The organism is Bacillus cereus group sp. BfR-BA-01383, assembly GCF_022663495.1.
GTDB classification, from domain to species: domain Bacteria; phylum Bacillota; class Bacilli; order Bacillales; family Bacillaceae_G; genus Bacillus_A; species Bacillus_A cereus_AU.
In genome coordinates this window covers 173,015-288,357 of record NZ_JAKUFP010000002.1, presented here as the reverse complement: position 1 = coordinate 288,357, position 115,343 = coordinate 173,015, and the positions used below count along the sequence as shown (strand labels likewise).

Below are 115,343 nucleotides of genomic sequence, written 5' to 3'. Positions count from 1 at the left end.
CGTATCGATGCGTATTTGTAAATGGTTGCTGACGCTGTATTGGCGTTTTATATCATTCATCTTTTCATTTTCTATTCTTGCACAAAATTGCTGAATCGCATATGTTAAAACGTCTGTTTTCTTTAAACCTTCATAAAGTAGTGCTGCTTCAAATCTTTTGAGTAATTTTTCTTCAATTCGAAAATGAATATCTTTTCGTTTCGTCATTGAAATCTCGCCCCTTTGCATCTGTTAGTGAGACTATAGCATGGCTGAAAAATTCATGTAAATAATTTGTGTACACAAATTAGGGGAGTTAAAAAAATGTTTGAATATGAGTTTAAACTATTGACGATTTAACCGTTTTCATATATTCTTAAATTAAGAAATATTCAAATAATTAAAAAGAAATGAGAGAGTCACATGCTTCTTCAAGGAACACATCGAATTGGTCGTATGGCCATGCTGTTGGCACTTGCGGATGAGAATGAAAGCCCTGTATTATCTATTCCAAAAGGTTGGAAATATTGTACGGGGAAAGTGGGTTCTATGAATTCGCAAAAAGTTGTAGCAGCAATGGAAACAGCGGCTAAGAGCAACCAAGTTATTGAAACAGACGTTTACAGAGAAACACATGCACTTTATCATGCAATAATGGAAGCTTTGTACGGAGTGACGAGAGGTCAAATTCAGTTAGCAGACGTTCTTCGTACAGTAGGACTTCGATTTGCAATTGTGCGCGGTACACCATACGACGGAAAAAAAGAAGGCGAATGGGTTGCTGTTGCACTTTATGGAACGATTGGTGCACCTGTAAAAGGATCTGAGCATGAGGCGATTGGTTTAGGAATTAATCACATATGATTTGCCCATAGTCTATTAGTTAGAAGGGGGCCTTATTCTTTAGGACAGAAGTCTGTCTTAAAAAGATAAGGTCCCCTTTTGCCTTTATAAGGAGGAAAAAGAATGATTACGTTAACAGGACATACATTGACAGTTGAGGAAATGAAGAGGTTGTTACTTGAAGGAGAAGGTGTAACAGCTTGCCCAAATAGTATGCAAAAAGTGGCAGAGTGCCGCGAAGTAGTTGAAAAAATCGTAGAAGACGGAAAAGTTGTTTACGGTATTACAACTGGTTTTGGAAAGTTTAGTGATGTGCTTATCCATAAAGATGATGTAAAGGCACTTCAGCATAATTTAATCCAGTCACATGCGTGCGGGATAGGCGATCCATTCCCGGAAGAAGTATCACGCGGTATGTTGATTTTACGAGCGAACACGATGCTTAAAGGAGTATCTGGTGTTAGACCACTTGTTGTAAATATGCTTCTTGAGTTTGTAAATCGTAAAATTCACCCAGTCGTTCCGCAACAAGGTTCACTTGGTGCGAGTGGTGATTTAGCACCTTTATCTCATCTTGCTCTCGTTTTATTAGGTGAAGGTGAAGTGTTCTACAAAGGAAAACGAGTTCATGCGATGGTTGCTCTTACAGAAGAAGGTCTTGAGCCAATTGAACTTGAAGCAAAAGAAGGTCTTGCGTTAATTAATGGTACGCAGGCAATGACAGCACAAGGAGTACTGTCTTATATAGAAGCGGAAGCAACGGCTTATCAAGCAGAATTAATTGCATCTATGACAATTGAGGGATTGCGTGGCATTATTGATGCATTTGATGAAAATGTTCATAAAGCACGCGGTTATAAAGAGCAAGTGGAAGTAGCGAGCAGAATTCGTGACATCCTTAACGATAGTAAGTTAGTGACAAAGCAAGGAGAACTTCGTGTGCAAGATGCATATTCACTTCGTTGTATCCCGCAAGTACACGGTGCTTCTTGGCAAGTTTTAAATTATGTGAAAGAAAAATTAGAAATTGAAATGAATGCAGCGACAGATAATCCACTTATCTTTGATGGCGGGGAAAAAGTAATTTCAGGTGGTAATTTCCACGGACAACCAATTGCATTTGCAATGGACTTCTTAAAAGTAGGGATGGCGGAACTTGCAAATATTTCAGAGCGTCGTATTGAACGATTAGTAAATCCGCAGTTAAATGATTTACCACCATTTTTAAGTCCAGAACCAGGACTTCAGTCTGGTGCAATGATTATGCAATATGCAGCAGCTTCACTAGTTTCTGAAAATAAAACGTTAGCACATCCGGCGAGTGTAGATTCAATCCCGTCGTCTGCTAACCAAGAAGATCACGTAAGTATGGGAACAATTGCTTCACGCCATGCGCATCAAATTATTCAAAATGCAAGACGTGTTCTTTCTATTGAAATGATTTGTGCGATGCAAGCAGCAGAATATCGCGGTATTGAAAACATGAGTACAGTGACGAAAACGTTCTATCATCAAGGCCGTCAGCAAGTGCCATCTATTACAAATGATCGCATATTCTCAACGGATATTGAAAATATTACGCATTGGTTAAAAACGAATTATTCGATAAAAGAAAGATTGGATGTAAACGCAGCACTATAAAACGAGAAAAGGGAGAGATTGAAATGGAAAAAGTAAAACAAACAATTCGTGCGCCAAGAGGTACTGAGTTACAAACGAAAGGGTGGGTTCAAGAAGCTGCACTTCGTATGTTAATGAACAATTTAGATCCTGAAGTTGCTGAAAAACCAGAAGAATTAGTTGTATATGGCGGAATTGGCCGTGCAGCTCGTAACTGGGAAAGCTACAATGCGATTGTAGATTCATTAAAAACGTTAGAAAGTGATGAAACGTTACTTGTACAATCAGGAAAACCAGTTGCAATTTTCAAATCACATGAAGACGCGCCTCGCGTGCTGTTAGCGAACTCAAACTTAGTACCGAAGTGGGCGAACTGGGATCACTTCCGTGAACTAGAGAAAAAAGGTCTTATGATGTACGGACAAATGACAGCGGGTAGCTGGATTTACATTGGAACACAAGGGATTTTACAAGGAACATATGAAACATTTGGTGAAGCGGCTCGTCAACATTTCGATGGTTCATTAAAAGGTACAATAACACTTACTGCTGGTTTAGGTGGTATGGGTGGTGCACAACCTCTTGCTGTAACGATGAATGGTGGTGTTGTTATCGCAATTGATGTTGATAAGCGTAGCATCGACCGTCGTATTGAAAAGAGATACTGTGATATGTATACAGAATCATTAGAAGAAGCATTAACTGTTGCGAATGAGTATAAAGAGAAGAAAGAACCGATTTCAATTGGATTGTTAGGAAATGCAGCAGAAATCTTACCTGAGTTAGTAAACCGTAATATTATCCCAGATTTAGTTACGGATCAAACTTCTGCTCATGATCCATTAAACGGTTATATTCCAGTAGGTTATACATTAGAAGAAGCAGCGAAACTTCGTGAAGAAGACCCAGAACGTTACGTACAATTATCAAAAGAGAGTATGAAAAAGCACGTAGAAGCAATGCTTGCAATGCAAGAAAAAGGTGCGATTACATTTGATTATGGAAATAACATTCGCCAAGTTGCTTTCGATGAAGGCTTGAAAAATGCATTCGATTTCCCAGGATTCGTTCCAGCATTCATTCGTCCATTATTCTGCGAAGGAAAAGGACCATTCCGCTGGGTAGCACTTTCTGGTGATCCAGAAGATATTTATAAAACTGACGAAGTAATTTTACGCGAGTTCGCGGATAATGAGCATTTATGTAACTGGATTCGTATGGCACGTCAGCAAGTTGAGTTCCAAGGTCTTCCATCACGTATTTGTTGGCTTGGTTATGGTGAACGCGCTAAATTTGGCCGCATTATTAATGAAATGGTTGCAAATGGTGAATTATCAGCACCGATCGTTATTGGTCGTGACCATTTAGATTGCGGATCAGTAGCATCTCCAAACCGTGAAACTGAATCGATGAAAGACGGTAGTGATGCAGTAGCAGATTGGCCGATTTTAAACGCATTAATTAATAGTGTAAACGGTGCGAGCTGGGTGTCTGTTCACCACGGTGGTGGCGTTGGTATGGGGTATTCACTTCACGCTGGAATGGTTATCGTTGCAGATGGAACAGAAGCAGCAGCAAAACGTATTGAACGCGTATTAACTTCTGATCCTGGTATGGGTGTTGTTCGTCACGTTGATGCAGGATATGACTTAGCCGTTCAAACTGCAAAAGAAAAAGGCGTTAACATTCCAATGATGAAATAAGGAGGAGAAAACATGCTGGACACTTTACTAATAAATATCGGTCAATTACTAACAATGGATCAAGAAGATGGCTTGTTAAGACGGGAAGCGATGAACACGCTTCCTGTTATTGAAAACGGTGCGGTTGGAATTGAAAACGGCGTAATTACTTTCGTTGGAACAGCGGAAGAAGCTAAAGGATTACAAGCGAGAGAAGTTATTGATTGCGGCGGGAAAATGGTTTCTCCTGGTCTTGTTGACCCGCATACTCATCTTGTATTTGGTGGATCTCGTGAAAATGAAATCGCACTAAAATTACAAGGAGTTCCGTACTTGGAAATTTTAGAACAAGGCGGAGGTATTCTTTCGACTGTAAATGCAACGAAACAAGCATCGAAAGAAGAACTTGTTCAAAAAGCGAAATTCCATTTAGACCGCATGCTATCTTTCGGTGTGACAACTGTAGAAGCGAAGAGTGGTTACGGATTAGATGACGAGACGGAATGGAAACAATTAGAGGCAACGGCACAATTACAAAAAGAGCATCCGATCGATTTAGTTTCAACATTTTTAGGTGCTCATGCAGTTCCGAAAGAGTATAAAGGTAGATCGAAAGAATTTTTACAATGGATGTTAGATTTATTACCAGAAATGAAAGAGAAGCAATTAGCTGAGTTCGTTGATATTTTCTGCGAAACAGGTGTGTTCTCTGTAGAAGAGTCAAAAGAATTTTTATTAAAAGCGAAAGAGCTTGGCTTTGATGTGAAAATTCATGCAGATGAAATCGACCCTCTTGGTGGTGCGGAAGCAGCGGCTGAAATTGGTGCAGCATCAGCGGATCATTTAGTTGGCGCTTCTGATAAAGGAATTGAAATGCTTGCAAACTCGAATACAGTCGCAACATTATTACCAGGAACAACATTCTATTTAAATAAAGAAAGCTTCGCTCGCGGTCGTAAAATGATCGATGAAGGTGTTGCGGTTGCGTTAGCTACAGACTTTAACCCAGGTAGCTGTCCAACTGAAAACATTCAGCTTATTATGAGCATTGCGATGCTGAAACTGAAAATGACACCAGAAGAAGTTTGGAATGCCGTAACGGTTAACTCATCTTATGCCATTAATCGTGGTGAAGTAGCTGGGAAGATTAGAGTGGGTCGTAAGGCAGATTTAGTTTTATGGGATGCTTACAATTATGCTTACGTACCGTACCATTACGGTGTAAGCCATGTAAATACAGTATGGAAGAATGGTAATATCGCATATACAAGAGGTGAACAATCGTGGAGCACGGCCACTATTTAAAGAAAAATGCAAAGTTTATCGATCGTGAAGTGACGAAATGGAGTGAGATGATTAACGATTGGGAGGAAGGTGTAGAAATATTCGGTGCTGCCTTAATTGGAGCACCCCTTTCTAAACCATCTATTAGTCATTCAGGAGCATGTTTTGCGCCAAAAACGATTCGTTCAATGTTAGATGCATATAGCACATACGCAATTACAGAAGAACATGATATGAAAGAAAGTGTCTTGTATGATTGCGGTGATATTACGATGCATGTGACAGATATAAAAGAAAGTCATAACCGAATTGCGAAAACAGTTGGTCACTTAACGAAAGTAAATCCGAAAATGATACCAATCGTTCTTGGTGGTGACCATTCGATTAGTTTTCCGAGTGTAACAGGTTTTGCAAATAGTAAAGGGAAAATCGGTATTATTCAATTTGATGCCCATCATGATTTACGTAATTTAGATGATGGTGGTCCATCAAATGGTACACCGTTCCGTAGTTTACTAGAAAATGATGTCATTACGGGAAAACAACTCGTTCAAATTGGAATTCGCAACTTTTCAAATGCACGAGCATACCATGAATATGCAAAAGAGCATGGCGTGACAGTGTATACAATGAAGGATGTAAGAGAAAGAGAAATAAAAGATATTATCGCGGAAAGTATTGAAGTATTAAGAAAACAAGGTGTGACGTCTATTTATATTTCTCTTGATATGGACGTACTAGACCAAGCGTTTGCGCCAGGTTGTCCAGCAATTGGTCCTGGAGGAATGGATAGCGCAACTTTATTTGATGCGATCGAATTCCTTGGCAAAGAACGGCTCGTTCAAGGGATGGATATAGTAGAAATTGATCCAACTCTTGATTTTAGGGATATGACGAGCAGAGTAGCAGCGCAAGTGATTATGAGTTTTCTATTAGCACGAGAAACGATTAGTAAACAGGTTAGTATATAAGCGAAGAATCGTGTGTGTCTTTCATATTGCATATTAAATAAAAAACACATCACTACTTATATGTAGTGATGTGTTTTTTATTTAATAAGATATATAAAATCGGAGGGGGTGGGTGTGAAAAGGTAACAAAATCACGGGTTTTTTAGTGTTTTTGTACAGATTGAATTTTTCTGTTTAAATAAATTGACATGGAAAATATTTTTATGATATTATAAAAATTTTGCTAAAAAAATGAATGTGTGTTAAGATTGAGAAGGTTACCATATATGGAGGTGGATTATTTGTTTCAAATTGGCGATAACATTGTTTATCCAATGCAGGGAGCAGGTATAATTAAAGCCATAGAAGAGAAAGAAATCGCAGGAAAAAAACAACAGTATTATGTTATAAAAATGTCGGGTAGTAATATGGAAATAATGATTCCTGAAGGGAAAATATTGAATTCAAATATACGACCAGTCACGGATATAAAGGCATTAACACACATAATAGATATTTTTCAGCATGGAGAATCAGATAGATTACTTACGTGGAAACAAAGATATAAAGTGAATACAGATAAAATAAAGACGGGTAAAATACAAGAAGGTGCTGAAGTTGTGCGTGATTTATTACGTATGCAGAAAGAAAAAGCACTTAATGCAAGCGAAAAGAAAATGTTAGATAACGCACATGAATTTTTGATTAGTGAACTGGGATTAATTGAAGGTATCACAGAAAATCAAATAAAAAGCTTTTGTTAAGATTCATTACAAATAATGTATTATATCCCAAAAAAGATCTTGAATTTTTTGGGAGTATAATTATAGAGAATCAATCATTTCAAAGACATTCAACTCTTTCAAACCACTTTTAGAGCATTAACCTCTTTTGTTATTACTACAATCAAATCCATTTTTATTTTTTAATTTCTTTTACGAATGTTCGAAGTTTAATTCAATACTTCGATAAAATAGTTACTTAATTTTTGCAATCCTGATTCACACTGGCACGGACGAGGAGCCGTAAGGATGAAAGAGAGGTAGGGCTTTCATTGTTTTAGGTATATAAGTTATTATTTTTAGAAGAATACTGAACCATTTTCACTTCTATTGATAAGGGATTTTTATATGTTAATATATAATAATTATATATATTCTTTATGTAAATGAGATAAACGAATTGACAGCCATATATGATCAACTAAAAAAGGTTTCCTACTTAGGGAACCTTTTTAATTTTATTTATAGCATTCTATTTTTTTGATATTCGAATGTTTTATGGTGAAGTCGTATAAATTGACGTTACTATCTAAAAGTAAGTATGATGCGATTATAGTTAGATTTTTTAGGGGGAAGAAAAATGACAAGTGCAAATAATAAAGCGGCAAGTATTTATGAAGGAACAAATATAAACGCTTGGGGGTCTTTTGCAAATATTGAAGAAACGAAGTTGTTTGATCCAATTCAAATTGGATCTTGGTCTCTTCGTAATCGCATAGCAATGGCGCCGATGACAAGATGTTTTGCAAATATTGAGACTGGAGTAGTTGGTGCTGATGTAGTAGAGTATTATCGGAAGCGTGCTGCAGATGGTATTGGATTAATTATTACAGAAGGAATTGTTATTAGTCCGAGAGCGAAAGGAAACCCAGGAGTACCAGGTATTTATACACAAGAACAAATCGATTCTTGGAAACCTGTTACAGAGGCGGTACATAAAGAAGGCGGGACGATTATTGCTCAAATATGGCATGTTGGGCGTATGAGTCATCATGAAATAATTGGTGGTCAATTGCCACAAGCACCTTCTGCTATTGCTGCGGAGGGTAATGTTCCGCGTTTTCGTAAACCATTTGATACACCAGAAGCAATGACAATGGAAGAAATAAAAGAAGTTATCGGTCAATATGCACAAGCTGCAAAAAATGCAATAGAAGCTGGATTTGACGGAGTAGAAATTCACGGTGCACATGGATATTTAATTGATCAATTTACTTATGAGTTTGCGAATAAGCGAACAGATAAATACGGCGGTGATTTAAAGCAAAGGTTAACATTTATGAAAGAAGTAACTGAGGCTGTAATAGAAGCTGTTGGAGCTGATAAAACACTTCTTCGTTTCTCTGCCTTTAAAGGTGATAACCCTACTTATATGTGGGAAAACCCAGAACTTGCGATTGAAACGTTCGTAAATATGTTTAAAGAAGTTGGGTTAACGATGATCCACCCTTCAACGATGAATTATACGCAAGTTATTGCTGACGGAAAGAATTTTCATCAATTAGTAAGGAAGTATTGGGATGGTACTATCGTAGGAGTAGGTAATTTGAATCCGAAAGAGGCAGAAGAGGCATTGCAAGAAGGAACAATTGATGTAGCGGCATTCGGAAGACCGTTAATTGCGAACCCAGACTTTGTTCATCGAATTAAACATGCTGAAAGTTTAGTTGAATATGATGCGAAAGAGCATCTTGCAACATTAGTGTGAATAAAGATAGAAGGAGAACACATTGAGTGTTCTCCTTTTATTATGGGATTTCATAGGGGGAAGCGGGATGAGTGAAACGCTACTCGTGATTATTAGTATATTACTATTTTTAATGTTGCTTTTAATCGTCTTTTTTATCATTACATTTTTTATAAAAAAACGGACGCATCATTCTATTTTAAAACTACATCCATACTTAGGGAGGATGCGCTACTTACTGGAAAAGATAGGGCCTGAATTTCGGCAATATTGGTTTGATCACGATACGGATGGAAAGCCGTTCTCGCGTTATGACTTTCAAAGTGTTATGTTTTTAGCGAAATATCGCTCTGAAATACTTGGTTTTGGATCGAAAAGAGACTTTGAAGCTTCTGGCTATTATATTGCTAATACATTGTTTCCGATATTAACTGAGGAATTAAGTGTGAATCTATTGCAAGAGCAAGAAGGTAAAAAGTATGTGATTCATAAAGAAGGGTTGTTTTCAAGAAGAGAAAAATTGACAGCGGATACAACAAATCTTTGGTTATATGAAGATGACGATGCAATTATAGTCGGTGAAAGTCGTAAATACCCATGGAAACTACATGGCATGTTTGGAGCATCAGCGACATCTTACGGCGCGATTGGAGAAAATTATATTTTAGCAAGTGGTTTTGGGGCAAAAATGGCAGGAGGATCGTGGATTAATACTGGGGAAGGGGGCGTAATTCCAGAACATGTACATACAGGTGCAAATATCGTTGCACAAATTGGCCCAGGGTTATTTGGATATCGTGATGAGGATGGTAATTTTTCAATGACAAAATTTATGGAGAAGGCGAAAGAAAGCAATATTAAAGCATTCGAATTGAAATTTGGGCAAGGTGCTAAAATACGTGGTGGTCATTTAGAGGGACAAAAAGTAAATGAGAAAATCGCTTCTGTTCGAAACGTACAAGAAGGAGAGACAATTAATTCACCGAATCGATTTTCATTTTTAAATAATGCAGCAGATACACTTTATTTTATTCAACAGTTGCAGGAAAACGGTGGTAAACCAGTCGGGATGAAAATTGTAATTGGGCAGCAGGAACCTTTGGAAAATTTATTAAAAACAATGAAAGAATTAAATATCTATCCAGATTTTATTACAATTGATGGTTCAGAAGGTGGATCCGGTGCAACGTATAAATCGATGGCAGATAGTATGGGAATTCCGCTTATTCCAGCATTACTTACATTTATTGATACAGCAAATCAGTATGGTGTCCGTGATAAATTCAAAGTGTTTGCCTCTGGAAAATTAATTACACCAGATAAGGTGGCAATTGCTTTAGCGATTGGAGCAGATGCTGTAAATTCAGCCCGCGGATTTATGATGGCAAGTGGTTGTATTATGGCGCTTCAATGTAACTCAGGGCAATGTCCATCTGGAATTGCGACGACGAATCCGCATTATCAAAAAGCGTTAGATCCTTATGAAAAGAAATGGCGGGTAATGAATTATATAATAAGTATGAGATATAGCTTGTTTGCATTAGCGGCAGCGGCGGGAGTAAAGAGTCCACGTCATTTAACGAGAGAGCATATTGTGTTTAAAGATGAAATGGGGAGGGTAGTTCCTCTTTCGGAATTATTCCCTATAAGTAAATAAAATGAACTTTTAATCAGCTCAGGGTATCATACTTGTTATTAATCTGTATCAATCGGGATAAAAAGTTAAAGATATACTTTAAAGGTCATACGTTTGTATGGCTTTTTTATTTGTGAATAAGGATAATTAAAGAGAAAAATAATGAAATAAGGGACTTATTGACAATGGAGAATAATTAACTTATAATAAATCTCGAATTCAAGATAATTTGAAGTTTATTATAAGTGTAGATGAATTAGATGTTTTTTTAGATATTATCTCGAATTCGAGATAATTTTAGTGTAATAGACAAGATGTGTAATTTTATCGTTGATACCTTGAGTTCGAGATATCGACCGTAATGGTGGATTTTACATTTCAGTATGGACAAAATAAATAATAAATTTTAATGTATAACAGTTTTAAAATGAAATAAAAAGGGGCGGAGAAAATGGAAAAGAAAACAATGGGAATTCATCACATTACAGCAATTGTAGGGCATCCGCAAGAAAATGTAGATTTTTATGCTGGTGTATTAGGTTTACGTTTAGTAAAACAAACAGTAAATTTTGATGATCCAGGTACGTACCATCTTTATTTTGGTAATGAAGGAGGAAAACCTGGAACAATTATTACGTTTTTCCCATGGGCAGGTGCTCGTCAAGGAATTATTGGTGACGGTCAAGTAGGAATTACTTCTTATGTCGTACCAAAAGGTGCAATTGAGTTTTGGGAAAATAGATTAGAAAAATTCGATGTTCCGTATACAAAGATGAATCGTTTTGGAGAAGAGTATTTAGAATTTGATGATCCCCATGGTTTGCATTTAGAATTAGTTGAAAGAGAAGCTGGCGAATTAAATACGTGGAGTTTTGGAGACGTTACGCCAGAAGTAGCAATTAAAGGATTTGGTGGCGCTGTTCTTTTATCTGCACAACCTCAAAAAACAGCTGAATTGTTAGAACATGTTATGGGTCTTGAGAAAGTTGGAGAAGAAGGTGAGTTCGTGCGATTCCGTTCTTCTGCTGATATTGGAAATATTATCGATTTGAAATTATCAACAATCGGACGCGGTCAGATGGGCGTTGGTACCGTTCATCATATTGCTTGGAGAGCGAGTGACGATGCTGATCAACTAGACTGGAAAGAGCATGTGTCTCGCTTTGGATATGGCGTAACTCCTGTGCAAGATCGAAATTATTTTAACGCGATTTACTTTAGAGAACACGGGGAAATCTTATTTGAAATTGCAACAGATCCTCCTGGTTTTGCTCATGACGAATCGTTAGAGACGATGGGTGAGGAGTTAAAGTTACCAGAACAATATGAATCACATAGACAACAGATTGAACAAACTCTCTTACCATTTGAAGTAAGAAATTTAGATTAAAGTGATTGAAAGGGGAAAAGAGATAATGATGAAGCATATTTTTCAAAAAGGAAAAGATACGTCAAAACCAGTGTTGTTATTACTTCATGGTACAGGAGGAAATGAATTAGATTTATTACCACTTGCAGAAAGAATTGATCCAGAAGCTTCCGTATTAAGTGCTCGCGGAAATGTATTAGAAAATGGCATGCCGCGTTTCTTCCGTAGATTAGCAGAAGGTGTTTTTGATGAAGAAGATTTAGTTTTCCGTACGAAGGAATTAAATGAGTTTTTAAATGAAGCAGCAAAAACATATGAATTTGATAGAAATAACATTGTAGCTATTGGTTATTCAAATGGAGCAAACATTGCCGCGAGTTTATTATTCCATTATGAAAATGTATTAAAAGGTGCGATTCTTCATCATCCAATGGTGCCTAGAAGAGGAATGCAATTACCTAATGTAGCTGAAACAGCAGTATTTATCGCCGCTGGGACAAATGATCCAATTTGTTCACCTTCTGAGTCAGAGGAATTGAAGATGTTATTAGAAAATGCAAATGCAAATGTAACAATGCACTGGGAAAATAGAGGGCATCAATTAACGATCGGTGAAGTAGAAAAAGCGAAAGAGTGGTATGACAAAATATTTCTATAAGTTGTAAATCATAAAAAAGCATCTGCTAACGAGTAGCAGATGCTTTTTTATGATTTAAGACTGAATTGCAAGATGAGATGAAGAAAGTGGCAATTGAATATCAACGATAGTACCTTTATTTAATTCGCTTGAAATGTGTAACTTACCATGATGTTCTTCAATTATTTTGTAACACATCATTAATCCTAGTCCAGTGCCTTTTTCTTTTAAACTATAAAACGGTTCGCCTAAACGAGAGAGGCGATCTTCTGGAATACCACAGCCTTCGTCAATAATACGAATTACGATGAAATTATTGTCTAACGATTTGATTTGAATGAAAATATTTCCGCCATTTGGCATCGCTTCTATTGCGTTTTTTAATATGTTAATAAAAACTTGTTTTAATTGATTACCATCGCATTGAATGTCATGTTTATGGTTGAAATGATCCATAATGATATGAACGCTATGCATAATGGCAGTCGGTAAAATAAATGTGACGACCTCTTCTATTAAAGTTTGTATGTTGCAAGTTTGGATGGATAATACTTGCGGCTTAGACATAGCCATAAATTGACTCGTGATGGATTCCATTTGTGAAATTTCGCCTAACATAACATCGACATACCATTTATTCTCCTCATTTATTTCAGGGAGTAACAATGTTAAAAAACCTTTTAGAGACGTGAGTGGGTTTCGAATTTCATGTGCAATTCCAGCTGTCAATTGTCCGACTACTGCGAGTTTTTCTGATTTCCGTAATAACTTTTCAGTTTCTTTTAGCTCAGTAACATCCCTTCCCATCACAATAAGACCTTTACGCGAACCATCAGGGTGATAAAGAGGGACTTTTGATATACTTAAGATGAGGTCGAAATCCTCTCTCTGTATAATGAATTCTTCTCCGTGAAGAATTTGTCCTTTTTGCCATGCTAGTTCATCGACTTCTTCACAGTGTAAAAAAGCTTCTCGGTACGATTCATTATATTGAATGAGTTCACTGTCCCTTTTCCCGTGATAGGGTACATGATGGAAATTAAAGCAGGAAAGTGCGTAGTCATTTGCTTCAAGCCAGCGACCTTCATGATCCTTAAATATAACAAACGCAGGCATTGAATTCATTAATGTACGTAATCTCTTCTCACTTTCTTTTAACATCTTTTCAATTCTTGCTGATTTTTCAAGAGGTTTCATAATCGCATATACACCTGTTAGACGGTTCTTCACAAATATGGGAACTATTTTTGTTACGACGTCTAACAAATATCCGTCTTGATGATAAACAGATACGATATACTCTTGTTGATTGTCTGCTTCAGTATTTGTTATATATTGTAATACTTGTTCAGAAATATGGGCTTCCAAAATAGAGGTAATGCTTTTTCGCTCTAATTCTTCAGAAGAGTAACCTAGTATTCTTTCGGCAGAAGGATTGATATGTAAAATAATTCCTTCTAAATTCAATGAAATAATACTATCAGGGTTATGTTCAAAAAGAGAGGCGTACATTTCTGCTAAAGAACGATTTTGTATATGGTTTCGCAAACGTCCAGATACGTTAAGCTGACGTTTTTTTTGAGTAGATGAATATTTTTTACGACTCATAATATTTCCTCCGTACAACTAGCATCTAAAAGATTAATCTACTAATAACTATAATATAGATGTAATGTGTATTTCTATAAAAAATGGAAATTGCGGAATAAATTTTGTTTTCTTTATTTTCGCAAAAGGAATATAAGGTGGTAATAAGAGGGACTTATATTGTTTTATAAATCTTTTGTAAGTTACAAGGGCGTGTTTCCGTTATAACATTAGAATTGAAGAGGGGGAGAGAAAATGAAAAATTACATTCAAGGGATTGACCATGTGCAAGTTGCTGCACCTGTAGGATGTGAAGATGAAGCACGAGAGTTTTATGGTAATAAAATTGGTATGGAAGAAATTCCGAAGCCAGAGGAATTAAAGAAGCGTGGCGGGTGTTGGTTTAAGTGCGGGAATCAAGAAATCCATATTGGTGTGGAGCAAAACTTTATACCAGCTAAAAAGGCACATCCAGCTTTTTATGTGAATGAAATTAGTGAATTTAAGCAAACGTTGATAGAGCAAGGTGTCGAAGTGACTGATGATCATGCACGACCAGATGTAATTAGATTTTATGTGTCTGATCCATTTGGAAATCGAATTGAATTTATGCAAAATAAAGACTAGGTGGATTCCCGCCTAGTCTTTAACTTCTTCTGAAAAGTCCTAACACTTCTACAGTTTCCGTAATATTAACGAACGCATGTGGGTCGATTTCAGAAATTGTTAGTTTCATACTTGCTAATTCTTCACGAGAAACGACTGTCATAAGTACACGCTTTTTCTCGCTTGAATAAGCACCTTCGCCATCAAGTAATGTAATCCCACGTACAACGGTTGAAAGAAGCTGCTGTTTCATTTTTTCTGCTTCGTTTGTTACAATCATAAGTGTAACTTTACTATGTTTTGTATGAACCGCATCGATTACTTTACCAGTTACATAAATTGAAAGTAAGCTTGTAAGTGCAACATCCCAAGTGAAGAAAAATCCTGCAATAACAATAACGACTGCATTTAAAGCAATAAGGAATCCACCAAGTTTAATGTCTCGTTTGCGGGATAACAACATACCGATAATATCAAATCCACCAGTTGATCCATTACAGTTAAAAACAAGACCGATACCAGCTCCGGCAATGACACCTCCGAAGATAGATGATAAAAGTGGATCTGTTGCTACGACTTTTACTGGAACGTAGTATAATGCAACAGATAATACAATTACAGAGATAACTGTGTTAAAAATTACTTTTTTTCCAAGACCCATGTATCCTAAAATAAGGATAGGTAAGTTTAATACGAAGTTAATAATACCTGTGTTTACAGGGGTTACAATCCCTAAAATAATAGCAATTCCGCCAATTCCACTACTTAAAATTTTGTGGGGGATAAGGAAAAGATTAAAGGCAATCGCAATAATAAAAGAACCAATAATAACACCAAGAAATCTGAGCATCTCTTTCCCGTCCTTCACTAAAAAATTCATATTATTTCAAGATTATATATGATATTGAAAGTTTTGGGTAAAAACAGTTTATTTCGGAAAATTAGATTAATCAAAATAATTCGGTTGTTTCATAACTTGAAAGGGGATACAGATATGGGGATAAAAACGTATCAACAAAAAAGCCCGTTGAAACATGAGTGTGAGGATTCATTTTTTGGTAATGAAAATAAAATGATTTATGGTGTATGTGATGGTGCAACACCACTCGTCCCGTTTCGTGATGAAAAGGGACATAATGGAGCGTACATCGCTTCGCATTTATTTGCCAGTTACTTTACTTCATTACGTGAAAATCATAGTTTACAAGTTGCAGTTGCAAGAGCGAATGATTTATTGCAGAACAAGATGCTAGAATATAAGGTTGATACGAGCAAAAAAGAGCATTTGTGGTGTACATGTATTGCGGCAGTTCAAATAGATGGTGAGAAAATTGAATATGCGCAGCTAGGGGACTGTATGATCGTCGCAATCCTTCAAAATGGAACGATTCAAGTATTAACGAAAGACACAGTTAAAGGAATTAGTAAACGAGCAAAAAAGAAGAGGGAAGAAGATCGTAAAAAAGGGTTATCTGTGCCAGAAGAACATATTTTTCAAGATGTTCGAGAACAGTTAAAATACAATCGTTACCTTGCAAATATGCCAAATGGGTATTCAGTTGCAAATGGGATGAAAGAAGCAATGGATTATTTACAATATGGTGAATTACAAGTAGAAGAATTAAGTGGGATTTTTATTTGTTCAGATGGATTATTCCACCCGGATTGGTCATTAGAACAAACTGTTGCATATATAAAAAAGAATAGTATAGAAGAATATGTAGTGATTATTGAACAGCTAGAAGGTGAGCAGAGAATAAGGCCAGATGATAAAACACTTATTATGATCGATTTTTAAAAGGAGGAAGTTCAGATGGAAATTAAATGCGTAAATTTAACATTTCAAGATGAGTTAGTTCCTTTAGAAAAAGTAAATAAGTTAATAATTCATCATACGTCAGAAGATGGATGGGATGTTTATAAAACTCACGAATTTCATCAAAAGGTAAGGGGATGGAGCGGGATTGGTTACAATTATTTTATTGAAGAAGATGGAACTGTAGTCGAAGGGCGAGGTTTACATATTGGAGCACATGCGAAAGATAATAATAGTGATACAATTGGAATATGTATGACAGGAAATTTTGATAAATATGATCCAACTACTGCACAAATGAATTCATTATATTCTTTATGTAAAATATTTATGAAGCAGTTTGCCATAGAGAAAGGAAATATACTCGGCCATAGGGAGTTAGAAGGGGTTACAAAAACTTGTCCAGGAAATCGCTTTTCTATGGTAGAGTTAAGGAAAGTATTATCTTAAATATAGAGGAGTAACGAATGATGATGAACATAAAAATACCAACTGATAAAAAAGAAGAGCTCGTAGCACAAATTCAGCAATTTTTCATTGAAGAAGATTTAGATGAGATTGGACGTTTCCAAGCAGAACGTTTAATAGAAGAAATGATTAAATTAGTAGGACCATTTGCATACAATCAAGCAATTGGAGATGCAAGAAAACTTGTAACTGAAAAATTATCAAATATCGAAGAAGATTTATATGTGTTAGAGAAGAGTGAGGGTAAATAAAAAGAGCCATATGGCTCTTTTTATTTGTTTTCCTTATGTTCTTTATATTCATGTACTTTTTCTTTTACATTACCGACAGTAATTTTGGCATTACCTTTTATCTTATCCCATTTTCCTTCAGCTTGTAATTTCTTATTGTCTGTTACTTTCCCGACAACTTCCTTTACTTCGCCTTTTACTTTATCAATGGTGCCTTCTACTTTTTCTTTTAAACCGTGATCATATTTATTCATACATTTCTCCTCCTTGTAGTTTGATCAGAAATTTCTTTTCATATTGCAAGTTGAATGATGTATCTAATGATAGCGTAACAAATCTAGTTTGAATATTCAAATGATTAATAGGATAGAAAAGGAATTGTCATAAAATGTATAAGATTATAATAGGAAGAGAAAGAATGTTAATTACATGTCTTTTGCGGTCCATATTGATTTTGTATAAGCGATTTTCATATGGGCACGTTCCATATTATGTTGACTGCCGCTACCAAATCGAGCTTGTCCAACTATTAATTGGCAGTTTGATGCTATTGCTGTTTCTATTCGTTTCTGAATTAATGCAGTATGACACCCTTTACGCTGAAATTCTGGCAAAGTAGCAGAAGCAGCTAATGATGCGACACCTTTTATATACAGGACACCAATACCAGCAGGGATATTTTGAACTTCAGCTATGAAAAAATGCCATCCTGGTTTATTGTAAAGAATTTCGTTGTTTTGATGGACGCCATCTTTTGTAAAGGACGGCATATTAAATCCGCTTACATATATGTCTGCAAAAATATTAAACTCATTTTCTTTTAGTTTGCGTACTGAAATGTTAGAAGGAAGAAGGGATGAATCTTCTCTCGGTATACTATATAAAGCGGTATGGAAGCTAGATTGGTAAAACCCTTTTTGAGATAAGTATTGAAATAGTTCAGCTGTACCTTGCGCTGGCGTAATTTCAAAACGGCAAGGAATTTGTAGTGATTGATAATAAGAGATGATTTCATCTATCTGATCTGTATTTGTAAATGTAATGCCTTTTACTGTATTAAAAGTAGGACCAGCGATTGCTTTTGATGAAAAGGCAGTGGTACTCCCGAATTTTTTCATTTGTACTTGCATTGGGTTTCCGCTTATTGCTTGTAGTGCTTCTAATCTAGAAGAAAGCATATGTATTTCCGCATTTTCAATTTCTTGTGCTGCATTGAATGTCATAATAGTACTCATAAGATTCCTCCGTCAATAAATATATTTCATAGTACATATACGATTTTTGTTCTGAGATTCCTGTTGCAATGTAAGAGAATAAGAAGTTTTTTGGAAGGGAAATGGAAGTGGGCTGTCGAAGGGAGTAGAAATAGATTAAAGGTGGTGCTCTCATGAAACAGAAAGACGTGCAGACATGCTCTAATTGTGGTTCTCATAACATAGGAGAGGGTGAGTTTGTCGGCTATGCACAAATAAGGAAAAAGGAGACAATGTTCACATCTTCACCAGTGGATGCTTATATTTGTACAGATTGCGGGAATATCCTTTTGTTAAAGGTGCGGAATTATGAAAAGTTTAAACAGAAGCCGTTATGATTATTGAGAAATGGTCATATCCAATGTTGTATACGAAACGTCTTATATTAAGAAAAATTAATATGAGTGATGTTTTACATATATATGAGTATGCTTCAGATAAAGAGATGACAACTTATACTGTATGGGATGCTCATCAATCGTTTCATTTTTAAACTGAAAAAGAAAGTGAGAAAAAAGGTAGACAGTTTATAAATAAGAGAAAACATGTTTTGGATAAATGTATTCAAAACATGTTTTTTATTGATTTGAATTATTTCCAAAGAAATAATTCAGAAAATACTGAAAAATATCGTAAATATTTGTAGAAGTCTGTTATAATATATGAAAATGAAAACGCTTTAAAGGGAGGCTGTCACTAATATGATGATGAATGTACCGCTAACAATTAGTTCTATGATGGAAAGAGCAGAAAAGTTATTCCCGAAGAAAGAAATTGTTTCAAGGACACATGATACAGTTACAACATTAACGTATAAGCAGCTAGGAGAAAGGACGAGAAGACTTTCTAGTGCGTTAAAAAAGATTGGGATTAAAGAAGGCGAACGTGTAGGAACGTTAGCATGGAATCATCATCGACATGTGGAAGCATATTTTGCTATTCCAGGTATTGCTTCCGTTTTGCACACAATTAATATTCGTTTATCTCCTCAACATATTTCATACATTATTCAGCACGCTGAAGATCGAATTCTACTTATTGATGAAGATCTTGTACCACTCGTTGAAAAGATTCAGTCTGAATTAACAACTGTACAAGCCTACATTATTATGACTGATAAAGATGAACTTCCAAATACTACACTAGAGCCTGTATATCATTATGAAAAGCTATTAGCAGAAGGCGATCCAAATTTCCAATTTGTAAAAGATATTGATGAAAACACACCTGCTGGTATGTGTTATACGTCAGCGACTACAGGAAATCCAAAAGGTGTTGTTTATACACATCGTAGTACAGTGTTACACTGTATGGCACTCGGGTTAGCGGATACGACAGCTTTATCGGAAAGTGATGCAGCAATGGCTATTGTGCCAATGTTTCATGTGAACGCTTGGGGACTCCCTTTTGCGGCTACTTGGTTTGGGACAAAACAAGTTCTTCCGGGACCGATGTTTACGCCGAAAATTTTATTAGAAATGATTCAAACTGAAAAAGTAACGATAGCTGCGGGTGTGCCGACAATTTGGCTCGGTGTTTTACAAGAGTTAGAAAATAATAGTTACGATTTATCTAGTATAACGAGAATATTATGCGGAGGCGCAGCTGCACCGAAAAGCGTTATTAAAGCGTTTGAACAAAAATATAATGTTCCTTTTATACATGCATACGGCATGACTGAAACAAGCCCGCTCGTAACACTTGCGCGTTTGAAAAGCTATGAAACAGACTTGTCATATGAAGAGCAATTAGAAATCCGCTCAAAACAAGGATATCTTGTGCCAGGTGTTGAAATGAAAGTAGTTGGTACAAATGGTGAAGTGAAGTGGGATGGTACGGAGATGGGAGAATTATGTTTACGAGCGCCGTGGATCGCTGAAAGCTATTATAACGATGATCGTACTGTCGAAGGATTCCGTGACGGTTGGTTATATACTGGCGATGTCGTTACAGTTGATGAGGAAGGCTGCGTAAAAATTGTTGACCGTACGAAAGATGTTATTAAAAGCGGAGGAGAATGGATTTCTTCCGTGGATCTTGAAAATGCGTTAATGGCACATGACGCTATATTTGAAGCGGCTGTTGTCGCAGTTCCACATCCGCAGTGGCAAGAGCGCCCAGTTGCCTGCGTTGTTCAAAAGAAAAATAGCGCTGTGACAAAAGAAGAATTATATGAGTTTTTAAAACCACAGTTTGCTAAGTGGTGGTTACCAGACGATATTGTATTTATGGAAGAAATACCGAAAACATCTGTTGGGAAGTTTTTAAAACAGGCGCTTAGGAAAGAACTTGAGCATTTGCATAAAGAGAAATAATTGAATTCTTATTTGTAAACTTACGTTAAAATCAAGTTGACAAACAGTGAGTTGAAAGATAATATAATTCTTGTAATATGTTATCTAAAATCAACTTCAAGTTTACAAATAGGAGAAGCAAACATGAATACAAAAAATTTAGTTTTCGTCGCTTTATTTAGTTCTATTATGGGAGTGCTAGGATTAATTCCTCCGATTGCTCTTTCTATTACACCAGTTCCGATTACTTTACAATCACTCGGTGTTATGCTTGCGGGTGGACTGTTAGGATCACGTCTTGGAGCACTAAGTCAGCTCGTTTTCTTACTTATTGTAGGAGTTGGTGCACCATTACTTGCGGGTGGACGTGGTGGTCCAAGTGTATTTGTTGGGCCAAGTGCAGGATATTTACTAGGTTATATTGTAGGAGCATTTGTAATTGGTTATTTAATTGAGCGTTTACGTGAAGTTTCTATTATAAAAGTATTATGCATTAATATAATTGGTGGTATTTTCGTAGTTTATGTATTTGGTATCATTGTACAAGCTTTCGTAATGGATATTTCCGTATGGGAAACGATGAAAGTAAGTGTAGTATTTTTACCAGGTGATTGTATAAAAGCGATTATAGCAGCAATTCTCGTGACAAAATTACATCGTTCATTGAAACATATTATTACGCCTGCTTTGAAGAATAAAAAATATACAAAAGCGGGATAAGAGAGAAGAAACACGCTAATTGCGTGTTTCTTTTTATTATTTTGTAAAGAAAGGACGTCTCATATGGGGATTACAAAAGAATATAAAAAGCATGCCTCTTTACAATCAAATAAAATAGCGATTAAGGAAAATGATAGAGTTTTAACATATAAAGAGTGGTTCGAGTCAGTTTGTAAAGTAGCAAACTGGTTAAATGAAAAAGAATCGAAGAATAAAACTATAGCAATCGTGTTAGAAAATCGTATGGAGTTTTTAGAACTATTTGCTGGTGCTGCCATGGCTGGATGGGTTTGTGTGCCATTAGATATAAAATGGAAAAAGGATGAGCTCAAAGAAAGAATTGTAATTAGTAATCCGGATATGGTTGTGACAGAACGGTATAAGTTAAATGATATTTCGGGTGAAGAAGGAAGAGTAATTGTAATTGATGAATGGAAAAGAATGATAGAGAACTATCTACCTACAGATGCCACTGCAGAAAATGTACAAAATACTCCTTTTTATATGGGATTCACATCAGGATCAACTGGAAAAGCAAAAGCATTTTTACGTGCACAACAATCGTGGGTTCATAGTTTTGATTGTAATGTACAAGACTTTCATATGAAAAAGGAAGATTCTATTATTATAGCTGGGACGCTTGTTCATTCTCTTTTCTTATACGGCGCAATAAGTGCATTGTATGTAGGACAAACGGTGCACATTATGAGAAAGTTTATTCCAAATCAAGTGTTGGACAAGTTGGAAACTGAAAATATTTCGGTCATGTATACAGTCCCGACGATGCTTGAGTCTTTATATAAAGAAAATAGAGTAATAGAAAATAAAATGAAAATTATTTCGTCAGGAGCGAAATGGGAAGCTGAAGCAAAAGAAAAAATAAAGAGTATATTTCCTTGTGCGAAAAAATATGAATTTTACGGTGCATCAGAACTTAGCTTTGTAACAGCATTAGTCGATGAAGAGGGCGATAGAAAGCCAAATTCAGTAGGAAAACCTTGTCACAATGTGAAAGTTCGAATATGTAGTGAAGCAGGAGAAGAAGTACAGACAGGTGAGATAGGAACTGTTTATGTGAAAAGTGATCAATTTTTCATAGGATACATAATGGATGGGGTTTTAGTCCCAGAGTTGACTGTAGATGGCTGGATGACAGTGCGAGATGTAGGCTATCAAGATGAAGAAGGCTTTATATACATTGTTGGTAGAGAGAAGAATATGATTTTATTTGGAGGAATCAATATTTTCCCAGAAGAAATAGAAAGTGTAGTACAGACACATCCAGCTGTTGATGAAATAGTTGTAGTTGGTGTAGAAGATAGTTATTGGGGTGAAAAGCCTGTCGCTATTGTAAAAGGAAGCGCTACGAAGCAACAATTAAAGAGTTTTTGTTTACACCAATTATCCTCTTTTAAAATACCGAAAGAATGGCATTTTGTAGATGAAATACCGTATACAAATAGCGGGAAGATTGCTCGTGTTGCAGCAAAAAGTATGATTGAAAATCGGGAGAAAATATATGAATAAGGCAGTTATTGTAGAGGCGAAAAGAACACCTATTGGCAAGAAGAATGGGATGTTAAAAGATTATGAAGTTCAGCAATTAGCAGCACCACTTCTTACGTTTTTAAGTAAAGGAATTGAGAGAGAAATAGACGATGTTATATTAGGGAATGTTGTTGGGCCGGGAGGAAATATTGCAAGGCTGTCTACTTTAGAGGCGGGGCTCGGTTATCATATTCCTGGTGTAACGATTGACCGGCAATGTGGTGCTGGATTGGAAGCAGTACGTATGGCGTGTCATCTCATTCAAGGGGGAGCAGGTAATTGTTATATCGCCGGGGGAGTAGAGAGTACAAGTACGTCACCTTTTCAAAAGAGAGCGCGGTTTTCACCTGAAATAATTGGTGATCCTGATATGGGAGTAGCGGCTGAATATGTTGCGGAGCGTTATAACATAACGAGAGAAATGCAAGACGAGTACGCTTGTCTTAGTTATAACCGGACATTACAAGCGTTAGAAAATGGATATATACAAGATGAAATATTGTCACTTAATGGATTATTAGATGAAGCTATAAAGCGAGAAATGAAGTATGAAAGAATTATTAAGAGAACGAAACCTGCATTTTGGCAAAACGGAACGGTGACAGCAGGAAATTCGTGTGGTGTAAATGACGGTGCATGTGCTGTTCTTATAATGGAAGAACAACAAGCTCGGAAATTAGGATATAAGCCTGTTCTTCGTTTCGTTCGCAGTGCTGTAGTTGGAGTGAATCCGAATCTTCCAGGGGCGGGTCCGATATTTGCAGTGAATAAATTGTTAAGTGAAATGAACTTAAAAGTAGAGGACATTGATTATTTTGAAATAAATGAAGCATTTGCTTCAAAAATTGTGGCTTGTGCAAAGGAGTTACACATTCCGTATGAAAAGTTAAATGTAAATGGTGGTGCAATAGCACTCGGTCATCCGTACGGTGCGTCTGGATCTATGCTTGTAACGCGCTTGTTTTATCAGGCGAAAAGAGAGCATATGAAATATGGAATTGCGACGTTAGGAATTGGTGGTGGGATAGGGCTTGCGTTATTATTTGAGAAAGTAGAAGACTAGCAAGGTAACTAGTTTTCTACTTTTTGAGGAATATAGGCATTGCTACCAGGTTTTGTTTTTATTTCTTTCCAAGCAGCAATAGCATCAGCTTTTGATTTTCCTTTGTTATTTGGATCTTCGAAAAAGTCGCGAGTAAAACGATTGTATTCAAATTGTGTACCGATAGTTGTTTTATATGTGGGGTCTTTTTTACGTTCGTTTTCTTCATGCCAAAACGTTATCGCATCTTCATATGTTTTTCCAACATTTTCTTTGAAAAACTTTTGAAGAGTCACTGTAAAACGGAAGTTTTCTCCAATTTTTTCTTTGAAAAAAGCACGCACATCTTCGCTACAGCGGTGATTTTCAGTAATAATTGTTTGAAGAGAAAGGTTTTTATAAGAGAGAGAAGTTTTACTCACTTTTTGGTGAGAACTGTTTTTTAATATTTTACCCGTAGTTAAATAATGTGAGATACGCTCTGTTATTTCAATTTTAGAACCACTAGCTGGCAAATCATGTTCACGACAAAATGTTTGTAGTTCAGCTTTTAGCCAATAGTAATTTTGGAAATCTTCGAGTGATATAGACTTTGTTAAAGGTGGACGCATAAATGTAACAACTTCTTTCTTCCATAATCTTCTTTTATTATAAAACGTACGTTCTTTTTATGGAAGGGTTAACTTGTAAATTTAATGGGAAGAGGAGATTGGGTATGGAAAATGTAATGCAAGTTCGTGTTACTGGAATTTTAATTGAAGATGAAAAAGTATTGCTAGTAAAGCAAAAAGTTGCTAATCGGAATTGGTCTTTACCTGGAGGAAGAGTAGAAAGCGGTGAAACGTTAGAAGAAGCAATGATTCGAGAAATGAGAGAAGAAACAGGGTTAGAAGTTAAAATTAAGAAGCTACTCTATGTTTGTGATAAACCGGATGCTCTGCCAGCTTTATTACATATTACATTTTTACTTGAAAAGGTAGAAGGTGAAATTATACTTCCTTCTAATGAATTTGATCATAATCCGATTCATGATGTGCAAATGGTACCAATTGTAGAATTAAGTCAGTATGATTTTTCGGAAACTTTTATAAAACTGGTAAATGAAGGATTTGCAAATGCAGGGAGTTATCAAGGATTGAAACAAAATATTGGTTTGTAAATATAGAGGAAGGAGGGCTGTTAGCTATCCTTCCTAAAAATGTTTTACACTGCAGATTGTAAAGAAGAAACAAGTTGATTTAAAAACTCATCCCCGCTCATAATCGCTTTCCCGCCACCGCGAGAACTTTTTTTATTTCCGCCACCTTTTCCTTCAATTGTAGGAAGGGCATCTTTTAAAAGTGTATTCATATCGAGCGTTACTGTTTTTCCGCAAGCGAGAATGCATTGTAGTTTGTCATCATTTTCAATGACGAAATACGTAATTGCATGCTCTTGTTGTTCTGTAATAATAGCAGAAAGTTTTGCGATTTCTTGCATGGAACGATTTATAAATACTTTAGAAATAAGTGTTCCAGCGTGTATTTCTTCTGACTGTTGCAATAGTTCATTCGCTTCTGCAAATAGTAGTTTTTCATTCATTGTTTGTATTGCTTTTTCGTTTTCTTTTTGAGAAGTAAGAATCTGTGCTACTTTTGTTGGAATATCAGTTTCGCTACTGTTTAATTGTTTAGAAACATCTTTCATAATTTGTTGCTGTTGCCCCATCAGTTTAAGTGTGCGCCAACCAGCGATAAATGTTAAGCGGATGCCACCTTTATTGCGCTCCCAGTTCAGTACTTGAATAGGACCTACTTCACCTGTACGTTTCGGATGCGTTCCACCACAACCGTTGTAGTCGAAATTTTCGATAATAACAACGCGTATATTTTCTGTCATAGTGGGTTCTTTACGAAGAGGTAATGTTTTCGCTTCTTCTAAGTTCATCCACTCTATACGGATTGGATGGTTTTCAAAAACAATGTTGTTCGCAATTTGCACAGCTTTTTCAACTGTTTCCGCATGGAGATTTTCTGTTTCTAAATCAATTGTTACCGTTTCTTTTCCAAGATGGAATCCGATAGTGGGTATGTTAAAATGATCCCAAAAAGCAGCAGATAAAATGTGCTGAGCTGCATGTTGCTGCATATGATCAAAACGGCGTTCCCAATTAATTTTACCTTCTACTTCTTCTGTATGTAATTGTTCCGCAATGAAGTGGCGAATTTCTCCATCAACTTCTTCAACGTTGAGTACAGCAATACCATTTAAAGTTCCAGTATCATGCGGCTGCCCACCACCCGTCGGATAAAAGGCAGTTTCATTTAAAACAACATATAAGTTACCTTCTTCATCATAATCTTGTTTTATAATTTTAGTAGTAAAGTCTTGCTTATAAGCGTCAGTGTAATATAATTTGTGCTCCAATTTTCTTTCCCCTTTCGTGTTCGCTAGTTTCATTGTAAAGCAATCGAAATTAGTTTCCTAATATTTCAGAAGAAAGAAACTATTTTTAGAATTTTCTTGCTATAATAAGAAAAAGAAAATGCGGGGGTGGAATGAACATGTTATATGAAAATGGCGTAGATAAATTGCTTAGTTTAAGCAGAAATATTTCCGAATTATATCGAGAATTAAATGAAATGACCCGGATTTTAACGGATTGTAACCGTGAAAGTGTGAAGTATGATCGGTTATATGTAAAAGAGTTACTTTGGAAGAAAGAAGATGTAATAGAGAAATATGACCAGCTACTTGTACAACTTTGCATCAATGAATGCTTTGATTTAAAAAGTGTCATTACAGGAGAATATAGGTATACATACGAAGAAGTAGAAAACATCGTTTTACAATTTAATGAAAAGTATAATGTTGCAATTTTAATTAAAGATGTTTGTAAAGAATTACAGTTTACATATGGAATTGATATGGACATAACGAGAACGGCTCGGGTATCAACAGCTCAAGTATAGAAAAAGGAAAAGAAAGCAGATCCTTTGCTTTCTTTTTTTATGTGAAAATAGGGAGAGTAGGTTTAATGATGAAGGGGAAGTTACAGCATATTCATCCACTTGGAATGAGTATTATTTTAGGGACATTGTTTGCTAGGTTTGCTACTTCAATGAGTATCCCTTTTTTAGCGATTTATTTAACAACTGTAAAAGATGTTTCCGCTGGGATGACGGGGGCTATTATTGGAACGAGTGCACTTGTTGGCGTGTTTGCTAGTTTTATTGGAGGGAATTTATCAGATCGATTTGGCCGGAAAACGATTATGATCTGGTCCATGATCGTTTGGATTTTTGTGTTTATAGGTTTTTCACTTGCGAATCATGTTTTAAGCTTCTTTTTATTAAATGCTTTAAATGGATTATGTAAGTCATTTTTTGAACCGACATCAAGAGCGTTATTATCAGATTTAACGAAACCAGAGTATCGGTTACTCGTCTATAATTTACGATACGGTGCAATAAATGTTGGGGTTGCAATCGGACCAATTGTTGGACTACAAATTGGTAGCGCAAAATCAACAATTCCTTTTTTAGTAGCAGCTGGGGTATACATTTTATATACAGCTATATTAGCGTTCCAATTTAAGAAGTATCCACTGGAACGAAAGAAAATAAATACAGAAAAGCCTGTTACAATGTTAAATGCAATTCGTATATTGCGAAAGGATGTCGTATTTTTAGTTGCATTAGTCGGTATTATTTTGAGTAATTGTGGCTTTTCTCATCTAACGACGACAGTATCTCAATATTTTGCAAATGCACATATATTTCAGGATGGAGTGAAGTTATTTTCATATATGCTAGCTTTAAATGCAATTGTTGTAGTGATTATTCAATACCCTGTTATTCAAACGTGTAAAAAGTATACACCATTAGCATCCATTATGGTTGGCACTTTATTTGTGAGCGCAGGGTTATTTGGATTTGGAATAGTAGAATCTACGTTAGGGGCCGCTGTATGTACATTTATTTTTACAGTGGGAGAAGTTTTAATGTTTTCAATGACGGATGTATTTATTGATGATATAGCTGTCTCAAATCTAAAGGGGACTTATTTTGGAGCGATGGGCTTTTCCGGAATTGGAGGAGTAATTGGTCCTTGGTTTGGGGGCGTACTTCTTGATTATTACGGGTATCAAAATGGGTTTGTAGTATTTTCAGCACTATCTATATTTTCAATTGTAGCATTTCCGGTTCTTTTAGTTACAAAAGGGTTATTGAAAAAAAGATATGATAGAAATTCTAATATAGAAATGCATGCGAAATAACATAAGCCCCAGTAATCAACTGGGGCTTATGTTTGTATTTATTTTAACTCTTAATTTGAAAAAAGAACTTTCTTTTCATGCTTATCAGCAACTTCATTTTTTGAAATATGAATGGCTAAAAATCCATTCTCTGAGCAGGCTAGCATCTTCTTATAAATAATATTAGCGGGTAAAGGAATGATCCGCTGTAAAGAAGTATTTTTATGAAGTATGCAAATGTTTAGGCCTGTCTCCATCTTTTTAATGAGTACATTTTGTTCAGTCACATTTGGTACATCTGTTTCCAAAATGTATTCTTGTTCAGTTTCACAAAGGTCAATATGAATTTGATTTGGAAAACTAAAATTACTACAAGAATCGGAACAAAATTGATCCATCCATTCTTCGAAACCATCAACATGAAAAAGACAATCCTTCTTTTTCTTGCCCATGTAAGACACCCTCCGTAAAATCTCAATTCATACTATGTTATGCATGAACGAGGTAGGGGTGAAGAATAAATGGAAAAATATAAACATTGTATGTGGTAAAGGTAGCTAGTGTGAATGCTTTGTTTTACATATCATGATGCGCATGATTTTTTTGGCGTGAATGGTTCCGGTTTTTTACTTTATGAGATCCGCTTAATGGTTCAGGTTGTCCTTTTTTTTCTTTAGATTCGCGATTGTTTTTTCCCATTGTATGTGACACCTCCTCTTTCTCTTTAGAATGAGAGAAGTTTGCGAATTTATACGAGAATGTTTTTTGAAAAAAGGGTAAAGATAAATGGGACTAACTATTACAGAAAGGGGAAAGTATAATGCCATATCATAAAGATAAGCAACAAGCTTTTCAAGCAGCGCAGCAAGGGGTTACACAAGCAGAAAATTCATTCAACAATATTGTGAAAAATGATCCAAACTACGGTCATGATTTAAAAGAGTTACGTCAAGAGGTTCAACAAGCGTATGAACAAATTCAAAATGCACTTGAAGTAGCTTCGGAAACACAACGTCCACAACTTGAGCAATACGAAAATAATCTCCAAAATATTATGCGAAATGTAGATCAATTAGAAAAGTAAATGAGGTTGTTGTGTATTCAACAACCTCATTACTTTTAGTGCTACTATGCTGAAACGAAAAATTATTCTATTAATTTTTTCTTTAATTTGTGCAGTACATATATTTCAAGTGGACAAAGTGGAAGCTAAAATGTTGTTAAGAAAAGAGTTAGAGCCAACTGGTTATGTAACGTGGGAAGTACCTAATAATGAGAAGATTATTGCGATTACGTTTGATGATGGACCAGACGCAACTTATACACCGCAAATATTAGATTTATTACGTCAATACAAAGCAGAAGCTACTTTTTTTATGATCGGATTTCGGGTTCAGCGTAATCCATATTTAGTAAAACGGGTATTAAAAGAAGGACATGAAATTGGAAATCATACGATGGATCATTTGTATGCAAGTAACTCATCAGATGAGAAATTAAAAAATGATATTTTAAATGGAAAGAAGTATTTTAAAAAATGGGTGAAAGAACCTTTATTATTCCGTCCTCCAGGTGGATACATTAATGATGCTGTATTTACAACAGCTAAAGAAGCTGGGTATCAAATTGTTCTATGGTCATGGCACCAAGACCCTCGTGATTGGGCAAATCCAGGAGTTGAATTCATTGTAAATCATGTTGTGAAAAATGCTAAAAGTGGAGATATTGTATTGTTGCACGATGGAGGAAGCAATCGTAGTCAAACAGTTGAGGCGTTAGCAGAAATTTTGCCAAAGCTTAAAAAGCAGGGCTATCGATTTGTAAAGGTGTCAGAATTACTGCAGTATAAACATTAGAAAAAATCCCAAAAGGCAAGTGTACCTTTTGGGATTTTTCGTTATTGGTTCTTTTTGCGTTTCTTATTATTTTGTCGCTCTGCTGGAGTTAAAGGCTCATTTGCAAATTCTTCATTAAAACCTGCACCTTGCCCTTGTGCAGAAGCAGCATTCATTCCTGGAATGACATGATTAGCTTTTCGTTTACCCATTTGATTTCACCTCTATAATATTTTTTGTAGGTTGAATGATGAGCAGTTCATAGTATATATGAACTAAAAGTAAAGCGCTGAAAGAGTACTTTACTTTATGGTAATAGTATTCATAAGGAGCATGAACACTATTCAAATTTAGAAAGATAAAGAAAACTTATGATAATCTATAAGTTTCTTATTATTTACTTATTTAGAAAGTTGTAATAAGATATTATCGTAAGGTATTGAAAAGTTTGTCTACATTTTATATTCAGACAACTTAGTCACGTTTAACAGGGGGGAAACATAATGGTCAAACATAATCCATTTCAATCACGTGCAACTTTTGAAGTAGATGGAAAAACGTATCATTATTATCAATTGAAAGCGCTTGAAAATGCAGGGGTTGGCAACGTATCTCAATTACCATATTCCGTGAAAGTTTTACTTGAATCTGTACTTCGTCAAGTAGATGGACGCGTAATTACAGAAGAACATGTTACAAATTTAGCGAAATGGGGAACGAAAGATGTTCAAGATATCGATGTTCCATTTAAACCATCTCGTGTAATTTTACAAGATTTCACTGGTGTTCCAGCTGTTGTTGATTTGGCTTCGCTTCGTAAAGCAATGGCAGACATGGGTGGGGATCCTGATAAAATTAACCCTGAAATTACTGTAGACCTTGTAATTGACCACTCTGTACAGGTTGATAGAGCGGGTACAGCAGACGCGCTTGAATTCAACATGGACTTAGAGTTTAAACGTAATGAAGAACGTTATAAATTTTTAAGCTGGGCACAAAAATCATTTGATAACTACCGTGCAGTTCCACCAGCAACAGGTATTGTACACCAAGTAAACCTTGAATATTTAGCACCAGTTGTTCACGCGGTGAAAAATGCTGAAGGTGACTTAGTAGCATATCCTGATTCATTAGTTGGAACAGACTCTCATACAACGATGATTAACGGTATCGGTGTTCTTGGATGGGGTGTTGGTGGTATTGAAGCAGAAGCAGGAATGCTTGGACAGCCTTCATACTTCCCAGTACCTGAAGTAATCGGTGTAAAATTAACTGGTACACTTCCAAGTGGTACTACAGCAACTGATGTTGCATTAAAAGTAACACAAGTATTACGTCAAAAAGGTGTAGTTGGTAAATTTGTTGAGTTCTTTGGTAATGGTCTAAAGAGCATGCCTTTAGCTGACCGTGCAACAATTTCAAATATGGCACCAGAATACGGCGCAACTTGTGGATTCTTCCCAATCGACGATATCTCATTAGAATACTTACGTTTAACAGGTAGAGATGAAGAGCAAATTCGCGTTGTTGAAGAATACTGTAAAGCAAACGGTTTATTCTATACAGCAGACAGTAAAGATCCAATCTACACTGATCTTGTTGAAATTGATTTAAATACAATTGAATCTAACCTTTCTGGACCGAAACGTCCACAAGATTTAATTCCACTTTCAGATATGAAAGATGCGTTCCACAAAGCTGTTGTAGCACCAGTTGGAACACAAGGACTTGGATTTAATGAGCAAGAGTTCGATAAAGAAGTGAAGGTTACATTAGAAGATAAAGAAGTAACGATGAAAACAGGTGCAATTGCAATCGCTGCAATTACAAGCTGTACAAATACATCAAACCCATACGTATTAATTGGGGCAGGTCTAGTTGCGAAAAAAGCAATTGAAAAAGGACTTGAAGTACCTAGTTACGTAAAAACATCATTAGCACCAGGATCTAAAGTTGTTACAGAGTACCTAGATAAATCTGGTTTAACAACATATTTAGACCAATTAGGTTTCCAAACAGTTGGTTACGGCTGTACGACTTGTATCGGTAACTCTGGTCCATTAGCAGACGAATTAGAAGAAGCAATCGCAGCAAATGATTTATTAGTAACATCTGTTTTATCTGGTAACCGTAACTTCGAAGGTCGTATTCACCCACTTGTAAAAGCAAACTACTTAGCGTCACCACCACTTGTTGTGGCATATGCGCTTGCAGGTACTGTTGATATTGATCTGAAAAATGATGAAATCGGTAAAGATGTAAATGGTAATGCTGTTTACTTTAACGATATTTGGCCATCAGCTAAAGAAATTGAAGATGTAGTTCAAAGTGTTGTTACATCTGAATTGTTCAAAAAAGAATATGCACAAGTATTTAACAGCAACGAGCGTTGGAATGAAATCCAAACTTCAAATGAAGCTTTATATACTTGGGATAATGATTCAACATACATTCAAAACCCACCGTTCTTTGAAGGACTATCTAAAGAGCCAGGTGAAGTTGAAACATTATCAGGTTTACGCATAGTTGGTAAATTTGGTGACTCTGTAACGACAGACCACATTTCACCAGCAGGTTCAATTGGTAAGCATACACCAGCTGGACGTTACTTACTAGAAAACGGTGTACAACCAGTTGACTTTAACTCTTACGGTTCTCGTCGTGGTAACCATGAAGTTATGATGCGTGGTACATTCGCAAACATCCGTATTAAAAACCAAATTGCACCAGGTACAGAGGGCGGATATACAACATATTGGCCAACTGGTGAAGTAACATCTATCTATGATGCTGCTATGAAGTATAAAGAAGATGGAACAGGTCTTCTAGTTGTTGCTGGTAAAGATTACGGTATGGGAAGTTCTCGTGACTGGGCTGCGAAAGGTACAAACTTATTAGGTATTAAAGCAGTAATCGCGGAAAGCTTCGAACGTATTCACCGCAGTAACTTAGTGTTAATGGGTGTATTACCATTACAATTTAAAGATGGCGAAAGCGCTGAAACGTTAGGTCTTGTTGGTAACGAGTCATTTGAAATTCAAATTGACAAAACAGTTAGACCACGCGATCTTGTAAAAGTTGTTGCAATCGATACAGAAGGCAATGAAAAACAATTTGAAGTAGTAGCTCGTTTCGATAGTGAAGTTGAAATTGACTACTACCGTCATGGTGGTATCTTACAAATGGTTCTTCGTGAGAAAATCGAAGAGTCTAAAGTGTCGAACTAAATAATTAAAATGAATGATAAGGAAGCTAACGCATGTTAGCTTCCTTATTTTATGAAAAGGGATGAAACCATTTGGTTTCATCCCTTTCTTTTTACTAAAAAAATGGAGGTAATATCATGAAAGAATATAAAAGAATATTGTTACCGTTACGACAAGAAAAAATATTAGTAATAGCCGCTATATGTAGTGGAATCATAGCTGCTATTTTAAACTTATCCCGTCCAATTTTCATGGGGCTAATTGTAGGTAATCTTATTCAGCAGGAGTTAAAAGGTGCGTATCTGTACATTGCTTTGTTTGCAGCTAGCCGCTTTATGATGTGGGTGAACAATCTTTTATTTGATTATATAGGCTCAAAAGCGAGCCAACGAATATTACGAAAGAAGCGCATAGATGTATTACGACATTTTTTCTCATTACCATTGGAAGAGAGTGAGAAAATCAAACAGGGAGAGCTAGAAACTTTAGTCGTATCTGATATCCCGAATTGGATTAGGTTATATGGATCTATATTAATAGAATATATACATGCTATCGCGCAATTTATCGGTGCGATCATAGCACTACGACATATAGATATGCAGTTCATATGGTGGGTAACCCCATTTTTATTTTTAAGTGCAATTGTTCCAATATTTATGGGGGAAAAGGTAAAAAATATTGCGAGTATTGCTCAAAAGAATCATTCAACTGTTGTAGAGATGATGTCACAGTTTGTAAAGGGTATACAAGATTTACGTAGTTTACAAAAAGAAAAATGGGCAATTCGTTTATTTACAGGAGCAACAGCACAATCTTATAAAACAGAAGTAAAGAAGACGATGATACAACATTGTATTGGGATAGTAGGAACAGTTTTAGAAACAGGAGCATATGTAGTCGTTCTTATTATAGGCGCACAAAAAATAATGAGAGGGGAAATGGCGGTCGGTTCGCTTGTGGCGGTATTAGCTACAATTGAGATGTTATTTTTCCCTGTACGTTATGCGAGTGATTTATTAGTGATGACACAAGTTGCAATCGCCTCAGCAAATCGAGTATTTTTCTTTTTAGATAAACGAGCGGCGGACAGTAATGTAGAAAGAGCGATGGGAATGAAGATAACAAATGTTTCATTTCAGGAAAATGATGAAGAGAAATGTAGAATTAATAATATTAATTTGCAAATTAATCCTGGGGAACTTGTTATCGTTGTGGGAGAAAGTGGTGCAGGAAAAACGACGCTGTTAAAGTTAATAACGGGTTTGTATAAAACATCTAAAGGTAGCATTGCTTATTATGGTAATGAAGCGCGTATGACTATAGTGTGGCAAGAACCTCGTTTTTTTCGGGCGACAGTAAAAGAGAATATGTATTTTCAAGAAAAAGACTTAGAAAACCAGTTAGAAACAAATATTGAACTTGTAAATGTGAAGCTAATTATTAGTGGGTTATCTGAAGGGATTCAAACTGAACTACATAAAAGCGGTGAAGAGTTTTCAGGAGGGGAAAGGAAACGCCTTGCATTACTGCGAGCGATTGTATCAAATCCGAATCTTATTATTTTAGATGAACCGACTGCGGGATTAGATCCGAGCAATCAAGAAGTTGTTTGGAATATGATTGAAGGACTAGGAAGAGATGTAACGAGAATCGTGGCAACGCATGACGTAGAGAGGATAATACTAGCTGATCGTGTTGTGGTAATGAAAGAAGGAAGTATTATTGAGTGTGGAAATCCTAGAGAGTTATTAAATCGCAATTCATTGCTTAAAGAAATACTAATAAAAAGATAAGAGCTATGTAGCGCTCTTATCTTTATTCAGTATTATTAAGTTGGTACGTGTAGGATTCAGTATCGCTAGTACTAAACTCTTTGACTAGAGTAAGTTGATTTGTATCCGGATTATATTTGAAAATTTTGACCGTATGTTCGCTACTTAGTGATGGATTATATTCTTGAATAGCAAACGTATTTTCAGCAATCTGTGTCATATTACTGGTGGAAACATTTTCTATGGAATCATGATTTGTAGAAATTTCAACGACTCTTCCGCCGTTGAAAAATAAAAGAACGATTACTAAAATAACTAAACATATTCGTATATAGCGAAGTTCTTTACTTAGAGGATGTTCTCCCAAAATAATCATCCTTTCTATAACTATTGTATAGTAGTGGTGGTAGTCATCGTGAAGAAACTAAGAATACCAAGGCTGGCTAATAGGATAAATGAGATTAAAGCGATATAGAGACAAATACGTCCCACTTGCTTTTTTTCAGGATTTTTACTGAAGAGCGAGATGATCCAAGTGATAATCCCGATTGGGGAAAATATAAAACTAAGAATATATTATAGTATTTTTTCGAATAAATTCATAAAAATAGCCCCCCTTTTTGAAGGTTTTACATGTGTAGTTTTCTTCGTATTAGCGCTGTTGTTATGTAGGAAAGTACAGAATAAACAGCACTATAAACAATCCAAGCGTCTAAGTTTTGTAAAGCTAGGTGTATATCAAATTCAGAGATGATAATGAAAGATATAAGTGGAATAGTAAAAGAAATAATAATAGCAGCCCATTTGAATTTGTAAAGTAAGCCGCTAAAAAAAATACATAGTAATGGTAAAGTGAAGAAAACGAAAGTAAAAGGATTGATAAGTAATTGTAAAATATATATCACCTCGCAGGTTTTGTATATATTTCTAATTATATGATAAAAAGGAAAATATTTCATTTCGTTTACAAATATTCTAACTATTTCGACTGTGAATATTTCCAAGCTTGTCCGTATAAGCTAAAATAAGGTATATAGTATTTTTATGAATATGTTAAAAGAAGATAAATACGTTAGGGTGATATAAAATGTGGCGGAAACTTACGATTATTGTAGTATTACTTTGTTTAGCGGGATATGCAGCCTATGAGCAATTTGGAAAAAAGGATCAAGTAGTAGAAGAAAAGCAGGAAAAAAGTGAAGCTGCTATGAAAGAGATGATCGCAAGGAACGGTATTGAAATAGGAAAGAGTGCACCAGATTTTGAATTAACTAAGTTAGATGGAACGAATGTAAAGTTATCGGATTTGAAAGGAAAGAAATTGATTTTAAACTTTTGGGCAACGTGGTGTGGACCTTGTCAGCAAGAAATGCCTGATATGGAGGCCTTTTATAAAGAACATAAAGAAAACGTAGAAATTTTAGCAATAAATTATACGCCTTCAGAAAAAGGCGGAGGAGAAGAAAAGGTAAGCAATTTTGCTAAAGAAAAGGGAATTACTTTTCCTATTTTATTGGACAAGAACATTGATGTGACAACGGCGTATAAAGTAATTACAATCCCAACTTCATATTTTATAGATACAAAAGGTGTCATTCAAGATAAGTTTATTGGGCCGATGACTCAAAAAGAGATGGAGAAACGGATTGCTAAATTAAAATAATGGTGAAAAAGGTAGAGGTGGAAAGTAGCCATTTCTGCCTTTTCTTTTTCAAGTAGTGATGGCTACATGTTATGATAAAGGAAATATAAACGTTTAGAGATAAAGGAGTGTATGAAGGAGTGGGGAATGTATCCTTACCGTTAGATTATGTTGTAATTGATTTTGAAACAACAGGATTTAACCCTTATAATGATAAAATTATTCAAGTCGCAGCAGTGAAATATCGTAATCATGAACTGGTAGATCAATTTGTTTCCTATGTGAATCCAGAGCGTCCAATTCCGGACCGAATAACAAGTTTAACAGGTATTACAAATTATCGTGTTTCGGATGCACCGACGATTGAAGAAGTGTTACCTTTATTTTTAGCATTTTTACATACAAATGTTATTGTGGCTCATAATGCTTCTTTTGATATGCGCTTTTTGAAAAGTAATGTAAATATGCTTGGCCTGCCTGAACCTAAAAATAAAGTAATTGATACTGTATTTTTAGCAAAGAAATATATGAAGCATGCACCTAATCATAAACTTGAAACGTTAAAGCGAATGCTTGGAATTCGCTTAAGTTCTCATAATGCATTTGATGATTGTATTACGTGTGCGGCTGTTTATCAAAAATGTGCATCTGTTGAAGAAGAAGGGCAGCGAAAAGTAAATAAGGTCGTATTTGATGAAACTGCGGTATACGAAGCAGTGAAAGAAATACTTGGACGCAATAAACGTAATGTAGAATGGCTGCGTTGTATGAACGTAGGAAGTTACTTAGATATAAAAGCTTTTTATCCAGTTATGAGATTAAAGGTAAAAGGACGAAAGAAATACGTATTAACAGAAATGTTAGAAGATGATGTGAAAGAAATATGTATGAGTTTAAACTGTGAACCAGCGTTAAAAAGTGAAGTTGGTAATACGAGAATTATGCTGAATAGCTTAGAGGATGTCTTAAAATTGGAACATTATATTGTAGAACAGTATGATTTTGTATTACAAGCGCTTGAAGAGTATAAAGAAAATGAAACAAATGCAGATGAAAAATTAAAAGAGTATTTAAATGTTAGGGTATAAAAAACTCCGTGTACAGTAAATTGTACACGGAGTTTTTTTAGGAGTACTAAAACATAAAATTTTCTTACAAATCTGATTAAAGAGTTTTTCATTTGCTCATACTATGTAGTAAGAAAGCGAAGGAGAAAGGGTGAGCAGCATGAGAAGAAGTCGCCGTAAATCGTTTGAAGAACTTGTAAATGAAAATAAACAACAATTATTAAGTGATCGCGATGCAATCGATCGAATTGAAGAACGTATTGAAAAACGTTATGAAATGAAACTTTTTAAGCAAGCTGAATAATTCTTAACACTAGTACGATACTAGTGTTAAGGAGGCGATAGTAATGGGTAATCCGAAAAAGAATTCAAAAGACTTTGCACCAAATCAAATTGGAACACAATCGAAAAAAGCTGGTGGCAATAAAGGGAAGCAAATGCAAGACCAAACTGGTAAACAACCGATTGTTGATAACGGTTAAAGAAAAGGAGAATATTGCATTCTCCTTTTTTTGTATAAATTTGAAGGAACATAGGCAATTTAAGATGGTATGTATAAAGAATTAGGAGGGAAGTACATGCCGAATCCAGATAATCGAAATGACAACGCTGAAAAATTACAAGAAATGGTACAAAATACGATTGATAATTTTAATGAAGCAAAAGAAACAGCGGAACTTTCTAATGAAAAAGATCGTGCTGCCATTGAAGCGAAAAATCAAAGACGTTTAGAAAGTATTGATTCATTAAAAAGTGAAATAAAAGATGAATCTTAACAGAATGTACAAAAAAGGCTGACGGAAGTCAGCCCTTTTTTGTAATCGTAAAGTTTTCGACGAGTAAACGCCAATTTTGTGGAAATGGTAGACCAATCTTCCAATAGCTAATACCGCCAATACCTTGTTCTTTCATTAAATTAAATTTACTTTGCACGGACCGTGAATCTTCAAACCAAACTTCGTGTTGTACGCCGTTTTCGTCAAAGTAATTAAAATGGGGAGCTTGAGCTGTGAAATCATAACGGATAGGAACATTGTACTTACGTGCTAATGCGACGGCTGCGACAGAACTAACAGCTTTTGCGGGCGGATTACCTTGTTTAAATGGAAGTTTCCAATCGAACCCGTATAAATTTTGCCCCATCATAATTTTTTGTGGTGGCATTTGAGATTTTGCATATTGAAGTACTTCTTTCACAGGACCGATAGGAGAAATCGCCATCGGTGGCCCGCCTTGCCAACCCCAGTCGTATGTCATAATGACGACGAAATCAACAATTTGCCCTTGTGCTTTATAATCATGCGCTTCAAAGAATTTTCCTTTTTGAGTGGAGCTTGTTTTCGGTACAAGCGTTGTACTTAATGTATATCCGCTAGGTAAGCGTGTTTTCACATTTCGTAAAAAGCGATTATATGCCTCGCGATCTTCAGGCGCCACATTTTCGAAATCGAAATGAATGTCTCGCATACCGTATTTTTCAGCCGTTTGCAAAATGTTCGTAATAAATTTGTTTTGAATGGTTGGGTTACGCAACAAGACAGATGTTAGTTCAGGACTAAAGTTCCCGTTTTCGATATTTGTAATAACGAGCATAGGGATAGTTTGGCCTTGTGTTGCAATATTAGCGATTTTAGCTGTTTCAGTAGGTTCTTTTAATGTACCATCTCTTTTTGCTTCAAAGCTGAAGTACGCTAAGTATGTTAAAAATGGATTAATAGCACGTGTAGCATTTACTAAACTTTCTTTTATCGGTATTGTTGAAGGTTGTAAATAAGCGATGGATTCTACTGCTCGTTTTGTCCCTTTCGGTATATATAATTGCTGTCCGACATGGAGTATAGATTTTAAAGATAGATTATTAACTTTAGCCAAACTAGCGAGAGGAACGTTATACGTTTGAGAAATTCGATATAAGCTGTCACCAGGCTGCACATAATAATTATTCCCTTTCGTATTAACGATAAGTGCCTGACCAACAACGAGCGTTTCAGCTGGATTTAATCCGTTGTCTTTTACTATTTCGTCAGGTGTTGATCCATATTTTGATGCCAAGCTATATACGCTATCACCGCTACGAACAGTTACAATTTGAATCATATGCTTGCTCCTTTCAGGAAAAGATTCACTGTTTTTATTTTATTTTTGATTCCGGTGTATTATGATTAAATGTATGCAAGGCAGCAGAAGTGAAAGAAGGCGAATACATATGTTTGTAGCAGAATATGAAGTTGAAATCCGTTATGCGGAAACAGATCAAATGGGTGTTGTTTACCATTCAAATTATTTAGTGTGGCTTGAACTAGGTCGCACGAAACTTATACAAGATTTAGGATTTTCATATGTTGAAATGGAGAAAGAGGGAATTATTTCTCCTGTGTTAGACCTGCAAATTTCCTACCGTAAAGCGATGCGTTACGGAGAAAAAGCAATCGTAAAAACGTGGATTGATACTGTGAGCCCGCTTCGCGTTGTATATGGATATGAAATTTATAACGGCGAAGGTGACCTTTGTATTACTGCAAGTACGACGAATATTTGTGCGAAAAAAGAAGGGTTCCGCCCTGTATCATTTAAAAAGTTATATCCTGAGTGGTATGCGAAATATGAGGAAATAAAAAAGAAATAAAAAAAGCGTGGCTGCTGCCACGCTTTTTTTATTTTTCATAATTAAATTGCGGGAAATCGTCACCTTCGTTAAGTGTAACAGATAAATTATGTCCATCGAAGAACCATTCATCATCACCTTCAATAAAGAAGTTAATATCTTCTTCTTGAATTTGAACAGCAGGATGTGCAGGGTCATCCTTACGGATACCTAAAGAAAGTCCTTTTTGCACAGTACTGCAACCACCGTATTGTACGAAAAAGCGTAGTGTTTCACCTGATTGTAAGTGTAATTCGTTTTTATACCATTGTGCTGCTTCTTTTGTTACGGAAAGATTCATGTATAGTTCCTCCAAATTATATTGCTTTTTCTTTAGTATAAAAAATAACGCAAAAAGACGCTATTAATATGCTTCACGTTTTCTTTTTGCGTTATGTGGGTTACGATCTTATTTTTGCTTTTTTGAAAAGTTTGCTTTTGGCTCAGTTTTATTTATAATTCGTCCGATATTTGCACGGTGTTTATAAATAACCATACCTGCTAATAAACACATCGCAATAATGAAGATTTTATCCCCGCTAACAATTGATGCAATAACAGCAACAACAGCTGTTACCATAGAAGAAAGTGATACGTATCGTGTTGTAAATAAAAGGCTGAAAAAGACAACAGCTAATATTGCAAAAACAACTGGTGAATAGCATAATAGCACCCCAGCAGAAGTTGCAACTGCTTTCCCCCCACGGAATTTTGCGAAGATTGGATATACATGTCCAAGAACAGCTGCTAATCCAAACCATAGTGGGTGAACATCTAACCCGAAAATAATCGGTAGACTTGTTGCTAATGTACCTTTTAAAATGTCAGCAATTGTAACGATAAAACCTGCTTTTTTCCCTAGTGTGCGGAATGTATTTGTTCCGCCTAAATTACCACTTCCATGCTCACGAATGTCGATTCCATAGCCGATTTTTCCAACAACAAGTGCAAACGGAATCGAGCCAAGTAAGTAGGCAACGATAAATAAAAGATATGTAATAACCATGAGTTCAGTCTCCTTTATACAAATGTGTTGATAAAGGGTAAAAAGAGTTTTTCCCGTATATTGTACCATACATTTGTAAAGAGCACATTTCTTTTTTACAAATGAAAAATTCATTATTTCGTGAAAAAAATTTCACAGGAATGTTACATTTCTCACAGAAACAGTAAGACTATATGTAGTAACATTTTAATCAAAAGACAACAACATATTGGTGGAGGGTTATAAATGTTACGAAAAAATACACGTGGAGAAGAATTAATGAAAGTGTTTGAGACAATTGTCCACGGCAATGAACAAGATTTAATGCAAGAAAATGCAAATGTAGATGGCCGCTCTCCAATGGGAGTAATGGGAACGTTCGCATCTGAGAGTGCGAAATATTATGCAGTAGAAAATTTATTATCAGATCAAGTGAAAAAAGCGATAAATCAAAATATATTATATCCACATGATTTAGATTTTTATGCGACAGGAACGACGACTTGTTCGCAAATTCCGTTAGCACAAATGCTTGCTAACGGTTTTCATACTGGACATGGACATATGAGACAACCGCAAGATATTAAAAGTGCATTGGCTCTTTCTTCAATTATTTTTCAAGCGAATCAAAATATGCAGCACGGTGGTCAATCGTTTGCCCTCTTTGATATTGATTTAGCTCCCTATGTAAGAAAAACAGTAGAGAGACATAAGTTACGATTACAGTCATACCCACTTACGAAAGAACAAATAGAGGAATTTGCATGGAAAGAAACAGAAAATGATACGTATCAGGCGTGTGAAGCGTTCGTTCATAATTCAAATAGCATGCATAGTAGGGGCGGAGGACAAGTACCGTTTATTTCTATTAACTATGGAACAGACACATCGAAAGAAGGGAGACTGTTAATTAAGCAGCTGTTAAAAGCAACGCAGGCTGGTCTTGGTAAAGGGGAAACACCGATTTTTCCTATTCAAATTTTCAAAATGAAAAAAGGTGTGAACTTTGAAGAGTGTGATCCGAACTATGATTTGTTTGAATTAGCGTTAGAGACAACAGCTGAGCGATTATTCCCTAACTTTTCATTTTTAGATGCTCCGTTTAATGCAGTGCATTATGACGGGCGCCCTGAAAGTGAAGTATGTTACATGGGATGTCGTACTCGTGTTATGTCTAATATACATGGAGAAGAGACAGCGATTGGAAGAGGGAATTTATCGTTTACGTCTATTAATTTAGTGAAATTAGCGTTAATTAGTGGTTCAAAAGAAGCGTTTTTTGAAGCGCTAAATTATTACTTAGATTTAGGGATAAAGCAACTATTAGAGAGATTCGCGTATCAATGTACGAAGCGAGCGAGAGATTTTCGATTTTTATATTCACAAGGTGTATGGCGTGGTGGAGAAACGTTACAGCCTGAAGATACTGTGGCGCCGATATTAAAACAAGGTACGTTAAGTATTGGTTTTATCGGTCTTGCGGAATGTTTAGTAGCTTTAACAGGGAAACATCACGGAGAAGATGAAGAATCATGGAAGCTTGGATATGAAATCATTTCCTTTATGAGAGAAAGAATGGATAAGGCGACGGAAGAACATCAACTGAACTTCTCAGTAATTGCAACTCCTGCAGAAGGGTTATCAGGGAAATTTGTGAAAAAAGATAGAGAGGAATTTGGTGTGATTAGAGGCATAACGAACCATAATTACTATACGAATTCATTCCATGTTCCAGTTTATTATAATATTCAAGCCATAAATAAAATTCGCTTAGAAGGCCCGTTCCACGCTCTATGTAACGGGGGACATATTACGTATATTGAACTAGACGGGGCGGCGATGCATAACAAAAAGGCGTTAAAGCAAATTATACAAGCGATGGCAGAGAATGGCGTTGGATACGGTTCAATTAATCATCCGGTTGATCGTTGTAAGTGCTGCAAGTATCACGGAGTCATTGGAAATGAATGTCCAAGCTGCGGAAATGAAGATGAGGCCAATATAGAAAGAATTCGCCGAATAACAGGTTATCTTGTAGGAGATATGTCGAAGTGGAATAGTGCGAAACGTAGTGAAGAGATGGATCGGGTGAAGCATAAATGAAAGTTATGAACATCATTCATGATAGTGTAGTAGATGGAGAAGGATTGCGGACAGTCGTGTTTTTTGCGGGCTGTCCGCATCGTTGTTTCGGTTGCCATAATCCGAAATCGTGGAATATTTGCAATGGAACTGAAATGACAGTAGAAGAAATTGTGAAAGAGATTGAAAGTAACCCATTAACTGATGTAACATTTTCAGGTGGAGATCCATTTTTTCAAGCTGCTGAAGTGAAAAAAGTAGCACAAGCCGTGAAAGATTTGAAGAAAAATTTATGGATGTATACAGGTTATACGTTAGAAGAGATACAGAGTTCTCAAAATAATGATATGATAGAGTTGTTACATTATGGGGATGTTTTAGTCGATGGAAGATTTGAAATCGAGAAAAAAGATTTAACACTTCCATTTCGCGGAAGCTCCAATCAACGTATTATTCGATTGAAAGAGTAAAAAGGCGGGATAGATTATATGAATAAAACAGTATTGCTTGTTGAAGATGAAAGAAGATTACGTGAAATTGTTAGTGATTATTTTCGTAATGAAGGCTTTGAAGTGATCGAAGCAGAAGATGGAAAAAAAGCGTTAGAATTATTTGCAGAGCATGAAATTGATTTAATTATGTTAGATATTATGTTACCAGAAATAGATGGATGGTCTGTTTGTAGACGAATTAGAAAAGAGTCAGAAGTACCAATTATTATGTTGACAGCACGTTCGGATGAGGATGATACATTGCTAGGTTTCGAATTAGGTGCCGATGAGTATGTAACGAAACCCTTTAGCCCGAAAGTGTTAGTAGCTCGCGCAAAGACATTATTGAAACGAGCGGATGGTGCAGTAGGAGTAGCTGAAGAAAATGCTATGTCTTTAGCTGGAATAGAAGTGAATCGGTTATCTAGAACTGTTTTAGTAGATGGAGAAGAAATAATATTGACACATAAAGAATTTGAACTTCTTGTTTATTTAATGGAGAACAGAGGAATTGTGTTGTCACGTCAACATTTATTAGATCAGTTATGGGGATATGACTACTATGGCGATGACAGAACGGTTGATACGCATATTAAAAAACTACGAAATAAGCTAGGAGATAAAGCGAAGCATATTGGTACTGTTATTCGTGTTGGTTATAAATTTGAAGAATAACCTTTAAATTACTATGCGCTTTAGCTTTGGAATATAGCAAATTTACACTCTTCTTTGTAGGTGGAATGTACAAAAAATACTTTTCTTGTCTACAACGATAGATAGGAGTATTTTTTTAATTGGATTTCACGATGAGTTCACAAGAAGGACACAAGCTGTGACTATACTGAAAGTACGAATTCACCAGAGAGGGGAAATAAAACATGGGATATTACGACGGACCGAATTTAAATGAAGAACATAGTGAAACGAGAGAAGTGAAAAAATCAGGTAGTAAAAAAGGATATTTTTTCACAGGTTTAGTGGGAGCAGTAGTAGGGGCGGTATCGATTAGTTTTGCAGCACCTTACATGCCATGGATGCAAAATAATGGAGCGGCAGTTTCGTCATTCAATTCTAATCAACAAGTGGAGGGTACTGTAGCTCCTGTTGTTAATAAAGTTAAGGGTGAAACTGATTTACCAGGTATGGTTGAAGGTGCAAAGGATGTTGTAGTTGGTGTAATTAATATGCAAAAGGTTGTTGATCCATTTGCAATGCAACCGACAGAACAAGAGCAAACAGCTGGTACAGGATCAGGTGTTATTTATAAAAAAGAAGGAAATAAAGCATATATTGTAACGAATAACCACGTAGTGGACGGGGCGAATAAACTTGCGGTAAAAATGAGCGACGGCAAGCAAGTTGATGCAAAATTAGTTGGTAAGGATCCTTGGTTAGACTTAGCAGTTGTAGAGATTGATGGATCTGCTGTTAATAAAGTTGCAACTTTAGGTGATTCCAGTAAACTTCGTGCTGGTGAAAAAGCAATTGCAATTGGTAACCCGTTAGGATTTGATGGTAGTGTAACGGAAGGTATCATCAGTAGTAAAGAACGTGAAATTCCAGTAGACATTGATGGAGACCAACGTCCAGACTGGCAAGCACAAGTTATTCAAACAGATGCAGCAATTAACCCTGGTAATAGTGGTGGTGCATTATTTAACCAAAACGGTGAATTAATTGGAATTAACTCAAGTAAAATTGCGCAACAAGAAGTTGAGGGGATTGGATTTGCAATTCCAATTAACGTTGCAAAACCAGTTATTGAATCGCTTGAAAAAGATGGAGTAGTGAAACGCCCAGCTCTTGGTGTAGGTGTTGTTTCATTAGAAGATGTGCAAGCTTATGCGTTAAATCAATTAAAAGTACCAAAAGAAGTAACAAATGGCGTTGTATTAGGTAAAGTTTATCCAGTATCACCGGCAGAAAAAGCTGGTTTAGAACAATATGATATTGTAGTAGCATTAGATGATCAAAAAGTAGAAAATTCACTTCAATTCCGTAAATATTTATATGAAAAGAAAAAAGTAGGCGAAAAAGTAGAAGTTACATTCTATCGCAACGGTCAAAAAATGACGAAAACAGCTACATTAGCAGATAATTCAGCTACTAAGAATCAATAAGGCGAAGCATTAATTAGTAAGGGTATCCGCAAACAATGGATAAAAGAAAGTCTCTTTCATGTTGAAAGAGACTTTCTTTATCGGATATACTAAAGGAATAGGAGGGATTGATTATGATAATTGAAAACCCAACCCGTACGGAAATTGGTGAAGTATTGAAGAAAAGCAAAACGATTGCAGTTGTTGGATTATCAGATAAGCCAGAACGTACATCGTATATGGTTTCAAAAGCAATGCAAGATGCGGGGTACCGCATTATTCCAGTAAATCCAACAGTAGATGAAGTGCTTGGTGAAAAGGCCGTTTCTTCACTGACTGATATTAAAGAACATGTTGATATCGTAAATGTATTTCGTCGTTCAGAATTTTTAATGGATGTTGCAAAAGAGTTTGTAGAGATTGATGCAGATGTTTTCTGGGCACAATTAGGAGTACAAGATGAAGATACATATAAAATTTTACACGAAAAGGGCTATACTGTAATAATGGATCGTTGTATTAAAGTAGAACATGCGATGACAAAATAGTGTAGATTTTAAAGATAGAAAGATTGATTCAGCCCTCTTTACAGACATAAGTAGGGCCGATGAACGAGGTGTTCATCATGAGATTTTTTAAAGGCTGTTTTTGGGGATTGTTAATTGTTATCCCATTTTGGATATTGATCATTTGGATCATAATAAAGGTTTGGAATGTATAATCTTGGAATACATATCCAATTCTCGTTGACAAACGATTATTTTTCTGAAATAGTAGCCTAGAGGAATCCTTGTGAAAAAAACAAGGATTTTTCTATTGGAAATGGTATATAAAAGAGATAAGATAACTTGCCAAAACTATAGTCGAGGCGTTATTCTATAATAGAAACATATGTTCTGATTTAATTAGGAAAGGGGCAAGGAGTTTGGCGAAGCATCAGTTCCAATATAATGAAGATGCAATTCAAGTGTTAGAAGGACTTGAAGCCGTTCGAAAACGCCCGGGTATGTATATCGGGAGTACGGATAGCCGTGGATTGCATCATTTAGTATATGAAATAGTAGATAACTCCGTTGACGAAGCGTTAGCGGGATTTGGTGACGAAATTTCTGTCGTAATACATAAAGATAATAGTATTAGCGTTATTGATAAAGGGCGAGGAATGCCTACGGGAATGCATAAACTTGGGAAACCGACACCTGAAGTTATTTTAACTGTACTTCATGCTGGTGGTAAGTTTGGTCAAGGTGGCTATAAAACGAGTGGTGGTTTACACGGTGTTGGGGCATCAGTTGTAAACGCCTTGTCAGAATGGTTAGTAGTAACGATTAAGCGTGATGGTAACATTTATGAACAACGCTTTGAAAATGGTGGTATCCCTGCAACGACGTTAGAGAAAATCGGGAAAACAAAAGAATCTGGTACAAAGATGCACTTTAAACCAGATACAACTATTTTCAGTACAACAAATTACAATTATGAAACATTATGTGAGAGATTACGCGAATCTGCATTCTTATTAAAGGGAATGAAAATTTCAATAAAAGATGAACGTAATGATTTAGAAGATGTATTTCATTACGAAACAGGAATTGAAGCTTTCGTTTCATATTTAAACGAAGAAAAAGATTCAATTCATCCAGTTGTATACTTCACTGGTGAACAAAACGGGATTGAAGCAGAACTAGCATTCCAGTTTAACGATGGTTACTCAGAAAATATTCTTTCGTTTGTAAATAACGTACGTACAAAAGATGGTGGAACACACGAAGCTGGATTTAAGACAGCGATGACACGTGTGTTTAATGAGTATGCTCGTAAAGTTTCACTGTTAAAAGAAAAAGATAAAAACTTAGAAGGTACAGATATTCGTGAGGGTGTAGCAGCTATTGTTTCTGTACGTGTACCAGAAGAAGTCCTGCAGTTTGAAGGACAAACGAAAGGGAAACTCGGTACAAGTGAAGCTCGTTCTTCAATTGATGCAATTGTATCAGAGCATTTAGCTTACTTTTTAGAAGAAAACCCGGATGTAGCTACACTTCTTGTGAGAAAGGCAGTTAAAGCAGCGCAAGCACGTGAGGCTGCTCGTAAAGCGAGAGAAGAAGCACGTAGTGGTAAGAAGAAGAAAAAATCAGAAGGTACTTTAAGCGGGAAGTTAACACCTGCACAATCACGTAATCCTCAGAAAAACGAATTGTATTTAGTAGAGGGTGACTCGGCTGGTGGTTCAGCAAAGCAAGGGCGAGACCGTCGTTTTCAAGCGGTGCTACCATTACGTGGTAAAGTAATTAACACGGAAAAAGCAAAGCTTGCTGACATTTTTAAGAATGAAGAGATTAATACAATTATTTATGCAATTGGCGGCGGAGTAGGAAATGAATTCGCTGTTGAAGATATTAACTACGATAAAGTTGTTATTATGACCGATGCAGATACGGATGGAGCACATATTCAAGTGTTATTACTGACGTTCTTCTACCGTTATATGAAACCACTTATCGAAGCTGGTAAAGTATTTATCGCACTTCCACCTTTATATAAAGTAAGTAAAGGGAAAGGGAAAAGTGAAGTAATTGAATATGCATGGTCTGATGATGAATTAGATGGTGTAACGAAAAAGGTCGGTAAAGGTTATATGTTGCAACGCTATAAAGGACTTGGTGAAATGAACGCAGATCAGTTATGGGAAACGACGATGAACCCTGAAACGCGTACATTAATCCGAGTGAAAATTGATGATGCAGCAAGAGCTGAGCGCCGCGTTACGACATTGATGGGTGATAAAGTAGAACCACGCCGTAAATGGATTGAGCGTAATGTACAATTTGGTATGCAAGAAGAAGGAAATATCTTAGAAAACGAAATGATTATGGAGACGGAGGTGGAATAACATGCAGGCAGAGAAGTTTCATGACCTCCCGCTGGAAGACGTGTTAGGTGACCGCTTTGCACGTTATAGTAAATATATAATTCAAGACCGCGCGCTTCCAGATGCGCGTGACGGTTTAAAACCGGTACAAAGACGTATTTTATATTCTATGTATGTAGAAGGTAATGTACATGATAAAGCGTTTCGTAAATCAGCTAAAACAGTAGGTAATGTTATCGGTAATTACCATCCACATGGTGATTCCTCTGTATATGAGGCGATGGTCCGTTTAAGTCAAACTTGGAAAGTACGTAATGTGTTAGTTGAAATGCACGGAAATAACGGTAGTGTTGATGGGGATCCAGCAGCGGCAATGCGTTATACAGAAGCACGTTTATCACCAATCGCATCTGAGTTATTACGTGATCTCGATAAAGAAACAGTAGAATTCGTGTCAAACTTTGATGATACGAGTGAAGAACCTGTTGTATTACCAGCAATGTTCCCGAACTTATTAGTGAACGGATCTACAGGGATTTCTGCTGGTTATGCAACAGAAATTCCACCGCATCATCTTGGAGAAGTAATTGATGCTACGATGATGCGTATTGATAAGCCGGATAGTACTGTTGATGATCTATTAACAGTTATTAAAGGACCAGATTTCCCAACAGGTGGTATTATTCAAGGGATAGATGGTATTAAAAAAGCCTACGAAACAGGGAAAGGTAAAATTATTATTCGCGGAAAAGCAGAAGTTGAAACGATTCGCGGTGGCAAGCAGCAAATCGTTATTACAGAAATTCCGTACGAAGTAAATAAAGCGAACCTTGTTAAGAAAATGGATGAATTACGTCTAGATAAAAAGCTAGATGGAATTGCTGAAGTGCGTGATGAGACAGATCGTACAGGTCTTCGCATCGTTGTAGAGTTAAAAAAAGAAGCAAATGCTGAAGGTATTTTAAATTATTTATACAAAAATACAGATTTACAAATTCCATACAACTTTAATATGGTAGCGATAAATAATCGTCGTCCAACACTTATGACATTACCTAAAATTTTGGATGCATATATTGGGCATCAGAAAGAAGTTGTTACGAGACGCTCACAATATGAATTAAGAAAAGCAGAAAATCGTCAACATATTGTAGAAGGTTTAAAGAAAGCATTATCCATTTTAGATGAAGTGATTGAAACGATTCGTGGGTCTAAAGATAAGCGTAATGCGAAAGATAATTTAAGCGCGAAATTTGGATTTACAGAGGCGCAGTCAGAAGCGATTGTTTCACTGCAACTATATCGTTTAACGAATACAGATATTACAGCGCTAGAGCAAGAAGCAGCTGAACTTAATAAGAAAATTATAGAGTTACAGTCGATTTTACAAAGTGAAAAAAGACTTCTTCAAGTTATTAAAACAGATTTGAAGAGAGTAAAGAAAACATATAGTGATGATCGCCGTGCGATAATTGAAGAGGAAATTGAAGAAATTAAAATCGATGTGGAAGTTATGATTCCACAAGAAGATGTCATCGTTACTGTAACGAAAGAAGGATATGTGAAACGAACTGGTTGGCGTTCACATAATGCATCGAACGGGAAAGACTTCGGTATGAAAGAGGGTGACATCTTACTTGAGCGTTTCGATACAAACACGACAGAAACCGTACTTTTATTTACGAACAAAGGAAATTATATTTATCTCCCTGTATATGAAATGCCGGAAATTCGTTGGAAAGACTTAGGTCAACACGTTGCGAATCTTGTATCACTCGAGCGGGATGAAATGATTATCTGGGCGACAGTCGTACCGAACTTTGAGGAAGAAAATCGATTTATTGTATTTGTAACGCGAAATGGTATGATAAAGAAAACAGAATTGAATCAATATAAAGTTCAGCGTTATTCGAGAGCGTTCGTTGCTGTAAACTTGAAAAAAGATGATGAAGTTGTCGATATATTTGCGACAGATGGAACGAGTGATATTGTTCTTGCTACACATGGTGCATATGCACTTATTTTCCATGAAGATGAAGTAAGCCCAGTCGGTGTTAGAGCTGCTGGTGTAAAAGCAATTAATTTAAAAGAAGATGACTATGTCGCTTCTGGTAAACCATTAAATGGTGACAAAGATCAACTTATTCTTGTAACGCAACGCGGCGCTATAAAGCGTTTGAAAGCATCAGAAATTGAAAAGTCAACGAGGGCGAAGCGAGGTCTTGTTATTTTCAAAGAGTTAAAACGCAATCCTTACCGCATTGTCGGTATTGAAATTGTGCGAGACGATGAACTAGTTTACATGAAAACAGAGAAACACATTGTAGAAGAAATTGATCCAAAAGCGTATCGAAATAAAGACCGGTATAGTAATGGTAGTTTAGTGCTAGATGTTAATGATACTGGTGAAGTAGTAGAAACGTGGACGAAGAAAAGACCGGAGTAAAGGAAGCATCTTGCTATGAAAAGTAGCAAGATGCTTTTTTCTAAGCAAATTATTATGTAAATAAAAATAACATTGTTATAATAGTGAAATGAAATCGTTCTCATAAATGGAGGGGCAACATGAAAAAAATAGGTGTAGGGATTGTTGGATTTGGTTTTTCTAGTACAACATTTCACATCCCATTATTACAAACGATAGAAGAATATGATATTCGTGCAGTATTATCCTCAAAAGAAGAGGTGGTAAAAGAAACATTACCAAACGCTAACGTTGTTAGTACAATTGAGGAATTAGTGAAGCGAGATGATGTTGATTTAGTTGTCATTACTTCACCAAACACAACTCATTTTCCATATGTAAAAGAAGCGATTTTACATGGTAAGCATGTTGTTGTGGAAAAACCATTTGTTGTTTCAATTGAAGAAGGGGAAGAACTTATCTCATTAGCAGAGCAACATAATGTGATGTTAAGTGTATATCATAATCGTCGTTTTGATAATGATTTCTTAACAATTAAGAAATTGTTAGAAGAAAATAGAGTAGGAAATGTATACGCATATGAAGCGCATTTTGATCGTTTCCGTCCACATGTACGTGATCGCTGGAGAGAAAAGAACTTGCCAGGTTCAGGGATATTATATGATTTAGGATCACATTTAATTGATCAAGCATTATCATTATTCGGGAAACCAGATGCAATTAGTGCAGATGTAATAAAGCAACGACTAGGAGCAGAGATTGATGACTACTTCCATGTTGTACTTCACTACGGAGTTAAGCGTGTCATTTTACATAGTAGCAGTTACGTGAAACAAGCTGGACCACATTTTACATTACATGGAGACAAAGGTTCTATCGTGAAATATGGTATGGATTCACAAGAAGAGCAGTTGAAAAATGGAATGAAGCCGGGCGACAATGATTATGGCACAGATACTGAAGAGAATTTTGCTACTTTAGAAACAGAAGAAAGCTTTGAGCGTATTCCAACAGAAGTCGGCTGTTATGACATGTATTATAAAGGTGTAAGAGATAGTATTGTAAATGGTGAGAAACCACCTGTAACAGCACAAGAAGGCTTGGAAGTTATTAGACTTATTCAATTAGCAATTGAAAGTAGTGAAACAGATAGAGTCATTTCTGTAAAATAAAAAAGACACGAATTTCGTGTCTTTTTTATTTTTGTGGAACAGAAAGACCATAAAAAAACATTGTAACTATATCTTGTATATGCTTTTCTCGATCTCTTTCAAGAAGTTTTGCTCCGAAATCATCACCTAATTTAGTGAACATTTGAATGTAAAGTAACATCATTTCTTTTGAAAGGTGAGGATTTATTTCATTTTTACGCTGAGCTCGTTCTAATATTTCTAAATACCAGGGCAGGATTTTTTCGTTTTGATAACGATAAATAAACTCTCGGAGCGCTTCGTCTTTTTGCATCATTTGTAACAACATATCGGGCTGAAATAACCCACCAGTTTCCATTTTTCTAATAATCATTTTTTGCATCATTTCGTGAAAAGGTATATCTTCAGCTGCTAATTCTTTATAGTAATGGAATTCGTTCTCTACAAATTCTTGTATAAGCTCTCTAAATAAAGCATCTTTACTTCCAAAATGATTATAAATTGTAACTTGAGAAACGTTTGCTTCTTTTGCAATATCTTCTATTTTCACTTCATTAAATCCACGTTCTGAAAATAAAACGAAGGCTGCTTCTTTAATGGCACGTTTTTTCTTTTCTTTCACTTTTTCAAAACCGTTCAATGCAATCACCTCAATTAAAATATACAAGAAAATATAGGTGAAAACAATATTTTTGAAATATGGACATATAAATATTTCAAAAAGTTGTTGCGAATATGAAAGATGAGGAGTACAATAATTTTGAAATATCATGAATGAAATATTTCAAAAAATGAGGTGGAATTATGATTTCAGTTCAAGATGTCACAAAACAATTTTCAAATGGAAAAGGTTTGTTTCATATTACATTTGATGTGAAAGAAGGGGAAGTATTCGGTTACTTAGGACCGAATGGTGCTGGGAAATCAACAACGATTCGTAATTTAATGGGGTTTATAAAACCGACATCAGGTAAATCGGCAATTTTCGGATTAGATTGTTGGAATGAAGCAGCAAAAATTCAAAGAGAAGTTGGCTATTTACCAGGAGAAATTTCTTTTATTGAAGGAATGAATGGATTAGAGTTTTTAAAGTTAATGCAAGGAATGCGTGGGCTAAAGGATACGAAAAGACGAGATGAACTCATAGAACGTTTGCAATTCGATGTGAAAACACCGATTCGAAAAATGTCTAAAGGAATGAAGCAAAAAGTAGGGATTGTTGCTGCATTTATGCACGATCCAGAAGTGTTAATTTTAGATGAACCGACATCAGGACTCGATCCACTTATGCAACAAGTGTTTATAGATTTAATATTAGAGGAAAAGCAAAGAGGGAAAACGATTCTGATGTCTTCACATATTTTCACTGAGATTGAGAGAACGTGTGACAGAGTAGCGATTATTAAAGATGGTCGCCTTGTAACAGTTGAAAATATTCATGATTTACAAGGAATGAGAAGACAGGTGATAGATGTAACGGTATCATCTCAAGAGGAAATACTGTCACTTACACAATCAAATTTACAATTCGAGGCTGTGAAAGGGAAAACAGCATCAATTATTGTGCAAGGAAACTATCAAACTGTTTTACAAATACTTTCAAATTATAATGTAACTGCACTTCAAACGAGAGCGACTGATTTAGAACATTTATTTATGCATTATTACGACAAGAAAGAAGGGATAAAGCATGAATAAACAATTGTTTTTAGCTAGTTTGAAAGAAACGCAAAAAAGTATTTTGAGTTATGCGACTGGTGCAGCTCTTTATTTATTGTTAATAATTTGGATATTCCCATCAATGGTATCGGCGAAAGGTTTAAATGAATTAATAAGTGCTATGCCGGATAGTGTGAAAAAAATTGTTGGTATGGAAAGTCCAATTCAAAACGTAATGGATTTTTTAGCTGGTGAGTATTATAGTCTATTGTTTATTATTATTTTAACAATTTTTTGCGTAACAGTTGCGACACATTTAATTGCTCGTCATGTAGATAAAGGAGCGATGGCATACTTGTTAGCGACGCCTATATCTAGAGTGAGAATTGCCATTACGCAAGCGGCTGTTCTTATATTGGGATTATTAATCATTGTTTTTGTTACGTATGTAGCGGGTATATTAGGTGCAGAATGGTTTTTAAAAGATAATAACTTAAATAAAGAATTATTTTTAAAAATAAACGTAGTCGGTGGGCTAATATTTTTAGTAGTTAGTGCTTATTCATTTTTCTTTTCTTGCATATGTAATGATGAAAGAAAGGCACTGAGTTATTCAGCAAGTTTAACAATTTTATTTTTCGTATTAGATATGGTGGGTAAATTAAGCGATAAGTTAGAGTGGATGAGAAGTCTATCATTATTTACGCTGTTTCGTCCGAAAGAAATTGCTGAAGGAACCTATAATATATGGCCAGTAAGTTTAGGTTTAACTGCTGGAGCGATTTGTATCTTCATATTAGCAATTGTAGTATTTAGGAAGAGGGATTTGCCGTTGTAAAGTAGAAAGTCCACTAAAAAAGTGGGCTTTTTTGTTTGTAAATTTGAAGCGATATGTTTACAGCGTAGCATCCTAAATTGGATGCTTATCTTTTGTTTTATAAAAATATTAAAAAAAGTGAACCTTCTCCTAGGTTCCCCCGTCTAATATGTGTAAAGTTAAATTTGAAGTGAGGATGAAACAGGAGGAGCAATTGTGAAAGTAATCCCTTTATATAAAATAATTGTAAAAGAAGAAACGGATGTTTCCTTAGCAAAAAAAGGTGATCATGAAGCTTTTATGGCACTTATACATACTGAAAAAGTGAAGATGTATCGCATTGCAAAGGCGATGTTACATGATGAGACAAATATAGATGATGCCATACAGACAACAATTTTAAAAGCTTACGAAAATATAAAAAAACTAAAAAAAGAAGAGTTTTTTCAAACTTGGCTAATTCGAATTTTAATAAATGAGTGCAACAATATAATTCGGTCGTATAAAAAAATAATTGTAATTGAGGATCATGATAATAGTATGGTAGCATTCGATCGATACGAAGATATTGATCTTTGTAATGCTATTCAGTCTTTAACGGAAGAACTAAGAGCTGTAACCGTACTTTATTATTACGAAGATATGAATCAAGAAAGTATTGCGACGCTTTTAGAAATTCCAAAAGGGACGGTTAAGTCAAGATTGTCACGTGCGAGGGAACAATTAGAAGAGCGATTAAAGATGGAATAGGGGGTGTATAGGATGGACAGTGAAAAATCATTTGATGAGAAATTAAAGAGGAGAATAAAAGATGAAAATGTTATATTTCCACCAGAGTTAAATGAAAAAATTAATAATACACTGCATAATCTTCCTGTGAAAAAGAAGGGTTATAGAGTTCATATGATGGTTATTAGTGCTGCTGTTCTAGTGCTTTCAATTGTGTCTATGTCTGAGTTTTCTATACAAAGCTTTGCGCAAAACGGCGGAGTATTTGAATATGTAAAGAAAAAGGCTTTTTCTGATTATGAAAATGAAGAAGAAATAAAATCAAATGTAAATTATCCAGATAAGGAAAAGATTCATCAAAGGATGATGGATTCAATTGATCATTTTAAAAATATTTCAGGGCAATTCGAGGAGTATTCTAGCTCTTCAAGAATTGCTACAACATATAGATATGCAATTGATACGGAAAAACAAAGAGGTATCTCTTCTAAAGAAGATAAACTATCGAAAAAACGAACGATTATATATAACGAGGGTAGGAAAAAAGAGTTTGATGATGAGAAGTATACATATAAAGAGACAAAATGGAACCCGGAAGAAAGAAATGATGAACTATTAAAATTAATCCCTACGGAAAGGCTATTGAGAAAATCAGGTGAGAGAAAACGGTATGATGGCGAATATGTGGGATTCGCTAAGTATAGTATTCAATCAGAATTTGCTGATTTACTAATTCGATATAAAGATTGGAACTATAAAGAAACGAAGTATCTTGGACTCGATTGCTACAAAATAGAAGGGGTAATAAACATAGAAATGCCTGTAAGTACATCTGAAGATTTAAGAGGGAAATTTGAAATGGTTGTAGAGAAAAATACAGGAATTATGTTGAAGTTTCTTAGTTTCCAAGAAGGTATGATTCAATATTCGATTACGACCGAATGGATACAAATAGACAAAGGATTGAAAGAGAATGTATTCCAAAAAGAAAGCTCATCTTATGAAAAATTGAAAAACATTTTAGTTGAGTAAAAAAAGGGGGAAACTATATGGAGAATCACTCTTCTTCAAGAGAAAAGAAATATAAACGGAAATATAAAAAGACAACGATAATAAGTTTTTTACTAGGAGTATTACTATTTGGCGGAGCTGGGTATGGTGCCTATGTATATACGAAAACTTCTAATCTCGTACAAAAATCTAATTTGAATTTAGCACGTGGTGAAAAATCAAATTTACGTGAGAAAGCGGTAAAACCAATCGCAAACAATGTTTCACTTTTAATTATGGGTATTGATGAAAATCAGGAACGACAAAAGGAGTATAATGGTGCATTTCATACAGATGCGTTATTGTTGGCTACTTTTAATAAAGACGATAAGACAGTGAAATTAACAAGCATACCACGTGATACATATACATATGTCCCAATCGAAAAGAAAAAGGATAAAATAACGCATGCATATGGAAGAGGGTTTGTTAAAAATGGTAAAGATGGGGGGCCGCAAGCATCTGTTGAAGCAGTAGAAAAATTATTGCAAGTGCCTGTTGATTATTTTGTGAAGTTCAATTTCAGCTCATTTATTAAAATTGTTGATGGGTTAGATGGTATTGAAGTAGATGTCCCAGTTGAATTTACAGAACAAAATAGTAAAGATGAATCTGATGCGATTCATTTGAAAAAGGGACTACAAAAATTAACAGGAGAAGAAGCACTTGCACTGGCAAGAACGCGTCATATTGATAGTGATGCAATGAGAGGCCAGCGTCAACAGCTTGTTATTGAAGCGATTTTAAGTAAATTAAAAAGTGTAGGTTCGATTACAAAGCTAGAGAAGATGGTTGAGGCGGTTGACGGTGATTTTAAAACAAATTTAGCAATGGATGATATATTATCTTTTTATAAATATGGTTTAAATGGTTCGATTGAAAAGACTCAATTAGCCGGTGATGATCTATATTTACCTAACGGACCAAAGGGACAACCTGTATATTATTATAATCCTAATAAAAAAGATTTACAGAGTTTGAGTAATACTCTTAGAACACACCTTGGATTAAGTGAGAAGCAGATTGAGGAGAATTGAAGCAGGCGTAATGTCTGCTTTTTTATTTTGTTTAACGGTATGACATATAACTTTAAATGTTATATACTATTTTCAAATTATATATAATAGTGTAACATAATGAGGGGGATTCAAGTTAAATAGCAAGGAGGCTATTACATAAAATATATGATTGACATTGATTGAAATTGTATGGGAGAAATGAAAAAACAGGGGAGTATTTAAAAATGAGGATTGCAAAGAATTTAACATTTCAAGTTATTGTGGCAATTATTTGTGGTATTGCAGTAGGAGCGATTTGGCCTAGTGTCGGACAACAAATGAAACCAATTGGTGAGACGTTTATTAATATGATTAAAATGGTCATTGCACCAATTATCTTTTTAACAATTGTGCTTGGTATTGCAAGTATGGGAAGTATGAAAAAGGTAGGACGTGTTGGTGGGAAAGCATTATTGTATTTTGAGATTGTTACAACTTTTGCTCTTATCATTGGTATTATCGTAGCGAATGTCGTACGTCCTGGAGATGGATTAGATCCTTCAAAATTAAAGGTTGGAGATGTTTCGCAATATGTCCAAAGCGGGCAAGAAATGCAATGGATGGACTTCTTTTTACATATCGTGCCTTCCAACATGTTCGAGGCATTTGCAAAAGGTGATATATTACAAGTATTATTCTTCTCCATTTTATTTGGCGCAGGTTTAACGATGCTTGGAAAAAATGGACAACCTGTTATCGATTTTTTTGATAGATTGTCGAAAGTATTCTTTAACATATTATCAATTGTTATGAAATTGGCACCAGTTGGAGCTTTTGGGGGAATGGCTTTTACAATTGGGAAATATGGTATAAGTACTTTAATACCACTAGGTAAATTAATGATTTGTGTATATGCAACAATGGCATTATTTGTTTTTATCGTCTTAAATTTTATTTGTAAACTTTATAAATTTAGCTTGTGGAAATATTTAGTGCATATTAAAGAAGAATTACTCATCGTTCTTGGGACATCATCATCGGAATCTGTACTGCCACGTATGATGACAAAGATGGAAGACTTCGGGTGTTCAAAGCCAGTAGTGGGCTTAGTTATTCCAACGGGTTACTCTTTTAACTTAGATGGAACGTCAATTTATTTATCGATGGCAACTATATTTTTAGCGCAAGTTTTTCATATTGATCTTTCACTAGGTCAACAATTAACTATAATAGCTATTTTGTTAGTTACATCGAAAGGAGCAGCAGCAGTAACAGGTGGAGGATTTATCGTATTAGCGTCTACTTTATCTGCATTGAATGTTATCCCGTTAGAAGGGTTAGCGCTTTTACTTGGTGTTGATCGTTTCATGTCAGAAGCAAGAGCAATCGTTAATTTAATTGGTAACGGTGTTGCAACTGTAGTTGTTGCAAAAAGTGAAAATGAATTCAACGATGAGAAATATACGAGAGTAGTAGAACAAATGAAAAGAGAGAAAATGGCCGGATAAAAAGTCAGCATTGCTGACTTTTTTATTTTTGTATGAATGGAGTTTCTAAAAATATACATTATTTATTAACAATAACTCATAGAGATTTAATCTATAAATATAATAAATACTATCAAAATAGTACATTTTTATGAATGGGAAATAGAATGTGAATATTATATGGAATTTTTATGAATATTACTGTAAAAAAATAATTTTTTAAAAATTTTCAATAATAACACTTTACAAAATTCGAAAAATTAGTAGAATAGGAAGTAGTAAGAATCGTCTGATAAATATATAAAGAAAAACAGAATTATCAGAAAATTCTTTAATAGATATCGTTTTGAATTAGGGAGGGTACAGAAAATGAAAAAGAAACAAATGAAAAAACTAACAGCAGTTGTAGCACCAGTTTTAGCAATGAGCATGGCGTTAACAGCATGTTCTACATCAGGTGGAGATAAGAAGGCAAGCACGGATTCTAGCTCTAGTGGAGATAGTAAGTCAGGAGAAAAACTAGCAGCGAAACAAGTGTTGAATCGAACAGTAACACAAGAGATTCCAACGATGGATTCTTCAAAATCAACAGATACAGTATCTTCACAAATGCTAGGGAATACGATGGAAGGGTTATATCGTCTAGATAAAGATAATAAGCCTATTCCAGCTGCTGCAGAATCTAGCACGAAAAGTGAAGATGGCAAAAAATATACATTTAAACTACGTAAAGATGCAAAATGGTCAAATGGTGATCCAGTAACTGCGAAAGATTTCGTATATGCTTGGCAACGTCTATTAGATCCAAAAACAGCTGCTGAGTATGCATTTATCGCATTCCCGATTAAAAATGCAGAAGTGGTTAATAAAGGAGAAAAACCTGTAACTGAATTAGGCGTAAAGGCGGTAGATGATCTTACGCTTGAAGTTGAGTTAGAGCAAGCGGTACCGTACTTCTTAAACTTAGTAGCATTCCCATCATACTATCCATTAAACGAAAAGTTCGTAAAAGAAAAGGGCGAGAAATTCGGTTTAGAGTCTGATACAACAGTTTATAATGGACCATTCGTTCTTAAAGATTGGAAGCATGAACAAGGATGGCAATTAAAGAAAAATGATCAATATTGGGATAAAAAGACTGTAAAACTTGAAGAAGTTAACTTTAGTGTTGTTAAAGAGGCTGCAACTTTAGTCAATTTATATGACAGCGGTCAAGTTGACTTTGCTTTATTAAATGGAGAGTTCGTTGATAAATACAGAAGTAAGAAAGATGAATTCGGAACATATTCACAAGTGAGTACGTATTTCATTCGTATGAACCAAAAACGTGATGGACAAGATACGCCATTAAAGAGCAAAAAAATGCGTGAAGCAATTGCGCTATCAATTGATAAAAAGAATTTAGCAAATGTAATTTTAAATGATGGATCAAAAGAAGCTGATTTCTTAGTACCAAAAGGCTTAGCGACTGGACCGGACGGTAAAGACTTCCAAGAAACATTTAAAAATGGTTTGAAACCAGATCCGAAAAAAGCTGCTGCAGCTTGGGAAGAAGCGAAAAAAGAACTTGGAAAAGATCAAGTTACAATTGAATTCTTAAACTACGATACTGGTAATGCGAAAAAAGTTGGGGAATATATTAAAGACCAGATTGAGAAAAACTTAAAAGGTGTAACAGTTAACATTAAACTTCAACCATTTAAGCAAAAACTAAAATTAGAAAGTGAGCAACAATATGATATTTCATATGGTGGTTGGAATCCAGATTATGCAGATCCAATGACATTCTTAGATATGTTTGAGTCTAAGCATTCTCATAACCAAATGAGCTTCTCAGATCCAAAGTATGATGAAATGGTGAAAAAAGCTGGAACTGAATTAATGGGTGATGCGAAAAAACGTTGGGAAGAGTTAGGAAAAGCTGAAAAAACATTACTTGAAGAAGATGTAGCGATTGTACCTTTATATCAACGTGGAGATTCTTATGTTTCACAACCAAATGTAAAAGGTGTAGTAAAACATAATATCAGTCCAGAATTTAGCTTTAAGTGGGCATATGTGACTGAAAAATAATAGAGTTGAAAAAGCATTTTAAAGTGGCTGAGCTACTTTGAAATGCTTTTTTTAGTATAGTTAAATAGAGAAGAATAAGGCGTATAGTACGGACATATAAGTAGATGGGGGATACATTATACTAAATTATGAAGATGAAAATCAGAATATTTAAAATAAAACTATTTACAAACGTGAAAAAAAGAGTAGAATAATATTAGTTATAATTTTCAGAAAATTAATCATTAGCAAGGGGTCTCTCAAGGGTTGGTATTGTACATATAATTGGGGAGGATACAAAAATGAAGAGAAAAAAGATGAAAAAATTAACAGCAGTTGTAGTACCAGTTTTAGCGATGAGCGTTGCATTGACAGCATGCTCTGGATCAGATGGAGAAAAGAAAACGACTACTACATCTAATAGTGGGGAAGAAAAAAAATCTGATATTAAATATGCAGCGAAGCAAGTATTGAATCGTACAGAAAATCAAGAAATTCCAACGATGGACACTTCTAAATCTACTGATACGTTAGGGGCACAAATTTTAGGGAACACAATGGAAGGTTTATATCGTCTTGATAAAGATAATAAACCTATTCCAGCTGCTGCAGAATCAAGTACGAAAAGCGAAGATGGTAAAAAATATACGTTTAAACTGCGTAAAGATGCGAAATGGTCAAATGGAGATCCTGTAACAGCGAAAGATTTCGTATATGGATGGCAGCGCTTACTTGATAAAAACACAGCTGCAGAATATGCGTTTATTGCCTACTATATTAAAAATGCAGAGGCAATTAATAAAGGTGAAAAACCTGCAACAGAATTAGGAGCAAAAGCTGTAGATGATTATACACTAGAAGTAGAATTAGAAAAACCGGTACCGTACTTCTTAAATTTATTAGCATTCCCGTCATATTATCCTTTAAATGAAAAGTTCGTAAAAGAAAAAGGGGAGAAATTCGGTTTAGAAGCAGATACAACATTATATAACGGGCCATTTGTAATGTCTTCATGGAAACATGAACAAGGCTGGCAGCTGAAGAAAAATGATAAGTATTGGGATAATAAGACTGTGAAATTAGAAGAAATTAATTATAGCGTTGTAAAAGAAGTGGCTACAAAAGTAAATTTATATGATACAGGATCGATTGACTTTACATTACTATCAGGAGAATTTGTAGATAAATATAAATCGAATAAAGATGAGTATGGTGAGTATGCAGAATCAAGTACATTCTTCTTACGTTTAAATCAAAAGCGTAACGGACAAGATACACCGTTAAAGAGCAAAAAGCTTCGTGAAGCAATTGCGTTATCAGTTGATAAAAAAGGTTTAGCAAACGTTATTTTAAATAATGGATCAAAAGCAACAGATCAATTGGTTCCAAAAGGGCTTGCGACGGGACCTGACGGTAAAGATTACCAAGATACGTTTAAAAATGGTCTGAAACAAGATACGAAAAAAGCAGCAGCAGCATGGGAAGAAGCGAAAAAGGAACTTGGAAAAGATCAAGTTACAATTGAATTACTAAGCTATGATGATGGAACTGCGAAAAAGATTGCTGATTATGTTAAAGACCAAATTGAGAAAAATTTAAAAGGTGTAACGATTAATACGAAAATTCAACCATTCAAACAAAAATTAAAATTAGAGTCAGCGCAAGATTATGAAATCTCTTATGCAGGTTGGAGTCCAGACTATGCGGATCCAATGACATTTATTGATATGTTTGAATCGAAGAGTCCATATAACCAAATGAGTTATTCAAACCCGAAATACGATGAGATGGTACAGAAAGCAGGTAATGAATTACTGTCTGATCCGAAGAAACGTTGGGAAACGTTAGGAAAAGCAGAAAAATTATTCCTTGAAGAAGATGCTGGGTTAGTTCCTTTATATCAAACAGGAAGATCATATGTAATGAAACCGAATGTAAAAGGAATTGTGAAACACAACATCAGTCCAGAATATAGCTTTAAGTGGGCGTATGTAACTGAGGATGGTGGAAAGAAATAACATGAAAGCATTTCAAAAGTGGCTAAGCTGCTTTTGAAATGCTTTTTTTAGTATAAGGAGAATAAAGCTTATTGAATTCTTGAGAAACGCCAGGGGCACTTTTAAAATTTCACTGTAGGATATTAGAAAAGAATGCAACGGTGGAAAGATAAATGCTAGTAAAAGATTTCATATGGATAAGGAAAAAATAGAAATTAGCAATAGAGAAGAATAAGGAGGGGTATGTTTACATATAGTAGGTGGGGGATAATTCATATAGTAGTAATAGTAAAATAGTAAGTTATTATCATAAAAAAATAAATATTTAGAAAATTTGTAAAAATACTTTACAAAACTTAAAAAAATAGTAGAATATTAATTAATAAGAATTTTCTGATAACGAAAGTTAATAGAGAATCTCTAAATGTTAATATCGTACATATAATTGGGGAGGGTACAAAAAATGAAGAGAAAAAAGATGAAAAAATTAACAGCGGTTGTAGCACCAGTTCTAGTAATGAGTATGGCATTAACAGCTTGCTCTGGATCAGGGGATAAAGATAAGGCAAGCACAACGCCGAAAAGTGGAGAAAAAGAAGGCGGAAAATTAGCTGCAAAGCAAGTAATGAATCGTACAGAAACGAATGAAATTCCGACGATGGATACTTCAAAAAATACAGATACGTTAGGTTCTCAAATTTTAGGAAACACGATGGAAGGGTTATATCGTCTAGATAAAGATAATAAGCCAATTCCAGCTGCGGCAGAATCTAGTACGACAAGCGAGGATGGCAAAAAATATACATTCAAATTACGGAAAGATGCAAAATGGTCAAACGGTGATCCTGTAACAGCGAAAGATTTCGTATTTGCATGGCAACGTCTAGTAGATCCAAAAACAGCTGCTGAGTATGCATTTATTGCATATTATCTTAAAAATGCAGAGGCAATAAATCAAGGGAAAGCAGAAGTTTCTACATTAGGTGTAAAAGCGGTAGATGATTATACACTTGAAGTTGAACTAGAAAGACCAGTACCGTATTTCTTGAATTTAATGGCATTCGCGTCTTACTATCCATTAAATGAAAAATTCGTAAAAGAAAAAGGAGATAAATACGGTTTAGAGTCTGATACGACAGTTTATAATGGACCGTTTGTGCTTACCGATTGGAAACATGAGCAAGGATGGAAATTAAAGAAAAATGATCAGTATTGGGATAAAAAGACAGTGAAGCTGGATGAAATTAATTATAGTGTAGTAAAAGAAGGGGCTACTAGAGTAAATTTATATGATACAGGTGCAATTGATTTCGCACTTTTATCAGGTGAATTTGTTGATAAGTATAGAAACAATAAAGAGGAGTTTGGAGCATATTCAGAAACAAGTACGTTTTACTTACGTTTAAATCAAAAACGAGGTGGGCAAGATACACCGTTAAAGAGCAAAAAATTACGTGAAGCAATTGCATTATCAATTGACAAGAAAGGTTTAACGAATGTAATTCTAAATGACGGTTCAAAACCAGTGGATTACTTAGTACCTAAAGGTTTAGCAAGTGGTCCAGACGGTAAAGATTTTGCAGAAACATTTAAGAATGGTTTAAACCAAGACTCGAAAAAGGCAGCAGCAGCTTGGGAAGAAGCGAAAAAAGAACTTGGAAAAGATCAAGTGACAATAGAGCTATTAAATTATGATACTGGTAATGCGAAAAAAGTTGGGGAGTATGTAAAAGATCAAATTGAAAAGAATTTAAAAGGTGTAACAGTAAATATTAAACTTCAGCCATTTAAGCAAAAACTAAAATTAGAATCAGAACAAGATTATGATTTCTCATATGGCGGCTGGAATCCAGATTATGCGGATCCAATGACATATCTTGATATGTTTGAAACGAAAAATTCGCAGAACCAGATGGGCTATTCAAATTCAAAATATGATGACATTATTAATAAAAGTAAGACGGAATGGATGGCTGATGCAAAAAAACGTTGGACAGAGTTAGGGAAAGCAGAAAAATTGTTACTTGAAGAAGATGTAGCGCTCGTACCTTTATATCAAAGTGGTAGATCATATGTTATGAAATCAAATGTAAAGGGAATTGTGAAACATAATATTAGTCCGGAATATAGTTTCAAATGGGCGTATGTAGAAGAGAAATAATAAAGTGAAACTTTTAATCAGTGGGGATTTGTTTCACCATCCCCATTGACTTTTGGCCTTCATCAATACAGCTTTTACGGGATAAAAGAAAAGAGCATTTTCAAGTTGAGGTATTATAACACTTGAAAATGCTTTTTTTTCTGTGCACTATTTTTTTCTGGATGAATATATGTATTATAGAAAACTTGAAGGAGAGTCCTATGGAACGAAATACTTACATCGATTTCCTAGCTTATTACGGAATAGGAAGTGCTCATCCAGGTGGTTTTACGTTAACAAAAAAATTGTTAGCACAACTGCCTCTTAGACATGGAGCGAATGTCCTTGAGATAGGTTGCGGCACAGGGAAAACAGCCGCTTACATGACAAAAGAATTGGGTTATAAAGTAACGGCGGTTGAAAAGAATGAAATTATGATTCAAAAAGCGAAAGATAGATGGTTGTTTAATGGTTTGAATATAAAATTGATACCAGGTGATGTGGAACAATTATCGTGTTTAAATGATTCGTATGAACTTGTGCTTGGAGAATCAATAATCGCTTTCACGAATAAAGAAAAGGTTATTTCGGAGTGTTATCGTGTATTACAGAAGAATGGTAAACTTGTTGTGATTGAAATGATTATTGATACTCACATTGAGAAGAATGAAGAGGACAAAATTGCCCAATTATATGGGATGAAAGAACTATTAACTGAGAATGAGTGGGTACTATTATTTCAGAAAGCAAATTTTGAAAAGATTACAATTGCTGGCGGTGGAACAATTGCAGAAACGATCTCTGGCTACATAGAAGAGCCGGAGTGGAATATATCAACATTTATTCCGAATGAGTTATATGAAGCTTGGGTCCAGCATGAAAATATACGACGTATGTATCAACATATTTTAGGGCACCGTATTTTTATATGTGAAAAATAGAGAAAAGGGTTGGCTAAAAACAGCCAACTCTTTATTATGTTAAATGAAAAATAATGCAGCTAAAGTAATTCCAAAGATAAAGCCAAATCCGAGTTCAACGCCCCAGTCACAACCGCCGCCACCCCAGCCACAACTATTGCAACCACGACCACCGCATCCACAGCCACCAAATCCGCCGCCACCGCATCCAAATCCACAGTTATCACACCTGCTAAGGCCGCCGCAAAGATCACAACCACCGTTTGCATACGCGTCATAGTATCCGAATCCTGTATCAAAAGACGAGCGCTGTTGCACCGGTTCAATCCATACAGAATTATTCGTCAAATCAATTATTTTACCTAAATGAATGCGACCATCCCGATCTTCAATTCGAACAACCTTACCGAAATAACGTTGACAAGTATCATAACATTTTTGTCTATGCATGTTCTTTCCTCCTTCCTCATTACAGTAATACGATATGTAAGGGGGACAAGTGCGGCTTGTACGAATGTCCTATCTATCATAATTGTTATAGGAAAGGGGAAATATATGAAAAGGATATATAGTGAGGAGGAAAGGGAATGAAATCTACCGATCAATTTCAGACGTATGAAGTTCCTTGGAAAGACTTTATAGAAGCATTGCGAGGTGAAATGAAGAAACAAATAGGAGCGGATATTATTGATACAGTAGTTTGTAATTTGGAAGATGGTTTTGAAGTATATACATATGTGCAGGGGGATTTGGATTTTGAATATAAGGAAGCACTTGAAAGAAAATATGGAAGTGATGCGAAGACTCCTAATGTGTTAACGATAATGCTATTAGCTAGTATTTATGGTGCAAGTGAAGAGAATATACGCTTACATGCGGATAATAAGGATAATCCAATTGTTGAAGTATATGTGAAACTTTAATCAGTGGGGGGTGTCCATCCCCCACTGATTATTAGACCTCACTAATCAAACTTTTTGTTAAGTGTTTTTAATATAAAAAGTAGGAAAAGTCTGTTTTAAGCGTGGAGCTTAAACAGGCTTTTTTACCTATATAATCGGATGGGAAATACTAGGGAAAATATTACTAAGTTATTTTATGTTTACATAACAAAGTTATGGTGTGTTAGTTGTCCTAAAATACAAGTCATATATCTTGTTTCCTCTCATAAATTTAAACATAGGAATTTGTCTACAAAGGTGGCGAAGCCTCATCATGAAAATTCGAAATTGTGCCACATTCATGTTGTTTCTATTTATATGGTTACCTTTTTCAGCTTTTGCAAAAGGAGAGGAGGCAAAGGAAAGGGTCGTTTCACTTGTATATGATGATTCAGGCAGCATGAGAAATAACGATCGCTGGAAATATGCCAATTACGCTTTGCAAAGTTTAGTTGCGCTATTAGATGAAAAAGATATATTTTCTTACGTTCCAATGAGTAAGCCGAATGATCCATTAAACATTTCGTTGACGAAGGATAAAAGGCAAACAGAAATTGAGGGAATTGGAGCACGGAAAACGTATTTAAATACTCCGTTTAGCGCAGTAGAAACAGCGATGCAATCTATAAAAAAGGAAGCAGATATAGATGGAAAACGTGAATTTTGGCTTATTGTATTAACTGACGGGGCATTTAATGATCTAGAGAAAGATAAGGTTGGCGGAAAAGAACAAATTACACAGAAGTTAGCGCAGTTTAAGAAAGAAATGGATGCAAAAAAGATATCGTTACATCCAGTCTTAATTACGATGGAAGAAGATTTAGGGCAGCAAGAAAAAGAACAGCTAAATACGTTTAAAGAAATATGGAAGAAAGAGATAAATGGTGTTACGATGCCGTCAAGCGGGGAGGATGGTATTGTAAAAAGTGTAAATCAAGTGGCAGCATTAGTTGCTAATCGTGATCCATTCTCCTCTGTTGAAGCGATTGTCAAAACGAAAGTAGTAGGGAAGAAAATAGAGATTACAACACCGTTCCCGTTAAAGCGTATGACGCTTGTGCGACAATCATCGTCTTTGTCTAATTATAAAGTTATGCAAATTTCTAAACCGTTACAATTGCAGTCTTCTTTTTCTATACATGCACCAGGAGAAGCTAAGTTATTCGGAAATATAGTGCATGTAAGTACAGCGAATCAGGAAGTGATTAAGCCAGGAACATATACGATAGAAGTAGATCAGGACATTGAGAAAGAAGGATTACAAGTACTTGTTGAACCGGCGCTTAATTATACTGTTTCTACGTATGACAAAGATGATAAAGATAGAACAAATGCTGAGAAAATGTATGCAGGTGTGACAGCTGTTATTGAAGCGAAGCCTACTGAATTGCCAGTTCAATCTTCTTATTTCCAAGCAGAAGTAGAAATAGACGGGAAGCAATATCCGATGAAGTGGGACGATAAAAGGCATGTGTTTTATTATGAAACGAAGCTTGGTAAAGGGCTAGTACGCGGGAAAGTTCATATGAACATAAAGGGATTTTATAGACAGACGAAAGAGTTTAAGATTGAAACAACTGAAAAGCCAAAATTATCACTTCAAACTGTTACGAAAAATTATGAAGAAAAAGTAACAAATTTAGAGAATAGTAAACCGTTTGTTTTACAACCACAGTTAGATGGTAAGTCGATGACAGAAGAAGCTGTAAAGAAACTATTAAAATCTACTGGTGTCACATCTAAACAATCAATCAACTATGAAATAAAGCAACATGGTAATCAAATTTATGTTTATCCTCGTCCACATTACTCCGACACATTCAATTTTACAGATACCGGCACCGTAGAAGCTACCATCACTATACAAGATCCAAAGTTACAAGAAGTAAAGAAAAGAATATCACTTCATATTCAAAATGCACCGTTTTATGAAAAATATGCGCTTATTTTTAAGTTTGTTATTCCTATCACTTTATTACTGTTAGTAGTAGGAATAATTGTTTTAGGATGGATTGTTCGTCCGAGATTTCACCGAAAAGCATTATTATATTATGAATGGGATCAAGAAGTAGCGAAAGATTGGCTTTACCAATCTGAACCAGAGTTACTTAAAAATAAATGGTGGAAGCACTATTTTGGCATTCCATTCCGAGCAGAAAGAAGGACGGTGCAATCTGTAACATTAATAGCGAAAAAAGGATCGAAATCTATATTTGTAGCGAAAGAATCGCAAGTAGTTGGGATGATTATTGATGGAATGTTTATAACAGAGGACGAGGTAGGAATGGAACATAAGACGCTGTATCCAAATGAACTTTTAGTAATTGATAGAGGGTATGGTAAGGAAATTTACAGGTACGAATGTGAATAGTGGATAGGGATAAGGATAAGGGCCGGTGGGTTCTTTGCGCTCTTTCCCCTTCATTTTAAACAAGCAAGAATAGGAAGGTGGTTCACATGACGTTACAAGTTCCAACGATATTAATTGGTTTAGGTGGAATCGGTAGTACTGTGACACATCAAATATATGAAAAATTACCAGAAGAGCGCCGTAAGAAGGTAGCGATGCACGTATTTGATACAGATGTGAATACATTGAGTAAATTTGATCATATTCGGAAGTTTAAAACGCAAACGAGCTCGAGTAAAACACCGAGGGAGTATATTGCAGGAGATCCAACGATTCCTGAGTGGTTTCCGATGGACCCGACTATACTTGATAAACCGTTAACAGAAGGAGCAGGACAGTTACGTGTCATTTCACGGTTAGCGTTACGTGCAGCAATGAAAGAAGATAAACTGACGTCGTTTTGGCAAGAAATTGAGAAGATTTTTCCGGTTACGAGTGATCAGACGGAATATGGTGTACGTGTCATTATTGTAACGTCACTGGCTGGCGGAACGGGTTCAGGAATGTTTTTACAAATCGCATTATATTTACGTGAAATGCTTCGAAAAAAATTACAGCATCATAACATTTTAATACGTGGTGCGTTTTTAATGCCGGATGTATTAGTGAAGACGAGGACGGTTAGTGCGAAAGAATTTGAAACTGTGCAAGCGAATGGCTATGCGTCTTTGAAAGAGTTGCACGCTATTACGCTCGGTTCTACTGGGGAATTATCAAAACGTGGTGGCGTAACAATTGAATTAGAATACCGTCCTGATCAAGTGGATGAGGATGGAAGAACAAATCATACGATTAAACAGCACCATTTACCATACAATTATTGTTTTTTATACGATTATGAAAATTTACATGGGCATCATTTACACAATTTATCGGATTATATGGAGCAAATGACAAATACGATTTATTTACAGTTATTTAGTCCAATGTCTACAAGTCATTTTGCACAAGAGGATAATCAAATTCAGCAATTGGCAGAATCGAGCGGGAAAGGTAGATATTGCGGAGCAGGAACGGCAAAGCTTATTTATCCGTATGAGCATGTGTTAAAATATTGTGCTTTAAAATGGGCAGTGCAAGGTTTAGATGAATCGTGGCTTCATTTAGATCAACTCTTTCAAGAGAAAAAGCAAAGATACGACCAAGATGTAAAACGCGGTATGCAGCGTGAAAAGCCAGAGCGCGGTAAAAGTTATTTAGAAGACTTAGAACATCTTGCTACTCGGCCAGAGCAGGCTCATATTTTCTATAGACAAATGTACAATGAAACGCGTGAAGGGGCAGAAGGTGGTAAGGTTGGTGTTGCAAAGTCTAAGTTATTTTTAGAGGCAGTTGAAAGCTATGTACACCGTACAGTGCAAAAAGATGAAGAGTTAAATCGCCTGCAGCATGAGTGTAAAATATCGGCTGCGAAGCTGAAAATGATGGAACAAATGAAAGGGGAAGTAGCGAGAGTTGATCATGCGGTTCGTTTATATGCGTATGCGATCCCGAGCCGTGTGCATGAACATGTAACGACACTTTTATATGACATGATTGAATCAGACCGTTTTTCACCAAGTGGTTCTGAGGGACAGTCATATCAATTAAATACATGGTTTTTAAAGAAAACAGATCCCGTTCATCCAGTAGCAGCACGTTTTATGTTATATGAAATTCGAAAGCAGTTAGTAGAAAAAATGAATCGGTTACATGAAAATAATGAACAAAAGCGTAATTTAATTCAAAACTACGATAAGAAATTTAATGTGAGTAATATTGATGGAACGGTAACGGCTGTTCGCCGCGTTGAAATTGCTCAGCAACAAGGCTGGTTTGGAAAAATGGTGAATAATCAGCAACGGTTGTTCAAAAAAGAATTTGAAGATATCGTAACGCAGTATGTACACAAATTAAGTGAGTATCGTAAAGAAATGTTATTAGAACTTGTGTATCAATCGCTATACCAAGCAGTTAATAAAATGATTCAATATTGGGAAAGGTTTTTTGATAATTTACACGAAACACGTGAAAATTTATTATTTGAAATTCAAAAACGAAGCAAGGAATTTGAAGGGAAAACAAACCCAACGAATGTATACGTATTAGCTGAAGAGAAATTACAAGAAAAGATATGGCAAGATATGCAGCAACATTTAAATTTAGGTGTATTACCGAAAGATATATCAGCGGAAATTTATATGAGTTTGTACGGAGAATATTGCAGGGATGCGAAAACGGAAGAGATTCAGTCGAAAAAGGTTGAAGATTTCTACCGCGAACATATACTGAGCTATTGTTATGACGAACTACAAGTACGCTATCGTGACAAATTAGAGCTGAATATCGTTGAGGCGTTACGAAAAGAAGCGGATTATAAGAAACGTGACCGTGATGAATACGTTCGTGAAAAAATTGAAGACCTCTTCCATTTAGCAAGTCCGTTCGTTCCGAAAGTTTCTCATCATAGAGAATTACAATATTGGGGCGTCCATCCATCTTTAAAACAAGAATTGCAAGAAGAGTTATTGCAAGAAATGTTCAAAGAAAAAGATACGGTAAACGAGGCGTTTTCACCATTTGAGGTCATTTGTTATCGCGCTCATTACGGATTATCGCTACAAGATTTTCCTAAGCTTTCATCTGGGCATATTGCAAACGGCTTTATGAATGATAAAGGTGACTACTTCCAATCGTATTATCGCCGCGTGAACAAATTAAATAGTAAAAAATCTAGTTTAACGCCGCACTTAGATAAATATTGGCACTTACCAGCCTTTATGCCGGACTTGAATGCGACTCAAACGAAATTAGATTATGATAAATGTAATCGGGCGTTACTATACGCATATATGTATCGCTGGATTAGCTTAGTTGCTGTTGATGGGCAGTTTGTGTATCAATATAACGGCGTTGGACGTAGCTTCTTAATTCAGTCGATGGGGAAAAATATTTCAAGCGAAAGTTATAAATTACACAGAGCATTGCTTCATAATCCGTTCATTTATGAAAACATCTTGTCCAGGTTTGAAGAAGAACAAGAAAAAGCTATGATACAAGGTGGACATTTATATACACATTCGTTCGTATTAGGAGCACAAGATGTAAGATGGCTCAGAAAAGAACACGTTCATAATCTTTTAGATATGATTTTAATGTATGACCGTGAAGCGAAATATGACCCGACGTTAGAAGAAACATCAGATGAATTATTAAGATTATTCCTTGATGAAATTGAGTTATACTTCCAAAACTATTACGGTACAGGTGCTGATATGGTTGCGAAGAAAGAAAAAGAAATGTTTATTAAACAATTGTGGGATCGTTCGTATGCGAAAGGGTATGTGGATCCAAATAGTGCACCGTATAAAAAGTGGCAAAATTTATTACACGTTCACGATGAAGAAGAATCGCCAAAAACGAATGTATAATGAGTGAAAAGGGAATCCTTAAGAGTGGCAATACAACTTTAGAAAAGAGGGATTCCGATGCCGTTTTTAGGAAGTGTATATCAAATATTTGGATTATATCCAGAAATTTATTATGGGATGATTTCAGCTGAGATACAAGAAGAAGCTCAGAAGGAGCATCTTGAAAATAGCATTGCAGAAACTGAAGTAGAAGAATAAAAAAAGTGCAGATGAAAATCTGCACTTTTTTGTTGGTTTTAAAATGGTGGCATAAGCTCAAATAAATTATTATTCCTAGATAATAATTTATTTGAGCTTATGCTGAGTTTATTTAAACTATATGTAATGGGAAATGTATAAAAATCAATACAAAAAAATGAATATAAATATAAAGATAGAAAAGAACAATGTTTTCGAGAAAATAATTATGCTTAAAAATAACATTTGATACATAATTAACCGCTACTGTTTAATTAGTTTTATTGTTGACAATATAATTAATTGTGTGATAAATTCAATCAGCATTCTTAGTGGTGTGTTGCTGCATTAATTATTTTAAAAATTTACTACGGCTTAAAAAGATTGATTTTTCTGTTTTTTTAAAGGATTGCAAGTCTATAGGAGAAAAGGAGTAAATTGTGTATATTTTTATTTTCTAAACAGAACAGTAATAAAGATTGTAATAAGTAAGAGATAAACTTGAAAAAGAGGTTTCAATGAATGAGTCTTTTAATAAAGAAAGCAATGGATGAAGAAAAGAAAAAAGTATTGAATCAAACTTTAGGAGCGATTGATCTAACTCTTTTAGGAATTGGGGCAATTATTGGTACAGGTATTTTCGTATTAACTGGTATTGTAGCGGCAAAACATGCTGGTCCAGCGATTGTATTATCCTTTATATTAGCAGCGATTGTATGTGCATGTGTAGCTTTCTGTTATGCCGAATTTGCATCTACAGTTCCAGTTTCGGGAAGTGTATATGCATATACATATATGACACTAGGTGAGATTTTTGCATTTATAGTTGGTTGGTGCGTTATGCTGGAATACTTATTAGCAACTTCTGCGGTAGCGGCGGGCTGGTCAGCGTATTTTCAGTCATTGCTACTAGGATTTAATATTCACATCCCTACAATTTTTGCTTCGGCACCTGGTATGGGGAAGGGTGGAATTATTGATTTACCAGCAGTTCTTATTATTTTAGTTGTTACATTTTTATTAAGCCGTGGTGCAAAAGAAAGTGCGCGTATAAATAATATAATGGTTATTATTAAACTGGCCGTTATTGTAGGGTTTATTATTGTAGGGACACAATATGTAAAACCGGAAAATTGGCAGCCATTTCTACCGTTTGGTTTTCACGGTGTAGTAGGAGGCGCTGCCACTGTATTCTTTGCTTTTTTAGGATTTGATGCAGTTGCAACAGCCGCAGAGGAAGTGAAGCGCCCACAACGTAACGTGCCGATTGGGTTACTTGTTTCCTTATTCATTTGTACCGTTCTATATGTAGGCGTTTCATTCGTGTTAACTGGAATGGTTCCGTTTACGGAATTGAACGTAGCTGATCCGGTTGCATATGCATTACGTGTTGTAGGAGAAGATAGAGTTGCTGGCTTGTTATCGGTGGGAGCAATAGCAGGGCTAACAACAGTTCTGTTAGTAGCTATGTTTGCATTTGTTCGTGTATCTTACTCGATGAGCCGAGATGGGTTGTTACCAAAAAGACTTTCAAGTGTTCATAAACGTTTACAAACTCCATTTTTTAATACGTGGATTACAGGTATTATAGCAGCTTTATTAGCGGGATTAGTGGATTTGAATTTATTGGCTAATTTAGTGAATATAGGAACGATAACAGCGTTTGTTTTTGTATCTATAGCTGTTATTGTATTAAGAAAGACACATCCTAATCTGAAAAGGCCATTCCGTGCTCCTCTAGTACCTTTTTTACCTATCGTTTCAATAGTAAGTTGTATATATTTAGCTTTGAACCTTTCTAAGCTTACTTTAATTAGTTTTGTGGCATGGATTATAATAGGTGTTTTTATATATTTTGTATATGCAAAAAAACATAGTAATGTTAGAAATGGAAATAGAGTATAATCTGTTGAAATAATACTTGTAATGTAAATGAAAACACGCTATTCGTTCTTTATTCTTATAAGAACAAGTAGCGTGTTTTTTCCTATTTAATAATGCCACTTTCTAAAATTTTGATAGTAGGTATTACTTTTACACTAGCTTTTGAAAAAGCATTAGGCCAATCATCTTCAACCTTTTTCCACTCTTTATATTGAAATGCTCTCGCATAATCACCAAATCCGAATGGATCAAGTTGCTGTTTTTGAATTTTGTGGATTAATTCGTTTAAATCTTTGTTTAGTTGCTTTGTAATAAGTGAAGTTAATTTCTTTTTATCTATATCTATATCCATATTGAATGTAATCTCAGATATGGCCACATTCAAATTCATTCCAACGTTGAACTTAAAATGGTTGTCATTATAGCCTGTATGAATATAACAAAACTACTGAAAGACTTTTGTAACATTTATGAAAGTCTTTTGAAAGGTATTTAAATTAAGATTGAATTCCGAACATGAAATTCGGATTAATAAGTAGATAAAAAACAAATAAAAAGTGAGGAATGACGTTATGAATGAAAAATACAAAAAAAGGATACCAAAAATCCTCCCTGTAGGAATTGCAATGGGGATTTTATTCAGCGCTAGCCCATTAGCAGGTCCATTAACAGAACATAAAGTGAAAGCAGATGTTGATACGGCCGCAACAATTATTACAACATTTGGAGAAATATATAATACGTTTCTTGCAGAGCCATTTGGGGAGTGGTTAGACGAAACTAGTGCAAAATCCCTTTATAACCGTGGTCTTGAAAACAGTGCTTACATAGCTCCTACTTTTCAAAAAGGAGAGTTTGGTATTACTGTGTTTGATTATTATAAAGATCAAAATTTTAGCAAGAAGGTTAAAATTGCTTATGCTGATGGGAAGGTTGAATATAAAACAATCAAGCATGGGCAACAACTTCGTATTAAGCAAGCTGGTACAATAGTAGACTTAACTCCTGATGAACCAGAATTATCTAAACATAATCTTTTGTATATTACACAAAAACAATTAGATGAAGGAAAGACAGGTGTTGCTCTTACAAACTGGCAAACCTTTTATCTAGAAAGTAGCAATGAAGGTCATTACACTAATTTAGCAGATAAATTTGTAAGACAAGCATTCCCAGGTGCTTATACTAAAGGTGGTGTGCTTGATGTCCGTTATAATTTTAGGGATCTGTTTAACCAACTACCAGAAGATAAACGAAAATTAGGAACAGCTACTTCAGAGCCGGTAAGTAAAGATGTTCTTTGGAATTATCTCACAAGCGATTCTGAAGATTTTGCAGATTTTCATGATCGTTCAGTGAATCTGTTAGCAGATACGAATCTGATTCTAGAAACATTTATTGGCGTAGGAAATTCTGTATTAGACGATAAACCTTACCAAATTATCCCGATTAAAAAAGGAAGCAATAAAGTAGTTGTAAAAAAAGGTCCAGAGTATCTTTCAGGGAAAGAAGGAACTGAGCTCCAATATTCAGGTTCAATCGGGGCTGACGAGATATTAGAACTTGTCCCAATCGAAAATTCTGGTAGCAATGAACTTCAATTTGATTTGATAAACAAGAATGGAGCACGTTTGACAGTTACTAACAACCGTGCTGAATTCACTACTGATAAGGAACTGCCATCTAACCTTCGTTTCACTGGAAAAACCAACAATGAACTTCATAATTGGTTAGTTGATTGGCATCCTAGTAAGGTAAATGAGACAAAGAAACACGAAGGAATGGAATATGCCGGATTGGAGTTCAAACATGATGAAAAAGATATCCACCTATGGACCGCATACGATTCTGGAAAATTGATAACGAATAGTTGGATAAAGAGACAGGACTCTCACTATTATGCGGATTCTTCAGGAATTCTTTTAAAGGGCTGGCAAGAAATTGAGGGGAATACGTATTATTTTCATCCAGATTCTAATCAAAGAATCCAAGGAATTGGCAGCTATGACGCATTCATTGATGGGAAGTACTATTACTTCAACGATGACGGTATTCTGCAGAAATCAGCATGGAATGGTTTAGAATATACCGATGCTTCAGGAGCGTTTATTAAAGAAGGCTTGAAAGAAATTGATAATAAAATTTATTATTTTAAAGATTACAAGGCTACTACAAATGAACTGCGTTTAGAAGATCAAGGGGTCATTCTTCACTTTTCTGACAAAGGTGCGCTTGAGAGAGCTACTGATTTGAATGGAAAAGCGCTAAATAGAATAACTTATGTTGCTCTTAATGAGAAAGAGTTGGTGTTTGAAAAAGATGGTTCTATTAGAAAAAATGGGGTCTCTAAAATCTTTTTACCTGGATTATTTGATGAAAAGGAGCAACCCGTACTGGTTTATTACAGCTTTGAAGAAGGGCCTGCCTATACTGGTTGGAAAGAAATTGATGGTAAAAAATATCATTTCGAGGGTGGCAAACACTATACTTTCGATGGTCATGAACCTATTGACGGAAAAAGATATTATTTTAATCAGGACGGAGAAGCTAAGCTAACTGGTTTTGATAAAGTTAACAATAAAATATACTATTATAACGATAAAGGCGAAATGCAAACAGGATGGCAAGAAATCGATGGTAAATGGTATTACTTCGATGAGTCTGGAGCAGCTAAAATAGGATGGTTCGAAGTTGGTGGCGGATACCACTTCCCTTATTACGGATACTTTACTTATTATGCTAAAGAGGATGGTTCTATTTATACAGATACCACGGTTGAAATTGATGGAAGAACCTATAATTTTGACAGCCATGGACACAAAGGCTATAAGTGACACAAAAAAGTCTATTTTTATAAGTATGACTCGTTAAAAGGGATGCCTTTACCTGATTTAAGCATACAACCCTAAAAAATAAAAATGCCTGTTCCACTCAGTGAGTGAGAAAATCGTTTGAAGAGTTAGCTTATATATACAAAAATGGACCATATTATGTACTGGATTTTATTCCTATAATATGGTCCATTTTATTTTTACAGGTATACTCATTTCTTGCCGTACAACAAAGGCGATTCGTCCATCCAGAATATGATGTGCTGTTGTGTCAGGACGCTCAGTTATTGATAATTGCAGAAAAAGATTTTTCACCACGTATCCATTTGTTAAAAGACCCCATTTGTTTGCTTTCTCCTTGTGATTTTTTATCCCGCTATTTGCGGGCAGCCCCACTGATTATAGTTTCACTTTATATGGGCTATTATGGATAGTTGCATGCAGACATATGCGTAGCTTAAATTTTATATTGTATATTTTAAAGTTTAACGCTATAATTATAGTGTTAAAGATGGAATCGTGATATGACCTGTTATGAATCTATCGTTTTATTTATGAATAAATGGATTGGTATTTTAGCAAGATGTGCTAATAAACTACTCCACCATGATGATAGCGTACCCGAAATGTGGTGCGTATATTTTCGTGGTGGAGTTTTTTTATTCTCAAAAAGGGGGAAAGACCATGAATGACAACATGGTTCATATTACAATTGACGGAAAAAAGTATACAGCGGAGCCCGGATCAACGATATTGGGTGTTATTAATGAAAACGGGATTGAACATCCGCAAATTTGTTACGTGCCAGAAGTAGATCCTATTCAAACATGTGATACTTGTATTGTAGAAGTTGACGGAAAGTTAATGCGTTCTTGTTCGGCAGTAGTGACGGAAGGTATGAACATTGAACGTACTTCTGTTCGTGCGAAAGAAGCACAAACAGAGGCGATGGATCGATTATTAGAAAATCATTTATTATACTGTACGGTATGTGACAACAATAATGGGAACTGTAAACTGCATAATACTGCAGAATTAATGGAGATTGAGCATCAAAAATATCCTTACGAACCAAAAGTTGATGTAAGTGAGGTTGATATGACTCATCCGTTTTATCGCTATGATCCTAATCAGTGTATCGCATGTGGTCAATGTGTAGAGGTGTGTCAAAACTTACAAGTAAATGAAACAATATCTATCGATTGGGAAGCTGAACGTCCTCGTGTTATTTGGGACGACGGAGTAGATATAAATGATTCTTCATGCGTAAGTTGCGGGCAATGTGTAACAATTTGCCCTTGTAATGCTTTAATGGAGAAATCGATGCTCGGTGAAGCCGGATTTATGACGGGATTAAAGCCAGATATTCTTGAACCGATGGTCGATCTTATTAAAGAAGTAGAACCAGGATATAGCGGTATTTTCGCAATATCCGAAGTAGAAGCGTCCATGCGCGAGACTCGTACGAAGAAGACGAAAACAGTATGTACATTTTGCGGTGTTGGCTGTTCATTTGAAGTGTGGACGAAGGGGCGTAAAATCCTTAAAGTACAGCCATCTTCAGATGCGCCAGTTAACGCAATTTCTACTTGTGTAAAAGGAAAATTCGGTTGGGATTTCGTAAATTCTAAAGAACGAATTACGAAACCTTTAATTCGTAAAAACGGAACGTTTGTTGAAACAACTTGGGAAGAAGCATTAAATGTAGTGGCGAATAAATTAGGCTCTATAAAAGAAGAGTACGGTAAAGGGTCTATCGGTTTTATTTCTTCTTCTAAAATTACGAATGAAGACAATTATGTCATTCAAAAATTAGCTCGACAAGTGTTTGAAACGAATAACATTGATAACTGCTCGCGTTATTGTCAATCGCCAGCAACAGATGGATTGTTCCGTACAATTGGAATGGGCGGTGATGCAGGAACGATTAAAGATATTGCACAATCTGGTCTTGTTATTATTGTAGGATGTAATCCGACAGAAGGTCATCCTGTTTTAGCTACGCGTATTAAACGTGCGCATAAATTACACGGACAAAAGCTCATTGTAGCTGATCTTCGTAAAACAGAAATGGCAGAGCGTTCCGATATCTTTATTAGCCCAAAACAAGGAACAGATCAAGTATGGCTAATGGCTGTTACGAAATATATGATTGAGCAAGGTTGGCATGATCAACAATTTATTAATGAGAATGTAAACTTCTTTGAAGATTTTAATGAGAGTCTTACAGAATATACACTTGAATATGCAGAAGAAATGACAGGTATTTCAAAAGCAACACTTATTCAAATGGCTGAAATGATTCGTGATGCAGATGGTACATGTATTCTTTGGGGGATGGGGGTAACGCAAAATACAGGTGGATCTGATACTTCCGCTGCGATTTCAAACTTACTTCTTGCAACAGGGAATTATCGTCGTCCAGGTGCTGGTGCATATCCACTTCGAGGCCATAATAACGTACAAGGTGCTTGTGATATGGGTACCTTACCAGGATGGCTTCCAGGATATCAGCACGTTACGAACGAGATGGAACGTACGAAATTTGAAATGGCTTACGGAGTGAAAATTGGTAGTGAACCAGGTCTTAATAATATTGAAATGCTTCGCGCAATTGACGAAGGGAAAATGAAAGCTATGTATCTTGTCGGAGAGGATATGGCACTTGTAGACTCTAATGCGAACCATGTACATGAAGTGTTATCAAGCCTTGATTTCTTTGTTGTGCAAGATGTTTTCCTTTCTAAAACTGCTCAATATGCCGATGTTGTATTACCGGCAGCACCATCTCTTGAGAAAGAAGGTACTTTCACAAATACAGAGCGCCGTGTGCAAAGACTATATCAAGTTCTTCCTACACTTGGAGATGCGAAGCCAGACTGGTGGATTGTGCAGGAGGTTGCGAATAAATTAGGTGCAAATTGGAATTATAGCCATCCAAGTGAAATCTTTGCTGAAATGGCAAGTTTATCACCACTATTCTCACAAGCAAATTATGAAGTGCTGGAAGGTTGGAATAGTTTCCATTGGGGAAGTTTTGATGGAACGAATACACCACTTCTTTTCCAAGATGGATTTAACTTCCCAGATAAAAAAGCTCGTTTTGCGATTGCTGACTGGGTACGTCCAGCTGAATTCCCAGCTGAGTTCGACCTTCACATTAACAATGGTCGTATGCTTGAGCATTTCCATGAAGGGAATATGACAAATAAATCAACAGGTATTCAAACGAAAGTACCTGGCGTTTTCGTTGAAGTTTCTCCAGAACTTGCAAAAGAACGTGGAGTGAAAACGGGATCATTAGTGCGCCTTGTTTCACCTTTTGGAGCATTAAAATTACGTGCGCTTGTAACAGATCGTGTAAAAGCGAACGAGTTATATTTACCAATGAACTCTACAGATAATGAATCGGCAATCAATTTCTTAACAGGTCCTGCAGTTGACATACGTACGAATACACCTGCTTATAAACAAACGAAAGTGCGTATGGAAGTGTTAGAAGTTGATGGCGAAAATCCGATGCCAAAAGCGAACCCACGTAATAAAAAACGTCATCCTCAAGCTGGTATTGAGGTTAATCGTAAGTGGGCCCGTCCAGGGTATGTGCATTTAACGGATAAGTAGGGAGGAGAAAAGAATATGGCTGCACCTATTAAAACGATTCAAAAACAAGAACGAACTGAAGAAGAAATAAAGCAGCAAAAGTTAGATGATTTAAAGGAGCTTCTAGCTAAAAATGAAGAAGCTCTAAATCAAATGTTTAATATAGTAGGGGAAATGAATGATATTGGCATGCTAGAAGCAGCGAATTCTATGCTGAAAGCGAAAGAACCAATCGCAAAGATTGTCCTCGGTCAAGTAACTCGTGAACCCGTTACAAATTTAATTAATAATATGATGGGCGCTGCAGGTGCTTTAACAGAACTTGACCCAGAACTTACGAAAAAACTTATAGCTAGTTTATTAGTAGGACTGGAAGAAGGTAGTGAACATCTAGAAAGTAATAAAAAGGTGGGGATATTCGATCTTATGAAAGTATTGAAAGATCCAGATATTAATCGTGCTATTGGGTTTGGTCTTCATTTCTTAAAAGGTATGGGTAAAGGATTAAAAGACGAATAAGCTTCAAAAAGTGAACCTTTTCGTCCAAATGTTTATGCAAAATAGTTTGGATGAAAGGGTCATTTTGGTAAAATATATATGAAAGTAAAATGAGTGTTTTTGGGGGTATGATTGTATGTCAAAAAAAGTACATGAATTTAATGATATGATACGAAAACTTCGAAAGGAACTTTTCGGAAAAGGACCGGAACGAATTCATACTGTATTTGCTGAAAATATGGCTATTGCAACTCTTTATGGAAATTTAACACCTACTGAAAAATTCATTTCAAGTACTATGGATGGTGCGGAAATGGTTCATATGGCTAGAACGAAAATGATTCAAGAAGTTTATGCTGCAAATTCAGGTGAACATTTGGAGGAACTTGTAGGAGCAAAATTAGTGAATCTATTTTCAGATATGAAAGTGGAAGAAGATATCGCAGTTTCTGTGTTTGTTTTTGATAAAAATATAACGTGAGAGAAGGGTACTGATCGTGAAACCGGTACAGGTAGAAAGAGAAGTTTTCCGTTATGAACAAGGGGCATTTAAGCATATAGAGGACAGCATTGTAACAGAGTTTCCAGTCACGATTAAAATGAACGGACAGGAGTTTGTTACAATGGTTAGTACTCCAGAATATATAGAAGACATGGTAATAGGCTTCTTAGCATCTGAAGGGATCATTCGGAAGTATGAAGAGATTGATGACATATGGATACAGGAAAAAGAAGGATTTGTACATGTAACGACGACAAAAGTAAACCCGTATTACGAACAAATGCAAAACAAACGTTATATTACTTCGTGTTGTGGTATGAGTAGACAAGGATTTGTTTTCGCAAACGATGCACTAAGCGCAAAAAAAATGAATGGTATCCATGTACAGGTTACTGTTGAAGATTGTTTTCGGTTAATGAATGAAATGCAGCAATCTGCGGATACGTTTCGTCATACGGGCGGGGTTCATAATGCAGCTTTATGCGATGTAAATGGTATTATTTTAAGTCGAATGGATATCGGTAGGCATAATGCACTAGATAAAATTTACGGTTATTGTTTAAAAAATAATATTTCGATAAAAGATAAAATCATTGTTTTCAGTGGTCGTATTTCTTCGGAAATATTATTGAAAGTTGCAAAGATTGGTTGTGAAATTATCTTGTCAAAATCAGCTCCAACCGAGTTGGCGTTGCAGCTAGCAGAAGAGTTAGGCATTACTACAATAGGGTTTATTCGTAATGAGTCTTTAAATGTATATACGCATCCAGAACGTGTTTTAAATATAAAATAAGTAAAAGTGAGGCAATAAAGATGAAATCAGTTACATTAGACAAATTGCAACGTCCGTTAAAGGATTTACGTATTTCAGTTACTGATCGCTGTAATTTCCGGTGCCGATATTGTATGCCAGAAGAAATATTTGGTCCTGAGTACTCGTTTTTGTCTAATGATAAAATTTTATCTTTTGATGAAATTGAAAGGATAACACGTATTTTTGTTTCTTTAGGTGTGAGAAAGTTACGAATTACAGGCGGAGAACCGTTGCTTCGAAGAGGACTTCCGCAGCTTATTGAGCGGCTTCATAAAATAGACGGTGTGGAGGATATCGGTTTAACAACAAATGGATCGTTACTTAAAAAGTTTGCGCCTGATTTATATAAAGCGGGTTTATCACGTGTGACAGTTAGTTTAGATTCTTTAGAAGAAGAGCGCTTTTTCTATTTGAATGGGAATAGAAGCAGATTACAAAAAGTTCTTGAAGGTATACAGGCTGCGGCTGAAGTTGGTATGAAAATTAAAATAAATATGGTCGTGCAAAAGGGGAAAAATGAACAAGATATTTTGCAGATGGCGCAATATTTTAAAGAAAATAAACATATTCTTCGTTTTATTGAGTACATGGACGTTGGAAATTATAATGGTTGGGAGTTAAAAGAGGTCGTTTCTAAACAAGAAATAGTAGATGCCATTCATAAAATTATGCCATTAGAACGGATAGAAGCGAATTATGCTGGTGAGGTTGCTACTCGCTATCGTTATATTGGAAGCGATGAGGAAATAGGTATCATTTCATCAGTAACCGACTCTTTCTGCTCATCATGTACGAGAGCTCGTATTTCTGCGGAAGGAAAATTGTATACTTGTTTATTTGCTTCTAAAGGAAATGACTTGAGAGAATTACTTCGATCTGGATACACTGATGAGGAAATAACAGATATCGTACGCGATATATGGAATAACCGAGAAGATCGATATTCAGAGGAACGCTTAAGTAATAGTAATAAAAAAAGAGTGCCTAAAATTGAAATGTCACATATCGGTGGTTAATGTATAAAGCTAACATAATAGTGAAAAATGGAGAGTGTACAAGAATTGTAGATTTTCTATTTTATAGTAAAAATGATGATTGATATCTCTGTAAAAGGTGTGCAGAGAAATTAAGCAGCATTCAAAAACCTTTATTTTGAGGAGGTTTTTTGAAGCTGCTTTTTTATTTGGAGAAAATGGAGGAATTAGTAATGGCATTTCATAAACCGGAACAAATTGCTGAACTCGTAATTGAGGCTGGTGTTCAAAAAGTAAGTCAGGCGCTGCCAGCAATGCTTATTCTCGGTTTTTTAGGAGGAGCGTTTATTTCATTAGGATTTTTACTTAATATTCGAGTTTTAGGTAATTTACCGGAACGCTGGGGAAGTTTAGTAAATATTTTAGGAGGAGCTGTGTTTCCTGTTGGACTTATGCTCGTAGTATTAGCAGGAGGAGAATTAATTACAGGAAATATGATGTCACTGTCAATGGCGCTTTATGCAAAGAAAATTACATTGATAAGTGTACTAAATAACTGGGTTTGGATTACTTTTATGAATTTTGTGGGAGCTATTTTCGTTGCGTATTGTTTTGGTCATCTTGGCGGATTAACAGAGGGAGATTATTTAAATGAAACATTAGCGATAGCGGAAGGAAAGCTGCATGAATCATTTGGGAGAACTTTAATTTTAGCGATCGGTTGTAATTGGCTCGTTTGCCTTGCACTTTGGCTTGCTTATGGGACGAGTGATTTGGTCGGAAAGATAGTCGGAATATGGATTCCAATTATGGCATTTGTAGTGATTGGTTTTCAACAAGTAGTAGCAAATATGTTCGTCATCTCAGCAGTTATTTTTGCGGGTCATCTGACGTGGATGGATCTTGCTAAGAACTTTGTTCCTGTTTTTATTGGGAATGTAATTGGAGGAGCTGGGTTTGTAGGATTTGCTTACTTTGCCTGTTATCAAAAACAAGACTCTAAAGTGAAATAGATTTTTTGAAAGGAAGGGTATGCAATGGAGGAGCGGTATTCCCGGCAACAGTTGTTCAAACCGATTGGGAGTAAAGGCCAAGAAAAAATTCGGAATAAACATGTGTTAATTGTAGGCGCGGGTGCATTAGGAAGTGCAAGTGCAGAAAGTTTCGTACGTGCAGGTATTGGGAAGTTGACGATTATTGATCGTGATTACGTAGAATGGAGTAATTTACAAAGACAACAACTATATTCTGAACAAGATGTGAGAGACAAAATTCCGAAAGCAATAGCTGCTAAAAATCGATTGGAACAAATTAATTCGGAAGTGAAAATACATGCTTTCGTAATGGATGCATGTGCAGAAAACATGGAAGGGCTATTAGAAAATGTCGATGTAATCATTGATGCAACAGATAATTTTGATATCCGATTTGTAATAAATGATTTATCACAAAAACATAATATTCCGTGGGTGTATGGCTCTTGCGTTGGATCATACGGTATGAGTTATACGATTATTCCACAAAAAACACCGTGTTTACATTGTGTACTGAAGAATGTTCCTGTTACAGGTGTGACGTGTGACACGGCTGGGATTATTAGTCCAGCTGTTCAAATCGTCGCAGCATATCAAGTGGCAGAAGCACTCAAAATTTTAGTGGAAGATTTCTCAGCAATTAGAAAAGCATTTTTCATGTTTGATATATGGAGTAATCAAAATCATTTTATAAAACTAGGGAAAATAAAAACAGACACTTGTCCTTCGTGCGGTTTGAATCGAACTTATCCTTATTTATCATACGAAAAACAAACGAAGGTAGCTGTTTTGTGCGGAAGAAATACCGTTCAAATTAGACCGGTAGAAAATAGACAGTACAATTTTGATGATATTGAAAAAGTATTAAAAAAACTTGGGAAAGTAGATCGGAATCCGTATTTACTATCTTGCCAACTAGATGATTACCGCGTCGTTATTTTTCAAGATGGTCGTGTTTTCATTCATGGCACAAATGATATTCCGAAAGCGAAACAACTATATTATCGCGTATTCGGTTAATAGAAAGGGTTGTCGATAATGGAAAGAAGAGTGCCAATTACGGTTGAGGAAGCTGTGCGTAAAGTAATGGGATTTGCTAGTAGTGGCTTAAAGGAGCTACTACCCCTTGAATTAGCTTACGGACGTATATTAGCAGAGGATTTAGTAGCTGACCATGATGTACCTTCATTCAATCGTTCACCGTATGACGGATTTGCTATTAGAGCAGAAGATACTACTTTAGCGAGCTATGAAAGTCCAACTACATTTGAAGTAGTTGGAGAGATTGGTGCAGGCTCGATATTTCATGAAGAACTCGTGCCGTTTCAAGCGGTTCGAATTATGACAGGAGCACAAATTCCGAAAGGGTGTGATGCGGTTGTCATGTTAGAACTGACTCACCAATATGAGGATGCTGGAAACAAGTATATGGAAGTGAAGCGACCGTTCAAAACAGGTGATAATATTTCTTTTCAAGGAGAAGATGCTCGTAAAGGAACAGTCCTTGCAAAGAAAGGATCATACATTAATCCAGGTATTTCAGCTCTTCTAGCCACATTCGGTTATAGCGAGGTGCCAGTTGCGAGAAAGCCTGTAATTGGATTGTTAGCGACTGGTAGTGAATTACTTGATGTAAATGAGTCATTAGAGCCAGGGAAAATTCGAAATAGTAATACGTATATGATATTGTCTCAAATTAGAAGAGCGGGCGGAAGAGTAAAATATTTTGGAAAGTTTAGCGATGATTTTGATACATGTTTCACGTCTGTGAAAGAAGCGTTAAGCCAAGTAGATATGCTAATTACAACAGGTGGCGTATCAGTTGGTGACTATGATCATTTACCAGCTATATATGAAAAATTAGGAGCGTCAGTTCTTTTTAATAAAGTTGCAATGCGACCAGGAAGTGTAACGACTGTAGCACAATTAAACGGAAAGTTATTATTTGGTTTATCAGGAAATCCATCTGCTTGTTACGTAGGATTTGAATTGTTCGTAAGGCCGTGTATTCGGACGTATATGTTTAGTGGAAAAGCACATTTAAAAAGAGAAAAAGCATTGTTAGGAGAAGATTTCCTAAAACCGAATCCATTTACAAGATTTGTACGAGCGAAACTGACATATAACGAAGGGCAATTAACCGCTTATCCGTCAGGGTTTGATAAATCTAGCTCGGTTTCTTCTCTAGCGGAGACAAATATATTTATTGTACTTCCGGGTGGAACGAGAGGTTATAAAAAAGGTATGTTCGTAGACGTTCTCTTGTTGGAGGATAACGAAGGTAGTGAATGGCCTTGGACATTTTATAAAGTGAGAGGTGGTTCTAATGGGACAGGCTCTATTTGAGATTGTAGATATACCAATTGTAGTTGAAGAAGTAACGAATAAAGTGGCAAGAAGAGAAGCAGGTGCGATTACAACGTTTATTGGTACGGTGAGAGAATTAACAAAAGGAAAACGAACGTTACATTTAGAGTACGAAGCATATAAACCGATGGCAGTAAAACAGCTTACGAGAATTGGTGAAGAAATTAATGAAAAGTGGTCGGACGCAAAAGTAGCAATTACGCACCGTGTAGGGCGGCTAGAAATAATGGATATTGCAGTAGTCATTGTAGTTTCATCACCGCATCGGAAAGTAGCTTATGAAGCGAATGAGTACGCGATTGAACGTATAAAAAGGATCGTTCCAATTTGGAAAAAAGAATTTTGGGAAGATGGAACGATGTGGATTGGAGATCAACTTGAGAATACGCCTTATCCAAAAGGAAAACCAAAGAAAGAAGAATGAGAAATGATTACAATTTTACTGTTCGCAAATTTGCGTGAGGAAGTCGGATTAGATCGATTAGTAATTTTAGAGAAACAAGAAATGAATGTTTGGCAATTAAAAGATCGGTTGAAAGAAAGTTATCATTTGCAATCTTTGGATACAGTAATGGTTGCGATTAATGAAGAGTTTGTAACGAATGAAGAAATGATAAAAGCGGGAGATATAGTCGCATTAATCCCACCTGTTAGTGGGGGATAATCAGGAAAACATGAATAGTTTTTCATAGCGATAGTTATTAAGAAACTTAAGGAGTTCAAAACAGATGAGAAAAGTGGTGACTATCTTTCATCGGTTGAAGCGATAAGAAGCTGTATATAAATTCGAATACGAGAAGGGATGAGTTCTATGCTTACTCATGAACAAATCATGAATGCTTTAAAACATGTGGAGGATCCAGAGTTACACAAAAGTATTGTAGAATTAAACATGGTTAGAAATATACAAATGAATGGAACAGAGGTTAAACTTGAGGTAGTACTAACAATTCAAGGTTGTCCGTTAAAGGCAAAAATTCAGCAAGATATTGAAGAATCACTTTACGCAATTGGTGCCTCTAAAGTGGATTTGACATTTGGTTCTATGACAAGAGAAGAACGTGCAGCTTTAACAGAGAAGTTAAAGAAAAATACTAGAACAGAAACTGGTATGCCGAGCATGCTTCGCCTTGATTCAGGTGTACGTTTTATTACTGTAACGAGCGGAAAAGGTGGAGTCGGAAAATCAACGGTGGCAATTAATCTTGCAACGGCTTTAGCACGTATGGGGAAAAAGGTCGGGATTTTAGATGCAGATATATATGGTTTTAGTATTCCAGCTATGATGGAAACGAATCAGAAACCAACGATGATTGATCAAACAGCAATTCCAGTCGTTAGTCACGGTGTTAAAATAATGTCAATGGGATTTTTCACAGAAGGAAATAACCCAGTTATGTGGCGCGGACCGATGTTAAATAAATGGATTCAAAATTTCCTTGCAAATACGCACTGGGGAGAATTAGATTATTTATTGCTTGATTTGCCACCAGGTACAGGAGATGTTGCTATTGATGTTGCGGCGATGATCCCGCAGGCGAAAGAGATAATCGTTACAACTCCGCACAATGTAGCTTCATTCGTAGCATCTAGAGTAGGTGTAATGGCACAACATACGAAACATGAGATTTTAGGTATTGTGGAAAATATGGCTTATTATGAAGAACAAGATGGATCGAAAAATTACCTCTTCGGAAAAGGCGGCGGTGAAATGCTCGCAGAACAATTGCAAACAGAAGTAATTGCCAAAATACCTTTTGCAAAACGTGAAGAAAATAACGGTTCATCTGTATATGATGAAGATTCTCTTGTTGGAGAAGTGTTTACATCGTTAGCAGAAGATATTATTTATAAAGGATAGGGGAGGAAGTTTAGTATGGCATGTAATATTGATCATTCCATTGAAGATGTAATGAATAAGCTTGAAAGTCAGAAGAGTTTTTTATCTGAGGAGATTTTTACAGGATTAAAAGAATTTTTGCAAGGTAATCATTCACAGGAAATATTAAATGATGTCTTTCATCTTTTAAAAAAGTATGACTTAGTTAGTGAAGAAGAACGGGAGACGAGGAATGCGCAATTAATGCTGATTATAAGATAAATACTCTTTGGCTTTGTTTTTACAGAAGGGGTGAATGTGATGGATATGAAAAAGATGATTGAAGCGATAGAAGCAACCAAAATGAATGACGTAACATTATCGCTTCCTCATTTACATCAAAAGCTTGTGAAGTTGTATAGTCAAAAAGATAGTGAAGAGTATACGGAGCTATTAAAATATATTTTATCATTATCCGTGCAGATGGATTTACATTTCGTATTGAAATATTTTGGTGTGCGCCCGGTTGTTGCTGCTGATGAACGTATGCAATTTCAAGAAATATTTAAATATTTAGCTAAGAAAGATGATAATGGGGAATGGTTTTTAAATTTGGTAGCTTTATATGTAGGGTTACTTGTCGTCCTTCATTTCGACGAGAAAGAGATTGAGAGAAACTTTTTTGAGGATATGGCTACAGTAGGTGAAGGAAATGAAAGCGAAATATAAACGAAATATAAACGGATGCTTATAACATCTTTCTTTTTAATAGCGATAATCGCGCTTTTAATTGGTTATTTAAATGTTATAGATGCAAAAATAATTAATTAAAAGCCGTGAACTAAACTTGTTTGTGTGAGCGTATTAAAGAGTGTTCTTCAGTTGTTTCCATCGTTTTTTCATGTTACCATTAAGCGAATTTTTCATAGGGAGAGAAAGCAATGAAATGGATTTATTTTATTATTATTAATGTTATAGCTTTTAGCCTTATAGGGCTTGATAAACGAAAAGCGAAGAAGAAGCAATGGAGAACACCAGAAAGTACGTTATTTTTATCAGCAGCAGCTGGAGGGGCAGTTGGAGCTTGGATTGGTATGTATATGTTTCATCATAAAACGCATAAAAAGAAATTTGTTTTCGGCATACCATTACTTGTTGTTATAACGGTATGTTTACTTTTCGCTGTATGAGAAATGTCGAAAGAATTGCGGATTGATTATTGGTAAAGTAAGCATGTGAGACCGTATAATGGAGAAAAATGAGAAGAGGAGAAAAAGGAAGATGGGGAGTCAATCAGCACAGCAAAAAAAAGGGATTATATATGCGGCTGGTGCTTATACGATGTGGGGAATTCTACCAATCTATTGGAAATGGGTTGAGGAAGTTCCAGCAGATGAAATATTAGCGCACCGCATCGTTTGGGCGTTCGTTTTTATGTTAATCGTATTAGGTGTTACGAAGAGGTTTCGCCAGTTTATTGGAGAGTTCGTGAATCTTTTTAAACGACCTAAATTATTAATGTCATTAACAATAGCTTCAGTCTTGATTAGTGGGAACTGGTTTGTCTACATATGGGCCGTAAATCATAATCATGTTATTGAAGCAAGTCTTGGCTATTATATTAATCCACTCATTAGTATTTTACTTGGTACAGTTGTTTTAAAGGAAAAGTTAAACTTTTGGCAATATGTTGCAGTTGGTTTAGCGGGAGTAGGGGTTATCATTTTAACAGTACGTTTCGGATCTATTCCGTGGGTTTCTCTATCACTTGCCCTTTCATTTGGATTATATGGATTAACGAAAAAATTGTTAAATTATGATGCGACAATTGGACTTACGATGGAAACAATGTTAGTGACACCGTTTGCGCTAATTTATCTCGTTATGACAGGAGCACATGGCTTCGGTTCATTTGGATCGATTTCCATGCTATCGACGTTACTTTTAATAGGTGCAGGTATCGTTACAGCGTTACCGCTTTTTTATTTTGCGAAAGGAACACAACTCATTCCGCTTTATATGGTAGGGTTTCTACAATATATTGCGCCAACGATTAGTTTAATTTTAGGTGTATTCGTATTTGGAGAACATTTCACATCTACTCATATGATTGCGTTTAGCTGTATATGGGTTGCTTTATTTGTATTCTCGGTAGCGAAAACAAAGTTTTTAGTGCAGAAACAACCGAAATTCATAAAAAATAAATCAGCAAAAGTATCATAATGCGTAGTATTTTCTACGCATTTTTCTTTATACTTATATTATATAGAATTTCCATTATAGTCAGTGAGGAGCTGAGAATGTGGAAACAATTTTACATAATGATCCGCTTATGGCCGCTGTGATTTCGTGGTTTTTAGCACAATTAACGAAAGTTGTCTTTAAGGTAGTTAAAACAGGTGAATTTGATTTTGCAAAGTTTTTCGCTTCAGGTGGCATGCCAAGTTCTCATGCTTCAACTGTTACAGCACTTGCGACAGGTGTTGGAGTTGTGGAAGGTGTGGAGAGTACCATATTTGCCGTTGCTGCTATTTTTGCGATCATTGTTATGTATGACGCTTCAGGAGTAAGACTTGCAGTAAGTAAACAAGCGAAAATATTGAATGAGTTTTTTCATGGTAGACAAACAGAATATAAGAAGCTAAATGAGCTTGTCGGACATACGCCGTATGAAGTAGTAGTCGGTGCTTTATTAGGGATTATTGTCGGAGTGGGGTATTGCTTATGAGCAGAACATAATATGTGTTCTGCTTTTCTTTGTTTTTACACATATTCGGCTTCTTTTTTGAATATCGTTATACGGATTTCGAAAGGGTGGGTGAATACCTTGTTATTATATGAAAAAGTGCAAGAAGAAATAGTGAGAAGAACAACTGCACTTCAGACGATGCAAAGGCAAGATGGTACGTGGAGGTTTTGTTTTGAAGGAGCACCATTAACAGATTGCCATATGATTTTTTTATTAAAATTATTAGGTAGAGATAAAGAGGTAGAACCGTTTGTAAAAAGATTAGCGTCACTTCAAACAAATGAAGGAACATGGAAATTATATGAAGATGAAGTAGGTGGCAATTTATCTGCTACAATTCAATCCTATGCTGCCTTACTTGCTTCAAAAAAATATACAAAAGAAGATGCGAATATGAAGCGAGCGGAAATGTTTATAAAGGAACGTGGCGGGATAGCGCGCGCTCATTTTATGACGAAGTTTTTATTAGCGATTCATGGAGAGTATGAATACCCTTCACTCTTTCATTTGCCAACACCGATTATGTTTCTACAAAATGATTCGTCCCTTAGTATATTTGAATTAAGTAGTTCAGCACGTATCCATTTAATTCCGATGATGGTTTGTTTAAATAAAAGGTTTCGTGTCAGTAAAAAAATATTGCCGAATTTAAGTCATATTGCGGGCGTGGGCGGAGGGTGGTTTCGAGAGGAGCGTTCTCCAGTCTTTCAAACAGTAGTAAGTGATGTGAAACAAATTATATCTTATCCGCTTTCTTTACATCATAAAGGATATGAGGAAGTAGAACGTTTTATGAAAGAGCGTATCGATGAGAATGGAACGTTATATAGTTACGCAAGTGCTTCGTTTTATATGATTTACGCTTTACTTGCATTAGGTCATTCTATTCAATCACCAATTATTCAAAAGGCTATAACAGGGATAACATCTTATGTATGGAAAATGGAAAGAGGAGATCATTTGCAAAACTCTCCGTCAACTGTATGGGATACAGCTTTACTTAGTTATGCATTGCAAGAGGCCCATGTTCCGAAAGAAAGTAAGATGATTCAAAATGCGACATCGTATTTATTGAAAAAACAGCATAAGAAAAAAACTGATTGGAGTGTGCATGCACCAACGCTTTCTCCGGGTGGATGGGGCTTCTCTGATGTGAATACGACAGTCCCAGATGTAGATGATACAACAGCCGCTTTAAGGGCATTGGCACGAAGTAGAGAAAATGAAAATGTAGAGGATGCTTGGAAGAAAGGGGTCAATTGGATTACAGGATTGCAAAATAATGATGGTGGCTGGGGAGCTTTTGAAAAAGGGGTAACGAGCCGTATATTAGCAAATTTACCAATCGAAAATGCAAGCGATATGATAACAGATCCCTCTACACCAGATATTACAGGAAGAGTATTAGAGTTGTTTGGAACGTATGCACAGAATGAATTACCAGAGAAACAAAAACAAAACGCAATAAATTGGTTAATGGACGTACAGGAGGAAAATGGATCCTGGTATGGGAAATGGGGGATTTGTTATATATATGGAACGTGGGCGGTGATGACTGGTTTACGGGCACTAGGGATTTCTTCTACTCATTCTTCATTGAAACGAGCCATTTTATGGCTTGAACATATACAGCGTGAAGATGGTGGCTGGGGAGAATCTTGTCAAAGTAGTGTGGACAAAAGATTTGTTACTTTGCCATTTAGTACTTCATCCCAAACAGCATGGGCATTAGATGCACTCATTTCTTACTATGATAATGAAACACCAGCTATTCGAAAAGGTATTTCATATTTGCTTGCGAATTCTAATGGAAATGAAAAATATCCTACTGGAACAGGTTTACCAGGTGGATTTTATATTCGTTACCATAGCTACACCCATATATATCCGCTACTTACCCTGGCGCATTATATAAAAAAATATAGAAAATAAACCGAGAGATATCTCTCGGTTTATTTCGTTGGGTAGTAGGTCCCTGTTGAAAAAAATAAGGTTGTTATTCACCTTATTTTTCTGTTGATTGGCGTTGTTGACGTGCATCAGCGGCATTTGCACGTGCGTTTGCTTCTAAGTCATTGTGGTCAGCGAGTTCACGAGAGAACTCAACATCAATGCCATCAGTAGCTTTGTTTTGTTTGAAATTCTTTTTGTTCATTCGGCACAATCTCCTTGTGTTTTATGCGACGTTGCAAAGTTAGTTTGACACAAATAGACTTTTTTATACAAAGAGGATTTGGAAAGCAAGGGGCAGAAATATACAGTATAAGTAATAGAAATGGGGGATAGGGATGGAACTTTTAAATGGGAAAACAGCTGTTATAACAGGTGGTGCGCAAGGGATAGGAAAAGAAATCGCAAAGGTTTTTGGGAAATTAGGGGCTAAAGTATTAATAAGTGATGTGAATGAAGAAAAATTACAAGAAACGACAAATGAATTAATCGCAGAAGGATATGAAGTGAAGCAGTATCGTTGTGATGTGAGTAATCAAAGTGATGCGAAATCATTAATTGAATATGCTGTCCAAACATTTGGGACACTACACATTTTAGTAAATAATGCAGGAATTACGCGAGATGCTATGTTACATAAAATGGAGAAACCAGCATGGGAACAAGTCCTGCAAGTAAACTTAACAGGTGTGTTTTATTGTATGCAACCAGCTCTTCTATATATGAGACGGCAAGAATATGGAAGGATTATTAATATTTCTTCTATTAGTAGAGAGGGAAATATTGGGCAGGCAAACTATGCGGCAACGAAAGCTGGAGTTGTTGGTTTAACGAAAACAGCAGCGAAAGAAGTTGGAAGTTTCGGTATTACTTGTAATGCAATTTGTCCAGGGTTTATGGATACAGATATGACAAAAACAATACCGGATAAAGTGAAAGAAAAGATGGTTGGAGCGATTCCAGTTGGTAGAATTGGAACACCAGAAGATATTGCAAACGCAGCGGCCTTTTTAGCATCAGAATATGCATCTTATATTACGGGAGAAGTATTAAACGTGAGCGGGGGACTGCAGGTTTAAAGGAATACATAATGAAAAGAACCTGACCGGATAGATCAGGTTCTTTCTCATTAGTTTAGGTTGAGCCAAACGCTCTTCACTTCTGTATAGTTATTTAATGCGTAAGATCCCATTTCACGGCCAAGGCCGGATTGTTTAAATCCTCCAAATGGAGATGCTGCATCAAAGACGTTATAACAGTTTACCCATACTGTACCAGCACGTACTTTACTTGCAACATAATGTGCTGTTTTAACATTTTCTGTCCAGACACCAGCAGCTAAACCGAACTGTGATTTATTCGCACGTTCAATTACTTCATCAATATCATTAAACGGCAATGCGGAAATAACTGGACCGAAAATTTCTTCCTTAGCGATTGTCATTTCATCATTTACATCAGCAAATACTGTTGGAGAAACGAAATATCCTTGATCGAATGGTTTGTTGCCCCCGCAAAGTACTTCGGCACCTTCTGCAATGCCTTTTTCAATATAGCCCATTACACGCTTTTGCTGTTCTTCAGAAACGAGAGGACCAATTGTAGTTTCTGGATTTAGACCAACGCCTTGATTTAATTTTTTAGAATATAGAACGAGATCAGCCATGACATTATCGTACATTTTCTTTGGAATAAATAAGCGTGAGCCCGCACAGCACACTTGCCCTTGGTTAAACATAACACCAGAAAGTGCAGCCGGAATCGCGCGAGATAAATCAGCATCTGGCAAAATGATATTTGGTGATTTACCACCTAGCTCAAGTGTAACTCGTTTTAACGATTCAGATGCTTGTCTCATAATTTGTTTACCGACTGGAGTAGAACCTGTAAATGCAATTTTATCAACGAGTGGATGATTAACGAGAGCTTGTCCAGCTGATTCACCGAATCCAGGAACGATATTAATAACGCCTTTCGGGAATCCAGCTTCTTCAATTAATTCAGCTAAGTATAGGGCGGATAGTGGAGTTTGTTCTGCAGGTTTTAAAACGATTGTACATCCTGTTGCAAGGGCTGCCCCCATTTTCCACATTGCCATAAGAAGTGGGAAGTTCCAAGGGATAATTTGACCGACAACACCAACAGCTTCATGGCGTGTATAGTTAAAATATTCACCAGAAACAGGGATTGTTTGTCCGACGATTTTTGTAGCCCAGCCAGCGTAATAGCGCATATGTTCAATTGCAAGAGGGACGTCTGCTGCTAAAGTTTCGCGGATTGGTTTTCCGTTATCTAAAGTTTCAAGCTGTGCTAGTTCTTCTTTATGCTCTTCCATTAAATCAGCAAGCTTGTACATAAGGCGGCTTCGTTCAGCAGTACTCATGCGTGACCAAGGGCCTTCATCGAAAGCCATTCGGGCAGCTACGACAGCTTTATGAATGTCTTCGCGACCAGCTTCAGAAACGACAGCAAGTGTTTCGCCAGTTGCTGGGTTAGGTGTTTTAAAAGTTTTACCGGAAGCGCTTTCAATGAAAGATCCATTTACATATAACTTTTTCGTTCCTTCAAGAAATTTCTCTACCTTTTCATGAAGATTTACAGCTAGTTGACTCATTGTATAACCCCCTTGAAAATATAATGTAAACGCAGTACGAGACAGCGTTTATTCCGAAATCAAGGATGTGGGAACTAGATGAAAAGCCTCTAATTAAAATCATAAATAATAAATACTGAAAATTCAAATTTCAATTGTGTTACAATTGTAAAAAATATGTAATGTAAGAGAGTCTTCTGTATTTTTATAAAAAATCCTGCTTGTTTTTGTTTTCTAGTAGGAAAAACTAGAAGAACAGTGGTACAATAATACATCGTGAGAGGAGGGAGAAAATGAAAGATTATCATGATGATCCACGCTTTCGAATAGCCCATAGAGAAGCGTTAATTGGTCTTGGACTTGCTATTATTAACTTTATAATATGGTACGGATTTGCTTATGGGCTTGGTAGTAAAAATCCAAGTGAATATACATACATATTAGGTTTTCCGGCATGGTTTTTTTATAGCTGTATCGTTGGATTTATCGTTATGGTTATTTTGCTTAGTTTAGTTGTTCGTTTCGTATTTCAAGATATTTCACTCGATGAGGAAGAAAAAAGTGAGGAATAATAGATGAATTGGTATGTAATCATTCCAATGATAATTTCGTTTATCGTTGTATTTTTAATTGGTGTATATGCTTCAAGGCGCGTACAAGCAACTGCTAATAATAAATTTTTACAAGAATATTTTCTTGGTGGGCGTGAGCTTGGCGGTTTATTATTAGCGATGACAATGATTGCTACGTATGGAAGCGCAAGTAGCTTCATTGGTGGTCCTGGTATTGCTTACAATATGGGCCTTGGCTGGGTACTATTATCGGCGATTCAAGTTGTTACGGGGTATATCGTTTTAACGGTTATCGGTAAAAAATTTGCGATTATCGCAAGGAAGATGGAAGCAATTACTCTTATTGATTATTTAAAGGGAAGATACAACAATAAAGCAGTTGTTATTCTTTCTGCGATATGTATTATTATCTTTTTATTTTCAGCAACAGTAGCCCAGTGGGTCGGCGGTGGACGATTAATTGAGTCGCTTACCGGTCTTTCTTATACAACAGCCTTATTTTTATTTACATTTTCTGTACTTGTTTACGTATTAATTGGTGGGTTTCGAGCAGTCGCGTTATCAGATACTATATTAGGTATCATTATGCTGGTTGGAACGACAATCATTTTAATTGCGACTGTCATCGCCGGTGGTGGAATTGAAAAGATTATGCACGAACTCGTTCAAATTAATCCGAATTTAATTACACCATTCGGAGCAGATGGTAGTTTAACGAAATCATATGTTACATCGTATTGGATTTTAATTGGAATTGGCGTCGTTGGTTTACCGCAAATTAGCGTGCGTGCAATGTCGTATAAAAATTCAAAAGCGATGCATCAAGCGCTCATAATTGGGACGATTGTCGTTGGTACAATTATGATTGGTATGCATTTAACAGGTGTGTTTGCACGAGTAGTACTTCCGGGGATAACGGTACCAGATAAAGTAATGCCGCTATTAGCGATGGAAGTATTGCCACCTTGGTTAGCTGGAGTTTTCTTAGCTGCACCAATGGCTGCAATCATGTCCACTGTAAACTCATTATTATTACTTGTAAGTTCGTCAATTATTAAAGATATATATGTGAATTACATAAATAAAGATGCAACGGATAATACGATAAAAAAAGGTAGTCTGTGGATTACTGGTATCGTAGGATTATTTGTATATGCTGCGGCTATTAAGCCTCCAGACTTTTTAATCTGGTTAAATTTATTTTCTTTCGGTGGTTTAGAAGCAGCATTCATTTGGCCGATTGTGTTAGGACTGTATTGGAGAAAAGGAAATGCAACTGGAGCTCTCGCATCTATTATAGTGGGGGTAGGTTCATATATGTTGATTCACCTTTGCTTCCCTAATCCATTCGGTATACATACAGTTGTATTCCCAATTTGCTTTGCATTTATTGCTTATGTAATTGGAAGTATGATTACTGTGAAAAAAACAGTATAGGTAAGAGGGAGAACGCAGTCCTGATAGGGCTGCGTTTTTTCGTATGATTTTGCTCTTTTTTATTCTGTATATCTATTGTTATTCATAAATTAATAACAATAGAGGGGATGGAGTTGAGGTCGATGAAAAAAGTGTTATTTTTAGGAGACCCTGGAATAGATGACTCTTTAGCTATCATGTATGGAATTATGCATCCTGATATTGATATTGTTGGTGTTGTAACGGGATATGGAAATGTATCACAAGAAAAGGCGACAAGTAATGCAGCGTATTTACTGCAACTTGCAGGACGAGAAGATATACCTGTTATTAATGGTGCGAAAATTCCTTTGTCTGGGGATTTTGTGACGTTTTATCCGGAAATTCATGGCGCAGATGGCTTAGGACCTATTAAACCTCCAAAAGCATTTTCGCCAAATATAAAACCTTTTTGTGCATTTTTTGATATTCTTGAAAAGTATAAAGGAGAATTAATTATTGTTGATGCAGGTAGGTCAACGACACTAGCGACAGCATTTATTTTAGAAAAGCCGATGATGAAGTATGTGAAAGAGTATTATATAATGGGCGGTGCGTTTTTAATGCCTGGTAATGTGACACCAGTCGCGGAGGCGAATTTTCATGGCGATCCCATTGCGTCACAATTAGTTATGCAAAATGCCAAGAATGTGACATTAGTGCCACTTAACGTTACGTCTGAAGCTATTATTACGCCAGAGATGGTGAAATATATTACGAAACATTCTAAAACGAATTTTAATAAATTAATTGAACCAATTTTTAATTATTATTATAAAGCTTATAAAAAATTGAATCCAAAAATAACAGGAAGCCCGGTACATGACGTCGTTACAATGATGGTCGCGGCGAATCCGTCCCTTTTAGATTATGTGTATCGCCGGGTTGATATAGATACAGTTGGAATTGCAAAAGGAGAAAGTATTGCAGATTTTCGTCCTCAACCTGACTCAAAAGCCTTAAAGAATTGGGTACGAATTGGTTGGTCATTACATTATAAAAAATTTCTCGAAGACTTCGTGAAAATTATGACGTAGACATAATAGGAGTATACAAGTTAAAATAATGGAGATGATTGCTAAAATAATCATCTCCATTATTTTGTTTTTTTAGATAAATAGAGAAGAGTTACACAATAGGAGAGGAATTTTACTTGAAAAAAACTATAGTATGCGCAGTGATTGTGGGTATTTTCGTTTTGCTAATATCGGGTAATTTTTTAGTGAAAAAAGTATGGAGTTCAAATAATGATGATGCGCAGTATATAGCATCTTTTATTGAAGAGCATAAAGATGAAAAAAATAGCGCGCTTTTAGTAAAAAGAAATGATAAAGTTGTTTATTCTGTAAATCCAAATGTTGTGTTGCCAGTTGCTAGTACGATGAAGTTAATTGTGGCGCTTGAATATACGAAACAAGTTACAGAAGGGAAAATTGACCCGTCTAGTTTCGTTTCGATTAATGATGTGAATCGATATTATGTACCGAATACAGATGGCGGTGCACAAGACAGATGGCAAAGTTACTTGCAAAAAAAAGGAAAGATAACTGAAGGCGCAGTTTCTTTAGAAGAAGTTGCAAAAGGAATGGTTAAGTTCAGTTCAAATGCAAATACTGAGTACTTAATGGAAGTGTTAGGATTAGATAACATTAATCGGAATTTACAAAGTTTATCGCTTCCTGCACACCAACCACTATTTCCTATCGTTTCATCCTTATATATTCCGGGATATTTGCATAAAGAATTACATGTTCCAAAATATAAAATAGAGAAAAAGTTAAAAGAAATGTCTCAAGAGCAGTATCGTGAATATGCGATGATCATTCATGAACGCTTAAAAAAGAAAGGGCCATTATTACAGAAAGAAATTCCTCTTTATTTAGAGGAACAATATGATAAAATTTGGTCAGATCGACTTCCTGCTGCATCGGCAAATGATTATATGGTATTGCTTCAAAAAGCAAATCATAAAGGTGGCCTGACAGAAGCAGAAGAAAAAGTGTGGGCGAATATCGTTGAAACAGATATGAGTGCCAAGAAATATCGTAAAACATTCAGACATGCTGGGCAAAAAAATGGTTATACACCATGGACGGTTACAAAAGCAGTTTATGCTATGGATAAACGCGGAAACTGTACAGAAATTGTGTTTTTAGCAAATAATTTAAATGAAGACGACAGCGCAGAAATACGTAAACATTTAGCGAATTTACATTTCCAAGTGTTGCAAAGTGATAAGTATGATGCGACTTTTATTAAATAAACTCGGTGCTTTAAGCGCCGAGTTTATTTTTTTGTACAAGCACTTTTTTGCCATCACTGGGTATGATGGGTAGTAATACTTAGGTGAAAGGGGAAAGGGTGATGAAACAGAGTAAAGAAGAGTTTATAAAGAGTGAAGGCGCTGATTTCCCTGGAAGAACATATGTGGATTGCGTATTGCAACATGTATTTGATTTTCAACGTAACTACTTATTGAAAGATATGTTTCAGGTGCATAAAGCGCATATTATGATGCTAACGGAAGAAAGATTAATGAAAAAGGAAGAAGCTAAAGTAATATTAAACGCACTTAAAAAGGTAGAAGGAATACCAAAAAATCAATTGGTATATACGGAACAGCACGAAGATCTCTTTTTTTTAGTGGAATATTTAATTTCTCAAGAAGCAAAGTGCGATTTTGTAAGTAATATGCATATCGGTAGAAGTAGAAATGATATGGGTGTAACGATGTATCGCATGAGTTTGAGGCGATATGTATTACGGTTAATGGAACATCATTTGTTATTGCAAGAAAGTGTATTGCAACTTGCAGATGACCATAAGGAAACGATCATGCCAGCTTATACACATACCCAACCAGCACAGCCAACAACATTTGGTCATTATACTTTGGCGATTTATGATACGATGCAAAGAGATTTAGAACGAATGAAAAAAACATATCAGCTTTTAAATCATTCTCCGATGGGTGCAGCTGCACTCTCTACAACAAGTTTCCCCATTAAACGAGAACGAGTTGCCCATTTACTTGGGTTTACAAATGTAATCGAGAACTCATATGATGCTGTTGCTGGAGCAGATTATTTATTAGAAGTTAGCTCATTACTTATGGTAATTATGACAAATGCGAGTAGATGGATTCATGACTTCTTATTATTAGCGACAAAAGAATATAATGGTATTACTGTTGCGAAGCCATATGTACAAATTAGTAGTATTATGCCGCAAAAGCGAAATCCAGTTTCAATTGAACACGCCCGTGCGATTACGAGTAGTGCTTTAGGAGAAGCATTTACTGTATTTCAAATGATTCATAATACACCATTTGGTGATATTGTCGATACAGAAGATGATTTGCAGCCGTATTTATATAAAGGAATTGAAAAGGCGATTCGTGTGTTTTGTATTCTGAATGCAGTTATTCGAACGATGAAAGTAGAAGAGGAAACGTTAAAGGAGCGTTCCTATAAACATGCGATTACGATTACAGATTTCGCGGATGTTTTAACAAAAAACTATGAAGTTCCATTTCGGCATGCGCATCATGCAGCAAGTGCTATTGCAAATATGTCATTGGAACAGAAAAAGGAGCTTCATGAATTATATTTCGAAGAAGTAAATCTGTACTTACAAGAAAATTTAAAAGTGAATTTATTAGAAGAAGAGTGGAAAGAAATTATATCGCCCGAAGCTTTTATTCAAAAAAGAAAGGTATATGGTGGACCGAGTAAAAAAGAAATGAAGCGTATGATTCAAAATCGTAAAGCATCGTATTTAAAAGAAGAATTAGTATTTGAAGCTGAAAAGCAAAGAATCTTACAGGCCGAAAATGAATTGAACACTTTAGTTTCGAATATTGTTGAATCGTAAAAGAAGGATTTAATGAATTAATCGCCAATACTTAATAAAAAATATAAATAGAGAGAAGAGATTGTCGATGATTCAATTACAAGTATATGAAGAGATTCTTCGCTTTAAGGAGGATGTTACATCATTTTTAGAAAAGAATGAGCAGGAAAATAATTTAATATTAGGCGTATTGCAAGGAGTGACAGATGCGATATTTATGGGGGTAGCGAAACAAGGAGAAGAAATTGCAGTTGTATTTCTTCAAACAGTGGAGAAGAAACAAATGATTATCGCTACGTCTGAAATTGCGGAAGAGGACATCGTGGAACTTGCAAAAAAATTAACGAAAGTATATCCAGATGTTCCTGGATTGATCGGTAATAAGAAAATTGTACAGAAATTAGCGGAAGAGATTACGATGTTAGAACAGAAAAAAACTACTGTTGCAATGGAGCAAGGTGTGTATGAGCTGAAAAGAGTAAAGAAGAAGTGTAACGCGAATGGAATTTTTCGGGCAGTAAATAATGATGAGCTGCCATTAATAGAACAGTGGATATATCAATTCTGCGAAGACGTGAAGCTCCCTACTACGAAAGGAGAAGCAAAACAAACAGCGTATACATTAATAACTACAAATCGTCTATTCGGTTTGGAAGTGGACGGGAAACTAGTTTCTGTAGCTGCAAAAACGAGACCAACTAAAAATAATATAACAGTAAATTTCGTATATACGCCGAAAGAAGCAAGGAAAAAAGGTTATGCATCTAATTGTGTAGCCGCTCTCAGTCAACATTTGTTAGATGAAGGTTATAAAACGACCACATTATATACTGATTTAGCAAATCCAACATCTAATAAAATTTATAAAGAAATTGGTTATGAGCAAATTATGGAGTCTGTACTTATATTTTTAGAGGAATAGAATGAAAAGGCGCGCTATTATAGCGTGCCTTTTCGCTATTCATCAATTCTAATAACCTCACCCTGCGGGAAGTCCTCAGTTTCTAATAAGTTACGAATTGCTTTTGCAACATATTCAGGTGAGAGCAGTTTACCTTCTTCTTTTAATGCGATGAAGCGGTCTAAATTTATGAAATCTTCTTTATTAGTTTCCCGAATTTGCGTTTGCATATTTGTATCAACAACACCAGGTGCAAAAGCGACAATTTTTACTGGATATTCTTTTTCAGCTTCTTCAGTAGCAACGCATTGTGTAAACATATTTACACCAGCTTTCGTTGTACAGTAAGCGCCCCATCCGAAATAAGGATTTTTTCCTGCTCCGGAAGAAATGTTTATAACTCGTTTATCTAATTTCCAGTCTTTCGTATGTTTCAAAAAAGTGGAAGTAAGAATCATTGGTGCGATTAAATTAATTTGAACGTTTGAAATGATAAGTTCGCTTTCTGCTTTTTCGATTGGTTTCATTGGTGCAACCGTGCCAGCGTTATTAATTAAATGAATAGATGATACAGTATCTTCTTTAATAGATGAAATGATTTCGTTAAAGTTAGTTTCTAAGTTATGTACATCCTGAAGATCTACGGAATGAAAAATATAATGGCTGTTATTTTGTTCTGCGAGTTTAGTAAGTTCTTTATTCTCTCTTCTAGAAATAGAGATGACCGTTGTATTTTTTTCTAATAATTGCGTGGCAATTGCTTCACCTAAACCTTGTGAAGTTCCTGTTATGATAACGTAGCGCATAATTTTACAAACCCCTCTCGTATGTGCGGAATTTTGTTGGACAACGTACATTGCATAGGTTGTCTACATTTATAGTATAGAGTACTTTTTACTATAGATGAAATGTGATGATTATGTGCCTTTTATGAATCGTTTTACAACAACTGTAACTGGTGCCGTCACGTTCACTGGGAACACATTAGGATTAAGCCCGACCTCGCCCGCGCCGGGCAATAACTTCGGTACGATTAATGTGTTTACTACAGTAAATACATCACTTCAAGTTCCGGGATTCCCAGTAGGAACGACGAATGATTGGCGGTTAAATTCTTCAAGTGTAATTTTAAACCTTCCAGCAGGGAGTAATGTTTTATACGCAGAACTTGTGTGGGCCGGTACATACCGGACTGATCCTGAGGATATTACAGCCTTCCTTTTTAAATGACAATATCACCTTTACAACACCCGCAGGGACCTTTTCAGTTACGCCAGATCCTGCAACTGCACAACAAGGTTCTGTTGGAAGGCAATTTTATTACGTTCGCTCTGCTAATATGACAAATCTTGTTAATGCGGGTGGAGCAGGACCATATACAACGGGGGGCGTACAAGCTACAAGAACATCCGCTGATACAGCAATCAGTCGCTCGGTAGGTTGGACTCTTGAAGTATCGCAAATAGTGTAACTGTAGATGGAGTTTCACAACCTGGGACAAATCCGGTGACTGAGTTTACGGTAGCGAATATATTTCCTAATAGAAAATAAATAAAAAAGCATCCTGTAAGAAAGAATAGGATGCTTTTTTATATTAATGTTCATATTGATTCTTTGTCAGGTGAATCAAAAAATGTATTGATTTTGTCAGAGAGGAGGTATGGGATGGAATTTTTTATCACAGAAATGTCCCAGTTCCACCATGCAAGGTTTTCTAGTTTTTCAATGGTTTCTTGTGGGAAACGGTATCGAACTAGTTTTGCCGGATTACCAGCCACAATGGCATAGGGAGGTACGTCTTTTGTAACAACACTCTTTGCACCGATAATGGCACCGTTACCAATTGTAACACCAGATAAAACGCAGGATTGATAACCAATCCATACATCATTGCCGATTACGATATCACCCTTTGAAGAGGGGTGACCAGTAATATGTGCTCCTTCAGCGAAAAGAGCATTAAATGGATAAGTCGTTATCCAATCAGCGCGATGCTCACCGCCAAGTATGAAAACGACTTCTTCTCCTAATGAACAAAACTTACCTATTTTTAATTTCGTTTCATCATTCCAAGAAAAAATAGTTGGTCCTACTTTACTATAAGTATAATCACCAATATCATATTTACTATATTCAGGTTTTTGATTTAAATATAACATAACGATTTTAGCATCCTCTCTAAAGTAAGTAATGGATATGAAGCATTATATGCAAGTTGGGGTATAGAGCGAACTGTGTTGTATGAATTGGTAATTTGTAAGTATGTTAGTAGGCAAAATAAATAAAAGGGAGTGGAATGTATGCGATACGAAATGGGACTATATAATAGACCTTTTCAGTCAATCCAATCAGGAAAAAAAGTATATGAAGTACGGTTATACGATAAAAAACGTCAACTTATTAAAGAAGGCGATGAAATTGTATTTACGAACCTTACGACAGCAGAGACGATAGCTGTAAAAGTAACGGAAGTAAAGCGATACGAAAGCTTTAAAGCAATGTACGAGCAAATTGATAAAAAATTATTGGATTGTGAAAATGATAGTTTAGAGGAAATGTTAGAAAGTACATACAAAATATATACGAAAGAACAAGAAGAAGAGTGGGGAACAGTTGCGATTGGTATTGAGGTAATAAAGTGGTAAGAAATCGCGGTGCAGCTATTATTGTACGGGACGGGAAAATTGCTCTTATAAAACGTGTTCGAGACGATGAAATATATTACGTTTTTCCAGGCGGTGGAATAGAAGAAGGAGAAACATCTGAAGAGGCAACGAAGCGAGAGGTATATGAAGAATTAGGGGTACATATAGAAGTGAAGCGCCTTATTACAAAGGTAAAGTATGAAGGTACCGAATATTATTATGAGGCCTATATTACGGATGGAGTGTTCGGAAGCAGAAAAGGTGAGGAGTTTAAGCATACAGATAGAGGATGCTATATTCCGTTATGGATACCGATAAATGAGCTGGAAAATGTGAATATAAAACCTTACGAAATGGTCGAAAGTATATTTGATCATTATAAGATATAAGGTCTGACAACATACAAAAAAATCCATTGACATAGCCTTCTGATTTAAGTATTGTATTCGAGTATGTTTATAATCAGGAGGTTTATATGAGCAATCAAACTACTACATATCATGTGAAAATGGCAACAGCAGATCCATCTGGAATCGGTCTATTTGGATTAGCGATGGTAACACTTGTAGCATCATCTCAAAAGTTAGGCTTAACAGATGGCGTTTCACTTGTATTACCATGGGCGATCTTTTTAGGAGGATTTGCACAAATCTTTGCATGCATTCACGATGCAAAGCATAACAATACGTTCGGTACAACAGCATTTGGTGCGTACGGCCTATTTTGGTTAGGTGTTGGAACGACTTGGTTAATTCAGCTTGGAGTATTTGGCGAAAAATTAGCCCAAACTGCAGATTCAAAACAGCTTGGTGTAGCCTTTATCGGATATTTGATTTTCACGATCTTTATGACAATTGGTGCAATGGAAACACATAAAGTATTATTTATGATTTTCGTCCTTATTGATTTCTTATTTATTGGTCTTTCGTTAAGTACTTTAGGTGTTATGCCACACGCAATGCACAATTTAGCAGCATATTCTGAACTATGTATTTCATTATTATCTTTCTATGGTTCAGCAGCTGCGGTATTAAATACACACTTTGGTAAAGTTGTATTACCAGTTGGAAAACCATTTGGTATTTTTAAAAAGTAATAAAAGGAACAGATGATTGTATAGTCATCTGTTCTTTTTATTATGGAATTAAATAAAATAACAAAAATATAATTGAAATTGATTATCATTATTAATATAATGAGAATGAGAATCATTTATTGTGTGAGGGGGATGTTAAAGTGGCGAAAATTTTAATTGCATATGCAAGTATGTCAGGGAATACAGAGAGTATTGCTGATTTAATTAAAGTAAGTTTAGATGCCTTTGATCATGAAGTAGTATTACAAGAGATGGAAGGTATGGATGCTGAAGAATTATTATCTTATGATGGAATCATTTTAGGGTCTTATACGTGGGGTGATGGTGAATTGCCATTTGAAGCGGAAGATTTTCATGATGATTTAGAAAATATAGATTTATCAGGGAAAAAAGTAGCGGTATTCGGATCAGGTGATACGGCGTATGAACTGTTTTGTGAAGCGGTGACGATATTTGAAGAACGTCTCGTAGAACGTGGTGCAGAGCTTGTACAAGAAGGACTGAAAATTGAATTAGCTCCAGAAGATAAAGAGGATATCGAAAAATGCAGTGATTTTGCAATTGCATTTGCTGAGAAGTTCTAAGAATGGGAGTGTCAACGTGGAGACAATGCTAAGTGCAACTGCTATTACAAAGTTAAGAGATGGAAAACTGTTGTTAGCTACTACATATAATGGCTTATTCATTGAACAAGATGGAGAATGGAATCAGATTTTAAATGGGTTTCAAAAACGAATTCGAGATTTACATAGTGAAGGTGACGTAGTTTACGGAGTAGGAGACGAAGGAGTTTTTATTCGTAGTATGAATGGTGGAGACTCATGGGAGGTTCGGCGTTTTCCGACGAAAGCAACGAGCTGGAATGTGTGTAGCAATAAGAGTGGAACGGTTGTTGCTCATGGAGATAAAACGCTGTATCATTCTAATAATTTTGGTTCTACATGGGAGACCATTCATCCATTTCTTGATTACGGTAGTGATGCACCGTCTATTCGTTCGTTATTCTTATATAAACATTACTTATTTATAGGTACGAAAATACATGCTAAATATGGTGGTGTTTGGCTTTTTGATTTAGAGAAACGTAAATTAAGAAGGATTAAAATAGCGATGAATCAGATGATTTCTGCGTTGACTATACATAATTCTTATTTAGTAGCGGCAAGTGGATCGTGTAAAGGCATTAGTGGTAATATTTCTTTTTGTAAAATAGATGAAAGTATTGAGAATAAAAAAATACTTTGGCATACATGTCAAAGTGAGCAAAAAGCTAGTAGCTATTTAGACTTAAGTGTAGATCAACATGTGCTATATACGACTTCAACGAAAAATAAGGCAGGAGTTAGCACTGTTTGCCGTGTACACCTTGACGAAGGTATTGTTACAGTATGTGACTCAGTTAAAGGGCATGGTTGGCGCATTGTTAATCAAAAAGAAGGCTATGTTGTAGCTGGATCCGGTGAATTAAAAGCGATGCAGTGGAAGAAAAAAATTATTTAACAAAAAAACTTTGCTTTTATTATATTGATATGATATATTGTATTTAAACCATTTTACTTTTAATAATATAGAGATTTAAATGAGCTGTAACTTCCGAGGAGGATAGCAATGTTAAATCTCCTCTGGGGGTTGCAGTTTTTTAATGTCTGAAGTATTATTGTAAAGTGGTTGAAAATGAATATGTACATATAGGTACATTGTAGGAGGATTTTTTTCATGCAAAACGGTAAAGTAAAATGGTTTAACTCAGAAAAAGGTTTCGGTTTCATCGAAGTTGAAGGCGGAGAAGACGTATTCGTTCATTTCTCAGCTATCCAAGGCGACGGCTTCAAAACTTTAGAAGAAGGTCAAGAAGTTACTTTCGAAGTAGAACAAGGTAACCGTGGACCTCAAGCTACTAACGTAAACAAGAAGTAATTTTTGAAAAAAGAAGGGCTCGCCCTTCTTTTTTTTGCATTTTTATAGATGTTCTCCTACCTACATATACTAATAAGACTGAATTTTCGTTTTTTAATTGAGAGTATCTCATGTATAAACTACAATTATAAATAGATACTGAAAATAAAAGCGAAACTTCTAATAGATAGAAAAGGTTTTTAAAGTGCTAATTAAGCTATCGTATTAAAAGGAATTAGAAAGAGGTATCAAAATTGAAAAATGCTACACATTTTATTGTGTTCGATATTGAAAGGAATTTCAGGCCGTATAAATCAGAAGATCCGTCAGAGATAGTTGATATCGGAGCTGTAAAAATAGAAATAGGTACAATGAAAATAATTGAAGAATTTTCGGAGTTAGTGAAACCGAGTGCAAGATTAACTCGTCATACAACAAAATTAACTGGAATTACAAAGAAGGATTTAATTGGTGTAGAAAAATTCCCTCAAATTATAGGGAAATTTATTCAGTTCATTGGAGAAGAGTCTATATTTGTTTCATGGGGAAAAGAAGATTATCGTTTTCTATCTCATGATTGTACATTACACGGTGTAGAATGCCCATGTATGGAAAAAGAAAGTAGATTTGATTTGCAAAAATTTGTTTTCCAAGCGTATGAAGAATTGTTTGAACATACACCAAGTTTACAATTTGCAGTGGAGCAGCTCGGTTTAACGTGGGAAGGGAAACAGCACCGCGCTTTAGCCGATGCTGAGAATACAGCAAATATATTTCTTAAAGTATATAGCGAGAGAGATATTAATAAACGATACAAGAGACATGGTGAACTTGAGCTTGTAAATAATGGAAAATTAACAGAGAAAGCGAAAAAAAAGATGCGAAAATGGGTATTTAAAGAAATGAGAAAAAATACAGAGCGTCCTTTCGTTTGGAGTACATTTGAAAGTAGTGACACGTGGGAAAGTATAACGGAAAGATATTATATAAGTGAAAATACAGTGGAACTTCTAAAGAAACATTTTCGTACGGCGGTGAGAAAAGCGGAAAGGCAGATTAGGTATTTGGCTGAGATGGAGGAGAATGCAGAGGTTAAATGACATTCTCCTTCACCACTAATTAGATAAATTTAATATCATTGTATTGATGAGAATAAAGTATTCATATCCAATAGCAATCAATTTATTGCTGAGTAGTTAATTATTCAAATTTTTTTGTATATGTAAAATCCTACCTCTTATACAGAGATAGGATTTTTTTAGTTATTCTATTCATTTTCTGCCGGGCTATAGCTATACTGTTGCTTATTCTCAATCCGCTCGATCACATCTTGCAATTCATCAGGCTTCAAAAATTCAATTGGAGAGAATCCTTTCTCGAACGTAAGTGTGTCAGCTTCAATCATAAGTACATATCGATCATTTACCTTCGCAATATGTATTTGATCACCGAAATCAGCAAGCAGGGCCTTCACAGAGATATGATCTGCTTTTAGCTTTAATTCCACTTCAGGAGCGTGCTCGACGATTTGAGCAGTAGCTTCCATTACTTCTTCGGTTGAAAATTGTTCCATAATTTCACGCTTTGGACTGGCAGCCCATACTTCCATCGCTTGGTCGAATTGTTCGCGTTCTTCCGTACCTTCTTCAAATACATCTTCAATTTGGTCGTATACCATGTCCATTACTTGTGTTTTCATAATTTCAGGCATAGAGCGTTCATACTCGACGAATTTTAGGAAGTCTTCAAAGTAGCGGGCGTGTGATGCTTGGTGTATTTTTAGTTCGCCTACTTCCACGATACCTTCTTCAGGCATGTATGGATATTGGATAGATTTCATATTCTTTGTTGTGATGGCCATTTCAACGTTGCGAATAAGCGTTGATTCATCAGAAATGGAAGCGACTTTCGGTTCGAAGTCACATTTCATTACGAATACGAATGGATCATCAAAGTATTTGCGTAGTTTTGCTTGGGCGATTAAAAATACACCACCACGTACAGCGCTTGTGTCAAGATATGTATAAACGAGAGGTTCGCTCATATCTTTGAAGTTTTCTTTCGTTTCTGCAAAGCGAATACGATTAAACAAGTTGTAATGAGGGTTTGAATCGAGTGCATGCCCTTCCTCTACAATAAAGCGACCAATTTTTGTTGGAGCTTGTTCCGTTTTTGCGTGACGTTCTACTTTTCGCTTTGAAATTTTTAATAATTCACCATTCAAAAATTCTTTTAAGGAACTATCTTCATATTCTTCAGCATCTAAAGTTTGAAAATGTTTATAGCGTTTATCAACTGCTTCACCTTTTCCTTCTACTTGTACTACATAAAAGGAAAGAAAATTTATTTCAAAATCCATATTTATCACCTTGTTTCATTTCGTTAACTCTTATCAGTATAGAGATGGAAAAAACTTTAGTCAATTTATATAAGGAAGGGGGAGCACCTTCCTTATATGTTTTTTATTTTTGAAATTAAAAGCCGTCTTCTAGTGCTGAAAATGGAATGTTCAATCTGTTTTCTACTGTACGTAAACGTTGGTTTAAGCGGTTTAGTCTACGTGTATGGCGCTCAACTGTGTTTTCTAGTTGACGTACTCTTTGCTCAAGCTCATTTACTCGTCTTTCTAATTGACGTCCACCAGTCCCAGGAAAAGAGATTGGAATTTGAAATTGTCGATTTTGATCATATGGATTCGCTTGCTCTGCTTGATCTATATAGGATTGGTATTGTGCTTGTAAGTCATATTGTGGTTGTTGGTACGCATATTCATTATATGGATCATATGGATTGTAGGGGTACATAAAAACATCCTCCATTTCTTTAAATTAGGTTAAATTCACCATAATGTATGTGCAAAAGCGGAGAGGTGGCACGGCAAATACCCATATATGCAGAAAGAAGAGGGTGTATGTACTTATGAGTAATGTGAAAATGGCTAGAAATGATGAATCAGTATTAAAGTTACGGACTTACGTAGGTGAATAAAGAGGCAAAACAATAGTGTTTTTAATTTGTATTTCACTTAATTAATGGTATATACTGGATGTAGATAGTTAACATAAAAGTTACAATGTTATCAAACTCAAAAATTTATATAAATATGTATAGACATTTACAAAAGAAAAGAGTAATTTTAATAGAGTAAAAAATAACTTGTAACAATTTATAAATATATTGTAAAATGATTGTAACAAAACATACATAAAAATGAAATAATACATAAGAATACTGTTAGGAAAAAGGGGAGAGTATATTGTTCCGTAAAATAAAGGGTATATTAGTAGGGGTGTTATGTGTAGCTGTAGTGAGTGGTTGTGGTACAAAAGTAAGTGATGTTGCATTAGTAAGTGATATTGGTGGACACACTGTAGAAGCTAAAGCAGAGGTACAGGATACGATTAGTTTAGTTGATGGTCGCACTGGTACTGAAGTGAAAAAACTAGATTTATCGAGTTTAGGTTATTTTGAAGATGAGGCAAAATTTAAAAAATCGGTAACGAAGGTTGCTAGCGAAGTTGGGAAAAGCGTTGACCAAAAGATGGTCCCTTCACGTATAGCTCCTGATGGAAGTTGGCAAGAAGGAAAACCTTCTTATGAATTAATGGAAAAAGAATTAGTAGATAAATTGTTGAATGTTGGTATGTGGGATTCTTCATACCAGTTACCAATTACTGAGAAAAAGCCTACTGCAACACTTAGCGATGGGCAAGGAAGTGGTACTGTAATTGGTAGATATGAAACAAATTTAGGTGGCTCAACAGGCGGCCGAATTGAAAACATTCGTTTGTCTGCAGCGAGCATAAACGGAGTTGTATTAGCAAAAGGAGACCGTTTCTCTTTTAATGCATTAATCGGTGATACAACGCCAGATAAAGGCTACCAATTAGGAAAAGAAATTGTAGATGGTAAATTAGTAGATGGATATGGCGGTGGTGTTTGTCAAACATCATCAACTTTATACAATGCAGCAGATCAAGCTGGTTTGAAAATGGTAGAGAGAACTACGCATTCTAAAACAGTAGGTTATGTTCCACAAGGAAGAGACGCTACAATTGCATATCCATACTTAGACTTAGTATTTGAAAACACGAATGATGCACCTGTGAAGCTTTATATGGGCATTCAGGGCGGAAAGTTAGTTGCTGAAGTACATAAAATGAGATAAGGGTTATAATAGATTGTTTTTGTAAAGTCATCTTTTCTAAAAGTAGAAAAGATGACTTTTTCGTTATGAAAATAAAATAATTATAAATTCTGACTTTCCTTATTTACATAGGGTGATTTTGGTTATATCCTTCATAGTAACGGTTATATTTAATAGAAATATATAGGGAGAAGGAGAGGAAGTTATTCATGGTACAAATCCATCCGAAAACACGCATTGGTCATGTTGAATTTAAAGTGAAAGATTTAAATCGTCAAATTGCTTTTTATGAGAATGTAGTAGGGTTAGAAGTAATTAAGCAAGAGGGGAATAAAGCATATTTAGCTGGAAAAGGCGGTTATAATACGTTACTTGTTCTTGAAAAGTTAGAGGATGGGGTACTGCAAGAACCACGTACGACTGGCATATATCATGTTGCCTTTTTAGTTCCAACTCGTAAAGCTTTTGCTTCGGCACTATTTGGTGTTATTCGTAATAAAATGGTAATTGATAGTCCGGCTGAGCAAGAAGGGCGTTATACATATTCAAATGAAATTTTACCGATTTCAAGGTTTAATAGCGCAAGTGATCATACGTATAGTGAGGCGTTTTATTTACAAGACTTAGAGGGTAATGGTATCGAAATATATGCAGACCGTCCGCGCGATCAGTGGGGAGAAGGACCAGGAGGAAGTACGCCGCTTGATTTAAAAGAACTAGCAACACTCGTTGATTATGAGTTTGATGGATTACCTGCTGATACTGTCGTTGGACACGTACATTTACGAATAGCTGATGTAGAGAAATCACATGAGTTTTATGTAGAAACAGTAGGATTTGAAGTGCAACAGCGTGAAGATGATTGCTTATTCATTTCGGCAGGAGGTTATCATCATCATATTGGTGCAAATACGTGGAACGGGGTAAATAATCCACATCCACCAGCACATGCAACGGGACTAAAAGTGTATACGATTGTACTGCCTCATAAAGAAGCGTTAGATGAAGTGAAAGAAAGATTAATAGAAAAACAACATGAAATAAACGAGACTACAAATGGATTTACAGTAGTAGACCCAAGTGGTATTACAGTGCAGTTTGAAATTGAAGCAGTATAAAAGAAACCAGGAAGTGTGTAATCACTTTCTGGCTTCTTTTTGATCATTTATAGCTCAATCCAGAACCTTCTTACAACATTACCATCTTCTTCAGTGAAATCTTCATCACGAAGGCCACCGTTATGTAAAATTGTTTTTTCTGAAGCGGTATTCACTTCGTCGCAAACGACAAGTGCTTTCGTGATGTTTAATTCTTTCGTGATGTTTAATTCTTTCGTTTTTTCTAATGATAATTCTAGTAACTTCGTAGCATATCCTTTTCTTCTTTCAGAAGGGCGAATGCCATAACCGATATGGCCTCCAGCATTAAATAGATGTTCGGTTAAACTATGACGTATATTAACAGCTCCTACAATTTTATTATTATCTGTAACGAGCCAATATGTAGAATCTGGTACCCACGTTTCAGGAATATTTATTCCGTTATGTGCATCGAGTAATTCTTGAATCATAGCTGGGAAGTTAGAAGGGTCTTTTGAAATAACCCACGGAATCATCGTTTCACCACTATCTTTCCATTCGTTATAAAAATCTAAGTATTCTTCTTGTAAATCGGTAGTAGGTGTAAGTAAAGAGACGTTCATTGTTTGTAGGCTCCTTTGATTGACGTTTTATTTCACAAAAATGCGGTATGTAACAAAAGCATTTTCTTGCTTTCTCAACCTCATTTTATGCAATCCACATCCTGTTTTGAATAAAAATTAGTTTCGCTTTG

113 protein-coding genes and 3 pseudogenes (1 of these 116 cut by a window edge) are annotated in these 115,343 nt (G+C 35.7%); 91 read left to right on the top strand and 25 right to left on the bottom strand.

From position 1 onward, the window contains the following. Nucleotides 1-207 carry the 5' end (the start) of a class I SAM-dependent methyltransferase gene (locus MR065_RS03665; RefSeq protein WP_242212537.1) on the bottom strand. The gene continues 750 nt to the left of window position 1, outside the view, so the window shows 207 of its 957 coding nt (coding positions 1-207); its start codon is at nt 205-207; its stop codon lies off the left edge, out of view. A 195-nt stretch (nt 208-402) separates the two neighbouring features. Between MR065_RS03665 and hutP the strand changes: the two genes are divergently transcribed. From hutP to MR065_RS03615, 10 genes are all read left to right on the top strand, one after another. Next, a complete protein-coding gene (gene hutP, locus MR065_RS03660) occupies nt 403-843 on the top strand; it encodes a hut operon transcriptional regulator HutP (RefSeq protein WP_000926516.1) in 441 nt (146 codons plus the stop codon). Nucleotides 844-945: 102 nt separating this feature from the next. Further along, complete coding sequence (gene hutH, locus MR065_RS03655; protein WP_097902801.1) at nt 946-2,463, top strand: histidine ammonia-lyase; 1,518 nt, start codon at nt 946-948, stop codon at nt 2,461-2,463. A 23-nt stretch (nt 2,464-2,486) separates the two neighbouring features. After that, nucleotides 2,487-4,145, top strand: coding sequence for a urocanate hydratase (gene hutU, locus MR065_RS03650; protein WP_097902800.1), 1,659 nt, complete (start codon nt 2,487-2,489; stop codon nt 4,143-4,145). A gap of 12 nt (nt 4,146-4,157) precedes the next feature. Then, nucleotides 4,158-5,429 (top strand): imidazolonepropionase, encoded by a 1,272-nt coding sequence (gene hutI / locus MR065_RS03645; protein WP_242212536.1) that lies wholly within the window; start codon nt 4,158-4,160, stop codon nt 5,427-5,429. Beyond that, entirely contained in the window at nt 5,408-6,379 is a 972-nt protein-coding gene (hutG, locus tag MR065_RS03640; RefSeq protein WP_242212535.1) for a formimidoylglutamase, read from the top strand. The genes hutI and hutG overlap by 22 nt, the downstream gene beginning before the upstream one ends. Nucleotides 6,380-6,660: 281 nt before the next feature. Next, nucleotides 6,661-7,122 (top strand): CarD family transcriptional regulator, encoded by a 462-nt coding sequence (locus MR065_RS03635; protein WP_170933751.1) that lies wholly within the window; start codon nt 6,661-6,663, stop codon nt 7,120-7,122. A 598-nt stretch (nt 7,123-7,720) separates the two neighbouring features. Then, the gene (locus MR065_RS03630; protein ID WP_242212534.1) at nt 7,721-8,848 is read left to right on the top strand and encodes an alkene reductase; all 1,128 of its coding nucleotides are present in this window, start codon (nt 7,721-7,723) and stop codon (nt 8,846-8,848) included. A gap of 67 nt (nt 8,849-8,915) precedes the next feature. After that, on the top strand, nt 8,916-10,484 hold the full coding sequence (locus MR065_RS03625; protein WP_242212533.1) for an FMN-binding glutamate synthase family protein: 1,569 nt from the start codon (nt 8,916-8,918) through the stop codon (nt 10,482-10,484). A 430-nt stretch (nt 10,485-10,914) separates the two neighbouring features. Beyond that, the gene (locus MR065_RS03620; RefSeq protein ID WP_242212532.1) at nt 10,915-11,853 is read left to right on the top strand and encodes a ring-cleaving dioxygenase; all 939 of its coding nucleotides are present in this window, start codon (nt 10,915-10,917) and stop codon (nt 11,851-11,853) included. Nucleotides 11,854-11,878: 25 nt separating this feature from the next. Next, nucleotides 11,879-12,490: an alpha/beta hydrolase gene (locus tag MR065_RS03615; protein WP_242212531.1), complete on the top strand. Its 612-nt coding sequence runs from the start codon at nt 11,879-11,881 to the stop codon at nt 12,488-12,490. 54 nt (nt 12,491-12,544) lie between these two features. Here MR065_RS03615 and MR065_RS03610 read toward each other — a convergent pair whose 3' ends face one another. Beyond that, the gene (locus MR065_RS03610; RefSeq protein ID WP_242212530.1) at nt 12,545-14,077 is read right to left on the bottom strand and encodes a BA3702 family sensor histidine kinase; all 1,533 of its coding nucleotides are present in this window, start codon (nt 14,075-14,077) and stop codon (nt 12,545-12,547) included. 234 nt (nt 14,078-14,311) lie between these two features. Here MR065_RS03610 and MR065_RS03605 point away from each other — a divergent pair, with 234 nt between their 5' ends. After that, nucleotides 14,312-14,683 carry a VOC family protein gene (locus MR065_RS03605; RefSeq protein WP_242212529.1) on the top strand — a complete coding sequence of 124 codons (372 nt, stop codon included), beginning with the start codon at nt 14,312-14,314 and terminating at the stop codon, nt 14,681-14,683. A gap of 19 nt (nt 14,684-14,702) precedes the next feature. On the opposite strand, the gene MR065_RS03600 is transcribed toward MR065_RS03605, so the two are convergent. Continuing rightward, nucleotides 14,703-15,542: a YitT family protein gene (locus tag MR065_RS03600; protein ID WP_242212528.1), complete on the bottom strand. Its 840-nt coding sequence runs from the start codon at nt 15,540-15,542 to the stop codon at nt 14,703-14,705. Between the two features lie 114 nt (nt 15,543-15,656). Here MR065_RS03600 and MR065_RS03595 point away from each other — a divergent pair, with 114 nt between their 5' ends. The 3 genes from MR065_RS03595 to MR065_RS03585 are packed head-to-tail and all read left to right on the top strand — an operon-like array spanning nt 15,657 to nt 17,197. Continuing rightward, nucleotides 15,657-16,460, top strand: coding sequence for a protein phosphatase 2C domain-containing protein (locus MR065_RS03595; protein WP_242212527.1), 804 nt, complete (start codon nt 15,657-15,659; stop codon nt 16,458-16,460). Nucleotides 16,461-16,475: 15 nt separating this feature from the next. Then, a complete protein-coding gene (locus MR065_RS03590) occupies nt 16,476-16,928 on the top strand; it encodes a peptidoglycan recognition protein family protein (RefSeq protein WP_242212526.1) in 453 nt (150 codons plus the stop codon). Between the two features lie 17 nt (nt 16,929-16,945). After that, nucleotides 16,946-17,197 carry a DUF2164 domain-containing protein gene (locus MR065_RS03585; RefSeq protein ID WP_242212525.1) on the top strand — a complete coding sequence of 84 codons (252 nt, stop codon included), beginning with the start codon at nt 16,946-16,948 and terminating at the stop codon, nt 17,195-17,197. 20 nt (nt 17,198-17,217) lie between these two features. On the opposite strand, the gene MR065_RS03580 is transcribed toward MR065_RS03585, so the two are convergent. Both MR065_RS03580 and MR065_RS03575 read right to left on the bottom strand, forming a co-directional pair. Beyond that, nucleotides 17,218-17,430 carry a CsbD family protein gene (locus tag MR065_RS03580; protein WP_242212524.1) on the bottom strand — a complete coding sequence of 71 codons (213 nt, stop codon included), beginning with the start codon at nt 17,428-17,430 and terminating at the stop codon, nt 17,218-17,220. Nucleotides 17,431-17,601: 171 nt separating this feature from the next. Next, nucleotides 17,602-18,411 carry a GNAT family N-acetyltransferase gene (locus MR065_RS03575; protein WP_242212523.1) on the bottom strand — a complete coding sequence of 270 codons (810 nt, stop codon included), beginning with the start codon at nt 18,409-18,411 and terminating at the stop codon, nt 17,602-17,604. Nucleotides 18,412-18,563: 152 nt separating this feature from the next. Here MR065_RS03575 and MR065_RS03570 point away from each other — a divergent pair, with 152 nt between their 5' ends. The 6 genes and pseudogenes from MR065_RS03570 (at nt 18,564) to MR065_RS03545 (ending at nt 24,054) form a co-directional block, all read left to right on the top strand. Then, a complete protein-coding gene (locus tag MR065_RS03570) occupies nt 18,564-18,767 on the top strand; it encodes a hypothetical protein (protein ID WP_071711348.1) in 204 nt (67 codons plus the stop codon). After that, nucleotides 18,764-18,916: pseudogene (locus MR065_RS03565) on the top strand (GNAT family N-acetyltransferase); the annotation flags it as partial. The gene MR065_RS03570 and the pseudogene MR065_RS03565, both read left to right, overlap by 4 nt. Nucleotides 18,917-19,130: 214 nt before the next feature. Continuing rightward, complete coding sequence (locus MR065_RS03560) at nt 19,131-20,744, top strand: long-chain fatty acid--CoA ligase (protein ID WP_242212522.1); 1,614 nt, start codon at nt 19,131-19,133, stop codon at nt 20,742-20,744. Between the two features lie 123 nt (nt 20,745-20,867). Beyond that, nucleotides 20,868-21,443 (top strand): biotin transporter BioY, encoded by a 576-nt coding sequence (locus MR065_RS03555; RefSeq protein ID WP_242212521.1) that lies wholly within the window; start codon nt 20,868-20,870, stop codon nt 21,441-21,443. A gap of 63 nt (nt 21,444-21,506) precedes the next feature. Continuing rightward, the gene (locus MR065_RS03550) at nt 21,507-22,970 is read left to right on the top strand and encodes an acyl-CoA synthetase (RefSeq protein ID WP_242212520.1); all 1,464 of its coding nucleotides are present in this window, start codon (nt 21,507-21,509) and stop codon (nt 22,968-22,970) included. Continuing rightward, entirely contained in the window at nt 22,963-24,054 is a 1,092-nt protein-coding gene (locus MR065_RS03545; RefSeq protein ID WP_242212519.1) for an acetyl-CoA C-acyltransferase, read from the top strand. The genes MR065_RS03550 and MR065_RS03545 overlap by 8 nt, the downstream gene beginning before the upstream one ends. A gap of 8 nt (nt 24,055-24,062) precedes the next feature. Here MR065_RS03545 and MR065_RS03540 read toward each other — a convergent pair whose 3' ends face one another. Continuing rightward, nucleotides 24,063-24,644 carry a DUF6434 domain-containing protein gene (locus MR065_RS03540; protein ID WP_242212518.1) on the bottom strand — a complete coding sequence of 194 codons (582 nt, stop codon included), beginning with the start codon at nt 24,642-24,644 and terminating at the stop codon, nt 24,063-24,065. A 104-nt stretch (nt 24,645-24,748) separates the two neighbouring features. On the opposite strand from MR065_RS03540, the gene MR065_RS03535 reads away from it, so the two are divergent. After that, a complete protein-coding gene (locus tag MR065_RS03535) occupies nt 24,749-25,192 on the top strand; it encodes an NUDIX hydrolase (RefSeq protein WP_242212517.1) in 444 nt (147 codons plus the stop codon). Between the two features lie 44 nt (nt 25,193-25,236). On the opposite strand, the gene MR065_RS03530 is transcribed toward MR065_RS03535, so the two are convergent. Beyond that, entirely contained in the window at nt 25,237-26,439 is a 1,203-nt protein-coding gene (locus tag MR065_RS03530; RefSeq protein ID WP_242212516.1) for an alanyl-tRNA editing protein, read from the bottom strand. A 137-nt stretch (nt 26,440-26,576) separates the two neighbouring features. Between MR065_RS03530 and MR065_RS03525 the strand changes: the two genes are divergently transcribed. Both MR065_RS03525 and MR065_RS03520 read left to right on the top strand, forming a co-directional pair. Beyond that, entirely contained in the window at nt 26,577-26,984 is a 408-nt protein-coding gene (locus tag MR065_RS03525; RefSeq protein WP_242212515.1) for a hypothetical protein, read from the top strand. 68 nt (nt 26,985-27,052) lie between these two features. Next, complete coding sequence (locus tag MR065_RS03520; protein ID WP_242212569.1) at nt 27,053-28,291, top strand: MDR family MFS transporter; 1,239 nt, start codon at nt 27,053-27,055, stop codon at nt 28,289-28,291. A gap of 50 nt (nt 28,292-28,341) precedes the next feature. Here MR065_RS03520 and MR065_RS03515 read toward each other — a convergent pair whose 3' ends face one another. Together MR065_RS03515 and MR065_RS03510 are read right to left on the bottom strand one after the other, a co-directional pair. Further along, nucleotides 28,342-28,722: an Hsp20/alpha crystallin family protein gene (locus MR065_RS03515; RefSeq protein ID WP_242212514.1), complete on the bottom strand. Its 381-nt coding sequence runs from the start codon at nt 28,720-28,722 to the stop codon at nt 28,342-28,344. A gap of 124 nt (nt 28,723-28,846) precedes the next feature. Then, a complete protein-coding gene (locus MR065_RS03510) occupies nt 28,847-28,969 on the bottom strand; it encodes a small acid-soluble spore protein P (RefSeq protein WP_000517651.1) in 123 nt (40 codons plus the stop codon). Nucleotides 28,970-29,090: 121 nt separating this feature from the next. Between MR065_RS03510 and MR065_RS03505 the strand changes: the two genes are divergently transcribed. After that, entirely contained in the window at nt 29,091-29,354 is a 264-nt protein-coding gene (locus MR065_RS03505) for a hypothetical protein (RefSeq protein ID WP_088233240.1), read from the top strand. Nucleotides 29,355-29,400: 46 nt separating this feature from the next. Next, nucleotides 29,401-30,126 carry a polysaccharide deacetylase family sporulation protein PdaB gene (pdaB, locus tag MR065_RS03500; RefSeq protein WP_242212513.1) on the top strand — a complete coding sequence of 242 codons (726 nt, stop codon included), beginning with the start codon at nt 29,401-29,403 and terminating at the stop codon, nt 30,124-30,126. A 41-nt stretch (nt 30,127-30,167) separates the two neighbouring features. Here the strand turns inward: pdaB and sspO are convergent, their stop codons facing one another. Beyond that, nucleotides 30,168-30,317, bottom strand: a complete 150-nt coding sequence (gene sspO, locus MR065_RS03495; protein ID WP_097902774.1) for a small acid-soluble spore protein O — start codon at nt 30,315-30,317, stop codon at nt 30,168-30,170. A 291-nt stretch (nt 30,318-30,608) separates the two neighbouring features. Between sspO and acnA the strand changes: the two genes are divergently transcribed. Together acnA and MR065_RS03485 are read left to right on the top strand one after the other, a co-directional pair. Continuing rightward, nucleotides 30,609-33,332 (top strand): aconitate hydratase AcnA, encoded by a 2,724-nt coding sequence (acnA, locus tag MR065_RS03490; RefSeq protein WP_242212512.1) that lies wholly within the window; start codon nt 30,609-30,611, stop codon nt 33,330-33,332. A gap of 116 nt (nt 33,333-33,448) precedes the next feature. Continuing rightward, complete coding sequence (locus tag MR065_RS03485) at nt 33,449-35,107, top strand: ABC transporter ATP-binding protein (RefSeq protein WP_242212511.1); 1,659 nt, start codon at nt 33,449-33,451, stop codon at nt 35,105-35,107. Between the two features lie 22 nt (nt 35,108-35,129). Here the strand turns inward: MR065_RS03485 and MR065_RS03480 are convergent, their stop codons facing one another. Then, nucleotides 35,130-35,462, bottom strand: a complete 333-nt coding sequence (locus MR065_RS03480; protein ID WP_242212510.1) for a YmzC family protein — start codon at nt 35,460-35,462, stop codon at nt 35,130-35,132. Nucleotides 35,463-35,473: 11 nt separating this feature from the next. After that, nucleotides 35,474-35,659: a hypothetical protein gene (locus tag MR065_RS03475; RefSeq protein WP_242212568.1), complete on the bottom strand. Its 186-nt coding sequence runs from the start codon at nt 35,657-35,659 to the stop codon at nt 35,474-35,476. Between the two features lie 514 nt (nt 35,660-36,173). On the opposite strand from MR065_RS03475, the gene MR065_RS03470 reads away from it, so the two are divergent. From MR065_RS03470 to tlp, 5 genes are all read left to right on the top strand, one after another. Then, nucleotides 36,174-36,749, top strand: a complete 576-nt coding sequence (locus MR065_RS03470; RefSeq protein WP_242212509.1) for a TlpA family protein disulfide reductase — start codon at nt 36,174-36,176, stop codon at nt 36,747-36,749. A gap of 119 nt (nt 36,750-36,868) precedes the next feature. Beyond that, nucleotides 36,869-37,816, top strand: coding sequence for a 3'-5' exonuclease (locus MR065_RS03465; RefSeq protein ID WP_242212508.1), 948 nt, complete (start codon nt 36,869-36,871; stop codon nt 37,814-37,816). A 139-nt stretch (nt 37,817-37,955) separates the two neighbouring features. After that, nucleotides 37,956-38,099, top strand: coding sequence for an FbpB family small basic protein (locus MR065_RS03460; RefSeq protein WP_001254699.1), 144 nt, complete (start codon nt 37,956-37,958; stop codon nt 38,097-38,099). 43 nt (nt 38,100-38,142) lie between these two features. Next, entirely contained in the window at nt 38,143-38,277 is a 135-nt protein-coding gene (sspN, locus tag MR065_RS03455) for an acid-soluble spore protein SspN (protein WP_000527988.1), read from the top strand. A gap of 96 nt (nt 38,278-38,373) precedes the next feature. Further along, a complete protein-coding gene (gene tlp, locus MR065_RS03450) occupies nt 38,374-38,571 on the top strand; it encodes a small acid-soluble spore protein Tlp (RefSeq protein ID WP_001133508.1) in 198 nt (65 codons plus the stop codon). A gap of 28 nt (nt 38,572-38,599) precedes the next feature. On the opposite strand, the gene MR065_RS03445 is transcribed toward tlp, so the two are convergent. After that, entirely contained in the window at nt 38,600-39,892 is a 1,293-nt protein-coding gene (locus MR065_RS03445; protein WP_242212507.1) for a glycoside hydrolase family 18 protein, read from the bottom strand. A gap of 109 nt (nt 39,893-40,001) precedes the next feature. On the opposite strand from MR065_RS03445, the gene MR065_RS03440 reads away from it, so the two are divergent. Continuing rightward, nucleotides 40,002-40,421, top strand: a complete 420-nt coding sequence (locus MR065_RS03440) for an acyl-CoA thioesterase (RefSeq protein ID WP_242212506.1) — start codon at nt 40,002-40,004, stop codon at nt 40,419-40,421. A gap of 28 nt (nt 40,422-40,449) precedes the next feature. Here MR065_RS03440 and MR065_RS03435 read toward each other — a convergent pair whose 3' ends face one another. Together MR065_RS03435 and plsY are read right to left on the bottom strand one after the other, a co-directional pair. Then, nucleotides 40,450-40,740: a HesB/YadR/YfhF family protein gene (locus MR065_RS03435; RefSeq protein ID WP_098267037.1), complete on the bottom strand. Its 291-nt coding sequence runs from the start codon at nt 40,738-40,740 to the stop codon at nt 40,450-40,452. 108 nt (nt 40,741-40,848) lie between these two features. Continuing rightward, a complete protein-coding gene (gene plsY / locus MR065_RS03430) occupies nt 40,849-41,445 on the bottom strand; it encodes a glycerol-3-phosphate 1-O-acyltransferase PlsY (protein WP_000237189.1) in 597 nt (198 codons plus the stop codon). A gap of 225 nt (nt 41,446-41,670) precedes the next feature. Between plsY and MR065_RS03425 the strand changes: the two genes are divergently transcribed. The 8 genes from MR065_RS03425 (at nt 41,671) to MR065_RS03390 (ending at nt 52,562) form a co-directional block, all read left to right on the top strand. Next, complete coding sequence (locus tag MR065_RS03425) at nt 41,671-43,527, top strand: anaerobic ribonucleoside triphosphate reductase (protein ID WP_242212505.1); 1,857 nt, start codon at nt 41,671-41,673, stop codon at nt 43,525-43,527. After that, complete coding sequence (nrdG, locus tag MR065_RS03420) at nt 43,524-43,976, top strand: anaerobic ribonucleoside-triphosphate reductase activating protein (protein ID WP_097902764.1); 453 nt, start codon at nt 43,524-43,526, stop codon at nt 43,974-43,976. Before MR065_RS03425 ends, nrdG begins: the two co-directional genes overlap by 4 nt. 18 nt (nt 43,977-43,994) lie before the next feature. Beyond that, on the top strand, nt 43,995-44,672 hold the full coding sequence (locus MR065_RS03415) for a response regulator transcription factor (protein WP_097902763.1): 678 nt from the start codon (nt 43,995-43,997) through the stop codon (nt 44,670-44,672). A gap of 203 nt (nt 44,673-44,875) precedes the next feature. Next, nucleotides 44,876-46,117: a S1C family serine protease gene (locus MR065_RS03410; protein WP_098990430.1), complete on the top strand. Its 1,242-nt coding sequence runs from the start codon at nt 44,876-44,878 to the stop codon at nt 46,115-46,117. Between the two features lie 113 nt (nt 46,118-46,230). After that, entirely contained in the window at nt 46,231-46,644 is a 414-nt protein-coding gene (locus tag MR065_RS03405; RefSeq protein WP_242212504.1) for a CoA-binding protein, read from the top strand. Between the two features lie 377 nt (nt 46,645-47,021). Then, complete coding sequence (parE, locus tag MR065_RS03400) at nt 47,022-48,986, top strand: DNA topoisomerase IV subunit B (RefSeq protein WP_097902759.1); 1,965 nt, start codon at nt 47,022-47,024, stop codon at nt 48,984-48,986. A 1-nt stretch (nt 48,987) separates the two neighbouring features. Then, nucleotides 48,988-51,411, top strand: coding sequence for a DNA topoisomerase IV subunit A (gene parC, locus MR065_RS03395; protein ID WP_098267042.1), 2,424 nt, complete (start codon nt 48,988-48,990; stop codon nt 51,409-51,411). Between the two features lie 119 nt (nt 51,412-51,530). After that, complete coding sequence (locus MR065_RS03390) at nt 51,531-52,562, top strand: oxidoreductase (protein WP_242212503.1); 1,032 nt, start codon at nt 51,531-51,533, stop codon at nt 52,560-52,562. 25 nt (nt 52,563-52,587) lie between these two features. Here MR065_RS03390 and MR065_RS03385 read toward each other — a convergent pair whose 3' ends face one another. After that, complete coding sequence (locus MR065_RS03385) at nt 52,588-53,190, bottom strand: TetR/AcrR family transcriptional regulator (RefSeq protein WP_176555901.1); 603 nt, start codon at nt 53,188-53,190, stop codon at nt 52,588-52,590. Between the two features lie 155 nt (nt 53,191-53,345). Between MR065_RS03385 and MR065_RS03380 the strand changes: the two genes are divergently transcribed. From MR065_RS03380 to MR065_RS03335, 10 genes are all read left to right on the top strand, one after another. Continuing rightward, nucleotides 53,346-54,239 carry an ABC transporter ATP-binding protein gene (locus MR065_RS03380; RefSeq protein ID WP_242212502.1) on the top strand — a complete coding sequence of 298 codons (894 nt, stop codon included), beginning with the start codon at nt 53,346-53,348 and terminating at the stop codon, nt 54,237-54,239. Then, nucleotides 54,232-55,038, top strand: a complete 807-nt coding sequence (locus MR065_RS03375; protein ID WP_097902754.1) for an ABC transporter permease subunit — start codon at nt 54,232-54,234, stop codon at nt 55,036-55,038. The genes MR065_RS03380 and MR065_RS03375 overlap by 8 nt, the downstream gene beginning before the upstream one ends. Before the next feature lie 195 nt (nt 55,039-55,233). Continuing rightward, nucleotides 55,234-55,767, top strand: a complete 534-nt coding sequence (locus MR065_RS03370; RefSeq protein ID WP_242212501.1) for an RNA polymerase sigma factor — start codon at nt 55,234-55,236, stop codon at nt 55,765-55,767. A 12-nt stretch (nt 55,768-55,779) separates the two neighbouring features. Next, complete coding sequence (locus tag MR065_RS03365) at nt 55,780-56,778, top strand: anti-sigma factor (RefSeq protein ID WP_242212500.1); 999 nt, start codon at nt 55,780-55,782, stop codon at nt 56,776-56,778. Between the two features lie 17 nt (nt 56,779-56,795). Continuing rightward, nucleotides 56,796-57,833, top strand: coding sequence for an LCP family protein (locus MR065_RS03360; protein ID WP_242212499.1), 1,038 nt, complete (start codon nt 56,796-56,798; stop codon nt 57,831-57,833). A gap of 206 nt (nt 57,834-58,039) precedes the next feature. Further along, a complete protein-coding gene (locus MR065_RS03355; RefSeq protein ID WP_242212498.1) occupies nt 58,040-59,302 on the top strand; it encodes a dicarboxylate/amino acid:cation symporter in 1,263 nt (420 codons plus the stop codon). Between the two features lie 348 nt (nt 59,303-59,650). Further along, nucleotides 59,651-61,354 (top strand): peptide ABC transporter substrate-binding protein, encoded by a 1,704-nt coding sequence (locus MR065_RS03350; RefSeq protein ID WP_242212497.1) that lies wholly within the window; start codon nt 59,651-59,653, stop codon nt 61,352-61,354. 281 nt (nt 61,355-61,635) lie between these two features. Beyond that, nucleotides 61,636-63,351: a peptide ABC transporter substrate-binding protein gene (locus MR065_RS03345; RefSeq protein ID WP_242212496.1), complete on the top strand. Its 1,716-nt coding sequence runs from the start codon at nt 61,636-61,638 to the stop codon at nt 63,349-63,351. A 442-nt stretch (nt 63,352-63,793) separates the two neighbouring features. Then, a complete protein-coding gene (locus MR065_RS03340; protein WP_242212495.1) occupies nt 63,794-65,491 on the top strand; it encodes a peptide ABC transporter substrate-binding protein in 1,698 nt (565 codons plus the stop codon). Between the two features lie 200 nt (nt 65,492-65,691). Continuing rightward, nucleotides 65,692-66,411, top strand: coding sequence for a class I SAM-dependent methyltransferase (locus MR065_RS03335; RefSeq protein WP_242212494.1), 720 nt, complete (start codon nt 65,692-65,694; stop codon nt 66,409-66,411). 39 nt (nt 66,412-66,450) lie between these two features. On the opposite strand, the gene MR065_RS03330 is transcribed toward MR065_RS03335, so the two are convergent. Further along, nucleotides 66,451-66,840, bottom strand: coding sequence for a hypothetical protein (locus MR065_RS03330; RefSeq protein ID WP_242212493.1), 390 nt, complete (start codon nt 66,838-66,840; stop codon nt 66,451-66,453). Between the two features lie 137 nt (nt 66,841-66,977). Between MR065_RS03330 and MR065_RS03325 the strand changes: the two genes are divergently transcribed. The 5 genes from MR065_RS03325 (at nt 66,978) to MR065_RS03305 (ending at nt 75,233) form a co-directional block, all read left to right on the top strand. Beyond that, nucleotides 66,978-67,313 carry a hypothetical protein gene (locus tag MR065_RS03325; RefSeq protein ID WP_242212492.1) on the top strand — a complete coding sequence of 112 codons (336 nt, stop codon included), beginning with the start codon at nt 66,978-66,980 and terminating at the stop codon, nt 67,311-67,313. A gap of 292 nt (nt 67,314-67,605) precedes the next feature. Further along, nucleotides 67,606-69,702 (top strand): vWA domain-containing protein, encoded by a 2,097-nt coding sequence (locus MR065_RS03320; protein ID WP_242212491.1) that lies wholly within the window; start codon nt 67,606-67,608, stop codon nt 69,700-69,702. A gap of 86 nt (nt 69,703-69,788) precedes the next feature. After that, the gene (locus MR065_RS03315) at nt 69,789-73,151 is read left to right on the top strand and encodes a tubulin-like doman-containing protein (protein ID WP_242212490.1); all 3,363 of its coding nucleotides are present in this window, start codon (nt 69,789-69,791) and stop codon (nt 73,149-73,151) included. A gap of 57 nt (nt 73,152-73,208) precedes the next feature. Beyond that, nucleotides 73,209-73,349: a phosphonate ABC transporter permease gene (locus tag MR065_RS03310; protein WP_242212489.1), complete on the top strand. Its 141-nt coding sequence runs from the start codon at nt 73,209-73,211 to the stop codon at nt 73,347-73,349. Nucleotides 73,350-73,850: 501 nt separating this feature from the next. Next, nucleotides 73,851-75,233, top strand: coding sequence for an amino acid permease (locus MR065_RS03305; RefSeq protein WP_242212488.1), 1,383 nt, complete (start codon nt 73,851-73,853; stop codon nt 75,231-75,233). Nucleotides 75,234-75,315: 82 nt separating this feature from the next. Here MR065_RS03305 and MR065_RS03300 read toward each other — a convergent pair. Next, nucleotides 75,316-75,648: pseudogene (locus MR065_RS03300) on the bottom strand (Ger(x)C family spore germination C-terminal domain-containing protein); the annotation flags it as partial. 136 nt (nt 75,649-75,784) lie between these two features. On the opposite strand from MR065_RS03300, the gene MR065_RS03295 reads away from it, so the two are divergent. The 18 genes from MR065_RS03295 (at nt 75,785) to MR065_RS03205 (ending at nt 94,335) form a co-directional block, all read left to right on the top strand. Then, nucleotides 75,785-78,046, top strand: coding sequence for a cell wall-binding protein (locus MR065_RS03295; RefSeq protein ID WP_242212487.1), 2,262 nt, complete (start codon nt 75,785-75,787; stop codon nt 78,044-78,046). A gap of 681 nt (nt 78,047-78,727) precedes the next feature. Beyond that, nucleotides 78,728-81,667 (top strand): formate dehydrogenase subunit alpha, encoded by a 2,940-nt coding sequence (fdhF, locus tag MR065_RS03285; RefSeq protein ID WP_242212486.1) that lies wholly within the window; start codon nt 78,728-78,730, stop codon nt 81,665-81,667. A gap of 15 nt (nt 81,668-81,682) precedes the next feature. After that, nucleotides 81,683-82,165 carry a helical membrane plugin domain-containing protein gene (locus MR065_RS03280; protein WP_242212485.1) on the top strand — a complete coding sequence of 161 codons (483 nt, stop codon included), beginning with the start codon at nt 81,683-81,685 and terminating at the stop codon, nt 82,163-82,165. Nucleotides 82,166-82,280: 115 nt separating this feature from the next. Further along, nucleotides 82,281-82,625, top strand: a complete 345-nt coding sequence (locus MR065_RS03275; protein WP_088229871.1) for a Na-translocating system protein MpsC family protein — start codon at nt 82,281-82,283, stop codon at nt 82,623-82,625. Nucleotides 82,626-82,641: 16 nt separating this feature from the next. Continuing rightward, on the top strand, nt 82,642-83,439 hold the full coding sequence (fdhD, locus tag MR065_RS03270; RefSeq protein ID WP_242212484.1) for a formate dehydrogenase accessory sulfurtransferase FdhD: 798 nt from the start codon (nt 82,642-82,644) through the stop codon (nt 83,437-83,439). A 20-nt stretch (nt 83,440-83,459) separates the two neighbouring features. Next, entirely contained in the window at nt 83,460-84,476 is a 1,017-nt protein-coding gene (gene moaA / locus MR065_RS03265) for a GTP 3',8-cyclase MoaA (protein ID WP_242212483.1), read from the top strand. Between the two features lie 191 nt (nt 84,477-84,667). After that, the gene (locus MR065_RS03260; protein ID WP_242212482.1) at nt 84,668-85,447 is read left to right on the top strand and encodes a formate channel; all 780 of its coding nucleotides are present in this window, start codon (nt 84,668-84,670) and stop codon (nt 85,445-85,447) included. A 24-nt stretch (nt 85,448-85,471) separates the two neighbouring features. Next, the gene (locus MR065_RS03255; RefSeq protein WP_242212481.1) at nt 85,472-86,488 is read left to right on the top strand and encodes a molybdopterin-synthase adenylyltransferase MoeB; all 1,017 of its coding nucleotides are present in this window, start codon (nt 85,472-85,474) and stop codon (nt 86,486-86,488) included. Nucleotides 86,489-86,506: 18 nt separating this feature from the next. Next, nucleotides 86,507-87,814 (top strand): molybdopterin molybdotransferase MoeA, encoded by a 1,308-nt coding sequence (locus MR065_RS03250; protein WP_242212480.1) that lies wholly within the window; start codon nt 86,507-86,509, stop codon nt 87,812-87,814. Next, nucleotides 87,795-88,259 carry a molybdopterin synthase catalytic subunit MoaE gene (moaE, locus tag MR065_RS03245; RefSeq protein ID WP_242212479.1) on the top strand — a complete coding sequence of 155 codons (465 nt, stop codon included), beginning with the start codon at nt 87,795-87,797 and terminating at the stop codon, nt 88,257-88,259. The genes MR065_RS03250 and moaE overlap by 20 nt, the downstream gene beginning before the upstream one ends. Nucleotides 88,260-88,262: 3 nt before the next feature. Next, nucleotides 88,263-88,499, top strand: a complete 237-nt coding sequence (moaD, locus tag MR065_RS03240) for a molybdopterin converting factor subunit 1 (RefSeq protein ID WP_242212478.1) — start codon at nt 88,263-88,265, stop codon at nt 88,497-88,499. A gap of 147 nt (nt 88,500-88,646) precedes the next feature. Next, on the top strand, nt 88,647-89,696 hold the full coding sequence (locus tag MR065_RS03235) for a P-loop NTPase (protein WP_097902732.1): 1,050 nt from the start codon (nt 88,647-88,649) through the stop codon (nt 89,694-89,696). A 15-nt stretch (nt 89,697-89,711) separates the two neighbouring features. Continuing rightward, entirely contained in the window at nt 89,712-89,936 is a 225-nt protein-coding gene (locus MR065_RS03230; RefSeq protein ID WP_242212477.1) for a group-specific protein, read from the top strand. A 39-nt stretch (nt 89,937-89,975) separates the two neighbouring features. Continuing rightward, complete coding sequence (locus MR065_RS03225) at nt 89,976-90,383, top strand: dUTP diphosphatase (RefSeq protein ID WP_242212476.1); 408 nt, start codon at nt 89,976-89,978, stop codon at nt 90,381-90,383. 212 nt (nt 90,384-90,595) lie between these two features. Beyond that, a complete protein-coding gene (locus MR065_RS03220) occupies nt 90,596-90,844 on the top strand; it encodes a DUF1294 domain-containing protein (RefSeq protein ID WP_242212475.1) in 249 nt (82 codons plus the stop codon). Nucleotides 90,845-90,935: 91 nt separating this feature from the next. Further along, on the top strand, nt 90,936-91,877 hold the full coding sequence (gene rarD, locus MR065_RS03215) for an EamA family transporter RarD (RefSeq protein WP_098267080.1): 942 nt from the start codon (nt 90,936-90,938) through the stop codon (nt 91,875-91,877). Between the two features lie 79 nt (nt 91,878-91,956). Beyond that, entirely contained in the window at nt 91,957-92,382 is a 426-nt protein-coding gene (locus MR065_RS03210; RefSeq protein WP_097902728.1) for a divergent PAP2 family protein, read from the top strand. Nucleotides 92,383-92,481: 99 nt separating this feature from the next. Further along, nucleotides 92,482-94,335, top strand: a complete 1,854-nt coding sequence (locus MR065_RS03205; RefSeq protein WP_242212474.1) for a terpene cyclase/mutase family protein — start codon at nt 92,482-92,484, stop codon at nt 94,333-94,335. A gap of 73 nt (nt 94,336-94,408) precedes the next feature. Here the strand turns inward: MR065_RS03205 and MR065_RS03200 are convergent, their stop codons facing one another. Next, nucleotides 94,409-94,558 (bottom strand): YfhD family protein, encoded by a 150-nt coding sequence (locus MR065_RS03200; protein ID WP_001035809.1) that lies wholly within the window; start codon nt 94,556-94,558, stop codon nt 94,409-94,411. Nucleotides 94,559-94,691: 133 nt separating this feature from the next. On the opposite strand from MR065_RS03200, the gene fabG reads away from it, so the two are divergent. Next, the gene (gene fabG, locus MR065_RS03195; RefSeq protein WP_242212473.1) at nt 94,692-95,432 is read left to right on the top strand and encodes a 3-oxoacyl-ACP reductase FabG; all 741 of its coding nucleotides are present in this window, start codon (nt 94,692-94,694) and stop codon (nt 95,430-95,432) included. 50 nt (nt 95,433-95,482) lie between these two features. Here the strand turns inward: fabG and dhaS are convergent, their stop codons facing one another. After that, nucleotides 95,483-96,967, bottom strand: coding sequence for an aldehyde dehydrogenase DhaS (gene dhaS, locus MR065_RS03190; protein WP_242212472.1), 1,485 nt, complete (start codon nt 96,965-96,967; stop codon nt 95,483-95,485). A 272-nt stretch (nt 96,968-97,239) separates the two neighbouring features. On the opposite strand from dhaS, the gene MR065_RS03185 reads away from it, so the two are divergent. The 6 genes from MR065_RS03185 (at nt 97,240) to MR065_RS03160 (ending at nt 103,747) form a co-directional block, all read left to right on the top strand. Beyond that, nucleotides 97,240-97,518, top strand: a complete 279-nt coding sequence (locus MR065_RS03185) for a YhdT family protein (protein WP_128282387.1) — start codon at nt 97,240-97,242, stop codon at nt 97,516-97,518. A 3-nt stretch (nt 97,519-97,521) separates the two neighbouring features. Continuing rightward, nucleotides 97,522-98,955, top strand: coding sequence for a sodium/pantothenate symporter (panF, locus tag MR065_RS03180; RefSeq protein WP_242212471.1), 1,434 nt, complete (start codon nt 97,522-97,524; stop codon nt 98,953-98,955). Nucleotides 98,956-99,077: 122 nt separating this feature from the next. Beyond that, on the top strand, nt 99,078-100,010 hold the full coding sequence (locus MR065_RS03175) for a nucleoside hydrolase (RefSeq protein ID WP_242212470.1): 933 nt from the start codon (nt 99,078-99,080) through the stop codon (nt 100,008-100,010). 116 nt (nt 100,011-100,126) lie between these two features. Then, nucleotides 100,127-101,236, top strand: a complete 1,110-nt coding sequence (locus MR065_RS03170) for a serine hydrolase (protein WP_097902721.1) — start codon at nt 100,127-100,129, stop codon at nt 101,234-101,236. A 101-nt stretch (nt 101,237-101,337) separates the two neighbouring features. Beyond that, nucleotides 101,338-102,846, top strand: a complete 1,509-nt coding sequence (gene argH / locus MR065_RS03165; RefSeq protein ID WP_242212469.1) for an argininosuccinate lyase — start codon at nt 101,338-101,340, stop codon at nt 102,844-102,846. A gap of 67 nt (nt 102,847-102,913) precedes the next feature. Continuing rightward, the gene (locus MR065_RS03160; protein WP_242212468.1) at nt 102,914-103,747 is read left to right on the top strand and encodes a GNAT family N-acetyltransferase; all 834 of its coding nucleotides are present in this window, start codon (nt 102,914-102,916) and stop codon (nt 103,745-103,747) included. Nucleotides 103,748-103,782: 35 nt separating this feature from the next. On the opposite strand, the gene MR065_RS03155 is transcribed toward MR065_RS03160, so the two are convergent. Continuing rightward, nucleotides 103,783-104,532 carry a (S)-benzoin forming benzil reductase gene (locus tag MR065_RS03155; protein WP_242212467.1) on the bottom strand — a complete coding sequence of 250 codons (750 nt, stop codon included), beginning with the start codon at nt 104,530-104,532 and terminating at the stop codon, nt 103,783-103,785. A gap of 115 nt (nt 104,533-104,647) precedes the next feature. On the opposite strand from MR065_RS03155, the pseudogene MR065_RS03150 reads away from it, so the two are divergent. Then, nucleotides 104,648-105,182 (top strand): annotated as a pseudogene (locus tag MR065_RS03150) (hypothetical protein); the annotation flags it as partial. Nucleotides 105,183-105,327: 145 nt separating this feature from the next. Here the strand turns inward: MR065_RS03150 and MR065_RS03145 are convergent. Next, complete coding sequence (locus MR065_RS03145) at nt 105,328-105,885, bottom strand: CatB-related O-acetyltransferase (RefSeq protein WP_097902717.1); 558 nt, start codon at nt 105,883-105,885, stop codon at nt 105,328-105,330. A gap of 141 nt (nt 105,886-106,026) precedes the next feature. On the opposite strand from MR065_RS03145, the gene MR065_RS03140 reads away from it, so the two are divergent. From MR065_RS03140 to MR065_RS03110, 7 genes are all read left to right on the top strand, one after another. After that, nucleotides 106,027-106,371 (top strand): ASCH domain-containing protein, encoded by a 345-nt coding sequence (locus tag MR065_RS03140; protein ID WP_242212466.1) that lies wholly within the window; start codon nt 106,027-106,029, stop codon nt 106,369-106,371. After that, a complete protein-coding gene (locus tag MR065_RS03135) occupies nt 106,365-106,760 on the top strand; it encodes an NUDIX hydrolase (protein ID WP_242212465.1) in 396 nt (131 codons plus the stop codon). Before MR065_RS03140 ends, MR065_RS03135 begins: the two co-directional genes overlap by 7 nt. Before the next feature lie 86 nt (nt 106,761-106,846). Continuing rightward, on the top strand, nt 106,847-107,467 hold the full coding sequence (locus MR065_RS03130; protein ID WP_097902714.1) for an acetate uptake transporter: 621 nt from the start codon (nt 106,847-106,849) through the stop codon (nt 107,465-107,467). 140 nt (nt 107,468-107,607) lie between these two features. Further along, nucleotides 107,608-108,051 (top strand): flavodoxin, encoded by a 444-nt coding sequence (locus tag MR065_RS03125; protein ID WP_242212464.1) that lies wholly within the window; start codon nt 107,608-107,610, stop codon nt 108,049-108,051. A 16-nt stretch (nt 108,052-108,067) separates the two neighbouring features. Next, a complete protein-coding gene (locus MR065_RS03120; protein ID WP_242212463.1) occupies nt 108,068-108,967 on the top strand; it encodes a WD40/YVTN/BNR-like repeat-containing protein in 900 nt (299 codons plus the stop codon). Nucleotides 108,968-109,183: 216 nt separating this feature from the next. Beyond that, nucleotides 109,184-109,384, top strand: coding sequence for a cold shock-like protein CspB (cspB, locus tag MR065_RS03115; protein WP_001179148.1), 201 nt, complete (start codon nt 109,184-109,186; stop codon nt 109,382-109,384). Nucleotides 109,385-109,617: 233 nt separating this feature from the next. Further along, on the top strand, nt 109,618-110,463 hold the full coding sequence (locus tag MR065_RS03110; protein WP_242212462.1) for an exonuclease: 846 nt from the start codon (nt 109,618-109,620) through the stop codon (nt 110,461-110,463). 167 nt (nt 110,464-110,630) lie between these two features. Here the strand turns inward: MR065_RS03110 and MR065_RS03105 are convergent, their stop codons facing one another. Both MR065_RS03105 and MR065_RS03100 read right to left on the bottom strand, forming a co-directional pair. Next, nucleotides 110,631-111,722, bottom strand: a complete 1,092-nt coding sequence (locus tag MR065_RS03105) for a DUF3900 domain-containing protein (RefSeq protein WP_097902710.1) — start codon at nt 111,720-111,722, stop codon at nt 110,631-110,633. Between the two features lie 115 nt (nt 111,723-111,837). Continuing rightward, nucleotides 111,838-112,167 (bottom strand): hypothetical protein, encoded by a 330-nt coding sequence (locus MR065_RS03100; RefSeq protein ID WP_242212461.1) that lies wholly within the window; start codon nt 112,165-112,167, stop codon nt 111,838-111,840. A 452-nt stretch (nt 112,168-112,619) separates the two neighbouring features. Here MR065_RS03100 and MR065_RS03095 point away from each other — a divergent pair, with 452 nt between their 5' ends. Together MR065_RS03095 and MR065_RS03090 are read left to right on the top strand one after the other, a co-directional pair. Next, complete coding sequence (locus MR065_RS03095; protein ID WP_242212460.1) at nt 112,620-113,531, top strand: VanW family protein; 912 nt, start codon at nt 112,620-112,622, stop codon at nt 113,529-113,531. Between the two features lie 188 nt (nt 113,532-113,719). Beyond that, nucleotides 113,720-114,628, top strand: coding sequence for a VOC family protein (locus MR065_RS03090; protein ID WP_242212459.1), 909 nt, complete (start codon nt 113,720-113,722; stop codon nt 114,626-114,628). Nucleotides 114,629-114,675: 47 nt separating this feature from the next. Here MR065_RS03090 and MR065_RS03085 read toward each other — a convergent pair whose 3' ends face one another. Continuing rightward, nucleotides 114,676-115,212 carry a GNAT family N-acetyltransferase gene (locus MR065_RS03085; protein WP_242212458.1) on the bottom strand — a complete coding sequence of 179 codons (537 nt, stop codon included), beginning with the start codon at nt 115,210-115,212 and terminating at the stop codon, nt 114,676-114,678. Between the last annotated feature and the right edge of the window lie 131 nt (nt 115,213-115,343).

What these genes read in the sequence shown, in the direction of transcription:
- MR065_RS03155 (WP_242212467.1), bottom strand. Translation starts at nt 104,532, where the DNA reads ATGCGCTACGTTATCATAACAGGAACTTCACAAGGTTTAGGTGAAGCA.
- MR065_RS03585 (WP_242212525.1), top strand. Translation starts at nt 16,946, where the DNA reads ATGATGATGAACATAAAAATACCAACTGATAAAAAAGAAGAGCTCGTA.
- MR065_RS03230 (WP_242212477.1), top strand. Translation starts at nt 89,712, where the DNA reads ATGGCATGTAATATTGATCATTCCATTGAAGATGTAATGAATAAGCTT.
- tlp (WP_001133508.1), top strand. Translation starts at nt 38,374, where the DNA reads ATGCCGAATCCAGATAATCGAAATGACAACGCTGAAAAATTACAAGAA.
- MR065_RS03460 (WP_001254699.1), top strand. Translation starts at nt 37,956, where the DNA reads ATGAGAAGAAGTCGCCGTAAATCGTTTGAAGAACTTGTAAATGAAAAT.
- MR065_RS03295 (WP_242212487.1), top strand. Translation starts at nt 75,785, where the DNA reads ATGAATGAAAAATACAAAAAAAGGATACCAAAAATCCTCCCTGTAGGA.
- MR065_RS03610 (WP_242212530.1), bottom strand. Translation starts at nt 14,077, where the DNA reads ATGAGTCGTAAAAAATATTCATCTACTCAAAAAAAACGTCAGCTTAAC.
- MR065_RS03185 (WP_128282387.1), top strand. Translation starts at nt 97,240, where the DNA reads ATGAAAGATTATCATGATGATCCACGCTTTCGAATAGCCCATAGAGAA.
- MR065_RS03200 (WP_001035809.1), bottom strand. Translation starts at nt 94,558, where the DNA reads ATGAACAAAAAGAATTTCAAACAAAACAAAGCTACTGATGGCATTGAT.
- MR065_RS03575 (WP_242212523.1), bottom strand. Translation starts at nt 18,411, where the DNA reads ATGAGTACTATTATGACATTCAATGCAGCACAAGAAATTGAAAATGCG.
- MR065_RS03410 (WP_098990430.1), top strand. Translation starts at nt 44,876, where the DNA reads ATGGGATATTACGACGGACCGAATTTAAATGAAGAACATAGTGAAACG.
- dhaS (WP_242212472.1), bottom strand. Translation starts at nt 96,967, where the DNA reads ATGAGTCAACTAGCTGTAAATCTTCATGAAAAGGTAGAGAAATTTCTT.
- rarD (WP_098267080.1), top strand. Translation starts at nt 90,936, where the DNA reads ATGGGGAGTCAATCAGCACAGCAAAAAAAAGGGATTATATATGCGGCT.
- MR065_RS03515 (WP_242212514.1), bottom strand. Translation starts at nt 28,722, where the DNA reads ATGGGCAAGAAAAAGAAGGATTGTCTTTTTCATGTTGATGGTTTCGAA.
- MR065_RS03130 (WP_097902714.1), top strand. Translation starts at nt 106,847, where the DNA reads ATGAGCAATCAAACTACTACATATCATGTGAAAATGGCAACAGCAGAT.
- MR065_RS03305 (WP_242212488.1), top strand. Translation starts at nt 73,851, where the DNA reads ATGAGTCTTTTAATAAAGAAAGCAATGGATGAAGAAAAGAAAAAAGTA.
- MR065_RS03540 (WP_242212518.1), bottom strand. Translation starts at nt 24,644, where the DNA reads ATGCGTCCACCTTTAACAAAGTCTATATCACTCGAAGATTTCCAAAAT.
- argH (WP_242212469.1), top strand. Translation starts at nt 101,338, where the DNA reads ATGAAACAGAGTAAAGAAGAGTTTATAAAGAGTGAAGGCGCTGATTTC.
- MR065_RS03535 (WP_242212517.1), top strand. Translation starts at nt 24,749, where the DNA reads ATGGAAAATGTAATGCAAGTTCGTGTTACTGGAATTTTAATTGAAGAT.
- MR065_RS03525 (WP_242212515.1), top strand. Translation starts at nt 26,577, where the DNA reads ATGTTATATGAAAATGGCGTAGATAAATTGCTTAGTTTAAGCAGAAAT.
- MR065_RS03340 (WP_242212495.1), top strand. Translation starts at nt 63,794, where the DNA reads ATGAAGAGAAAAAAGATGAAAAAATTAACAGCGGTTGTAGCACCAGTT.
- hutP (WP_000926516.1), top strand. Translation starts at nt 403, where the DNA reads ATGCTTCTTCAAGGAACACATCGAATTGGTCGTATGGCCATGCTGTTG.
- MR065_RS03330 (WP_242212493.1), bottom strand. Translation starts at nt 66,840, where the DNA reads ATGCATAGACAAAAATGTTATGATACTTGTCAACGTTATTTCGGTAAG.
- MR065_RS03310 (WP_242212489.1), top strand. Translation starts at nt 73,209, where the DNA reads ATGCCGTTTTTAGGAAGTGTATATCAAATATTTGGATTATATCCAGAA.
- parC (WP_098267042.1), top strand. Translation starts at nt 48,988, where the DNA reads ATGCAGGCAGAGAAGTTTCATGACCTCCCGCTGGAAGACGTGTTAGGT.
- MR065_RS03545 (WP_242212519.1), top strand. Translation starts at nt 22,963, where the DNA reads ATGAATAAGGCAGTTATTGTAGAGGCGAAAAGAACACCTATTGGCAAG.
- MR065_RS03145 (WP_097902717.1), bottom strand. Translation starts at nt 105,885, where the DNA reads ATGTTATATTTAAATCAAAAACCTGAATATAGTAAATATGATATTGGT.
- acnA (WP_242212512.1), top strand. Translation starts at nt 30,609, where the DNA reads ATGGTCAAACATAATCCATTTCAATCACGTGCAACTTTTGAAGTAGAT.
- MR065_RS03520 (WP_242212569.1), top strand. Translation starts at nt 27,053, where the DNA reads ATGAAGGGGAAGTTACAGCATATTCATCCACTTGGAATGAGTATTATT.
- MR065_RS03355 (WP_242212498.1), top strand. Translation starts at nt 58,040, where the DNA reads ATGAGGATTGCAAAGAATTTAACATTTCAAGTTATTGTGGCAATTATT.
- MR065_RS03595 (WP_242212527.1), top strand. Translation starts at nt 15,657, where the DNA reads ATGGGGATAAAAACGTATCAACAAAAAAGCCCGTTGAAACATGAGTGT.
- MR065_RS03625 (WP_242212533.1), top strand. Translation starts at nt 8,916, where the DNA reads ATGAGTGAAACGCTACTCGTGATTATTAGTATATTACTATTTTTAATG.
- MR065_RS03365 (WP_242212500.1), top strand. Translation starts at nt 55,780, where the DNA reads ATGGACAGTGAAAAATCATTTGATGAGAAATTAAAGAGGAGAATAAAA.
- MR065_RS03260 (WP_242212482.1), top strand. Translation starts at nt 84,668, where the DNA reads ATGGCATTTCATAAACCGGAACAAATTGCTGAACTCGTAATTGAGGCT.
- hutI (WP_242212536.1), top strand. Translation starts at nt 4,158, where the DNA reads ATGCTGGACACTTTACTAATAAATATCGGTCAATTACTAACAATGGAT.
- MR065_RS03280 (WP_242212485.1), top strand. Translation starts at nt 81,683, where the DNA reads ATGGCTGCACCTATTAAAACGATTCAAAAACAAGAACGAACTGAAGAA.
- sspN (WP_000527988.1), top strand. Translation starts at nt 38,143, where the DNA reads ATGGGTAATCCGAAAAAGAATTCAAAAGACTTTGCACCAAATCAAATT.
- MR065_RS03435 (WP_098267037.1), bottom strand. Translation starts at nt 40,740, where the DNA reads ATGAATCTTTCCGTAACAAAAGAAGCAGCACAATGGTATAAAAACGAA.
- MR065_RS03335 (WP_242212494.1), top strand. Translation starts at nt 65,692, where the DNA reads ATGGAACGAAATACTTACATCGATTTCCTAGCTTATTACGGAATAGGA.
- MR065_RS03415 (WP_097902763.1), top strand. Translation starts at nt 43,995, where the DNA reads ATGAATAAAACAGTATTGCTTGTTGAAGATGAAAGAAGATTACGTGAA.
- MR065_RS03445 (WP_242212507.1), bottom strand. Translation starts at nt 39,892, where the DNA reads ATGATTCAAATTGTAACTGTTCGTAGCGGTGATAGCGTATATAGCTTG.
- MR065_RS03100 (WP_242212461.1), bottom strand. Translation starts at nt 112,167, where the DNA reads ATGTACCCCTACAATCCATATGATCCATATAATGAATATGCGTACCAA.
- plsY (WP_000237189.1), bottom strand. Translation starts at nt 41,445, where the DNA reads ATGGTTATTACATATCTTTTATTTATCGTTGCCTACTTACTTGGCTCG.
- MR065_RS03375 (WP_097902754.1), top strand. Translation starts at nt 54,232, where the DNA reads ATGAATAAACAATTGTTTTTAGCTAGTTTGAAAGAAACGCAAAAAAGT.
- MR065_RS03315 (WP_242212490.1), top strand. Translation starts at nt 69,789, where the DNA reads ATGACGTTACAAGTTCCAACGATATTAATTGGTTTAGGTGGAATCGGT.
- MR065_RS03250 (WP_242212480.1), top strand. Translation starts at nt 86,507, where the DNA reads ATGGAAAGAAGAGTGCCAATTACGGTTGAGGAAGCTGTGCGTAAAGTA.
- MR065_RS03320 (WP_242212491.1), top strand. Translation starts at nt 67,606, where the DNA reads ATGAAAATTCGAAATTGTGCCACATTCATGTTGTTTCTATTTATATGG.
- panF (WP_242212471.1), top strand. Translation starts at nt 97,522, where the DNA reads ATGAATTGGTATGTAATCATTCCAATGATAATTTCGTTTATCGTTGTA.
- MR065_RS03275 (WP_088229871.1), top strand. Translation starts at nt 82,281, where the DNA reads ATGTCAAAAAAAGTACATGAATTTAATGATATGATACGAAAACTTCGA.
- MR065_RS03555 (WP_242212521.1), top strand. Translation starts at nt 20,868, where the DNA reads ATGAATACAAAAAATTTAGTTTTCGTCGCTTTATTTAGTTCTATTATG.
- MR065_RS03225 (WP_242212476.1), top strand. Translation starts at nt 89,976, where the DNA reads ATGGATATGAAAAAGATGATTGAAGCGATAGAAGCAACCAAAATGAAT.
- MR065_RS03235 (WP_097902732.1), top strand. Translation starts at nt 88,647, where the DNA reads ATGCTTACTCATGAACAAATCATGAATGCTTTAAAACATGTGGAGGAT.
- MR065_RS03390 (WP_242212503.1), top strand. Translation starts at nt 51,531, where the DNA reads ATGAAAAAAATAGGTGTAGGGATTGTTGGATTTGGTTTTTCTAGTACA.
- hutU (WP_097902800.1), top strand. Translation starts at nt 2,487, where the DNA reads ATGGAAAAAGTAAAACAAACAATTCGTGCGCCAAGAGGTACTGAGTTA.
- MR065_RS03605 (WP_242212529.1), top strand. Translation starts at nt 14,312, where the DNA reads ATGAAAAATTACATTCAAGGGATTGACCATGTGCAAGTTGCTGCACCT.
- MR065_RS03350 (WP_242212497.1), top strand. Translation starts at nt 59,651, where the DNA reads ATGAAAAAGAAACAAATGAAAAAACTAACAGCAGTTGTAGCACCAGTT.
- MR065_RS03560 (WP_242212522.1), top strand. Translation starts at nt 19,131, where the DNA reads ATGATGATGAATGTACCGCTAACAATTAGTTCTATGATGGAAAGAGCA.
- cspB (WP_001179148.1), top strand. Translation starts at nt 109,184, where the DNA reads ATGCAAAACGGTAAAGTAAAATGGTTTAACTCAGAAAAAGGTTTCGGT.
- moaE (WP_242212479.1), top strand. Translation starts at nt 87,795, where the DNA reads ATGGGACAGGCTCTATTTGAGATTGTAGATATACCAATTGTAGTTGAA.
- MR065_RS03360 (WP_242212499.1), top strand. Translation starts at nt 56,796, where the DNA reads ATGGAGAATCACTCTTCTTCAAGAGAAAAGAAATATAAACGGAAATAT.
- MR065_RS03480 (WP_242212510.1), bottom strand. Translation starts at nt 35,462, where the DNA reads ATGATTATTTTGGGAGAACATCCTCTAAGTAAAGAACTTCGCTATATA.
- MR065_RS03505 (WP_088233240.1), top strand. Translation starts at nt 29,091, where the DNA reads ATGCCATATCATAAAGATAAGCAACAAGCTTTTCAAGCAGCGCAGCAA.
- MR065_RS03550 (WP_242212520.1), top strand. Translation starts at nt 21,507, where the DNA reads ATGGGGATTACAAAAGAATATAAAAAGCATGCCTCTTTACAATCAAAT.
- MR065_RS03405 (WP_242212504.1), top strand. Translation starts at nt 46,231, where the DNA reads ATGATAATTGAAAACCCAACCCGTACGGAAATTGGTGAAGTATTGAAG.
- MR065_RS03160 (WP_242212468.1), top strand. Translation starts at nt 102,914, where the DNA reads ATGATTCAATTACAAGTATATGAAGAGATTCTTCGCTTTAAGGAGGAT.
- MR065_RS03570 (WP_071711348.1), top strand. Translation starts at nt 18,564, where the DNA reads ATGAAACAGAAAGACGTGCAGACATGCTCTAATTGTGGTTCTCATAAC.
- MR065_RS03085 (WP_242212458.1), bottom strand. Translation starts at nt 115,212, where the DNA reads ATGAACGTCTCTTTACTTACACCTACTACCGATTTACAAGAAGAATAC.
- moaA (WP_242212483.1), top strand. Translation starts at nt 83,460, where the DNA reads ATGAAATCAGTTACATTAGACAAATTGCAACGTCCGTTAAAGGATTTA.
- MR065_RS03105 (WP_097902710.1), bottom strand. Translation starts at nt 111,722, where the DNA reads ATGGATTTTGAAATAAATTTTCTTTCCTTTTATGTAGTACAAGTAGAA.
- MR065_RS03600 (WP_242212528.1), bottom strand. Translation starts at nt 15,542, where the DNA reads ATGAATTTTTTAGTGAAGGACGGGAAAGAGATGCTCAGATTTCTTGGT.
- fdhF (WP_242212486.1), top strand. Translation starts at nt 78,728, where the DNA reads ATGAATGACAACATGGTTCATATTACAATTGACGGAAAAAAGTATACA.
- nrdG (WP_097902764.1), top strand. Translation starts at nt 43,524, where the DNA reads ATGAAAGTTATGAACATCATTCATGATAGTGTAGTAGATGGAGAAGGA.
- MR065_RS03470 (WP_242212509.1), top strand. Translation starts at nt 36,174, where the DNA reads ATGTGGCGGAAACTTACGATTATTGTAGTATTACTTTGTTTAGCGGGA.
- MR065_RS03590 (WP_242212526.1), top strand. Translation starts at nt 16,476, where the DNA reads ATGGAAATTAAATGCGTAAATTTAACATTTCAAGATGAGTTAGTTCCT.
- MR065_RS03220 (WP_242212475.1), top strand. Translation starts at nt 90,596, where the DNA reads ATGAAATGGATTTATTTTATTATTATTAATGTTATAGCTTTTAGCCTT.
- moaD (WP_242212478.1), top strand. Translation starts at nt 88,263, where the DNA reads ATGATTACAATTTTACTGTTCGCAAATTTGCGTGAGGAAGTCGGATTA.
- fabG (WP_242212473.1), top strand. Translation starts at nt 94,692, where the DNA reads ATGGAACTTTTAAATGGGAAAACAGCTGTTATAACAGGTGGTGCGCAA.
- MR065_RS03440 (WP_242212506.1), top strand. Translation starts at nt 40,002, where the DNA reads ATGTTTGTAGCAGAATATGAAGTTGAAATCCGTTATGCGGAAACAGAT.
- MR065_RS03090 (WP_242212459.1), top strand. Translation starts at nt 113,720, where the DNA reads ATGGTACAAATCCATCCGAAAACACGCATTGGTCATGTTGAATTTAAA.
- hutH (WP_097902801.1), top strand. Translation starts at nt 946, where the DNA reads ATGATTACGTTAACAGGACATACATTGACAGTTGAGGAAATGAAGAGG.
- pdaB (WP_242212513.1), top strand. Translation starts at nt 29,401, where the DNA reads ATGCTGAAACGAAAAATTATTCTATTAATTTTTTCTTTAATTTGTGCA.
- MR065_RS03580 (WP_242212524.1), bottom strand. Translation starts at nt 17,430, where the DNA reads ATGAATAAATATGATCACGGTTTAAAAGAAAAAGTAGAAGGCACCATT.
- MR065_RS03255 (WP_242212481.1), top strand. Translation starts at nt 85,472, where the DNA reads ATGGAGGAGCGGTATTCCCGGCAACAGTTGTTCAAACCGATTGGGAGT.
- MR065_RS03620 (WP_242212532.1), top strand. Translation starts at nt 10,915, where the DNA reads ATGGAAAAGAAAACAATGGGAATTCATCACATTACAGCAATTGTAGGG.
- MR065_RS03175 (WP_242212470.1), top strand. Translation starts at nt 99,078, where the DNA reads ATGAAAAAAGTGTTATTTTTAGGAGACCCTGGAATAGATGACTCTTTA.
- sspO (WP_097902774.1), bottom strand. Translation starts at nt 30,317, where the DNA reads ATGGGTAAACGAAAAGCTAATCATGTCATTCCAGGAATGAATGCTGCT.
- MR065_RS03615 (WP_242212531.1), top strand. Translation starts at nt 11,879, where the DNA reads ATGATGAAGCATATTTTTCAAAAAGGAAAAGATACGTCAAAACCAGTG.
- MR065_RS03140 (WP_242212466.1), top strand. Translation starts at nt 106,027, where the DNA reads ATGCGATACGAAATGGGACTATATAATAGACCTTTTCAGTCAATCCAA.
- MR065_RS03510 (WP_000517651.1), bottom strand. Translation starts at nt 28,969, where the DNA reads ATGGGAAAAAACAATCGCGAATCTAAAGAAAAAAAAGGACAACCTGAA.
- MR065_RS03630 (WP_242212534.1), top strand. Translation starts at nt 7,721, where the DNA reads ATGACAAGTGCAAATAATAAAGCGGCAAGTATTTATGAAGGAACAAAT.
- MR065_RS03485 (WP_242212511.1), top strand. Translation starts at nt 33,449, where the DNA reads ATGAAAGAATATAAAAGAATATTGTTACCGTTACGACAAGAAAAAATA.
- MR065_RS03380 (WP_242212502.1), top strand. Translation starts at nt 53,346, where the DNA reads ATGATTTCAGTTCAAGATGTCACAAAACAATTTTCAAATGGAAAAGGT.
- MR065_RS03425 (WP_242212505.1), top strand. Translation starts at nt 41,671, where the DNA reads ATGTTACGAAAAAATACACGTGGAGAAGAATTAATGAAAGTGTTTGAG.
- MR065_RS03325 (WP_242212492.1), top strand. Translation starts at nt 66,978, where the DNA reads ATGAAATCTACCGATCAATTTCAGACGTATGAAGTTCCTTGGAAAGAC.
- MR065_RS03345 (WP_242212496.1), top strand. Translation starts at nt 61,636, where the DNA reads ATGAAGAGAAAAAAGATGAAAAAATTAACAGCAGTTGTAGTACCAGTT.